93 protein-coding genes and 1 pseudogene (1 of these 94 only partly in view) are annotated in these 115,343 nt (G+C 51.4%); 60 read left to right on the forward strand and 34 right to left on the reverse strand.

What is annotated here, in order from left to right:
• On the forward strand, positions 1–1,400 hold the 3' portion of the coding sequence (locus Q7T66_RS09435) for a chloride channel protein (RefSeq protein ID WP_304933084.1). It extends 364 nt beyond the left edge of the window; the window shows 1,400 of its 1,764 coding nt (coding positions 365–1,764); the start codon falls outside the window, past its left edge; the stop codon is at positions 1,398–1,400.
• A gap of 118 nt (positions 1,401–1,518) precedes the next feature.
• Here Q7T66_RS09435 and Q7T66_RS09440 read toward each other — a convergent pair whose 3' ends face one another.
• On the reverse strand, positions 1,519–1,986 hold the full coding sequence (locus tag Q7T66_RS09440) for a PAS domain S-box protein (protein ID WP_304933085.1): 468 nt from the start codon (positions 1,984–1,986) through the stop codon (positions 1,519–1,521).
• Positions 1,987–2,063: 77 nt separating this feature from the next.
• Complete coding sequence (locus tag Q7T66_RS09445; RefSeq protein WP_304933086.1) at positions 2,064–3,236, reverse strand: HPP family protein; 1,173 nt, start codon at positions 3,234–3,236, stop codon at positions 2,064–2,066.
• Between the two features lie 514 nt (positions 3,237–3,750).
• On the opposite strand from Q7T66_RS09445, the gene Q7T66_RS09450 reads away from it, so the two are divergent.
• On the forward strand, positions 3,751–4,896 hold the full coding sequence (locus Q7T66_RS09450) for an alpha-hydroxy acid oxidase (protein ID WP_304933087.1): 1,146 nt from the start codon (positions 3,751–3,753) through the stop codon (positions 4,894–4,896).
• Between the two features lie 38 nt (positions 4,897–4,934).
• On the opposite strand, the gene Q7T66_RS09455 is transcribed toward Q7T66_RS09450, so the two are convergent.
• From Q7T66_RS09455 to Q7T66_RS09470, 4 genes are all read right to left on the reverse strand, one after another.
• Positions 4,935–8,072: an error-prone DNA polymerase gene (locus Q7T66_RS09455; RefSeq protein ID WP_304933088.1), complete on the reverse strand. Its 3,138-nt coding sequence runs from the start codon at positions 8,070–8,072 to the stop codon at positions 4,935–4,937.
• 128 nt (positions 8,073–8,200) lie between these two features.
• On the reverse strand, positions 8,201–9,748 hold the full coding sequence (locus Q7T66_RS09460; RefSeq protein ID WP_304933089.1) for a DNA polymerase Y family protein: 1,548 nt from the start codon (positions 9,746–9,748) through the stop codon (positions 8,201–8,203).
• Positions 9,684–10,463, reverse strand: coding sequence for a translesion DNA synthesis-associated protein ImuA (gene imuA, locus Q7T66_RS09465; RefSeq protein ID WP_304933090.1), 780 nt, complete (start codon positions 10,461–10,463; stop codon positions 9,684–9,686). The genes Q7T66_RS09460 and imuA overlap by 65 nt, the downstream gene beginning before the upstream one ends.
• A 341-nt stretch (positions 10,464–10,804) precedes the next feature.
• Positions 10,805–11,671, reverse strand: a complete 867-nt coding sequence (locus Q7T66_RS09470; RefSeq protein ID WP_304933091.1) for a hypothetical protein — start codon at positions 11,669–11,671, stop codon at positions 10,805–10,807.
• 753 nt (positions 11,672–12,424) lie between these two features.
• On the opposite strand from Q7T66_RS09470, the gene Q7T66_RS09475 reads away from it, so the two are divergent.
• Positions 12,425–14,554, forward strand: a complete 2,130-nt coding sequence (locus tag Q7T66_RS09475; protein WP_304933092.1) for a bifunctional diguanylate cyclase/phosphodiesterase — start codon at positions 12,425–12,427, stop codon at positions 14,552–14,554.
• Between the two features lie 65 nt (positions 14,555–14,619).
• On the opposite strand, the gene Q7T66_RS09480 is transcribed toward Q7T66_RS09475, so the two are convergent.
• From Q7T66_RS09480 to Q7T66_RS09500, 5 genes are all read right to left on the reverse strand, one after another.
• Positions 14,620–14,847 (reverse strand): hypothetical protein, encoded by a 228-nt coding sequence (locus tag Q7T66_RS09480; RefSeq protein WP_304933093.1) that lies wholly within the window; start codon positions 14,845–14,847, stop codon positions 14,620–14,622.
• A gap of 113 nt (positions 14,848–14,960) precedes the next feature.
• The gene (locus Q7T66_RS09485; RefSeq protein ID WP_304933094.1) at positions 14,961–15,269 is read right to left on the reverse strand and encodes a hypothetical protein; all 309 of its coding nucleotides are present in this window, start codon (positions 15,267–15,269) and stop codon (positions 14,961–14,963) included.
• A gap of 45 nt (positions 15,270–15,314) precedes the next feature.
• Positions 15,315–16,010 (reverse strand): hypothetical protein, encoded by a 696-nt coding sequence (locus tag Q7T66_RS09490; protein ID WP_304933095.1) that lies wholly within the window; start codon positions 16,008–16,010, stop codon positions 15,315–15,317.
• Entirely contained in the window at positions 16,007–17,005 is a 999-nt protein-coding gene (locus Q7T66_RS09495) for an MlaD family protein (protein WP_370691637.1), read from the reverse strand. The genes Q7T66_RS09490 and Q7T66_RS09495 overlap by 4 nt, the downstream gene beginning before the upstream one ends.
• Positions 17,006–17,010: 5 nt before the next feature.
• Positions 17,011–17,826 (reverse strand): ABC transporter permease, encoded by an 816-nt coding sequence (locus Q7T66_RS09500; protein ID WP_304933096.1) that lies wholly within the window; start codon positions 17,824–17,826, stop codon positions 17,011–17,013.
• 125 nt (positions 17,827–17,951) lie between these two features.
• Here Q7T66_RS09500 and Q7T66_RS09505 point away from each other — a divergent pair, with 125 nt between their 5' ends.
• Positions 17,952–18,716, forward strand: coding sequence for a fused MFS/spermidine synthase (locus Q7T66_RS09505; protein WP_304933097.1), 765 nt, complete (start codon positions 17,952–17,954; stop codon positions 18,714–18,716).
• Positions 18,717–18,787: 71 nt separating this feature from the next.
• Here the strand turns inward: Q7T66_RS09505 and Q7T66_RS09510 are convergent, their stop codons facing one another.
• Positions 18,788–19,234, reverse strand: coding sequence for a PPC domain-containing DNA-binding protein (locus Q7T66_RS09510; RefSeq protein WP_304933098.1), 447 nt, complete (start codon positions 19,232–19,234; stop codon positions 18,788–18,790).
• A 199-nt stretch (positions 19,235–19,433) separates the two neighbouring features.
• On the opposite strand from Q7T66_RS09510, the gene Q7T66_RS09515 reads away from it, so the two are divergent.
• From Q7T66_RS09515 to Q7T66_RS09530, 4 genes are all read left to right on the forward strand, one after another.
• Complete coding sequence (locus Q7T66_RS09515) at positions 19,434–19,661, forward strand: hypothetical protein (protein WP_304933099.1); 228 nt, start codon at positions 19,434–19,436, stop codon at positions 19,659–19,661.
• Complete coding sequence (locus Q7T66_RS09520) at positions 19,651–28,443, forward strand: GH36-type glycosyl hydrolase domain-containing protein (RefSeq protein WP_304933100.1); 8,793 nt, start codon at positions 19,651–19,653, stop codon at positions 28,441–28,443. The genes Q7T66_RS09515 and Q7T66_RS09520 overlap by 11 nt, the downstream gene beginning before the upstream one ends.
• A 411-nt stretch (positions 28,444–28,854) precedes the next feature.
• Positions 28,855–29,331, forward strand: coding sequence for a hypothetical protein (locus tag Q7T66_RS09525; protein WP_304933101.1), 477 nt, complete (start codon positions 28,855–28,857; stop codon positions 29,329–29,331).
• Positions 29,332–29,560: 229 nt separating this feature from the next.
• Complete coding sequence (locus Q7T66_RS09530) at positions 29,561–30,481, forward strand: methyltransferase domain-containing protein (RefSeq protein ID WP_304933102.1); 921 nt, start codon at positions 29,561–29,563, stop codon at positions 30,479–30,481.
• A 71-nt stretch (positions 30,482–30,552) separates the two neighbouring features.
• Here Q7T66_RS09530 and Q7T66_RS09535 read toward each other — a convergent pair whose 3' ends face one another.
• On the reverse strand, positions 30,553–30,765 hold the full coding sequence (locus tag Q7T66_RS09535) for a DUF2970 domain-containing protein (RefSeq protein WP_304933103.1): 213 nt from the start codon (positions 30,763–30,765) through the stop codon (positions 30,553–30,555).
• Positions 30,766–30,928: 163 nt separating this feature from the next.
• Complete coding sequence (hisC, locus tag Q7T66_RS09540; RefSeq protein WP_304933104.1) at positions 30,929–31,996, reverse strand: histidinol-phosphate transaminase; 1,068 nt, start codon at positions 31,994–31,996, stop codon at positions 30,929–30,931.
• A gap of 187 nt (positions 31,997–32,183) precedes the next feature.
• On the opposite strand from hisC, the gene Q7T66_RS09545 reads away from it, so the two are divergent.
• Positions 32,184–32,918: a pseudouridine synthase gene (locus Q7T66_RS09545; RefSeq protein ID WP_304933743.1), complete on the forward strand. Its 735-nt coding sequence runs from the start codon at positions 32,184–32,186 to the stop codon at positions 32,916–32,918.
• 649 nt (positions 32,919–33,567) lie between these two features.
• Here Q7T66_RS09545 and Q7T66_RS09550 read toward each other — a convergent pair.
• The gene (locus tag Q7T66_RS09550; RefSeq protein ID WP_304933105.1) at positions 33,568–36,771 is read right to left on the reverse strand and encodes an EAL domain-containing protein; all 3,204 of its coding nucleotides are present in this window, start codon (positions 36,769–36,771) and stop codon (positions 33,568–33,570) included.
• A 358-nt stretch (positions 36,772–37,129) separates the two neighbouring features.
• Between Q7T66_RS09550 and Q7T66_RS09555 the strand changes: the two genes are divergently transcribed.
• Positions 37,130–39,646, forward strand: coding sequence for a DUF1631 family protein (locus Q7T66_RS09555; protein ID WP_304933106.1), 2,517 nt, complete (start codon positions 37,130–37,132; stop codon positions 39,644–39,646).
• A gap of 67 nt (positions 39,647–39,713) precedes the next feature.
• Here the strand turns inward: Q7T66_RS09555 and ppnN are convergent, their stop codons facing one another.
• Positions 39,714–41,084, reverse strand: a complete 1,371-nt coding sequence (ppnN, locus tag Q7T66_RS09560) for a nucleotide 5'-monophosphate nucleosidase PpnN (protein WP_304933107.1) — start codon at positions 41,082–41,084, stop codon at positions 39,714–39,716.
• 213 nt (positions 41,085–41,297) lie between these two features.
• Positions 41,298–42,299: a DnaJ C-terminal domain-containing protein gene (locus Q7T66_RS09565; RefSeq protein WP_304933108.1), complete on the reverse strand. Its 1,002-nt coding sequence runs from the start codon at positions 42,297–42,299 to the stop codon at positions 41,298–41,300.
• Positions 42,300–42,620: 321 nt separating this feature from the next.
• Between Q7T66_RS09565 and Q7T66_RS09570 the strand changes: the two genes are divergently transcribed.
• The 3 genes from Q7T66_RS09570 to Q7T66_RS09580 all read left to right on the forward strand — a co-directional run bounded on the left by Q7T66_RS09570 (position 42,621) and on the right by Q7T66_RS09580 (position 44,496).
• The gene (locus Q7T66_RS09570) at positions 42,621–42,845 is read left to right on the forward strand and encodes a hypothetical protein (protein WP_304933109.1); all 225 of its coding nucleotides are present in this window, start codon (positions 42,621–42,623) and stop codon (positions 42,843–42,845) included.
• A gap of 252 nt (positions 42,846–43,097) precedes the next feature.
• On the forward strand, positions 43,098–44,219 hold the full coding sequence (locus Q7T66_RS09575; RefSeq protein WP_370691638.1) for a methyltransferase: 1,122 nt from the start codon (positions 43,098–43,100) through the stop codon (positions 44,217–44,219).
• A gap of 67 nt (positions 44,220–44,286) precedes the next feature.
• Entirely contained in the window at positions 44,287–44,496 is a 210-nt protein-coding gene (locus Q7T66_RS09580; protein WP_304933111.1) for a hypothetical protein, read from the forward strand.
• A 17-nt stretch (positions 44,497–44,513) separates the two neighbouring features.
• Here the strand turns inward: Q7T66_RS09580 and dbpA are convergent, their stop codons facing one another.
• Positions 44,514–45,908 (reverse strand): ATP-dependent RNA helicase DbpA, encoded by a 1,395-nt coding sequence (gene dbpA / locus Q7T66_RS09585; RefSeq protein ID WP_304933112.1) that lies wholly within the window; start codon positions 45,906–45,908, stop codon positions 44,514–44,516.
• Positions 45,909–46,308: 400 nt separating this feature from the next.
• Between dbpA and aceA the strand changes: the two genes are divergently transcribed.
• The 14 genes from aceA to Q7T66_RS09655 all read left to right on the forward strand — a co-directional run bounded on the left by aceA (position 46,309) and on the right by Q7T66_RS09655 (position 61,400).
• Positions 46,309–47,640: an isocitrate lyase gene (aceA, locus tag Q7T66_RS09590; RefSeq protein ID WP_304933113.1), complete on the forward strand. Its 1,332-nt coding sequence runs from the start codon at positions 46,309–46,311 to the stop codon at positions 47,638–47,640.
• A gap of 139 nt (positions 47,641–47,779) precedes the next feature.
• Positions 47,780–49,378, forward strand: a complete 1,599-nt coding sequence (aceB, locus tag Q7T66_RS09595; protein WP_304933114.1) for a malate synthase A — start codon at positions 47,780–47,782, stop codon at positions 49,376–49,378.
• A 450-nt stretch (positions 49,379–49,828) separates the two neighbouring features.
• Positions 49,829–50,296 (forward strand): PIN domain-containing protein, encoded by a 468-nt coding sequence (locus Q7T66_RS09600; RefSeq protein WP_304933115.1) that lies wholly within the window; start codon positions 49,829–49,831, stop codon positions 50,294–50,296.
• A gap of 474 nt (positions 50,297–50,770) precedes the next feature.
• Entirely contained in the window at positions 50,771–52,222 is a 1,452-nt protein-coding gene (gene hemN, locus Q7T66_RS09605) for an oxygen-independent coproporphyrinogen III oxidase (protein WP_304933116.1), read from the forward strand.
• A 12-nt stretch (positions 52,223–52,234) separates the two neighbouring features.
• On the forward strand, positions 52,235–53,035 hold the full coding sequence (locus Q7T66_RS09610) for a sulfite exporter TauE/SafE family protein (protein WP_304933117.1): 801 nt from the start codon (positions 52,235–52,237) through the stop codon (positions 53,033–53,035).
• Entirely contained in the window at positions 53,035–55,572 is a 2,538-nt protein-coding gene (locus Q7T66_RS09615) for a heavy metal translocating P-type ATPase (protein ID WP_304933118.1), read from the forward strand. The genes Q7T66_RS09610 and Q7T66_RS09615 overlap by 1 nt, the downstream gene beginning before the upstream one ends.
• A gap of 8 nt (positions 55,573–55,580) precedes the next feature.
• Positions 55,581–55,727, forward strand: coding sequence for a cbb3-type cytochrome oxidase assembly protein CcoS (gene ccoS / locus Q7T66_RS09620; protein ID WP_304933119.1), 147 nt, complete (start codon positions 55,581–55,583; stop codon positions 55,725–55,727).
• A gap of 175 nt (positions 55,728–55,902) precedes the next feature.
• Positions 55,903–57,330 carry a cytochrome-c oxidase, cbb3-type subunit I gene (gene ccoN / locus Q7T66_RS09625; RefSeq protein WP_304933120.1) on the forward strand — a complete coding sequence of 476 codons (1,428 nt, stop codon included), beginning with the start codon at positions 55,903–55,905 and terminating at the stop codon, positions 57,328–57,330.
• Positions 57,331–57,355: 25 nt separating this feature from the next.
• A complete protein-coding gene (ccoO, locus tag Q7T66_RS09630; protein WP_304933121.1) occupies positions 57,356–57,970 on the forward strand; it encodes a cytochrome-c oxidase, cbb3-type subunit II in 615 nt (204 codons plus the stop codon).
• A gap of 2 nt (positions 57,971–57,972) precedes the next feature.
• Positions 57,973–58,146, forward strand: coding sequence for a CcoQ/FixQ family Cbb3-type cytochrome c oxidase assembly chaperone (locus Q7T66_RS09635; RefSeq protein WP_304933122.1), 174 nt, complete (start codon positions 57,973–57,975; stop codon positions 58,144–58,146).
• A complete protein-coding gene (gene ccoP / locus Q7T66_RS09640) occupies positions 58,139–59,077 on the forward strand; it encodes a cytochrome-c oxidase, cbb3-type subunit III (protein ID WP_304933123.1) in 939 nt (312 codons plus the stop codon). The genes Q7T66_RS09635 and ccoP overlap by 8 nt, the downstream gene beginning before the upstream one ends.
• A 93-nt stretch (positions 59,078–59,170) precedes the next feature.
• Positions 59,171–60,571, forward strand: a complete 1,401-nt coding sequence (gene ccoG / locus Q7T66_RS09645; protein ID WP_304933124.1) for a cytochrome c oxidase accessory protein CcoG — start codon at positions 59,171–59,173, stop codon at positions 60,569–60,571.
• Positions 60,572–60,591: 20 nt separating this feature from the next.
• Positions 60,592–61,122: a FixH family protein gene (locus Q7T66_RS09650; RefSeq protein WP_304933125.1), complete on the forward strand. Its 531-nt coding sequence runs from the start codon at positions 60,592–60,594 to the stop codon at positions 61,120–61,122.
• A gap of 47 nt (positions 61,123–61,169) precedes the next feature.
• Complete coding sequence (locus Q7T66_RS09655; RefSeq protein WP_304933126.1) at positions 61,170–61,400, forward strand: hypothetical protein; 231 nt, start codon at positions 61,170–61,172, stop codon at positions 61,398–61,400.
• A 9-nt stretch (positions 61,401–61,409) separates the two neighbouring features.
• Here Q7T66_RS09655 and fnr read toward each other — a convergent pair whose 3' ends face one another.
• Together fnr and fdxA are read right to left on the reverse strand one after the other, a co-directional pair.
• The gene (gene fnr / locus Q7T66_RS09660; RefSeq protein ID WP_304933127.1) at positions 61,410–62,165 is read right to left on the reverse strand and encodes a fumarate/nitrate reduction transcriptional regulator Fnr; all 756 of its coding nucleotides are present in this window, start codon (positions 62,163–62,165) and stop codon (positions 61,410–61,412) included.
• Between the two features lie 60 nt (positions 62,166–62,225).
• Positions 62,226–62,567 (reverse strand): ferredoxin FdxA, encoded by a 342-nt coding sequence (fdxA, locus tag Q7T66_RS09665; RefSeq protein ID WP_304933128.1) that lies wholly within the window; start codon positions 62,565–62,567, stop codon positions 62,226–62,228.
• Positions 62,568–62,809: 242 nt separating this feature from the next.
• Here fdxA and Q7T66_RS09670 point away from each other — a divergent pair, with 242 nt between their 5' ends.
• Positions 62,810–62,998, forward strand: a complete 189-nt coding sequence (locus tag Q7T66_RS09670) for a hypothetical protein (RefSeq protein ID WP_304933129.1) — start codon at positions 62,810–62,812, stop codon at positions 62,996–62,998.
• Positions 62,999–63,357: 359 nt separating this feature from the next.
• Entirely contained in the window at positions 63,358–65,688 is a 2,331-nt protein-coding gene (locus Q7T66_RS09675) for a penicillin-binding protein 1A (protein WP_304933744.1), read from the forward strand.
• Between the two features lie 130 nt (positions 65,689–65,818).
• Here Q7T66_RS09675 and Q7T66_RS09680 read toward each other — a convergent pair whose 3' ends face one another.
• On the reverse strand, positions 65,819–67,378 hold the full coding sequence (locus Q7T66_RS09680; RefSeq protein WP_304933130.1) for a sensor domain-containing diguanylate cyclase: 1,560 nt from the start codon (positions 67,376–67,378) through the stop codon (positions 65,819–65,821).
• Between the two features lie 240 nt (positions 67,379–67,618).
• Between Q7T66_RS09680 and Q7T66_RS09685 the strand changes: the two genes are divergently transcribed.
• Both Q7T66_RS09685 and Q7T66_RS09690 read left to right on the forward strand, forming a co-directional pair.
• Entirely contained in the window at positions 67,619–68,611 is a 993-nt protein-coding gene (locus Q7T66_RS09685; protein ID WP_304933131.1) for a formylglycine-generating enzyme family protein, read from the forward strand.
• 73 nt (positions 68,612–68,684) lie between these two features.
• A complete protein-coding gene (locus Q7T66_RS09690) occupies positions 68,685–69,029 on the forward strand; it encodes a hypothetical protein (protein ID WP_304933132.1) in 345 nt (114 codons plus the stop codon).
• Here Q7T66_RS09690 and Q7T66_RS09695 read toward each other — a convergent pair.
• Positions 69,022–69,378, reverse strand: coding sequence for a hypothetical protein (locus tag Q7T66_RS09695; RefSeq protein WP_304933133.1), 357 nt, complete (start codon positions 69,376–69,378; stop codon positions 69,022–69,024). The two genes, Q7T66_RS09690 and Q7T66_RS09695, sit on opposite strands and share 8 nt — an antisense overlap.
• The gene (gene def, locus Q7T66_RS09700) at positions 69,353–69,865 is read right to left on the reverse strand and encodes a peptide deformylase (protein ID WP_304933134.1); all 513 of its coding nucleotides are present in this window, start codon (positions 69,863–69,865) and stop codon (positions 69,353–69,355) included. Before def ends, Q7T66_RS09695 begins: the two co-directional genes overlap by 26 nt.
• 276 nt (positions 69,866–70,141) lie before the next feature.
• On the opposite strand from def, the gene kdpF reads away from it, so the two are divergent.
• From kdpF to kdpE, 6 genes are all read left to right on the forward strand, one after another.
• Positions 70,142–70,231 carry a K(+)-transporting ATPase subunit F gene (gene kdpF / locus Q7T66_RS09705; RefSeq protein ID WP_304933135.1) on the forward strand — a complete coding sequence of 30 codons (90 nt, stop codon included), beginning with the start codon at positions 70,142–70,144 and terminating at the stop codon, positions 70,229–70,231.
• A 1-nt stretch (position 70,232) separates the two neighbouring features.
• Entirely contained in the window at positions 70,233–72,038 is a 1,806-nt protein-coding gene (kdpA, locus tag Q7T66_RS09710) for a potassium-transporting ATPase subunit KdpA (RefSeq protein ID WP_304933136.1), read from the forward strand.
• 63 nt (positions 72,039–72,101) lie between these two features.
• Positions 72,102–74,201 (forward strand): potassium-transporting ATPase subunit KdpB, encoded by a 2,100-nt coding sequence (gene kdpB, locus Q7T66_RS09715; RefSeq protein WP_370691639.1) that lies wholly within the window; start codon positions 72,102–72,104, stop codon positions 74,199–74,201.
• Between the two features lie 64 nt (positions 74,202–74,265).
• Positions 74,266–74,838, forward strand: coding sequence for a potassium-transporting ATPase subunit KdpC (gene kdpC, locus Q7T66_RS09720; RefSeq protein ID WP_304933137.1), 573 nt, complete (start codon positions 74,266–74,268; stop codon positions 74,836–74,838).
• Between the two features lie 124 nt (positions 74,839–74,962).
• Positions 74,963–77,737, forward strand: coding sequence for a two-component system sensor histidine kinase KdpD (kdpD, locus tag Q7T66_RS09725; RefSeq protein ID WP_304933138.1), 2,775 nt, complete (start codon positions 74,963–74,965; stop codon positions 77,735–77,737).
• Positions 77,734–78,432 carry a two-component system response regulator KdpE gene (kdpE, locus tag Q7T66_RS09730; RefSeq protein ID WP_304933139.1) on the forward strand — a complete coding sequence of 233 codons (699 nt, stop codon included), beginning with the start codon at positions 77,734–77,736 and terminating at the stop codon, positions 78,430–78,432. Before kdpD ends, kdpE begins: the two co-directional genes overlap by 4 nt.
• An 80-nt stretch (positions 78,433–78,512) precedes the next feature.
• On the opposite strand, the gene Q7T66_RS09735 is transcribed toward kdpE, so the two are convergent.
• Positions 78,513–78,944 carry an OsmC family protein gene (locus Q7T66_RS09735; RefSeq protein ID WP_304933140.1) on the reverse strand — a complete coding sequence of 144 codons (432 nt, stop codon included), beginning with the start codon at positions 78,942–78,944 and terminating at the stop codon, positions 78,513–78,515.
• A 229-nt stretch (positions 78,945–79,173) separates the two neighbouring features.
• Between Q7T66_RS09735 and Q7T66_RS09740 the strand changes: the two genes are divergently transcribed.
• Positions 79,174–79,365 carry a hypothetical protein gene (locus Q7T66_RS09740; RefSeq protein ID WP_304933141.1) on the forward strand — a complete coding sequence of 64 codons (192 nt, stop codon included), beginning with the start codon at positions 79,174–79,176 and terminating at the stop codon, positions 79,363–79,365.
• On the opposite strand, the gene Q7T66_RS09745 is transcribed toward Q7T66_RS09740, so the two are convergent.
• A complete protein-coding gene (locus Q7T66_RS09745; protein ID WP_304933142.1) occupies positions 79,362–80,450 on the reverse strand; it encodes an NADH:flavin oxidoreductase/NADH oxidase in 1,089 nt (362 codons plus the stop codon). The two genes, Q7T66_RS09740 and Q7T66_RS09745, sit on opposite strands and share 4 nt — an antisense overlap.
• Positions 80,451–80,541: 91 nt before the next feature.
• On the opposite strand from Q7T66_RS09745, the gene Q7T66_RS09750 reads away from it, so the two are divergent.
• Positions 80,542–80,847, forward strand: coding sequence for a helix-turn-helix transcriptional regulator (locus Q7T66_RS09750; protein WP_304933143.1), 306 nt, complete (start codon positions 80,542–80,544; stop codon positions 80,845–80,847).
• A 110-nt stretch (positions 80,848–80,957) separates the two neighbouring features.
• On the opposite strand, the gene map is transcribed toward Q7T66_RS09750, so the two are convergent.
• Together map and Q7T66_RS09760 are read right to left on the reverse strand one after the other, a co-directional pair.
• The gene (gene map / locus Q7T66_RS09755; RefSeq protein ID WP_304933746.1) at positions 80,958–81,752 is read right to left on the reverse strand and encodes a type I methionyl aminopeptidase; all 795 of its coding nucleotides are present in this window, start codon (positions 81,750–81,752) and stop codon (positions 80,958–80,960) included.
• The gene (locus tag Q7T66_RS09760) at positions 81,752–81,979 is read right to left on the reverse strand and encodes a ParD-like family protein (RefSeq protein ID WP_304933144.1); all 228 of its coding nucleotides are present in this window, start codon (positions 81,977–81,979) and stop codon (positions 81,752–81,754) included. The genes map and Q7T66_RS09760 overlap by 1 nt, the downstream gene beginning before the upstream one ends.
• Positions 81,980–82,238: 259 nt before the next feature.
• On the opposite strand from Q7T66_RS09760, the gene Q7T66_RS09765 reads away from it, so the two are divergent.
• A complete protein-coding gene (locus Q7T66_RS09765; protein ID WP_304933145.1) occupies positions 82,239–83,171 on the forward strand; it encodes a chromate resistance protein ChrB domain-containing protein in 933 nt (310 codons plus the stop codon).
• A gap of 65 nt (positions 83,172–83,236) precedes the next feature.
• Complete coding sequence (gene chrA, locus Q7T66_RS09770; RefSeq protein ID WP_304933747.1) at positions 83,237–84,538, forward strand: chromate efflux transporter; 1,302 nt, start codon at positions 83,237–83,239, stop codon at positions 84,536–84,538.
• 100 nt (positions 84,539–84,638) lie between these two features.
• Here chrA and Q7T66_RS09775 read toward each other — a convergent pair whose 3' ends face one another.
• Positions 84,639–85,565 carry a LysR family transcriptional regulator gene (locus tag Q7T66_RS09775; protein ID WP_304933146.1) on the reverse strand — a complete coding sequence of 309 codons (927 nt, stop codon included), beginning with the start codon at positions 85,563–85,565 and terminating at the stop codon, positions 84,639–84,641.
• Between the two features lie 99 nt (positions 85,566–85,664).
• Between Q7T66_RS09775 and Q7T66_RS09780 the strand changes: the two genes are divergently transcribed.
• The 6 genes from Q7T66_RS09780 (at position 85,665) to Q7T66_RS09805 (ending at position 91,908) form a co-directional block, all read left to right on the forward strand.
• A complete protein-coding gene (locus Q7T66_RS09780) occupies positions 85,665–86,636 on the forward strand; it encodes a tripartite tricarboxylate transporter substrate binding protein (RefSeq protein WP_304933147.1) in 972 nt (323 codons plus the stop codon).
• A gap of 127 nt (positions 86,637–86,763) precedes the next feature.
• On the forward strand, positions 86,764–87,690 hold the full coding sequence (locus Q7T66_RS09785; protein ID WP_304933148.1) for an alpha/beta fold hydrolase: 927 nt from the start codon (positions 86,764–86,766) through the stop codon (positions 87,688–87,690).
• Between the two features lie 117 nt (positions 87,691–87,807).
• Entirely contained in the window at positions 87,808–89,220 is a 1,413-nt protein-coding gene (gene leuC / locus Q7T66_RS09790; RefSeq protein WP_304933149.1) for a 3-isopropylmalate dehydratase large subunit, read from the forward strand.
• Complete coding sequence (leuD, locus tag Q7T66_RS09795; protein ID WP_304933150.1) at positions 89,217–89,855, forward strand: 3-isopropylmalate dehydratase small subunit; 639 nt, start codon at positions 89,217–89,219, stop codon at positions 89,853–89,855. Before leuC ends, leuD begins: the two co-directional genes overlap by 4 nt.
• A 191-nt stretch (positions 89,856–90,046) precedes the next feature.
• Positions 90,047–91,096 carry a diacylglycerol kinase family protein gene (locus tag Q7T66_RS09800; protein WP_304933151.1) on the forward strand — a complete coding sequence of 350 codons (1,050 nt, stop codon included), beginning with the start codon at positions 90,047–90,049 and terminating at the stop codon, positions 91,094–91,096.
• 5 nt (positions 91,097–91,101) lie between these two features.
• The gene (locus Q7T66_RS09805; protein WP_304933152.1) at positions 91,102–91,908 is read left to right on the forward strand and encodes a metallophosphoesterase; all 807 of its coding nucleotides are present in this window, start codon (positions 91,102–91,104) and stop codon (positions 91,906–91,908) included.
• 105 nt (positions 91,909–92,013) lie between these two features.
• On the opposite strand, the gene Q7T66_RS09810 is transcribed toward Q7T66_RS09805, so the two are convergent.
• The 3 genes from Q7T66_RS09810 to Q7T66_RS09820 all read right to left on the reverse strand — a co-directional run bounded on the left by Q7T66_RS09810 (position 92,014) and on the right by Q7T66_RS09820 (position 93,502).
• Positions 92,014–92,487 carry a DUF2214 domain-containing protein gene (locus Q7T66_RS09810; RefSeq protein WP_304933153.1) on the reverse strand — a complete coding sequence of 158 codons (474 nt, stop codon included), beginning with the start codon at positions 92,485–92,487 and terminating at the stop codon, positions 92,014–92,016.
• Positions 92,488–92,497: 10 nt separating this feature from the next.
• Positions 92,498–92,935 (reverse strand): DUF6152 family protein, encoded by a 438-nt coding sequence (locus tag Q7T66_RS09815; protein WP_304933154.1) that lies wholly within the window; start codon positions 92,933–92,935, stop codon positions 92,498–92,500.
• Positions 92,936–93,151: 216 nt separating this feature from the next.
• Entirely contained in the window at positions 93,152–93,502 is a 351-nt protein-coding gene (locus tag Q7T66_RS09820) for a hypothetical protein (protein WP_304933155.1), read from the reverse strand.
• A gap of 175 nt (positions 93,503–93,677) precedes the next feature.
• Between Q7T66_RS09820 and Q7T66_RS09825 the strand changes: the two genes are divergently transcribed.
• Positions 93,678–94,745 (forward strand): SDR family oxidoreductase, encoded by a 1,068-nt coding sequence (locus Q7T66_RS09825; RefSeq protein ID WP_304933156.1) that lies wholly within the window; start codon positions 93,678–93,680, stop codon positions 94,743–94,745.
• A 78-nt stretch (positions 94,746–94,823) separates the two neighbouring features.
• Here the strand turns inward: Q7T66_RS09825 and Q7T66_RS09830 are convergent, their stop codons facing one another.
• Positions 94,824–95,666, reverse strand: a complete 843-nt coding sequence (locus Q7T66_RS09830; protein WP_304933748.1) for a LysR family transcriptional regulator — start codon at positions 95,664–95,666, stop codon at positions 94,824–94,826.
• A gap of 169 nt (positions 95,667–95,835) precedes the next feature.
• Between Q7T66_RS09830 and Q7T66_RS09835 the strand changes: the two genes are divergently transcribed.
• Both Q7T66_RS09835 and Q7T66_RS09840 read left to right on the forward strand, forming a co-directional pair.
• Positions 95,836–96,834, forward strand: a complete 999-nt coding sequence (locus Q7T66_RS09835; protein ID WP_304933749.1) for a zinc-dependent alcohol dehydrogenase family protein — start codon at positions 95,836–95,838, stop codon at positions 96,832–96,834.
• Between the two features lie 86 nt (positions 96,835–96,920).
• Positions 96,921–97,490, forward strand: a complete 570-nt coding sequence (locus Q7T66_RS09840) for a hypothetical protein (protein ID WP_304933157.1) — start codon at positions 96,921–96,923, stop codon at positions 97,488–97,490.
• A 215-nt stretch (positions 97,491–97,705) separates the two neighbouring features.
• Here Q7T66_RS09840 and Q7T66_RS09845 read toward each other — a convergent pair whose 3' ends face one another.
• Entirely contained in the window at positions 97,706–98,077 is a 372-nt protein-coding gene (locus Q7T66_RS09845; RefSeq protein WP_304933158.1) for a PilZ domain-containing protein, read from the reverse strand.
• A gap of 498 nt (positions 98,078–98,575) precedes the next feature.
• Between Q7T66_RS09845 and Q7T66_RS09850 the strand changes: the two genes are divergently transcribed.
• A complete protein-coding gene (locus tag Q7T66_RS09850; protein ID WP_304933159.1) occupies positions 98,576–100,225 on the forward strand; it encodes a VRR-NUC domain-containing protein in 1,650 nt (549 codons plus the stop codon).
• The gene (locus Q7T66_RS09855) at positions 100,222–102,489 is read left to right on the forward strand and encodes an ATP-dependent DNA helicase (protein WP_304933160.1); all 2,268 of its coding nucleotides are present in this window, start codon (positions 100,222–100,224) and stop codon (positions 102,487–102,489) included. The genes Q7T66_RS09850 and Q7T66_RS09855 overlap by 4 nt, the downstream gene beginning before the upstream one ends.
• On the opposite strand, the pseudogene Q7T66_RS09860 reads toward Q7T66_RS09855, so the two are convergent.
• Positions 102,486–103,108, reverse strand: a pseudogene (locus Q7T66_RS09860) (tyrosine-type recombinase/integrase). The gene Q7T66_RS09855 and the pseudogene Q7T66_RS09860 sit on opposite strands and share 4 nt — an antisense overlap.
• A 354-nt stretch (positions 103,109–103,462) precedes the next feature.
• On the opposite strand from Q7T66_RS09860, the gene Q7T66_RS09865 reads away from it, so the two are divergent.
• The 8 genes from Q7T66_RS09865 (at position 103,463) to Q7T66_RS09900 (ending at position 115,308) form a co-directional block, all read left to right on the forward strand.
• Positions 103,463–103,963 (forward strand): DUF4124 domain-containing protein, encoded by a 501-nt coding sequence (locus tag Q7T66_RS09865; RefSeq protein ID WP_304933161.1) that lies wholly within the window; start codon positions 103,463–103,465, stop codon positions 103,961–103,963.
• Between the two features lie 309 nt (positions 103,964–104,272).
• Positions 104,273–106,780 (forward strand): heavy metal translocating P-type ATPase, encoded by a 2,508-nt coding sequence (locus tag Q7T66_RS09870; protein WP_304933162.1) that lies wholly within the window; start codon positions 104,273–104,275, stop codon positions 106,778–106,780.
• A gap of 53 nt (positions 106,781–106,833) precedes the next feature.
• Positions 106,834–107,844 carry a cation diffusion facilitator family transporter gene (locus Q7T66_RS09875; RefSeq protein ID WP_304933163.1) on the forward strand — a complete coding sequence of 337 codons (1,011 nt, stop codon included), beginning with the start codon at positions 106,834–106,836 and terminating at the stop codon, positions 107,842–107,844.
• A gap of 90 nt (positions 107,845–107,934) precedes the next feature.
• Complete coding sequence (czcI, locus tag Q7T66_RS09880) at positions 107,935–108,294, forward strand: cation efflux protein, CzcI family (protein WP_304933164.1); 360 nt, start codon at positions 107,935–107,937, stop codon at positions 108,292–108,294.
• Positions 108,295–108,399: 105 nt separating this feature from the next.
• Positions 108,400–109,686: a TolC family protein gene (locus Q7T66_RS09885; protein ID WP_304933165.1), complete on the forward strand. Its 1,287-nt coding sequence runs from the start codon at positions 108,400–108,402 to the stop codon at positions 109,684–109,686.
• A 12-nt stretch (positions 109,687–109,698) separates the two neighbouring features.
• Positions 109,699–111,213 (forward strand): efflux RND transporter periplasmic adaptor subunit, encoded by a 1,515-nt coding sequence (locus Q7T66_RS09890; protein WP_304933750.1) that lies wholly within the window; start codon positions 109,699–109,701, stop codon positions 111,211–111,213.
• 115 nt (positions 111,214–111,328) lie between these two features.
• Complete coding sequence (locus tag Q7T66_RS09895; RefSeq protein ID WP_304933166.1) at positions 111,329–114,520, forward strand: efflux RND transporter permease subunit; 3,192 nt, start codon at positions 111,329–111,331, stop codon at positions 114,518–114,520.
• A gap of 209 nt (positions 114,521–114,729) precedes the next feature.
• Positions 114,730–115,308, forward strand: a complete 579-nt coding sequence (locus Q7T66_RS09900; RefSeq protein ID WP_304933167.1) for an SEC-C metal-binding domain-containing protein — start codon at positions 114,730–114,732, stop codon at positions 115,306–115,308.
• The last annotated feature ends 35 nt before the right edge of the window (positions 115,309–115,343 follow it).

The raw sequence follows: 115,343 nt of genomic DNA on the forward strand, positions 1-115,343 counted from the left end.
CAGTACTCAAGCCGTTGACTTCCGGCATTGTGATTGGCAGTGGCGGCCCGTTCGGTGCCGAAGGGCCGATCATCATGACGGGTGGTGCCATAGGATCCTTGATCGCACAGAATTTTTCGATGAGCGCAGCGGAGCGCAAGACTTTGCTGGTGGCTGGCGCGACGGCGGGCATGACTGCCGTATTCGGCACGCCGGTTGCTGCGGTATTGCTGGCGGTCGAGTTGCTGCTGTTTGAATGGCGACCGCGTAGTTTGTTGCCGGTGATGTTGGCTTGTGCGGTTGCGGCTTTCTGCCGACCATTGCTGCTTGAGTCTGGTCCTTTGTTCCCGATCCATACCGAACCTGTCGGTTTGGCTGCGTTCGGGATTTGTATCGTTGCGGGTTTGTTGAGTGGCGCTTTGTCGGCGGGGATGTCGGTTTCGCTGTATCAGGTGGAAGACTGGTTCGGCAAATTGCCGCTGCACTGGATGTGGTGGTCAGCGATCGGTGGTTTGGTGGTCGGCATAGGCGGCTACTTTGAGCCGCGCGCATTGGGTGTTGGCTACGATGTCATTTCGGATTTATTGAATAACCGGATGTTGTTATCGGCAGCCTTGTCCTTGCTGGTGGTCAAGGCAGTGATCTGGGTAGTGGCTTTGGGCTCGGGTACTTCGGGCGGTGTGTTGGCACCGTTGTTGATGTTGGGTGCGGGCTTGGGCGCAGTCATTTCCAGTTTGGTGCCGGGTAGCGATCCGACTTTATGGCCGCTCGTATGTATGGCGGCAGTATTGGCTGGCGTGTTGGGCGCGCCTTTGACGGCGGCGATTTTTGCGCTGGGGTTGACGGGCGACTTCAATGCCTTGCTACCTTTGTTGCTGGCGACTGGTGTTTCCTACGGTTTCACGGTGTTGGTGATGCGCCGTTCGATCATGACGGAAAAGATAGCGCGCCGAGGGCTGCATATTTATCGCGAATACAGTGTCGATCCGCAAGAACGTGTCTTTGTGCATGAGGTGATGGCGACCGAGATGGTCAGCATCGCGGCTTCTTTATCCTTGACAGAGGTAGCGCGCGTTTATTTCGGCAATGAGCAAAAGCATCGCAGCTTTCCAGTAGTGGATAGAAATCAGCGCTTGTTGGGAATGCTGGACAGGGAGTTGTTATTGAGCCGCTTGAGCGAGGATTATCCGGATCTGACGGTTGCGAGTTTGTTCGATGAGGTGCCGCAGATCGCTTTGGCAACAGAAACCTGTCAGGTGGTCAGCCGACGCATGGCGATCAAGCATGTAGAAAGATTGCCGGTCGTGAAGGATAAGGAAACGATGCAGTTGATCGGCATCATCAGCCGTAGTGACCTGGTCAAACCGTCACAGTCGGTGTTCCATGAAGAGCACGTCAGGGAACGTTTGTTCAGCCGCTGATGGCATGACGAGACTTACCTAATAGAGAGCAAGTCAGAACAATCATCTGAATAAAAAAGCGGCAGCAAGATCACTACTCTTGCTGCCGTTTTTATATAAGTCTTACTGCTTTGCTTATTTAAGCTGGTGTATCGCCGGATTTTTCAGCCAAGGCTTTTTCCAGTTCCGCAACGCGCACACGTTGCGCCTTGTCGCTGGCAAAGCGTTCGGTGATATCTCTGGCTACTGCCAGTGCACCCAGGATTTTTCCAGCCTCATCGCGCACCATGCCGAAGCTCATGTCTATGTAAATCTGACTGCCGTCTTTGTGCATGGAGCGGGTGGTCAATACTTTGTCGACGTATTTCATTTCGCCGGTAGCGACGGCATGATCGAAACCTTTGTTATGCGCTCCCAGCATGCGTTCCGGAATGATGATATCCAGCGGACCGCCGATGACGTCAGCCGCGGCGTGGCCGAAAATACGTTCCGCGCCGCTATTCCAAACCTGGATCAAGCCAGCGTGATCGGCAAAAATGATGGCGTCCGGTGCTTGATCAACGATCGCTTTGGATAGGGCCAGATTCAGATCGCTAGTGTTATTCATTGTTTGTTCTCCTGTAATTCATTCTGATCTGCGTCGCTATAGTGCATGTGCACAAAATAGGATCGCGTATTAGTACTTCAAGTTCCTTCGGCTAGCCCGTGTTCAAACAGTGCTGCAATCATATCCGTCTGTGAAATCATTCCCACCAATCTCTTTTGCTCGTCGATCACCGGCATCTGGTGAACTTCAGAGTCAGACATCAGCGGTACCAGATCGACGATGGACTGATTGGCGTCGGCTGTGAACACTTCTTTGGTCATGATCTGACCGACGACTTCATGTTTTTCCGTATGCGTCAGTTGGGATGGTCGCAGCAAATTGGTCAGTCTTTGTCCCAGTCCTTCATGCAATTCCATTTCTGCATGATGCAAGAAGTCTGCCTTGGTCACGATCCCGATGACACGGCGACCTCTATCGATCACCGGCAAAGCGGTCAGATCATGTGACTGGAATTTCTCCCAAGCCTCTGCCAGCTCGGTACCGAATTCAACGCTGATGACGTCTTTCGACATGATGCTGGAACATTTCACTTCGCCCATGCGGCGACGATAGGCCTGCATTTCTGTCTGCAGCATGATCGATTCAAGATCCGCGCGGCTGATATCGAGCACCTGGTTATAGCGCGTCAAAACAGTATCCAGATCGCTAGGCTTGATGCCTATGCGTTCGGTCGGCGCGACGTCGGTGGTGTTATGTTTGCTGGTGCGGTCCGGTTGCGTGACATGCGGATAACGACGTCCGGTCGCATTGTTAAAGAATAATGCGGTCAGTAACAGTAGTAAGGAGTTGAGTGCGACCGGCACCAGCACGAAGCTGTAACCCATCGCATGTACGGCTGGTCCGCCGAGTACGGCAGTCAATGCCACCGCGCCACTAGGCGGATGGATGCAGCGGAAGGCAAACATGCCGCCGATAGCGACCGCAGCGGCGAGGCCAGCGGCCAAGATCGGTTCGCCTATCAGTTTGGCGCAGGTGACACCGACGATGGCTGCAATGATATTGCCACCCATGATGGACCATGGTTGCGCCAACGGGCTGGCCGGGACAGCAAATAACAATACGGAAGATGCGCCCATGGGCGCGATCAGCCACATCGCATGCACGTCTTTGCCGAGGATAAGATAAGTGGTAAGACCGGTGATAACCAGACCAAACAATGCACCCGAGCAGGCGCGCATTCTTTCATACCGATCGACAGAACCTGGTGCCGGATAAAAGCGGAGTAGCCACTGCCATTTCGATTGAGCCATGCTGCTCCTAACAGATTGCGGAATGTGCCATTACATCACAGCGTGATACTGTGGAACGCCATGATTCCATGCAGTATCGATGCTTGTGGCGCGGATTATCATACGAACTTGATGATTGCGTTGATATTCTTGCGCATGCAAGGCTTTGCTTCCAAAGCGTGAAGTTTAAATATGTTGCATTTGAAATGCAAGTATATTTGATGGTTTGCCCGCAGATCAGAATTCATCGCATTTTGTAGTTGCGGGGCGCATACAGCCTCAATGTTGGCTTCATCTGCATTGTTTGAAAAACTCGTAATTAAAAAGCAATATCCATTGAATTGATAGGCTGATTGTCTAGCCGTGTTCAGTCAATTGCGTATCTTGAACTCAAATCCCAATACTATTGGTTAAAAACATTCATCTCAAGAATGATGGCGACGAAATAAAATGTCGCATAGAAAAATAAAGACCTGCACCATCACGTGCAGCCAGCGCATCAATCTGCATTGATCGTTTAAAAGGAAACCACCCGATGTCCATCATCACCAATATTGAAGATCTGCGTGTATTGGCGCAAAAGCGCGTACCGAGGATGTTTTACGATTACGCCGATTCCGGTTCATGGACCGAGTCGACTTATCGCGCTAATAGTAGTGACTTTGCGAAGATGAAGTTTCGCCAGCGCGTGGCGGTCGATATGGCGAATCGCACACTGAAAACCACGATGATCGGGCAGGAAGTACATATGCCAGTCGCGATTGCGCCTACTGGTTTGACTGGCATGCAGCATGCAGATGGCGAAATCCTCGCTGCCAAAGCCGCAGAAAAATTTGGCATCCCATTCACGCTATCGACGATGAGCATTTGCTCGATCGAAGATATTGCCGCACATACCAGCAAGCCGTTCTGGTTTCAGTTGTATGTAATGAAGGACCGCGCATTTATCGAGCGCTTGATAGAACGGGCCAAGGTTGCCGGTTGTTCTGCGTTGGTGCTGACGCTGGATTTGCAGATACTCGGCCAGCGCCATAAGGATTTGAAGAATGGCTTGTCCGCGCCGCCTAAGCTCACCGTAGCGAATATCGTCAACATGATGACCAAGCCGCGCTGGTGCATGGGCATGCTCGGTACCAAACGTCGCGGCTTTGGCAATATCGTTGGGCACGCTAGCGATGTGTCGGATATGTCGTCGTTGTCGTCATGGACCTCACAACAGTTCGATCCGCTCTTGTCTTGGAAAGATGTGGAATGGATCAAGAAGTGCTGGGGCGGCAAGCTGATCATCAAGGGCATCATGGATGCAGAAGATGCCCAGTTGGCAGTCGCCAGCGGCGCCGATGCATTGATCGTATCGAATCACGGCGGTCGTCAACTCGACGGCGCCTTGTCCAGCATCGCCGCATTACCTAGCATCGTCGATGCAGTCGGCGATCAGATCGAAGTCCATATGGATGGTGGCATCCGCTCGGGACAAGACGTGCTCAAGGCGCTGGCTCTCGGCGCGAAGGGTACGTATATCGGCCGTTCCTTCTTGTACGGTTTGGGCGCGATGGGGGAAGAGGGCGTGACCAAATGCCTGGAAATCATCGAACGCGAACTGGACCTGACGATGGCTTTTTGCGGGCTGACCGATGTGAAAAAAGTCGACAAGAAAATTTTGATTCCGGGGACTTACTAATAGCAATCCAATCGCAGCCGTGAGCAGATAAACCAGTCTTACTGGAAATCGCGGCTGCTGATAGTGAGTTCACCCAGCAAGTGGGAATGATCGACAATCCGTTTCGCAACTAGATGGTGAACGCCTTCCTTGGTTTGCCAGATACCGTAGACTGTCATCAGTTGCGCATTCAATATTTCCTTGCGCTGCTTGTCCACCAAGTCTGGCCAGATAATGACGTTGGTGATGCCGGTTTCATCTTCAAGCGTGACAAACATTGTGCCTTTGGCAGTCGGCGGTCGTTGCCGCATCGTGACGATGCCGGTAGTGCGTGCAATTTTTCGATCGGCAAATCCGCGCATTTCCAGTGAAGTCGATAGGTTCATTTTTTTGAGTCGCGGCCGCAGCAATGCGAGTGGATGACGGTTCAGGGTTAATCCAAGGCTGGCGTAATCAGCGACGATTTCCTGGCCTTCGCTGGCTTGCGGCAAGATTAATGGCGTTTCTATAATCGGTGCATCGCGCAATAAAGCCGGCGCTGGCCGCATCCCGGCTACTTCCCATTTTGCTTGGCGTCTATGACCACTTAAAGGTAGTAGCGCATTGGCGCTGGCTAGGGCGCCGAGTTCATGCTGATCCAATGAAGCACGACGCGCGAGATCATCGACGTTGGCAAAAGCTTGCTGCTCACGCGCTGCGACTATTCTTTCTGCTGCGGCTATGGATAAGCCTTTCACCATTTTCAGGCCGAGCCGCACTGGCGATTGGACAAGCTTCATTTCTTCCAGATGGGATTCGATGTCGCTGATTGTGATGTTGACAGCATGCACGATGACGCCGTGACGCTTGGCGTCTTGCACCAATTGCGAAGCGGAATAAAAACCCATCGGTTGCGAGTTGAGCAGTGCGACAAGAAAGGCGGCTGGGTAGTGACATTTGATCCAGGCCGATACATAGACCAGCAAGGCAAAGCTGGCGGCATGGGATTCGGGGAAACCATATTCGCCGAAGCCTTTGATTTGTTCGAACAGCCTGTCTGCAAAATCTGGGTCGTAGTCGTTGGCGATAAGGCCGGCTTTTAGTTTGTCGCCATGCTTTTCGAGGCTCCCTTTACGCTTCCACGCGGCCATCGATCGACGTAGTTCATCTGCTTCGCCTGGGGTGAAATCTGCTGCCAGCACGGCGATTTGCATCACTTGTTCTTGAAAGATCGGCACGCCGCAAGTGCGCTTTAAGGCTTCCTTGATTGCCGGGCCTGGATAGACGATGTCGTCCGGATTCATATGGCGTTGCTTCAGGTACGGATGCACCATGCCCCCTTGAATCGGACCGGGCCGCACAATCGCCACCTGTACCACCAAGTCGTAATAGCGCTGTGGACGCAGGCGCGGCAGCATCGACATTTGCGCACGCGATTCGATCTGGAATACGCCTATGGTGTCTGCCAGACAAATCATCTCGTAGGTTTTCTTGTCCTCGTCTTTAATATCCTGCATCTCGAAGCGATAGCCTTTTTGAGCGCTGATCATATCCAGCGCACGTCGGATCGCTGACAGCATGCCCAGCGCCAGCACATCGACTTTCAGCAAGCCGAGCGCATCCAGATCATCCTTGTCCCATTCGATCACGCTGCGATCCTTCATGGATGCGTTTTCTATCGGTACCAGTCTGGCCAGACTATCCTGCGCAATGACGAAGCCTCCGCTGTGTTGCGACAAATGACGTGGAAAACCGATCAGGGTTTGAGTCAGTTCCACCAGTTTTTGCACGATAGACGATTGCGGGTCGAAGCCGTTTTCAAGCAAACGATCTTCGCGAACTTCGCGGCCATCCCACCATTTGTGCGAGCTGGACAAACGATTGACCTGTTCAAAGTCCAGGCCTAGCGCTTTGCCGACATCTTTCATTGCCGAGCGCGGCCTATAGGTGATCAGCGCAGCGGTCAGGGCGGCGCGGTGGCGGCCGTATTTTTGATAAATGTATTGCATCACTTCTTCGCGCCGCTGATGCTCGAAGTCGACGTCGATATCCGGCGGTTCGTTGCGCTCGCGTGAGATGAAGCGCTCAAATAATACGCTGCTGCGTTGTGGATCGACTTCGGTAATGCCCAGGCAATAACAAACAATCGAATTGGCAGCCGAGCCGCGCCCCTGGCAAAGAATGTCGCGGCTGCGGGCGAATTTGACGATGTCGTAGACGGTGAGGAAGAAGGGTTCGTAATTCAGTTCGTGTATCAGGCTTAACTCATGTTCGATTTGCTGGCGAAACTTTTCAGGAATGCCGTTCTTGAAGCGTCTTTGTGTTGCGCCTTCAAAGGTGATGCGGCGCAAATAACCAGATAGCGTTTCGCCGGCGGGAACGATTTCTTGCGGATATTCGTAGCGCAATTCATCCAGTGAAAAAAAGCAAAGGCTGGCGAGCTTGATGGTTTCTTCCAGCAATTGCGACGGATAAATCTGCGCCAGACGCAGGCGTGAGCGTAAATGCTGTTCGGCATTTGGCTGCAACTCCAGCCCGCATTCCGCGACCGATTTCCCCAGACGTACTGCGGTTAGTGTGTCTTGCAAGGGTTTGCGCGAGCGCACATGCATCAGGACGTCGCCCATTGCGATTAATGGCACGTTCACTTTGGTGGATAGGGCGCTGAGTTGATCGAGCCAGTATTGATCATCGCAGTGATGCAGTAATTCGACCGCGATCCATGCACGGGTAGGGAAGGTGCGTGCCAGCCAAGTGCTTTGCTCTTCGATTTCTTGCTGTGTGTGCTCGTGTTGCGGGATCAGGATGACGCAACAATCCGGCAAATAAGCCAAATGTGCGGCGCTGCTTTCTGGCGGAACTTGTTCATCCAGATCACTGCGACACAAGGTGTAAAAACCTTTGGCGGCGCGTCGCCGACCTAGCGTGATTAACTCGGACAGATTGCCGTAGCCATTGCGATTACAGGCGAGAAAAACCAGTTTGGTGCCGCAGACCAGCGTGATTTCGCTGCCTATGATCAGGTGCAGATCATGTTTTTTTGCTTCGACATGGGCGCGTACGACGCCAGCTAGCGAACATTCATCGGTGATTGCAAGGCTGCTGTAACCCAGGTCGAAAGCGCGCTGCACCAATTCTTCCGGGTGGGATGCGCCTTGCAGGAAGCTGAAATTCGACCGGCAGTGCAGTTCGGCATAGGAAGGTAGAGCGGATAACATATGCAGAATTGTTCATCTATCTTTGATTAAATATGAATGTTCATTCAGGCTTAAAGCTAATGCTGACTTATCAAAATAATTTAATGCGAAAAATTGCTACTACCTTGATCTGATTGAGCATTCAATTTCTAGCCGAAGAATCCGTGCAAAAACCAGCCTGATCCGATCTCCTTATTCATGGTGCGAAGACGGAATATCCAGAGCAATGCATTGTTCTCGTTTTGCGCAATGAAGTAATCGCGCGCCGCCAATTCATCGTCCCACCAGCCGGCCTCGATCCGTTCTGGTCCTGTTAATAAGGTCAGCGGACTTTGGTAAAACGGTTTGTGTTGGCGCGTGATCAGAGCCTGCGGTTGTTGCAAAAGCCAGGTCGGACGAGCCGGTGCAGCATGCGGCAACAAGTTGTCTGCTTGCTTATTGCGGCGCGTGTTTTGCCTGCTATTGATGGCTGTCGTCGCAATACTTTTTTCCGGTCGGTGATCTGCAAACATGGCGAGCTGGCGCACCGCTTCATTCCCAAGGCGACTTTGCAATCGTTCTATCAGGCGTCCGGTGGTTTCCGCATCCGATGCAGCAGTCGGGAATAATTCGGTATTCGGTGCGGCCTGTTCGGCAATCTGGTCTGCCTTCAAGGCAATTTCAATCACGGGCGCGATCAAGTCGAGTTGCACCAGTCGTTCGCGCAGCAAGAGCGTCAGGTGATCAATGTCGCGGCTAGGCATGCCGAGCACGATGGTCAGTGGCGTGCTGCGATGATCGCGCTGCCGGGTCGATTCGTGGTGTAGCCAGAGTGTGATGCTGGCGACCGCCGCGTGGCGTACCGCCAGCCAGCCGCTTAATTGCAGCAGCAGGCGGCGCGCGGCAAACAGCAAGGCTTCAGTGCTTTCCACGCGCGCAGGTAACTCCAGCTTGGCATCGAAAACAATCGGTGCTTCAAACCACTGGTGCGCTTCAGTTTCATCGCCGTAAGCACGATCCAGTTCACGCAATACTTCCTTGCCAAACCGCCTGGCTACACCAGCACGTGGCAAACGGCGTAGCTGGCCTATGGTGCGGCAGCCAATATCAGCTAGAGTTTCCAGATGGGTTTGTACGGAATCAAGTACATGCAAAGGCAGCTCATCCAGTGCCGTATCGGCTAGCTCAGGTGCTATGAATACGTCGTTGATCTGGTCGGATTGCGCGCGCAACCATGCGCCGCTGGCGGTCGGTGCGCTTGCCAAACGTGCATGCAAACCGAGTTCCAGCAGTCCACTCAACAGATTCGACGCAATGTTTTGTGCACCATTGAACAGGCGCAAGCTGGCCGCGACTTCCATTAATAATCCAGATGGACGGAGTACAACATGCGGCGTGAAGTGCAAACTCCACAATGCAGCTTCATGCAGTGCTTGCGCTTCCTGATCCAAGTCGCGCGGGAACGCTTGCAGCTCACCGGTCAATGCACGCGCACTGCTTTCTGACATGCCAGGTCGTATGCCAGCTTCTTCTGCACGCTGATTGCACCAACCAACCAGCTTGCGCTCGCAGATCACGACCGGCTTATCCAGCAAGGAATCATACGCGTCGGTAGATTCCAGAATGGATGAATCTGCCGGATCGGATAGATGCCTAAGCCGGAAGCGCAGCGCGGTGTCTAGCGGCAGTTGCGGCAAGTGCAGAGCGATCCACAGCATAGGAAGGTGTATTGAAAACTGGTTTGCTGAGAACACGGGTCGCTAATGGCTTGACCAGTATTTGCGGAATGGAAAGCGGCAGCACGATAGGATCGCTATGCACCGGACCACGGCGTTTGATGATTTCTACCGACATGCGACCTGCTGGCGACGGCTGGCAAACCAGACGCAAAGGCGCAGGCGACGATTGATCTTGTGCCGATAGCGGACGGAATACAAAAGTCAAACCTTCGCAACCGGCAGCAGCCAATTGCAAGCGGCGTAAATGATCGGCGCGCGCTTGCGGCAGCCAGCACAACAATGCGCCGAAGCTGGCGCTTTTCAACGCTTGTTCTACGGCCCAGATACGATCGACCGGTTTGTCGGCTTCAATCAAAATAACGCGCGTCAGGTCTATGCCCAGATCAGCCAAAGCGGCAGCAAAAGGAATATGTGGCGGTGCCAGTAATACGACGGTTTTACCGGCTTGCGTAATGCGTGCGAGGGTCGGTGCGAGCAAGCGCAATTCGCCTACGCCCGGATTAGCGAGCAGTAGTTCGGTCAAAACAGAAGGAGGCCAGCCGCCATTCGGCAACTGCTGATCCAGCTCGCGATAGCCGGACGAAACCGGTTTGGAGCGGTACGATCCCATTTGATCTCCGAGCCAGATTGAGTCTGGCAGCGACGCAAGAATCGACGATGTGGAAAAGGGAAGTGCACAAGACATTGCAGCCATAAAACCTCCAAAAGTACTGTTTGGGACAAAACGCCGTTTGCTCAGGCGAGTTCTTAATATACTGTATATGCATACAGTATAAAAGCTTTATCTACAGTTTTTTGAGGAAATGGACTTTCGTTGTCAGTAGTGAAATTTTTTAGTTTGGATAAGAAATACCAGCGCATCAGCGCTGTTTTGAAGTTCGGAGTGCAGCATCTGATTGCCCTAATAAAAATGCGGCACTCAATTTCTTGAGTGCCGCATATATAAGTACAGAATCGGCTTACCTAAGCTTTTCTCTTGGTGTGTATCAAGCGCCAAATACAAAAAATCCAGCGTCCGACGACCTCACTATTAAATTAGAAGCGTGCTTTTGCAAACAGCGATGGGCCGCGGAAGCGAATGTCCAGATCCGCAGTCGAGCTGCCGCCGCTACGTTCCAGCTTGACGCGCGAGATGCCGTAGTCAGCCACGAAGCCCAGGTTTTTCCATGGGAACCACTCGACACCGACGTTGCCGTTGTATATGTGGCCTTCAAGATTGCCGCCATTTTTCTTTACGCCAGATGCTTCGACATACATACGTACATTCGGTGTGAAAGCATAGCGCCAGCCGAGTTCGACTAGAGGTGCTACTGCATCGTCGGTATAGCGATCGGATGCGCCGTCAGAATAGGTCGTGCCGCCAGCGGTAACTGTGCCGCTGATGCTACCGGCCAGATCGGCGCGGTAGTAAGCACCGCCCAGGCCAAGACCAAATACGCTGTTACCGCTACCAAACCACCATTTATAAGAGAGGCGTGCCAAATCAATTTTGAGTTTTGAATCAAAATTCGCGCTGCCGGTTACCGGTTGGCCATCGATAGTGGAATTGCCAGACACACCGAGGTTGTACGAACGGTCATAGCGGTAGTAATCGAAGGAAATACCTTGGCTATCGAACAGCAAGACGTCGGCACGTATGCGCGGAATGGTCACGCTGCTGTTGCTGCGTTCTGGTGTATCGACGCGGCCATATGGCGTATCAACGCCAGCTTTGAACGTAGGTTCGGCATGGAAGGCACCGATAGAAATGCTGGCACGATCAAGTGCTGGCGATGGATCGGCCAGTGCCGAGACGGAAGTCGCCATACAAATACCAAACAAAGATGCGTATTGCATCAACTTGCGTCCGTTGGAGATATTTTGGCTGGTTTTTGCTGGACTACCGTACAAATTATTGCGCATGACTAATCTCCGGATTTGGAATGAAAAGAGTTGATCAACATATTGATCAACGCGTGCAACGCCGTGCGTTGCCTTCCCAAAGAATAGCGATTGCATTATTTTTCTTATGTGCGTTTTCAAACATAGAATTTTGATTTCGCTATCAACGTATCGCGAATACGACACTTGGATAGGATTGATTCGACAGTGCGCGATGTCATCCGAATGTCTCGCTTCTTGACGCTGTTGTTCGTGTGAATGTTTTTATCTGATGACGGATAAAAAATCGTATGACGCGCAAGCATTCTTCTATTTAAATATTGCGCTATTCGTTCGATGGCTTTTTCTTACCGCATCGCTTGCGTGTTTGATGACGTTGAAAATGGATGCCCTGAATTTAGCGAAGCATCAAATAGCCTGCGTGTGGGTACGCCAGCATTTCAGAAAATGCCGCAGTTGCTGCATCGGCTAGAAGATGTGACCGACTGTTAAATATGATCAACAAAGGCGGCTGAAAGCGCATTTTTCTTGATAAATGGCAATAAAATAGTTACTCTATGGAAATTATTTTCTTTGCGGTGTGGCGTATAGCGTTCATTTTTCGCCTAAACCTGCAAGTAAGCACGTTGATTTCCCCGCGCTGAAGACACGGATATTACTTATCCGTCCATCTGGTACGACATCTCCTTGAGTCAATAGCAAGGCCAATGGCCTTGCTCAAGCTCGCCAGAGACGCGCTCAAGAAATGTTTTTTAACCAAACGAAAAGCAAGGCATGAACGCTCCCATCGCAACTCTGTATTTCATCTCGGTGGGAGCCTTGCTCATGGGGGCGTTTCACGCAGCATTGCTGGCGCGCAGCAGCACTTATACAAGAGCTTCCTGGGCATTTGCTGCCATCTGTCTGTGTTTTTCCCTGTTTCAGTTTTGCGCCGTAATTCAATATGGCGCACAAGACTCCCAGGCCGCCATGTCGGCCCATAAATGGCTCAATTTTTTCTCGCTTTTGATCATCGCCCTGATCGGCTATCTGGTTGCATCTCTTGAAAATAAAAAGAGTTCGTTCAGAGTCGCCTATGTAGTCGCCATTCTCGCGGCGCTGGTGATCGTCTATAACTTTGTTACTCCCTTCGGGTATCGCTTTGAAAGCATGCATCAAGATGGTTTGACCAGATTGTCGTGGGGCGAGCCCATCCATATTCTTTCTGGTGAACCATCGGTGGTCTATCGCTTGATCCGCCTGGTGTCCTTGGGTGTGCTGATTTACACCATCATCTTTGCCGTCAAGATACGCAAACTAGGCGGTCGACTTTCCAATCGGCTGATCTGGATTTCAATCGTGTTGATGTTGTGCACAACCAGCTTTGCCGGCTTGTCCGATTCTGGCGTTGTAAAAATGCCTTATTTCGGCGGCTTCGGCTTTTTGTTTCTGGTCGCGGGCTTTTCCGTGTTGGTCAGAGCCGATGCGTTCAATAGAAAAATTGAAGGAGTCCGCATCAATAAAGCATTGGAGCGTGAGGTTAAAAGCCACAAAATCGCGACCCAGCGTTTTGAACATGTTTTGCACAATGACGCGCTGACTGGTTTGTCGAATCGTACAGGCGCACTGATCAGACTGCATCGCCTTCTCAATATCAACACTACCAATCAAACCAAACTGGCGATTTTTTTGTTTGATCTGGACCGGCTTGGCATCATTAACGGAACTTGCGGCCACAGGGTAGGCGACCAATTGCTGCGAGAGGTTGCGCAGCGCTTGCAAAATAATGTCCGTGATACGGACCTCATCGCAAGACTGGATAACGGCGGCTTTGTAATAGGCGCAAGCGGCTTGAAGGGACAGAGTTGCGTCACCTCATTGCATGAAAAATTATCCGGCGCTTTAGATTCGCCATTTGATGTTGCCGGCAGCATGTTGAAAATCACATTCAGTGCAGGTGTCGCGGTGTTCCCGGATAACGCCGAAACGGCGGAAGACATTCTCGCAGCGGCAGAATTGGCTTTGCATGATGCGAAGAGCTGCGGCTTGGGTAATTTGCGGTTTTTTCATCCTGCATTAAAAGAAAACATCCAGGCCAGAATCGATTTTGAAAATGCATTGAAAGAAGCGCTGCATAACAAAGAATTTTTCCTGTGTTATCAACCGCAAGTGCTGGCATCGGATGGCCGCACGGTGTGTCTTGAAGCGCTGATTCGTTGGCAGCATCCGGTATACGGCCTAGTCATGCCAGACAGATTTATTCCTTTGGCCGAGTCCATGGGGCTGATCTCGTCGATAGGTGCATGGGTTATCGAGTCTGCATGTGAGCAGCTTGCACTTTGGCACGCGATGGGTTTTGGTGAACTCAGAGTCGCGGTCAATCTTTCGGCGCATCAGTTGCTGGATTCCGCACTTGAAGAAACCGTCAGCCGAGCATTGCGTCGCTCTAATTTGTCGGGCTGCGATCTGGAACTTGAAATTACCGAGTCAGTTTTGATGCAAGAACCTGAACGATCGATAGAACGATTGGGTGGTTTGCGCAAGCTTGGGGTGCGATTATCGATTGATGATTTCGGCACCGGCTATTCTTCGCTGGGCTATCTCAGAGTGCTGCCGGTACATGCCTTCAAGCTGGACCGTAGTTTTGTCAGAGATATCGGCAAGGGCGGCAAAGATCTGGAAATTTGCGCGACCTCAATCGGTCTCGCGAAAAATCTAGGCCTGGAGATCGTCGCCGAGGGCGTAGAAACCGAAGAACAAATGCAGCAACTGCGCACACTCGGTTGCCATCTGCTGCAAGGTTACTTTTTTGCGAAACCGCTGATCGTCGAAGCGGCCAGTAAATTTCTAGCAGCTCCTACGCATACTATTTTAATGCTACCGGAAGAGCTGCAGATGACCTTGGGCTTGGCGCGTATGCCTTGAATCTAGCAGAATTGATTTTGTAAATTGAATTGTTATCTTTATTGAGTAACAAGTTCTATGAAAAATTACCCTCCAGGCAAGGTAAGTAAAAATGAAATCAGAATGGCCGCCAGTCCCAATATCCCCACAAATTCTCGATGGTGTGATTGCTCATAAGCCGGTGGATAACGTCCTAAGGTAATGACACGCAAAATGAGCCAGCCCGGCCAATAGAATATTTTGACAATGACTATCTCAAGGATGAAATAGCCTACTGCACGTATAACTATTTCAGCTAATGCCTCAATCGCCATTTTTTACCTGTATTGAAAATTTTGACCGAGTCTAAATGGACTCGTAACAGGTAACCATCCCATGAATATGGGGCGTATTTATCTAATATATGTATCTCGTTCTGAGAGCAACATCACCAAAGCGTATAAGTCATGATGAAGCCGGCCGATACCATCGCGGTCAAGGCTACGGCGAACAGGACTTCAGAAATACGCGTCAGTAATAGAACCGTCCGCTGGTGCTTGGTACGCAATGCCCAGAATACGCAATAAGTACACAACAGAAAAAGCAGGGCACTGATGACAAAAATGTCATCGACGACAGTGCCGCCTGGCGTTCTGCGCATGGTTGAGAAAAGAGTAGTGCCGGTGATGCAGAGGCCAGCCATGGTGCCCGAGCTTGAGAGCAGGTGGCGCAGTTCTTCGCGTGTGTTGTTATCCATAGTCCGCCCCCAATGATCGATCTGGTAATAACTCTGGTGGCAGGTTTATGGTTGACTTGGAACGATAACTGTCGCGTTTTCGACCAAGGCGATTTTTCTGTGCAAGCGTTCCGCTTCGACTGTGTCGCCGGCATTTTCTGCCCGCAAGCGTTGTACTCCCAACCAGGCCAGCAATGGCCGTCGCCAGCCTTGTGCCGAGGCGGTGTCAACCGCGGCGCTCAAAACAGCCGGCGTAGCGCGATTGCTGCTGAACAGAACGCCAGCGGCAACCAGCTTTGCCAATGGATCTTCCATGCTTTGCAAGGCGCTGGCGGCTGCGACATCTGAACTGGCCGCGGCAACGGTGCGATGTTGTGGCGGTAACAAGGCAATATCCTGCGGCTTGATTTTGCCCGCCAGATAATCCGCATAGGCACGTTCAGGTGCTGCAGCATCAGCCCGCAATTTTTCAAAGCCATCGCATGGCTCGATGACCAGACTAGCGACACGCGCTGCACATCGTGTCAGTTCTACGCGCGCCATCAAATCGATGTTGCCGGTACGGCTGATTTCACTGCGGGCCAGATTGAATTCCTGCGTTTCTACACGTACTTTTCCTTCCAGATAGGCCGCGGCGCCACGTTCCATCGCAGTCTTGGCATTCATTTGCCAATCGGGAGCAGGCGTGCCGGCACATGCCACCAGCAATCCAATCAGACTGGCAGATCCAGCGATACGTAAAAAAGAGAAGGTCGTGATCATGGCAGGGTCAACTCCGTATCGCGTGCAAACGGCCATTTGCGATTGATTTCAGTGACCAGTTGATCGACCTTGCGCAAGCTGCGATCAACATCCGTGCGCAAGACATCCAGATCGCTGGTGGCGATTTTTGCGTTGGCGCTGATGGCTTGCGCATCGATCAATACCGCATCGACTTTTTTCAAACTGGATCTGGCTTCACTCAGCATTGCATTGAGTTGAACGATGGTTGCCTGGCTATTACCGTCCTTGCCAAAGATTTGATTATCGGCTTTGACCAGCAAGCCATCGACCTTGGTCAACACGCTATTGGCGCGGCCCAGTGTCGCGACCAATTTCTGTGCATCTTTTTCATTGCCCATCAATCCACCAATTGCGCCATGTGGACCGTTGAATTTTTCTGTCAGCCCCTGCAAATTACTCAAGCTGGTACTGAGTGCAGATTCAGCTGCGGTCAAACCGTTCAGGTTTTCAATCAACTCTTTGGCAGATGCGACCAGCAAAGGGATTTCTGCAGCGACATCGCCGACCAGCAAGACGCGTTCAGCACCAGGCGGTAAAGGTGGATCGGTAGGAATGCCGGTGTAAGCGCGCATCTTGGTACTGCCAACGATGCCGCGCTCCATCGCGAACACGCTGGATGTACGCAACCAGTGCGCATCTTTTTCCGCAACATCGACGATCATCCGCGCCTTGCCTTCCTTGCTGAGTTCGATGCGACTGACGCGCCCGATAGGGAATCCCGAAAAGGTCAGATCCATGCCGACCACGACTCCTTCTGAATCATCAGCCAGCAACACCAGTTCCTGCGTCGTCTCGAAAGCGCCGCGCGCATACATCAGGTAAGCCCCTGCGCCGCACACGAGTGCAATTAAAAACACCAGCAGAACAGCCGCCTTGAATTCAAGATTCTTGGGCATCGCCTGCATGCTCGGTGGCGGCGGGCTAGGTACTTGGCTAGAGTTGTCAGGATGTTCTTGCATGGGTGTCTGTGCCATAAAATTTAGTAATAGTTACCCATCAGCGAAGCAACTTCAATCAGCAGAATAACGAAAAATAAGCGCACCATCGCCGCCAGTTCATTCGCGGCTTTGGAGCGACTATGCAGTGGTGTATCGCGTGTATCGTAAAGAGAAGAGGCCATCGGGATTAGCGATACAGCCAGACTGAAGAAGATCGTCTTCAGCATGAAAATCATTGATACCGCAGGATTGAAAATTTGCCCCACCACGCGCGTGTAGCCGGGCAGCGCCCAATGCGTAAAGCCGTAAATCGACAGATAGGCAAGTATCAAAGAAAGCACGCAACTGACCGCCGCCAGCATTAATACAGAGAACACGCCCGCCACGGCACGCGGAAAAAACTCGCGGCGTATCGGATCGACACCTTGTTGCTGCAACATCGCGAGATCGCCGCGCCTGCGCATTTCTGCCAGCTCTACGCCATCGGGCAAGGTGCGGCGCAAGGCGACAAACAAGGCGGCGGTCAGTGGGATCAGTTCCAGCACCAGGACGCGCACCACCATTTCCAATGCATATTTGGAAAGGCCATAGCTCAAGGCCGTAATGACCACGATGCGTATCAAGATCAAGCTGACCAGCGACGACAATACAGAAAACCAGATCAGATTCTCGGTCGTACCGAGCACGATTTGGTAGGCAATCGCATGTCGATTTTCGCGATGATAAGTTGCAGGCGACAATGCCAGCGATAACACCAGCATGCCGAACAGCACAATGCGCCAGCCGCTGATGATCCAGCGCAAGGTAGCGCGGCCCATGTGTGAGAAAGTGCTGAAGGGGGATGCTTTCGCAGTCATGCAAACATGGTAGCAGCGAATCGTACGTCTTTATATAGCTTGCATAATGGTTCGCCTACTTTTGACTTTGTCCCGAGATCGCACCACACTGCATCTTTATCGATTGCACTTTGCATATTCAATTCATGGATTTTTTCACCCCGGAACGCATAGAGAAAACCAGAGCGCTTGCGCAAGATGGCAAGCCTTTTGTCTTTGACGATGGCGATATGCGCACGCTGCATTTCAATGAACAAGTCGTGCAAAGTGCGATGCGTTTGTCGGCGCCGGATGAATTGGTGATTCCCTATACGCAGGCGATGGCAGGCTTCGTGTCCTTGCATCCCGCGCCCAAACACATACTGATGATAGGTTTGGGCGGCGGCTCTTTCGCCAAATATTGTTACCGACATTTTCCATCGGCACGTATCACCGTGCTGGAGTCGAATGCCGACGTGCTGGCGTTGCGCGATCAATTCATGATTCCGGCGGATGACGCGCGGCTGCAGGTATTACATGTGGATGCCATCGCGCATCTGGAAAACCTTGCGTTTGCTTCGGTCGATGTGATCATGCTGGATGGTTTCGATGTAGATGGTGCGCCAGCCGCATTGCGCTCGCCAGAGTTTTTCCTGAACTGCAAAATGGTGCTCGACGATAAAGGCGTACTGATCGTCAATATGGGCGACCAGTACGCCAATATCGTTGGCACGGTCACGCAAGGGCAGGCCATGTTTGGCGCATTTCATCATTGGTGGTTCAAGGTGACGACGGACAACAGCCATGTCGCGGTCGCGGTGAATGCCGTCGATGATGAAGTCGGCGACGCAATGCTAAGAGCCGCTGCAATAGAGATCGCCGATCAATTTTCACTCGAACTAGTTTATCCAAAGAATTCAAGCGCCGAATAAATAAGGCCTGTCTGACCAAGTCGTCGCTAGGACTGCTTAAGCGAAGACGTACGGTGGTCTTAAGTTTCGGCTCACGCTTGGGCACTACCTATATTAATCAGCGCCAATCCACTGTCCGCATCAAAAGTCCGACGCAGATAAGCTGGCGATTCGGTCAAGATAATCTCAAGAGTTGGACGCACATACGCTTGCAGCAAATGGCCGCCATGTGCGCTGCCATCACGTTTGCCTACGACTACATGGACATGGGTTTTTGGCTCGCCGTCTTGCAAGGCTACGTCGCCTATCAGCGACAAGACTTCGACCTGTTCATTGACAGGTATATTTTCGTAATCCTTTTGATCCCAATTGAAGTAGGCCAGCGTCGCGCTGCTGAACGCGCCAATTGCGGTAAAGCGGCTGGCTGTCAGATTGTTTTCTTTGGCAAAACGCTGCAATTGGCTGACGACTTCTTCGCCAGTTTCCAGAATCAGTACATAAGTTTTCTCTGGGGCATCATTAATGATCTTGCTGCGCATGGTCATTCCTTCCGTTTGTCATGTATGGTGGAGAAGCATGTTGGGTAGACGCGCGTCGTCTCTGAAAGTTTGCTTTTCGCTCTAATTTGAATCTATCCGCACCATAAAAGCCGGGGAACTCTTATTCGTTTCCTCCCTCCAACTGTTGAAAATACGACCACTAAAGCAATCTAAAATCCGCATAAGCGGGAGGAAAAATATGGTCACGAACATCTCTATGTATGCTGGAGAGGCATGCGTGTTGCGATCTTTTGTCTCCAACGAAGATGGTTTTCCTGGCGTAAAAAAACGCAGCCCACAGATAGCTAACCACGCGGCGAGTCGAATCAAGTTCGGCAAGCGCAACGGTCGCGCATGCAACTTGCTTACTTCCACTTTGATTTCAATCGCAGTATTTGAAAAAGGTGGGGTGGCACTTGACTACTAATACCCTTCAACAAAAAATCCTGCAGTACTTCCCGTTCCTTTCCGCCTCTGGAAATGAAGAGGATTTCCCTGATGAGCCACCACGCGTTGAAATCTTCAGCGCAGAAAAACTCGAATCCCACGCCGCCCATCTGGCTGCAATTCAAAAAATAGGTCAGGCACCACGCCGCACCTCGATTTCTGCGATGGCGCGCGATGATGGTCGCGCCTTGGTCGCAGCGCATGCAGCGATAGAACGCGCCGCTGGCGAACGACGCGCGATTACGTCAGCGGCAGAATGGTTGCTCGATAACCTGCATGTGGTGCAAGAGAACGTCTCCGGCGTGGTTGAAAATATGCCGCGCCGTTTATACAAGTCATTGCCGAAATTGCAGAACGGCGATTACGCCGGCATGCCGCGCATCTACGGTTTGTGCTGGGAATTTGCCGCGCATACCGACAATCATTTCGATACCGATTTGTTCCTGCGTTTTGTCCGCGCGTATCAAAGCTTACAAGCGCTGACGATGGCCGAATTATGGTCTTTGCCGGTCGTGATGCGCGCAGTACTGCTTGTCCATTTGCGTCGCGTCGCGATGCGCGTGGTCAGGGCGCAGGCCGCGCGGCAAGCAGCGGATGATTTGGCTAATGATTTGATCGCGATTGCGCAAAAAACACCAGAGAAAGAACAGCCAGGGATTGTTCTGCCACCAGGACATTTGCGTCAGCCTTTTGCCGTGCAATTGGTGCAAAGGCTGCGTTATCAACAGCCAGGTTTTACACCATTACTGGATGCGCTTGCTGCCCGTTTAGCGGATCAGAATCTGACTATCGATGATTTGGTGTTGCGCGAACATACGACGCAAGTTGCATCGAATCAAACCATACGCAACATCATTACCAGCATGCGCGGTATTGCGGCTTTCGACTGGCGTGCGTTTTTTGAATCGGTTAGTTTGGTCGAACAAAAACTGCAAGCGCTGCCGACCTATGCGGTACTGGATTTTTTGACGCGCGATCGCTATCGCAAAATCATTCAGCAAATCGCATTGAATGCGCGCTATTCGGAGCAACAGATAGCCGATGCATTGGTGCGCAAGATTGAATTCCATCGTAGCCAGATGCAGCATGACGATATTGTCGCCGACGAACGTGCGCTGGACCCGGGGCATTATTTGCTGGCTGGTGGCCGCAATGATCTGGAAGCCGAGCTGGGTTATCAGCCCCATCTTGCGCAAAAGCTGAAACGTCATTACATCGCTCACGCCAGCTTGTACTACCCAATCACGATCTTGCTGGTCGCGTTCACTTTACTGGCGTTGCCGCTGTTAAGCACGCGTGACAATGGCGTGCCGGATATTGCATTGGCTTTGTTGATCGCAGCTGGATTTTTCCCTGCATCTGATATTGCGATTACGGTGGTTAACAAGGTATTGATGCGCCTGTTCTGGCCGCGCCATTTGCCGCGACTTGAGCTGGAAGATATTTCTGAAAGCTTGCGTACCTTTGTCGCAGTGCCGGTGATGTTGACCAGCGAAGAGGGTATCGAAGAAGAAGTGCGCCAACTGGAGGCGCATTACCTCGCGAATCCGGATGGTGAGGTCTACTTCACGTTATTGTCGGACTGGGCCGATGCGCAGCAAGAGCACATGCCGCAGGATTTGTATTTCCTGGAAAAAGCGCGCACAGACATCGCCGAATTGAATGCGCGTTATGGCCCTAGCATCAGCGGCCAAACGCGGTTTTACATCCTACACAGAAAACGCTTGTGGAACGCCGCAGAAAATCGTTGGATGGGCTGGGAACGCAAGCGTGGCAAGCTGCATGAATTCAATCGTCTGCTGCGCGATGCGCACGACACTTCGTTTTTGCTCGACGATATTCCACTACCGCGCAACGTCCGTTACGTGATCACGCTGGATGCCGATACGCGTATGCCGATTGGTGCTTTGCGCGCACTAGTGGGTGTTGCCGCACATCCGCTAAATCAACCGCGTCACGATCCAGAAACCGGACGCGTGATTGAAGGTTACGGCATTCTGCAACCACGCATCACACCGACTTTGCCGATGCAGCAAGAGCGCACTTTATATCGTCGCTTTTTCTCGGCGCGCGGCGGCATTGATCCTTACGGCGGTGCGGTCGCCGATGTCTATCAAGACGTGTTTGGCTGGGGCAGTTATTCTGGCAAGGGCTTGTATGACATCGACGCATTTGAACATGCGCTGGCTGGCAAAGTGCCGGAAAACACGATGCTCAGCCATGATCTGTTCGAAGGTGCAATTGCACGTGTGGCCTTGGTCAATGACGTCGAATTGTTCGAAGATTTCCCATCCCATGTAGAAGAAGCTGCTGCTCGCCAGCATCGCTGGACGCGTGGTGATTGGCAATTGCTGCCGTGGTTATTGAATGGTGGCCGTGCCTCGATCTCGACGATAGATCGATTGAAAATTGTCGATAACATGCGCCGCTCTTTAATGGCACCCGCGATTTTGACTGTACTGGTAACAGCGTTCTGTATGGAGTTTTCACCAAGCTGGCCGTGGCTGGCATTGGCCATTGTTGGTCTGGCCGCGCCATCGGTATTTCAGTTTGTATCTGATCTATTGCCGCATCGCGATGACTTGTCATTCAAGGCGCACTGGCGACGTGGTCTGGCCGTGTTGCCAGACACAATCGCGGTGGTATTCATTTCGCTGGCAGTGCTGGCACAACATGCATGGCTGATGCTGGATGCGATATTCCGCACCTTGGTGCGCCTGATGTTTACGCGTAAAAAGTTGCTGCAATGGGTCACATCAGCGCAAGTAAGAAAATCCAAACAATATTCGCTCTCGAATTTTGCATGGCGCGGGCGCATGGGCGTATTGCTCGCGTTCGTCATCGCCGGGATTGTGTATCTGACCAATCCTGAAAAATGGACGATGGTGCTGCCTTTCTGTTTGTTGTGGGTATTGGCGCCGGTGATAGCGCGCTGGATCAGTCTGCCACCTGTCGACACGAACGTGGAGTTACTGGAAGCGGATGAAGAAACAGAATTGCGTCTGATTGCACGCCGCACTTGGCGTTTCTTCACGACGTTTGTGGTCGCGCAAGATCACTATTTGCCGCCAGACAATTTCCAGGAAACGCCGCATCCTGTCATCGCGCATCGAACTTCACCCACCAACTTCGGCTTGTATCTGCTGTCCGTTTCGACCGCGCGTGATTTTGGCTGGATAGGTTTGGGCGAAATGATGCAGCGGCTGGAAGACACCATGGAGTCGCTGCACAAGCTGCCGCGTTATCACGGTCATTTCTTCAATTGGTATGAGACAGAACGACTGGAAGTTTTGCTGCCGCGTTATATCTCGACCGTCGATAGCGGCAATCTTGCCGGTCATCTGTTCGTGTTGGCGCAGGCCTGTAAGGACGCACGCGAACAAAACGTTTTGCGTTCAGGTGTTGCAGCCGGTATGCGCGATACGGTTTTGTTATTGCGTTTTGCGATTGAAGGCGTCAGCCGCGAGTTGCGTACACAGACGGTGAGCATCGTCGAGTTACGCAAGAACGCTGAACAATTCAGCGATCTGTTGCTGGCTAATAGCAATGCTTTGTCTACCTATGAAGTTTGGCAAAAACTGGTTGAACGCGCAGAAAACATGGTGGATCTGGCGCAGGCATTTTCTGCTGAAATTCAAAGTGCTGAAAATGAAGTACTGGCATGGGCCAAGGAATTGTGTGAAGCGGTACGCACGCATTGCGCAGATTTTGTCGCGGTCGTGCCTTGGGCGCATCTGGAGGCTGGTGATCGCGAACAAAAACGCAATGCCGAACTATGGCAACTGATCAATGCGCAAATCACTGCCGATCTTGCGCTGGAAGATTTGCCTGAGCGTTATTCATCCGCCCGCAATGAAGTCGGTCGTTTGTTCTCATCGCAAAACCGGCTTGATCCTGATGTGATGTCGCAAGAGCTGTTCAACGAGCTGGACGCGATCTTGAATCAGGCGACATTGCTGTCGACCAAATGGCTGTGGCGTTTGGAAACGCTGGAAAACGCAGCGCGCCAAATGGCGACGGAAATGGATTTCCGTTTCTTGATGTCGCCTGAGCGCAAGTTGTTCTCCATCGGTTACAACGCTGACGAAGGACGACTCGACGATAGTTACTACGATTTGCTGGCATCCGAAGCGCGACTCGCCAGCATGGTGACGATTGCCGAAAGACAGGTGCCGCCTTCGCATTGGTTCCGTCTTGGTCGCCGCATGTTGCCGGGATTGGAATGTCCGGTACTGGCTTCATGGTCCGGTTCGATGTTTGAATACCTGATGCCGTCCCTAGTGATGTCATCGCCGCGCGGCAGCATGCTGGATCAAACCTGTCGCGGCATTATTCAAAGACAGATCGAATACGGCAAAGAACGCAAAGTGCCGTGGGGCGTATCCGAATCGGCGATGAATGTACGTGATCGCGCTTTCACCTATCAATATTCTGCATTCGGTGTGCCGGGGCTGGGACTTAAACGCGGACTGGAAAAAGATATCGTCATCGCGCCATACGCCACCGGTTTGGCGGCGATGTACATGCCGAAAAGTGCAGTTGAAAATTTCCGCCGTTTGGCGACCATGGGTGCGGTCGGGCGTTACGGCTTTTACGAAGCGCTGGACTTCACTCCAGGTCGTCGTGCAGAGAATCAGACCATGGCGATCGTCTACGCGTACATGGCGCATCATCAGGGCATGTTGCTGGTATCGCTGGGCAACGTCATCAATAAAAATGTGATGCGTCATCGCTTCCACCGCGAACCGATTATTCGTTCCGCTGAATTGCTCTTGCACGAATCGCAGCCACGCTGGATACAACCGGCTTCGTTGGCGTTGCGCGAAGAGTTGGAACATCCATCCGTGGTCGAACCGGAGTCTGGTGTCGCGCGTCATTTTGACAGTGCGATGACGGCGATGCCGGAAACGCAATTGCTATCCAACGGCCATTACGCCGTGATGCTGACGGCGGCTGGTTCCGGCTACAGCTTGTGGAATAAATTGGCTGTCACGCGTTGGCGTGAAGATGCGACCCGCGATCAATGGGGTAGCCATCTTTATCTGCGCGATTCGGACAGCGGCAAGTTTTGGTCCGCCTGTTATCAACCGACTGCGGTCGAGCCGGATTCTTATCAAGTCAAATTTGCCGAAGATCGCGCGCGTATCTCGCGTGTGGACGGCACGATTTCCAGCATGCTGGAAGTGATCGTCTCGCCTGAAGATGATGCCGAGCTGCGTCGTTTGACGTTGACCAATAACGGTCCGCGTGCACGCACGATAGAAGTCACTTCGTATATGGAAGTGCTGTTGGCGCCGGTCGCAGCCGACGTTGCGCATCCGGCTTTCTCGAATCTGTTTGTAGAAACCGAATACCTGCATGAAGTACGCGGCTTGCTGGCTTCGCGCAGACCGCGCAAGGATGGCGAAACACGTCCTTGGGCCGCACATGTAGTCGCACGTGGCGAAGGCAGTAGCGCAATCGGGATTGAGTATGAAACCGATAGAGCGCGCTTCATAGGACGCGGTCAAGGCATCAACAAACCGCGTTCGATCATTGATGGTCGTCCATTGTCGAATACGGTGGGCGCTGTGCTGGATCCGATTTTTAGCCTGCGTGTGCGGGTGCGCATCGAGCCGGGCGAAGTCTCGCATCTGGTATTCACCACGATGGCGGCGAACTCGCGTGAAGAAATCATCAGCCTCGCTGATAAATATCACGACGGTTCAACCTTCGCGCGCATTTCCGCATTGGTGTGGACGCATGCGCAAGTGCAGTTGCACTACCTGCGGATCGAACATTACGAAGCAGAATTGTTCCAGCATCTGGCGAGTCGGATTTTGTTCTCCGATGCATCGTCGCGCGCCAGCCGTCGTGTGATTCGTTCGATGTCCTTGAGCCATGCTGGTTTGTGGGGCCAAGGTATTTCTGGCGACCGGCCAATACTTTTGCTGCGTATGGCCAAGCAGGAAGACTTGCGTCTGGTATCGCAATTATTGCGTGCACAAGAATACTGGCGCATGAAGCAATTGCCGGTTGATCTTGTCATCCTGAATGAAAAAGGCGCGTCTTACGCGCAAGAGTTGCAGGTCTCGATGGAAAGCATGGTGCGCGCGGCGCAAGCATTCTCTGCGCAGCAAGAACAGGCTGAACGTGGTGGCGCTTACATCGTGCGCGCTGATCTGATTACAGATGACGAACGTACCTTGTTGCTTTCTGCTGCGCGCGCAGTACTTGAAGGCGGGCAGGGTAGTTTGGCTGAGCAGATGCAGCCGCGTCCTGACAGCGATGTTGATGCGCCGTTCTCGTGGTTGGAGCGTGATGTGCGTGCACCGCAAGGCGCGCCGGCCGGACCGGCGCCGCAACTGGCGCTGTTCAATGGCCTGGGCGGTTTCGATCAGAGCGGACGCGAGTATGTGATCGTGTTGGGTCAGGATCAGAACACGCCGGCGCCGTGGATCAATGTGATTGCGAATCCGGTTTTCGGCTTTACCGTTTCTGAACGTGGTGCAGGTTATACGTGGAGTTTGAACAGCCGCGAAAACAAACTGACGCCATGGTCCAACGATCCGGTCTCCGATCCATCCGGCGAATCCTTCTATATACGCGATGAAGACAATGGTGCTTTGTGGAGTCCAACCATGTCGCCGATACGCGTGCCGAACGCAACGTACACCACGCGACATGGCCAGGGTTACAGTCGTTTTGAATTGACCTGCAGCGGCATCAGTAGCGAGTTGCTGCAGTTTGTCAGTTGGGATGATCCGGTCAAGATTTGCCGCTTGCGTTTGAAAAATGTCTCACGCAATCCGCGTCGCTTGTCTTTGACGTCTTACGTTGAATGGGTATTGGGCGCAGCGCGTACCAATAACGTGCCTTTCATCGTGACGGAACGTGATGCAGAAAGTGGTGCGCTGTTCGCACGCAATTCGTGGAATATCGAATTCGGCCAACGCGTTGCATTTGTCGATTTGTGCGGCAGTCAAACTGCATGGACTGGTGATCGCAAGGAATTCATAGGCCGTAACGGCAATATGCAAAAACCAGCGGGTCTGATCCTCGGCCATAGTTTGTCGAATCGCGTCGGTGCCGGTTTCGATCCATGTAGCGCGATGCAAACTCTGGTTGAAATTGCGCCAGGTGCAGAAACCGATATCGTGTTTTTGATGGGGCAGGCAGAGTCCACTGAAGCAGCGCGTGAACTGGTGCAGCGTTATCGTGCGGCTGATATCGATGAAGTGTTCGCGACCAGCCAGCGTAACTGGAGCGAGATCCTGCATACGGTACAGGTGGAAACGCCTGATCGTTCCATGGATTATTTACTCAACGGCTGGCTCTTGTATCAAACACTGAGTTGCCGATTCTGGGCGCGCACTGCGTTTTATCAGGCTGGTGGTGCGTATGGTTTCCGTGATCAATTGCAGGATACGCAAGCCTTGGCGCTGGTTGCGCCCAAGCTTGCACGCGATCAAATCTTGCGCGCGTCGTCACGTCAATTCCCAGAAGGCGATGTTCAACATTGGTGGCATCCGCCTAGTGGACGCGGCGTGCGTACGCATATTTCTGATGATTTGATTTGGCTGCCATATTGCGCGGCGCATTATGCTGAAGTGACAGGCGACGCGCAGATTTATGACGAGATGATTCCTTTCCTCGAAGGCGATTTACTCCCGCTGGAGAAAGAAGATAATTATTTCGAAGCGAAAATCTCTGATGAAAAAGCCACTGTCTACGAACATTGCGCGCGTGCGTTGGATCACAGCATGCGCGTAGGTCCGCATGGTTTGCCGCTGATGGGTGGCGGCGACTGGAACGATGGCATGAATCGCGTCGGTCACGAAGGCAAGGGCGAAAGCGTGTGGCTCGCGTGGTTCCTGTATGCGACCTTGCTGCGTTTTGCACCTGTAGCAGAAGCGCGTGGCGATCAGGTTCGCGTCACGCGTTGGCTGCAACATGCAGAGAAACTCAAAGCCGCAACCGAGAAACATGCATGGGATGGCGCATGGTATCGCCGCGCGTATTTCGACGATGGCACGCCACTCGGTTCAGCCAGCAATGCCGAATGTCGTATCGATTCGATTGCACAAAGTTGGTCGGTGATTTCCGGCGCGGGCGAAACCGGACGCTCACAACGCGCAATGGAATCGGTCGATCAATATCTGATTCGTCCAGGTGATGATTTGATTTTGCTGTTCACGCCACCATTCGATAAAACGCCACTTGATCCCGGTTACATCAAAGGTTATTTACCAGGCGTACGCGAAAACGGCGGTCAGTACACGCATGCAGCAGTGTGGTGTCTGATTGCGTATTCGATGATGGGCAAGGGCGGTCAGGCGCACGATTTGTTCAAGATGATCAACCCTGCCAATCGCACCAGCACACGTACCGGCATGGCCGCATACAAGGTCGAACCGTATGCAGTCGCTGCCGATATTTATGCCGAGTCACCGCACGTACGACGCGGTGGCTGGACTTGGTACACCGGTGCTGCTGGCTGGTTATATCGAGCCGGTGTTGAATTCATGCTCGGCTTGCAAGTCAAGGCAGACAAACTCAGCCTCGATCCATGCTTGCCGCCAGAATGGCGCAATGCCAAGTTGCATTATCGTTACGGTCGTTCGATGTATCACATCAACGTCGTCAATCCGGATGGCGTCAGCAAAGGCGTGGTGCGGGTAGAGCTGGATGGCGTTGCGGTGGCCGACAAAGTAGTGGGCATGTTCGACGATGGCGCGTCGCATACCGTGACGGTTGTGATGGGACTTGATCAGTTGGCGTAATGAACGGACGTAATCAATTGATGTAATGAGTTGAAAACAAGGCAACGTAAATTCGCTGTCTGCGCTACAGCTGGTGATCCCAGCTGTAGCGTTTTCTTTTGTTTTACGTATTTATATTTAAGTACATATTCAAAAAATCTTCAGCGGCGATAAGTCTGCCGCGTCAAATCGGTAACAGCTAATACGACGGCCTGTTGCCAACTATGCTCCTCAAGATTGCCATATTGATATGAATGAAAAAAGCACCGCGCCGTCTGTAGCGCTGCATTCGCCAATATGGGCTGCGCCCAAAAATAGCGCAGCTTGTCAAAAATCGGTTAAATTTGATCCAACAAGAACAAATAAAAACATAACAACAGCGTCTCTGAGTTCCACTGCGTGGAGCCAAGAGCATTGATTGGAGACAAGTCGATGATTTATTCCAAGACGGAATTGGGCCAAACAGCGTTTCAGAATCGTTCTGTTGCGCTCACTCCACGGCAGCGTTCCGCATTCATCATGTTTGACGGCAAGCGCAGTACTGAAGAGGTGCTCAAGGCGACTGCCGGGCTGAATGTCACGGCGGATGATGTGAATCATATGGTGACGCTGGGTCTTCTGGTGGCTGCCGCTATTCCTGTTGAGGTAGCACAGCAAGCACCTGAGCCTCAGCCCCCAGCTGTGTCGGCCGATGCAAGTGGGCCCACCCAAAGCGATCAAGCGCATTATTTAAACGCCTACCGGATTGCCACGCGCTTGACCGCCAACTTGGGTCTGCGCGGCTTTGGAGTCAACCTGGCGGTGGAAGCTGCCGGTAACTTGGCCCAACTGCAGCAGCTCGCACCAAAAATCAAGAATGCCGTTGGTCCGGAGAAGTACAAGGAGCTTGAAAGCGCGCTGTACGACTGAGACATAAGGGCGCGCATGCCAACATTGTGTCGCGCCGTTTACGCAATTCATCTTAGTGCTTGAAATTGTATTTAAGTGCTGAGCTCAAAAAAATTCCCAACAAGGGAATAGCTAGGTAAAACCTCCATACATCTCCCCTTTGCTTTGTCGTGACGCTCACCATAATGATGCTTCACGTACCTGTTCCTGCGGGAACCGTACGCAAACGACAAACCACGAGGATGACACCATGCTGACTGAACGCGAACTTGAAAGCTCCTATCTGGGCCAATTCATCCCTGTGCATTACCACCACAATATGTTGATGGACCAGAACCGGATGTCGGGTTTCAAGGCGGCGATCAATCATCTGGTTGCACCTGGCGCCAAAGTGTTGGAGCTGGGCGGCGGCACGGGCGTCTTGTCATGGTTTGCCGCAGCCAAAGCAGAAAAAGTTTGGTGCGTTGAATACAATCCGGATCTGGTCAGAGAAGCGCGCAACTTCTTGTCCAAGAACGTCAATGGACACAAGGTCGAAGTGGTCGAAGCGGATGCTTTTGACTATCTGCCGCCTGAGCCTGTTGATGTCGTCATCTGCGAAATGATCCACGTCGCGATGGTGCGCGAGAAGCAAGTACAAGTCATCGAAGCATTCAAACAGCGCTATCTGGAAAAATTCGGCGGACCGTTGCCACTCTTTATTCCTGAAGCGATGATCATGGCCGTCCAGCCTTTGCAGCAGGACTATTCGTTTGAAGGCTATAACGCGCCTATCGTGCAATTCCGCGAAGCGACTTTCGAGCAAGCCGGCAGCATCGATCTGGCTGCACCAGCTGTGTATTCCTTATTGGATTTTACGCAGCCAGTCGGCACCGATATCGCATGGCAAGGTTCGTTTGTGATTGAACGCGATGGCATCGTTAATTCATTGCGCTTCGTGACCAAGAATATTCTTGCTGTTGTGATGGAAACAAACAGCACGATCGACTGGTTGAATCACTATATGACGCTGCCTTTGGCAGATCCGATCATAGTGCAGGCCGGTGATGCGTTATGCGTTAGTTTTGCATATCGCGCGGGTGGCTCCATTCAATCGCTGCAAGCGTCAATACGGGCTGGTGATGCATCGATCTTTGCGGTCGAAGAGTATACGGAAAGTGTTGCTGCCTGATTATGGACTACAGCAGCTGAATAAAAAATGGCGAGCCTGAAAGCTCGCCATTTTTATTTGGATCAATAAATTTACCTCAAGACTAGCGAGACCACAGTCAGCAGCACAGCGATGAAAATCGCCACGCCCAGCAGCGCCGCAATAATGACGTACACAGGATTGAGCCCGGTCACATCTTTTTCATAATCGGAACGACGGCGCAGGCCGACGAAAGACCAGAACACCGCGCCCAGCGTCGCTAGAAAAGAAGTCTTTTCGGTTTGTTTCTTGATCGGCTCTGTCATCATTTTCCCTTGAAGGTTAATCTGGACTGCCAGCCTCGAATGCATAGCGCAGCTTCAATCTCAAACGCAGCTTGCCTGATTAACAGAATACCGATTCCTGATTGCCGTTGGCAGCATCAGATGCGTTTGTATTTTTCGTATCAGATGCTGTTGTCGCTAGCGTTTAATGCTTCGACGTCAACAGCGTCAGCGTCTGGATCAGCATCTTGCACTCATCCGGATTGCCAATACTGATGCGCAGATACTGATTAATGCGCTCGTGCTTGAAGTGACGCACGATGATCGCACGTTCGCGCAAACCTGCGGCCAATTGCTCAGCAGCATACGACTCGTGACGCGCAAAGATAAAGTTCGCAGCAGAAGGCAGCACAGCGAAACCAAGTTTTTCCAGTGCAGCAGTCATCTGTTCGCGACTATCGATAATTGCCGCATTGGTTTTCTGGAAATAGGCTTCATCACTATAACTGGCGACCGCGCCAGCCAATGCCAATCTATCCATAGGATAAGAGTTGAAACTGTTCTTCACGCGTTCCAGCGCTTCGATCAATTTCGCATGGCCCATCGCAAAACCGACACGCAAGCCTGCCAGTGAACGTGATTTCGAGAAGGTACGAATCACCAGCAGATTCGGATATTTATGGATCAAGGGAATCGCTGTTTCGCCGCCAAAATCTACATAAGCTTCATCGACCACGACGACAGCGTTCGGTTGCTTGGTTAGCAGTGCTTCAATCGCAGCCAACGGAAGAGGAATGCCGGTCGGTGCATTCGGGTTCGGAAAAATAATTCCGCCGCATGCGCGATTTTCATAATCGGCAGTGTTGATTCCCATAGAGTTGTTCAGCGGTACTTCGACGTAATCGATGCCGAACAACTTGCAATAGACAGGATAAAAACTGTAAGTGATATCCGGAAACAGCAAAGGCTCGGAATGCTTGAGCAGCGACATAAACGCAAACGCCAGCACTTCATCGGAACCGTTGCCAATGAAGATTTCATCCGTTTTTACGTCGTGATAGGCAGCTAAGGTCTTTTTCAGCTCGGACGCATCTGGGTCCGGATACAGGCGCAAGGAATCTGCGCTAACCGCATGCATCGCAGCCGTCACGGCTGGCGACGGCGGATATGGATTTTCATTGGTGTTCAACTTGATCAAGCCCGGCAATTTCGGTTGTTCACCCGGTACATAAGGAGTGAGTGTTTGCACAATAGGGCTCCAGAACTGGCTCATGACTGCTTTCCTTTTTAATTGATATCGCCATTTTATCGTGTGCCGTAGCTAAATAGAAAATCGCGATGATTTGAAAGCAGGATGCATACGCGTGGCCTATGCTCGAACGATGATGGATGACATCAGCGGCAGCGTTTTTTCTCCGCTGCTGGCTGATAAATTCGCTTCATTCTGGTACAGTGCCGCCATGAGTAAATTGACCTTAGACCGCATCCTGCAATCGCAGGGATTCGGCACCAGAAAATACTGCCGCGGCTTAGTCGAGGATGGCGAAGTCAGCATCAATGGCGAAGTTGTCGACAACATCAAGACCGCTTTCGACACGACCGATTTCGAATTCACGATTTTCGAAGAAGTCTGGCGCTATCGCGAACACGTCTACATCGTGTTGAACAAACCCGCGAACTTCGAGTGTTCACGCAAGCCTAGTCATCATCCTGGCGTACTGACTTTGTTGCCGGAACAATTCACCTGGCGCGATCTGCAACCGGTGGGCCGACTGGATCACGACACCACCGGCATGTTGTTGATGTCGGACGACGGCCCATTCATCCACGCGCAATCTTCACCGAAACGCCACATTCCAAAAGTGTATGTCGCGACCACGCATGAGCCGGTGACGCCTGAATTGATAGAGCAATTGTTGGGTGGCGTGCAGCTGCATGATGAGCCGGCACCGTTGGCGGCGCAGACTTGCCGGATGCTGGGCGAGCATCAGATTGAGATTGTGCTGGAGCAGGGTAAGTATCATCAGGTTAAGCGGATGTTGGCTGCTGCCGGGAATCATTGTTCGGCACTTAATCGCTCTGCGATTGGGGAATTGACGTTGGATTCGTTGGGGTTGGAGGAGGGGGAGTGGGCTTACCTTGATGCTGCGCAATTGGCTTTGTTGCGGGCTGTTGAGCCGGCTGCTGGCGCTTAGTAATTTTTTATTTCTTCGTCGCTTGCTCAGTGCCGGGGGTGGCCCGGTAGCCACCTTCTTTCTTTGCTTCGCCAAAGAAAGAAGGCAAAGAAAGGCGACGCAGAAGCCGTTGCCCGCTGCGCGGGTACCCAAGTCAAACGATCATCAGTCGGTAGCACAAACAAACTCGCCTTCGGCTCAAACAGGTTTGCGCTCTTTATCCGCCTGATGACCGTTTGACTTGGCAACGTCACATGCGGTTAAGGTCAACTGCAAAACCAAAACAACAGCAAAAAGTATCAGGTTTGAGCGTCCCTCGGATTGGATGTATCTGCGTGGCTAACGTTTTTACTTTAAGTAGAAATGTATTTTGAGTCGGTTCGCGATAATGCTGTTGCTGTTGAACTTTACCCGCTCTGACGCTGCCGTTTGTGCGGAGCAGAAAATGGATAAAGAAGTGAACGCTGTCTGAGCGTAGCGAGTTTCGTTCGCTTCCCATTTTTTGATTTGCACAAGCGGGAACCCGAAGGGCAGCGGCTTCGCGGTCGCCTTCTTTTGCTTACTTTTCTTGGCGAAGCAAGAAAAGTGAGTGGCAGCCGGGCCACCCCCGGCATACCAACTCTCATCGAAGAGAAATACGTTTTAAATACCCAAGTCCTTAAAAAAACAACTAAAACCATTCTGCAGAATCCTCGATTCCCCCCGGCTCACTCTCAGCCGCATCCCGCTCCATCTTCAACCAAATTGCAAACTGCTCAGCCGGCATAGGCTTGCCAAAATAATATCCCTGCAATTCATCGCACCCAGCCGCGCAAAGCAAATGAACATCCTGCTCCAGCTCCACACCTTCAGCCACCACATGCAAGCCCAAGGTATGACCCAGCCCAATGATGGCGTTGGTAACCGCCAGGTTATGCGAGGAAATATGAATATTCTGCACAAAGGATTTATCGATCTTCAGCCTATCAATGGGGAACTGATACAGATAATTGAGGCTTGAATAACCAGTGCCAAAATCATCGATCGATAAGGAGAATCCCAGCGCCTTGATTTGCTCCAGCATTTGGATAGTCGCCGGGACGTTGTCCATCAAAATGGATTCAGTCAATTCCAGTTCGATGTTGCGCGCATCGGCGGGAATATCTTTCAGTGCGTGTTCGAGTACTTTCAGCAAACCGCCTTCTTTTAACTGGACGGCGGATAGGTTGATCGATACCGGGATCTCGCCGAAGCCGCTGGCTTTCCATTCGACGTGCTGGCGCATCGCTTCTCGTATGATCCACGCGCCGATAGGGACGATGAGGCCGGATTCTTCGGATACGGGGATGAAGTTTGCTGGCAGGATCATGCCTTCGCTTGGATGTTCCCAGCGCACCAGACTTTCTACTCCGGCCAAGCGGCCTGTCATCGCATTGATACGCGGTTGGTAGTAGAGCACCAGTTCATTACGCTCAACTGCGTGGCGCAAATCGCTTTCCAGATGCATGCGCTTGACGACGCGGTCATTCAATTCGGCGGTGAAGAATTGCGCATTGTTGCGTCCGCTTTCCTTCGCTTGATACATTGCAGAATCGGCGTGACGCATCAGCAAATCGATGTCGTCGCCATCATCCGGGAATAGCGCAATACCGATACTGCATGAGATATACAGCTCCATGCCATCGACCATATGCGCTTGTTGTATGCGCGGGATCATGCGTTGCTCGACCAGCTTGCCGACTTCTTCTGCGCTTTCGACATTGTTCAGAATGATGACGAACTCATCGCCACCGAGTCGGCTGACGGTATCGCCTTCGCGTACGGTATCGACCAATCTGCGGGCGACGGAAATCAGCAAGCCATCGCCGATGTGGTGACCCATCGAATCATTGATGTTCTTGAAACGATCCAAATCAATGAAAAGTACGGCGACCATGCTTTCAGCGCGTTTGGCTTGCTGGATTGCCATCTGCAGGCGTTCATCGAACAGGAAGCGATTCGGCAATGCGGTGAGCACGTCGTGATGCGCAAGATAGTGAATCCGTTGTTCATTGGCTTTGCGCTCGCTGATGTCTAGCGACATTGCGATGTAATGCTGGATTTCTCCTTGCTTGTCGCGCACGGCATTCAGCACGAGCCAGGCTGGATACGATTCGCCATCCTTGCGGCTAATCCACATTTCGCCTTGCCATGAACCTTTGGTGGAGGCTGTGCGCGCCAAGGTTTGCGAGAAGTTTTTCTGATTGCGATTCGACAGCAACATCATGCTGTATTTGCCGATCAACTCATGCAATTCATAACCGGTGTTGCGCGAGAAGGCACGATTGACGGTGACGATGCGGCCGCTGGCATCAATGATGACGATGCTTTCTGATGAGGCTTCGAATACCTTGGCCCACAGCTCCAGCCGCCGCTCCATGTACTTCATGTGGTTGATAGGTGTGAAGGTCGTCAACACCGCGGGTTGACCTTGATAGTCGAGGCAGCGTGCAGATACTAGCGCCCAGGATGGCTTCTCGCCACCGGTCCAGCGCACTTCAAATTCATCAACCGTGTCAGTGTCGTGCAGGCGCTGGAAGAAGCGCGCGCGTAGAGCGGGCAACATGCCGGTTTTCCATGGATTTTCATCGCGTCCGCCTAGCCAGGCGCGCGCGGCATCGTTCGCATGCAGGACGGCATGATCGGGAATCGAGGTCACCATCAGTGGAATCGGGATGGCTTCGACCAGTTCATGCTGTGCTTGCGCGGCGCGTGTTTGCGCGACCATTTCCTGTTGCGCGATACGTTGCTGATCCAGCTGTTGCAGCATGCCGTTAAAGCCGTTGACCAAACGGCCAATTTCATCCGTGCTATCCCATGACGAGCGCAAAGAGTAATCGCCGGAGCGGCTGACGTTATCTGCGACACGCGCCAGATTACGGATCGGTAAAGCGATTTGACGCGCGACAAAAAATACTAGGCTCAGAATCACCAACAACAGCAAAGCGGCGGTGCCTAAATGCTGCCACATACGGGTATATGCTTCCGCAATGCGATCCTCCAGCAGCCTATGCATTTGCTGTTCTGCGGCGATCCATGCAACTTTCAGATCACGTATAGCGGCGATTCTTAATTGAAGATAGTCGCTGTCGCTTTCATCCACGTCGATAATGCCGGCCATGGCTTGACTTGCAATCCGAAAACGTTGAATCGAAACCAGCAAGTCATTGCGCGATTTTTCCAGTTCAGCCTGGAGCATTGGCTTGCTGGCAGCAAACGCCTCGTCGTAATCGCTTTGAATGCCCTTGGTGGTGGCGTCCAGTCGTCCTTCCAGAATCAGGAAGCGCGTCTGTTGCACTTGCCGATTGTCGTCGTACATTTTTGGCAGTTGTGACGCCAGGTCGCCGGTACGGTCCAACAGTTCCAGTAATTCTGGAAAGCGCAGAACGATCAGCGACATCGTGTAATAGCTGTCGAGATCGGGATCGAGAATCAGATTGGATTGATTACCGATGCGGGTCAGTAGGGCGCGACCTTGCGCGAAGGAATCATCGCTTTGTGTCAGCGTGTCGTGGCCGGTGTGACTTGCTCGTAGCGATTTGGCATAGGTTTCAGCCAGTTCGCTGCTGCCCATTTCCTCACCATATTTTTTCTCTGCATCGCGGATTGTTTGCGCATATGGCGCAGCTTTCGCTTTATCGCTTGCAGGGTCGACTGATGCGATCAGTGCTTCGCGCACGTTCGCGATGTATTGATTACCGACGATTTCCTTGTTGGAGAAATTGATGGCGATGAATTTTTCGTGGATCAGGATGCCAGAAATGAAGATGACTGCCGTCAAGTCGAGAAAGTAAATCAGTGCCAGCTTGCGCCCGACTGTCAGTCCACCGATTATTTTTGTGATGCGTTTCTTCATTTTGACATTCAGCCAATTGGTTTTGTGTGTTCTACCAGCAATGCGCGTGCCATCGATTCGCTTTCGCGGGAAAAGATTTTGTCCTTGCGGCATCCCATTACAGTGCGTGACGATAACAAAAAACACTTTCTGTTGCGCAATTATTGTGCGTTGATGAGAATGCAGGAAATTGGTGCGCCTATCATTACGAGCGAACTCATGATCAATGTACGCGTTGATTTGTGTCTGAAAAAACGCTTAAATGTTAATTTCAGTTAAAGATTCATGGTGTGAACAAATTTGCATATCAAGCCCAGCCTCGTTGCGATATGATTAATTTCATGTATGCATCAAATTTTCATTGGAGACGATTTCGGTAATGCACGCCATCAAACCTGTGATTCAGTTGGCCAAGGAACGCGCGCTATTCCGATTTTCCGCTCTTGCTATGCGCATGGTGCAGGATGCGAATACCAGCATCAGGCAAGTCACACCTAGCGCCGGGTCAGCGCACGAACAAAAAACAATTTCCGCAGCAAAAGAGTGGCTGCAAACGCAGGATGTACAGTTTCTGAAGCGTCTGAACGCCAGCTATTCCGGTTACGTAGAACGCGGCATGCAAACCATGTATCGCGATTTGCGTCATGAACTGCAGGATTCAGCGAACAATACCTGGGCGCTGATCGACGACGAAACCATCACCCGCCAAATCGATGTTGAACGTCGCGTGCTGCGCTTGCGCGATGCCGACCAGCTTAGTCTCGGTCGCTTGAATCTGATGATCGCGCAACTGCATGATGAGCATGATGTGCGCGAGCGAGAAAATCCTTTCCGACCTTATTTGATGGCGCGTGCCTTGCACGATGTGCTGTGCGAAATGAGCAGCACCAGCGATTTATGCGCGATCTTGTTCGATCACATGTCAGGCGCATTGGCAGCGGAATTGCCCGAATACTTTGCGGCGATTCGCGAAGTGTTTGAGTCGAATGGTGTACATGCGCGCTTGTTGGCGCGGCCAGCATCCTTAAGCCGTAGCGATCGCGCAATGCTGATGCCGCAAGGACAAAATTACCCGCAAGTTATTTACAGTGGTGCGCCGCATGCCGGCGGTGATCAAGCGCATTCGGCGAATAATTTTGCTGGCAATGCGACTAGCAATTCAGGCAATCCTGGTGGACAACAATCAGGCGCTTATCAAAGTAATTACGCCAGCAACAATCCGGGTAACTACGCTGGTAATAACGGGGGCAACTTCGCCGGCAACCAAGGTGGAAATTACCCAGCGAATTTCACCTTGCCGCCAGCGCTTGAACACATGTTGTCGCTGATGCAGCAACGCTCATCGGACGTACACAATGTGTTGCGTACGCCGCAGCAAGAGACGCAAGCTGCGTTGCAGGATTTTGTCTGGAAAATATTCAGCCAGGTTGCGCCGGATCGTATCCCCTCGAATCCGCGTCATTCAGATAATCCAGCTACCGAATTCCGTCCTATCGCTGATGACGATGCGTCCAAGCCGCACCCATTAACCAGTCAGTTGCATCGCTTGCAGCAAGAAGCCGTGAATGGCGTCGCGCGTGAAGATGCGGTTCAACTGCTGGATTTGCACAGCGAGCTGGAAACAGAACGACTCAGCGAGATGGAACGCGTGGCGATGGATGTCGTTGCGATGCTGTTCAATTTCATCGCCAATGATGTCTCGATACCGGATGCATTTCGCGCCACGATTACGCGTTTGCAGGTGCCTTTCCTGAAGGCGGCGATGCTGGTGCCGAGAATTCTGGAGCAAGCCGATAACGCACCGAGAAAATTACTCAATCGCATGGCCTCCCTCGCCATTGGATTGAAAGTAGACGCATCGCCAGGTAAAGAAATTCATGCAGCAACAGCCGCAACAGTCGAAAAAATCTTGACTGATTTCAAGACGGATCTGATTGTGTTCACCGATGCGCTCGTGCAGTTTGATGAAACGATTGAAAAAATATTGCGCGAAGCAGATCCCGAAGTTCTGCGTGTCATTCAAGCATTGGACGAAGCTGAAAAAGATCCGCAGCGCTATGACGTGCTGATCGTTGAGACCGTTAATGCGATGCGCGAACGGCTGCAGACGATACAGACCGATCAACGTGCCGTCGATTTTTTGATCAAGATTTGGTCACGCGTGTTGGTACATGCGAATGAAGATGAAAAAATCGATAGTCAGCCGTTTCGCGATGTTGTTCCTGAACTAATCTGGAGCGTGTATCAACACGATCTGACCGAGCGTGCCGCGCTGATGAAGCTGTTGCCGAAGCTGGTACGCCAGGTAAAGCAAGGAATGAAATTGATTGCGCTCCCTGAAGTTGAAACCAAACAGGCGATTGATGATTTGATTGCGATGCATGCAGCAGTACTCGGCATGATTCAGTCAACGCCACTCAAAGCCTCGGTAAAAATGGAAACCTTGCATCAGCATTTCGCATCCTTGAAAATTGGCAGTGTGAATGAAGAAGCGGCGGCGATTCATGCACCTACTGTGTCGCAAGTTCGCCTTCAATCAGCATTGCAAAAATTCAATGTGGCTGCGCACCAGCATCTGGACAATGACATGGGCACCTTGCGTAGTTCTGATGCCAATTGGCTGGGCGGTATGCAAGTGGGAACAGTGCTCGAATGGTGGGCGAATAATGTTTATCAGCCAGCACGTTTGATGTGGGTAAATCCACAGCAATCGTTTTATGTCCTGCAACTGGTGGCATCTCACGAGCAACCACGTTTGCTGATTTATTCGTCGATTTCCTTGATCAAAGCCTTGCGTGAAGGTTCGATAGGCATGATCGAATACGCGCCGATTTTTGATCGTGCTATTGAATCGCTGTTGGACGTCGCTGAAGAGAAACAGTCTTTGAGTGTTTAAAGCGCCGCTCATCACGAGCGGCGTTTTATTTCACTTAATTTGAAACTTGCTTGAAGCTGATTTGACGTTACTTTATGATCTTGTAGCAAGGCACATACGCTTTGCCCGGTAACTTCATCCGGCTTTGTGCAACGAACGCCGCCAACAGCGCATCCATCGGTTCCATGATGTCGCGATCCCCGCTGATTTCAAACAGTCCGTGTTTTTCTATCGAGCGTATTCCGCTATCTTTCACATTACCCGCAACCACGCCTGAGAAGGCGCGACGCAGGTTGGCCGCCAGTGAGTGGCTTTCCTGATTCTTATGCAGCGACAGATTGCGCATGTTTTCATGCGTAGGGAAAAACGGTTGCTGGAAAGCTTGATCGATCTTCAAGGTCCAGTTGAAATAATACGCATCGCCTTTGCTCTTGCGGAACTCACGTACTTTCGCGATACCGGTCAGCATTTCTTGTGCAACTTGTGCCGGATCATCGACGATGATTTTGTACAGTCCTTGCGCCTTGGGTCCCAGTGTTACGCCGATGAAGTGATCGATCTGCTTGAAGTAATCGGCTGAATTAGCCGGGCCGGTGAAAATCAGCGGGAAGGGCAGTTCTGCATTGTCTGGATGCAGCAAGATGCCGAGGATGTAGAGAATTTCTTCAGCAGTACCCGCGCCGCCTGGGAACACGATAATGCCGTGACCTGTACGTACGAATGCTTCCAAACGTTTTTCGATATCCGGCATGATGACCAGATCGTTGACGATAGGATTCGGTGCTTCGGCGGCGATAATGCCCGGCTCGGAAATACCAAGATAGCGACCGGTTGGAATACGCTGCTTGGCGTGACCAATCGTTGCACCTTTCATCGGGCCTTTCATCGCACCTGGACCGCAGCCGGTGCAGATATCCATGTCGCGCAAGCCGATCTCGTAACCAACCTTTTTCGAATAATCGTATTCTTCGCGCGAGATCGAATGGCCACCCCAACACACCACCATCTTGGGATTCAGATGTGGATGCAAGACATTGGCATTGCGCAGAATGTGGAAGACCGCATCCGTAATGCCGGTCGATGATTCCAGATCAAAGGTCGGGTTCGAAATGATTTCATCATGGATGAACAAGATGTCGCGCAATACGGAAAACAAGTGTTCGTGTATGCCCTTGATCATCTTGCCATCAACGAAAGCGCTGGCTGGCGCACCGATGATGTCGAGCTTGATGCCGCGCTCGCGCTGGATGATGTTGATGTCAAAGGACTTGTAACGCTCCAGCAATTCTTTGCCGTCGTCGGTTGTGCTACCGCTATTAAGTACGGCCAATGCGCAATTGCGGAACAATTTGTACAGGCCGCCATTGCGGGTATCGAGAAGTCTGTGTACTTCGGCTTTGGATAAAATATCCAGACGACCTTCAGGTGAGAGTTGTGTGTCGATTACTTCGTATGCCATGAGTGCTTAACTTCCGAATGATGGGATGCGCCATTTTAATGCGCAAACAGCGATGCCGTCTGTGTTTGATTTTGTCTGTTTCTGTACCGACAGCGCAGGCGTGGGGGTGTATGGATTGATGATGCGTAGAATACTGAGCAAAACGCCCGCTGAATGTGAATGCCAGCGGGCGTTTTCTATTGATGCGTAGAGCGGTGACAGCAGCGATATTGCCTAATTTCTAGGGGAGAAATCGAATGCCGCTTTCAATGCCTGATAAGCTTTTTGTGCGACGACAGTATGCACAGGCGGTGCAACATTGACGATGACAGCATACAGATCGCCCGCTGCTCCATCTGCTGAAACGCCAGGTATCCCTTTTCCCTTGAGGCGCAATTTTCGTCCAGGCATGGAGCCGGGTGGAATCGATAACTGTATCGAGCCTTCCGGCGTTGGCACATTCACGGTGGTTCCGACAGCTGCTGCGGTCGACGTCAGTGGAATATCGAAGTAGATATCGCGACCTTCAATCCGATAACGGCGGTGCGGACGAATCACGACTTCCAGATACAGATCGCCAGCCTTGCCTTCGCCTGTACCGGGAAATCCCTGGCCCGCGAGTCGCAAGGTTTGTCCGGCGCGTATGCCTTTAGGCACGCTGACTTTAAGCGTGCGCTTGGAAACCATAGGCATGCCGTATTCATCGGTAACGTAGGTCGGCATCGACACGCTGCATGCGGTACCGCGGAAAGTGTCTTCCAGATCAATTTGCACTTTGGCGTGTTGATCGCTGCCATGCACATTGATGCCGCGATTCTTGGGCGGGCCCGAATTCGGTCGGCCCATGACTTCACCGAGAATATCGCCGAAGTTGCCGTCGCTATGGCTGTCGGTACGCGGATTGCTACGGGCAGAAGTGCTGGAAGTAGTTTTTGTGCTTTTGGTTTCTGCGCGCGTTTCTTTCTTAGCATCAAAACCATAGCTGCGCGCGGCTTGCGGCGGCACTTCCTTGCGGGTATAGAAAAAGCCCGATATCTGGTCATATTCCAGACGTTTTTCAGGATCTTTCAATACCTTGTAGGCTTCGCCAACTTCCTTGAAGCGAAGTTCTGCCTGCGGCTCGCGACTGACGTCAGGGTGATATTTGCGCGCCATTTTGCGGTACGCATTTTTGATCACGTCCAGCGTGGCATCACGCGGCACGCCTAGTATTTGGTAGTAGTCCTTTGATTTCATTGTCAGGTTTCGTAACTCTCAGCTGAGCGTATGCCATCGTTAGGGAATGTGTTCTTTGCGGAAATTTTGTTCTTTCTGCAAGGACATTCTGACATTACTGGCAACTGGACTAAAGGATGAATAGGGCGACTATTGCTCGTCAATTAATGCAATAGCACAATAAAAATCAGTTGCTGTATGGCGAGGAGTTTCCTCAATTTCGATCATTTATGTTGTCTAACTTGACATGAAAAACGACGATTCAGCTATGTCTATAATGCTTTGAAGGGCATACTCTCAACTTCGTTCAATAAACGACATTTTTAAAGTTGAAAAAGAGTTATGACCTACGAAGAATACCTGGATGAAGTCACCACATTGATGACGGAAATGTACGACCTCACGGACGCTGCGGCGATCAAGCACGTGATGCGCGCGCAATCGGCTGACTATTTCACGCTGCACGACGATGATCCTGCGATGCGCACGCAAGAGCGCGCAGTGGAAGATGCAAAAACGATCTTCAAGCAACGCAATGTATCTAAGCCTGAAATTTTCAAGAAATAAAAACTGCGGCGAAGAGCCACTGAGTTAGTCAGCTAAAGGTGTTCAGCTTACGCGCGTCCATCGACATAAAATGGCCTGAGTAGTTGGCGGTGGCTTAGGCTTGTTCATGAGCATTGCCTATTGCCAAGTTCTATCGATGATCGCAAGCTGGCTGGCAATGCCGTCTTTGTAAAAATCGGAATTTCCCATGCGTTTGAATCTTCCCCTGCAAACTGCAGTTTTGTATCTTTTCTCGTTTGTATTGGCGACTCTGTGACTGAACAATCAATGATTAGCTGGACCGAAGCGGGCGAAGAGCGCTCAGCGCGCTGGCAGTCCGAGAATAAATCGGCTGCGCCTAAGCGCGTCGTCATCGCTGACGACAAGCTGACTGCCGATTCCGCATTCCGTCTGGCGAGTGAAGGCAATGCCTTGCTATGGCGCGGCGATTATCAAAATGCACGGCAGTTGCTGCAGGCACTGGCACGACGTACCGAACGCAAGTCGCGCAAAGCGGCAACATCGCCGTTGGATGCATTTAATCTGCATAGACAAGCGCAATCGCAACGCGCACGTACGCTGGGTATGTTGTTGATAGAAGTGGCGGCCGATTACACGGTAGCGTTGCGCCGCGCACCCGACATCAAGCTCGCGTGCAATGAAGCGTATGGCGCCAGCAGCGGCTCGTTTATCGTTTCCTTGCGCGAAATATTAGGCTTGATAGGCGCGCACGAATGGCGCAAGAACGGAGTGGAAATCCCTGCGCTGAATGCCCGTATTCATCCGTACTACGGCGTGTTCTCGCCTGTACGCGGCGAGTATTTAAACCTGATTGCAGAAGCCCCATTGCCAAGCACCAAGTTGGCTTTCGATATCGGCACCGGTACCGGCGTGATCGCGGCTTTGCTGGCGCAACGCGGAGTTGAAAAAATCATCGCGACCGATCAGGATCCCCGTGCCTTGGCGTGCGCACGTGAAAATTTGAATCGCCTCGATCTGCGTGATCGCGTCGAAGTGCTGGAAGCTGATTTATTCCCTGCAGGAAAAGCCGCATTGATCGTGTGTAATCCGCCATGGATACCGGCGCGCCCGAATTCATCGATCGAATACGCGATCTACGATCCAGACAGCCGCATGCTGCGTGGATTCTTGAGTGGCTTGGCCGAACATCTGGAGCCGAAAGGCGAGGGCTGGTTAATCTTGTCGGACTTGGCCGAGCATCTTGGATTGCGTACGCGCGAAGTATTGCAGCAAATGATTGATGATGCAGGATTGAAGTTAATCAAGCGCATTGATATCAAGCCTGTGCATCCACGTGCAGCGGATGAAAGCGATCCTTTGCACAGCGCGCGCTCGAAAGAAATTACGTCGTTGTGGCGCCTGGCTGCACGTTGACAAGATAATTTGTCATTCCTGCTTACGCAGGAATGACAGCGATAGAAATTGAAATAGAGGAATCACGATGAGCAATAAACCATCCCGCACACTGACGTTCAAATGTACAAAATGTGTAAAATCGGTTCAAGTCTTTTTGCAAAAAGTTTCAGCCTGCTCACATATCCAGCCGTATCAAGGCATCTGCAGCTGCGGCGAGATTCGACGTCACGCGACCGGCGACAAGGATGTGGTGGAATCCTTTGTTGCAACGGGCGAAATCGGCCATCACCACTAACAGCCCACTAGCAGCAATTAACCGTTATCGGTTTCAATAAAACGCATTTTAAAATTGCGTCCCTTGATATTGCCGTTGCTTAAGCTTGCATACGCCTTGTTGGCAACGTGGCGATCCAGCGCAACATAGGTCATGAATTCAAACACATTGATCTTGCCGACCTGATCTTTCGTCAAGCCGACGTCGCCAGTCAAGGCTCCCAGCAAATCGCCGGGACGCAATTTATCCTTCTTGCCGCCCATGATGCACAGCGTGACCATCGGTGCGTGCAAGTCTGCGCCCATCGCTGGTTCCGCAGATTTTAAGTCAAACCATTGCGCCGGCTTGTGCTGATATTCTTCAATCAGCCTGACCCATTTTCTCTCGTTCGGTGCGCACAAACTCAGCGCCAATCCCTTGTCCTGCCCGCGACCGGTACGACCGATGCGGTGGATATGCACTTCGGTATCTTTCGACACATCGACGTTGATCACAGCTCCCAGCGATTGAATATCCAGTCCGCGTGCGGCCACATCGGTCGCGACCAACACCGAGCAACTTTGATTCGCAAACAAGACCAGGATCTCGTCGCGCTCACGTTGTTCCAGCTCGCCATATAAAGCCAGTGCGCTAAAACCTTGTGCGCGCAATTCGGCTGCGAGTTCACGGCAATGGATTTTAGTATTGCAGAATGCCAGCGTCGAAACCGGACGGTAATGTTTTAACAGTGTGGCGACAGCGGCATTGCGATCGTCGTAACCGACTTCATAAAAGCGTTGTTCGATCTGCCCGTCGTCGTGCTGCGCTTCGACTTTGACTTCTACCGGTTCGCGCAAGAATTCGGCGCTGGCTTTGCGGATATCGTCAGGGTAAGTCGCCGAGAACAGCAAGGTCTGGCGACGCGCAGGGCAGGCGCTGACGATGCCGGAGATCTCTTCATAAAATCCCATATCCACCATGCGGTCAGCTTCATCCAAGACCAGCGTTTGCACGGTAGACAGATTGATCGTATTGCGGCTGATGTGATCGCGCAGGCGGCCCGGCGTGCCGACCACGATATGCGCGCCATGCTCAAGCGATGCAATCTGCGGCCGCATCGGTGCACCGCCGCAAAGAGTCAATACCTTGATGTTGTCGGCAAAGCGCGCCAGGCGGTGCAACTCATTTGAAACCTGATCAGCCAGTTCGCGCGTCGGGCAAATCACCAGCGCTTGAATCGCAAACCATGTCGGATTCAACTTCTGCAGCATGCCAATCCCAAACGCCGCCGTCTTGCCACTACCGGTTTTCGCCTGCGCAATCAAATCGCGCAATTGCAAAATCACCGGCAGGCTTTGCGCCTGAATAGGTGTCATCTCGTGATAACCCAGCGCGTCGAGATTGCTCAACATGGCAGGTGAAAGGGCGAGGCTGGAGAAGGAATTTGGATTCATGGATGGCTTGCGTGATGCAGAAAAGGACTCGCAGTCTAACAGGCATGGACTGATAGAAGAAAAGTGCGAGCAAAGAAGCTTTCAGCCAGTGTTTTGAGCGGCAGAAGACATAACTTCAAAAACCATCAAAAAACGCATGAAATTTCACGACCAAAGATGCCACTTCGCATTATGAAAAACTGCCATCGCAATGCAGCATACTAAAATTTCAATGAGCAAAATATCGTTTCACATACAGATAAATGAAATATAACTATATGATTAATAACGATAATAAATATTTAAAATATCTTATATAAGACATTGTTGCTACGCAAAATATCTCCTATGATTAAGTCAGGTTTTTTCTTGTTTGTTATTTAATGCATTCACTACAAGTACTTAACTAAGGAGACGCATCATGGCAACTCGTGAGCAGCAGATTCAGGCACTAAACAAGGATTGGGCAGAAAACCCACGTTGGAAAAACGTGACGCGCAATTACACCGCCGAAGACGTGGTGCGTTTGCGTGGTTCTGTTCAGATCGATCACACGCTGGCACAGCGTGGTGCGGAAAAACTTTGGGAGATGTGCAATAACGAGCCCTTCGTTAATTCGCTGGGCGCATTGACCGGCAATCAGGCGATGCAACAAGTCAAAGCCGGTTTGAAGGCAATCTATCTATCGGGCTGGCAGGTGGCCGGCGACGCCAATCTCGCTGGCGAAATGTATCCCGATCAATCGCTGTATCCGGCCAACTCTGTGCCTATGGTCGTCAAGCGCATCAATAACACCTTCCAGCGCGCGGATCAGATTCAATGGTCTGAAGGCAAAGGCGACATCGATTTCTTCGCGCCTATCGTGGCGGATGCAGAAGCGGGTTTCGGTGGCGTCTTGAATGCCTATGAATTGATGAAGTCGATGATAGAGGCCGGCGCGGCTGGCGTGCACTTTGAAGATCAACTTGCATCGGTCAAAAAGTGCGGCCACATGGGTGGCAAGGTTTTAGTACCGACCCGTGAAGCCGTCGAGAAGTTGAACGCAGCGCGCCTTGCGGCTGATGTGTCCGGCACAACAACCCTGGTCATTGCGCGTACCGATGCGGAGGCAGCCGATTTGCTGACGTCCGATGTGGACGACAACGACAAACCGTTCTTGACCGGTGAACGCACTGTCGAAGGTTTCTATAAAACCCGTCCAGGTTTCGATCAAGCCGTGTCGCGCGGTTTGGCGTATGCGCCTTACGTCGATATGTTGTGGTGCGAAACCGGCAAGCCGGATCTGGCTTTCGCCAAGCAATTTGCCGATGCCATCCACTCAAAATTCCCCGGCAAGATGCTGGCCTATAACTGCTCGCCATCCTTCAACTGGAGGAAGAATCTGGACGACGCCACCATCGCCACATTCCAGAAGGAGTTGGGCGCGATGGGCTACAAGTTCCAGTTCATCACACTGGCCGGCTTCCATTCGCTGAACTATTCCATGTTCAATCTGGCGCACGGCTACGCGCGTAATCAGATGTCGGCTTTTGTCGAGTTGCAGGAAGCAGAGTTCGCTGCTGCCGAACAAGGTTTCACAGCGGTCAAACATCAACGCGAGGTCGGCACCGGTTATTTCGACGCCATCACGCAGGTCATCCAGCAAGGACAGTCATCAACGACTGCATTGCATGGCTCAACTGAAGACGAACAATTTTTCGATACCAACAAGCTCGCAAAGACCTGTATCACAGGAATTAAAAACGCAGCCTGACAAGTACTTCAAAAAGGTCGCACTTCACAAGAGTGCGGCCTTTTTGAAAGCAGCATTCTGCATCAGACCAAGCATAAAAATTACGCGCATTTATTTTCAATAACCATTTTCAAAAACTAATTGATAGACGGAGACAAGCATGGCAGAGATCACACTAGACATCCCGGCAGGAATCGAAATCGAAGGCGAGTTCAATGAAGAGTACGAACAAGTATTGACGCCTGATGCCCTAGCGCTGGTCGCAAAATTGAGCCGTGCATTTGAAGCACGTCGTCAGGATCTATTGGGAGTGCGCACCGAACGTGCAAAGCGTATCGATGCCGGCGAAAGGCCGGATTTTTTGCCAGAGACTGCGCACATACGCGCGGGCGACTGGCGCATCGCGCCGATTCCGGCCGCGCTGGAATGTCGGCGTGTTGAAATTACCGGCCCGGTCGATCGCAAGATGGTGATCAATGCATTGAACTGTGGCGCGGATATTTACATGGCCGATTTTGAAGATGCGAATACACCTAACTGGGACAACCAGGTGCGTGGCCAGATCAACCTGATCGATGCGGTGCGCAAGACCATCACGATGGATACCAATGGCAAGCATTACCAGCTCAACGACAAACTCGCGACCTTGATGGTGCGGCCGCGCGGCTGGCACATGGATGAGAAACATGTGCTGGTCGATGGCAAGCGTGTGTCGGGTGGCATCTTTGACTTTGCCCTATTCATGTTCCATAACGCGCACGAATTGCTCAAGCGTGGTTCAGGCCCGTACTTCTATTTGCCAAAACTGGAATCGCATCAGGAAGCGCGTTTGTGGAACGACATTTTCGTCATGACGCAAAACGAACTTGGCCTGCCACAAGGCACGATCAAGGCAACCGTCTTGATCGAGACTATCCTTGCCGCATTCGAGATGGATGAGATTCTGTACGAGCTGAGAGAGCACAGCGCCGGCCTGAATGCAGGACGCTGGGATTACATCTTCTCTTGCATCAAGAAGTTCAGACTGGACAAAGACTTTTGTCTCGCCGATCGTGCCAAGGTCACGATGACCGTTCCATTCATGCGCTCCTACGCATTGTTGTTGCTGAAAACTTGTCACTATCGCGGCGCACATGCGATGGGCGGCATGGCAGCCTTAATCCCGATCAAGAGCGATCCAATCAAGAATGAAATTGCGATGAATGCCGTGCGCATAGACAAAGAGCGCGACGCCATCGACGGCTACGACGGCGGCTGGGTCGCACATCCAGGTCTGGTTGATTTGGCGATGACGGAATTCAAAAAAGTCTTGGGCGACAAAGCTAATCAGATCGAAAAACTGCGTCCGGATGTAACTGCAACAGCCGATGATCTATTGAAGTTTCAACCAGAGACACCAATCACCGAAGCCGGCCTGCGTTACAACATCAACGTCGGCATTCATTACCTTGGTAGCTGGCTGGACGGTAACGGTTGCGTACCGATTCACAACCTGATGGAAGACGCCGCCACTGCAGAAATCAGTCGCTCGCAAGTCTGGCAATGGATACGTTCCAGCAAAGGCGTACTCGAAGACAGTCGCAAGATTACTGCAGAGATGGTACGTGCATTAATCAAGGAAGAATTGGTGAAAGTGAAAATGCTGGCAGCTAACGGCAACAGCCCTAGCTATGTACGCGCCGCACAGATATTCGAAGAAATGTCGACGGCAGAATCGTTTGCGGAATTTTTGACCTTGCCGCTTTACGAAGAAATTTGATTGAAGGTAGGGGACTGCATCGCGCAGTCCCCTATCGGATTTTGGCCTTCAAAAGGGAAGGTAAATGCTGTTGCCGTAACAGGATTTATCCCACCCGCTCTGTGCATCTCAACATGACATCGCATCACATTAATTCAACATAAAATCTCGCGTTGTTTAATTGCAAATGCGTAATTTAATTTGTATTTTGCAAACTATAATCAGTGAGCAATTATTGTCTAGAACAAATTGAACTCGATGTTCGAACACCAATAGCTTGTCCCGCAGCACGCCGCTTTTGGGGGATTTGGTTATACGGTTTATTTATGCAGGAATTTTGAATTCAGCCTGTGTTCACGAGGGTTTCCACGGGATAGTGATGCCGAGTTATACAGCACGCCCAGTTGTCATCCAACACTTTTGCTGTATAGGGGGTTTCATGAAGCCGAACACATACCTGCCCGTTGCAAAATGAAGAAATTCGTTTGGGACGCATCAGCGCTAGTCAACATCAAAGAACCCAATGCGTCAGGTTATTCGCCCGGGCACAGTCTTTTCAAAGACCTCGCTGACGGATGGATCTCTGGGCCATACCAAAATATATTTCCTGCTATCGCTGCCTTTGAGATAGATGCCACCGTTTCCAAGCTGCACCGAAAAGGAAAGCAGATACTTCGTGAGTTTTACATAGTCAACGACACAGCCAAGATATACGCCATTGATCAAGAGCTAATATCAAAAAGCGTCGAATTTGTGGATAAAGATGGCTTCTCAAAGCTACATGGTGCTGATCTGATATACGCATGTATTGCACATCTTGAAGACGCCTATCTTGTAACTCTTGATAAGCATTTCGAAGCAGTGTCAGGCACCGTAAAAGTCATCAACCTCAATGAGAGCAGAGATGATCCAAACTACCGTCGGCTCTTTGGCATATGACGCAGAGATGCACGCTAACCCTTCGGTCAAGAGGGACGGCCCGCCGGCAAGCCGGCTCCGCGCTCCTGACCTCCAACCTTAAGCGCCACAACTCCACTGAGGTACTTATGCGCTCTGCTATTTTTGTTGTACCAGTTTGGCTTCTTGCATTTGGCTCGCTATGGGCGGGTATCTCGCGCAATGGGAGTGAGATCGGTACGGTGTATGTTGTGCTTGGTATCCTAGGCGTCTGTGTTGCCAATGTTTTTATGCTCCAGCACCGTCGTATCGCTGAGCTTGAACGTTCCCTCTCTCTATTGGCTGGCTCAGATACCTGAGCGTCATGCTCAATTTCACACTTTTTGAACCAGCTTTCATCCTCGCTGATCCCATCATTTTTGATGTGGATCAAGGCTCCAAATTCCCGTCTCCGTAGACTCCATTTGCGGTCGTGTCATGTCCTGATTGCGGGGCAGTGATCGCTGGAACGGGAAAATGACAGCTTCTGCGATACCAATTTCTTTTCTTCCCTCGGTGGAGTTTGATGCCCAGCTGATTCGCAAGTTGAATCAGGTCGGGCCGCGCTACACCTCTTATCCGACGGCTGATCGCTTCACGGCGGACTTCGGCTATCGTGATTATCTACAGGCGGTTACCGGAGCGCGTGCGCGCAGCAATACGCATCCTTTGTCGCTGTACATCCATATTCCGTTTTGTGAATCGATTTGCTATTACTGCGGCTGCAACAAGATTGTGACGAAGGATCGCAGCAAGGCTGTGACTTATCTCAGCTACTTGAAGCGCGAAATTGAAATGCAGGGTCGTCTGCTGGTTGGCGCAAACCAGATTGAGCAATTGCATTTTGGTGGAGGTACGCCGACTTATCTGAGTGATGCACAGATGGAAGATTTGATGACGCACTTGCGTCGCTGGTTCAGTTTTGCGTCCGATGCGAATGGTGAGTATTCGATAGAAGTTGATCCGCGTACAGTGACGCGTGAGCGCGTTCATGCTTTGCGTCGGCAGGGATTTAATCGCATCAGTTTGGGCGTGCAGGATTTCGATCCCGATGTTCAAATAGCCGTCAATCGCATACAGCCAGAGAGCGAAACGCTGGAAGTCATCAGCGCCGCGCGCGAAGCTCAGTTTCGCTCCATCAGCATCGATTTGATTTACGGTTTGCCCAAGCAAAATGTGATCACGATGAATCAGACGCTGACCAAAGTGATTGCAGCAAATCCCGATCGTATTTCAATTTACAACTATGCGCACTTGCCGCACATTTTCAAACCGCAGCGCCGCATTGCGGAAGCTGATTTGCCTGATGCCGATACCAAGCTGGATATGCTGGCGCTGTGCATCAAGCGACTGACCGAGGCTGGTTACATTTACATAGGCATGGATCATTTTGCCAAGCCGACTGATGATCTGGCCATCGCGCAAAGACAAGGGCGCTTGCATCGTAACTTTCAGGGCTATTCGACGCACGTTGGTGCTGATCTGGTTTCCTGCGGCGTTTCCGCCATCAGCGCGGTCGGTGCGACGTACAGTCAGAACGTGAAGACGCTGGATGAATATTACGAACAGATAGAGCAAAACGAATTGCCGATTGCACGCGGTATTAAACTGACGATGGATGATTTGCTGCGCCGGATCATCATCCAGATGTTGATGTGCAATTTTGAGTTGTCGGTGGCATCTATCGAGTTGGCGTATCCAATTTCTTTCAAGACCTACTTTGCAGCTGAGCTTGAAAAACTGCGTGGACTGGAACAGGACGGCTTGTTGACCATCGATGATGAATGGATCAGCGTCACGCTCAAGGGAAGGCTGCTGATACGGAATATCTGCATGGTATTCGATCGCTATTTGAATGCCGCTGCCGATGTGCCGCATACCACCGGCGCAGCCGAAGCCCGACCACTGCGTCATTCAAAAACAATTTAACGCGGTGAGCGCGTGACGACATTCAGCCTTCTTCCATTCTTCATGATCGGCCTGTTGGGAGGTTTGCATTGCATAGGCATGTGCGGTGGCATCGTCAGCGCGTTTTCTGCCGCGTCTAAACCGGCTCGTGCTTTCCCTGTTGCGGTCATCAATGTGCAAGTGAGCCAGATGCTTGTCTTCGAAAATGTCGCGCGCATCTTCGCCTATAACGCGGGGCGTATTGGCAGTTATGCGATTGCCGGTGCCATGGTCGGCGGCATTGCTGGCAGCGTGCGTTCCTTATCTAAACTCGCAGCAATACAGATCGCCGGATACTGGCTGGCTAACCTGATGCTGGTCGCGCTTGGGTTGTATCTGATGGATGTCTGGCGCGGTTTGGCCCACGTCGAAGCCTTCGGCCAGATCATCTGGCGACACATTCAACCGTTGATGAAATTACTGCTGCCGATTGACAATGCAGGCAAAGCTTTTGCGCTAGGCGGATTGTGGGGCTGGCTGCCGTGCGGCATGGTCTACAGCGTCTTGCTGACCGCAATGTTCTCCGGCAGTGCGACCTCAGGTGCCAGCGTGATGCTGGCATTCGGGCTGGGCACCTTGCCGATGATGCTGGGCTTGGGATTGGTCGGCGCCAGATTGCGAGTATGGGCGCAGCGCCGAGCGATCAGAATCGCTTGCGGCGCAGTGGTGCTGACATTTGGTGTGCTCGGTCTGCTGCGCGCGAATGGGATGTCCGCAGGTTTCATGGATGTGTTCTGCATTACGCCACCGTCGATTACTTCATCAGTGATTAAGTCACCTGCGGGAGCGTCGTGATGAGCGCCGTTTTCATGGATAGCAATCAGCCTGTAGCAGATGCATCATTGCCGGATGAGGTTTGCTATCACTGCGGTTTGCCTGTTCCGCTTGAGTCAACGTGGCGAGTCACGATAGACGAGCAAGCGCGCGCCATGTGCTGCCCAGGTTGTGAAGCGGCAGCACACACCATCGTAGAAATGGGCTTGTCCGATTATTACCGCACACGTTCTGCTTTTTCTTCCTCGACCGATAGCGCGGCATTGTTGCCGGAGGAATTGCTGCTTTACGATTTGCCGGACGCACTCAAACAATTCGACCTGAATGCGGAATGTGCGGAAGTCACCTTATCGATAGAAGGCATACGTTGCGCCGCCTGCGTCTGGCTGATTGAACGACGTCTCGCGCGTTTGCCCGGCTTGCATGCGGTTAACTTGAACGTGGCAACGGAACGCTTGTATGTCCGATGGAATAAGGCGAGCTGCAAACCAAGCGATATTCTTCAAGCGATACGCGATATTGGTTACGTCGCTTATCCGTACGAGACCGCCAGACACGATGCGCAGTTACGCCGTGCCAGCCGTACCTTGTCACGCCAGCTATTCGTGGCTGGTTTGTCGATGATGCAGGTGATGATGTATGCGGTGCCTGCCTACATTTCGCACGATGGCACGCTGGAAGCGGATATGGCTGAGTTGATGCGCTGGGCCAGCTTGTTGCTCACGATACCTGCGATCTGTTACTCGGCGCTGCCGTTTTTCAAAGGCGCTTACGCAAGCTTGCGGCACCGTACGCTGGGGATGGATGTGCCCGTGTCACTAGGCATAGGTGCTGCATTTATCGCAAGTGTCGTCGCGGTGGTACAAGGCAGCGGCGATGTGTATTTTGACTCGGTCACGATGTTTATCTTTTTGCTGTTGTGCAGTCGTTATCTGGAGTCGGTCGCTCGCCGCAAAGCGGCTGCTGCACTAGAAAAACTTCAACATGCTTTGCCCGCATCTGCATCACGCATGAATACCTATCCGACGCAGCGCGATTGCAGCATGGTCTCGGCAACACAGCTTTGTGCAGGCGATTTCATCCTGGTCAAACCGGGTGAGGCGATAGCGGTCGATGGCGAGATTGTCGAAGGCAGTAGCACGATAGACATGTCGCTGCTAACAGGAGAAAGTCTCCCTTTGAAGAAAGCAGTCGGCGACATGCTGCCTGGTGGCGCGATCAATATTTCACAAGCGATCGTAATGCGCGTCAGCAAGATTGTGACCGAGAGCACCTTATCTCAATTGCTGAAACTGGTAGAGCGTGCTGGCAATGCGAAGCCGCAGATTGCCTTGTGGGCAGATCGTGTCGCTGCATGGTTTGTAGGCGCACTATTGCTGTTTGCGATCGCTGTATTCCTGTTCTGGTACTGGCATGATGCGTCGCGCGCTTGGCCGATTGCGATTGCGGTATTGGTTGTGTCATGCCCTTGTGCCTTGTCGCTTGCCACGCCAACGGCATTGGCTGCTGCTACCGACAGGTTGGTACAACAAGGTGTTTTGATCGTACAGCCGCATGTTTTAGAAATCCTGCATCGCGCTACGCATATCGTGTTTGATAAAACCGGTACGCTGACAGTGGGCAAGCCTGTATTGCAAAAAACTCAGATATTCGGTCTGGCCGAGCGCCAAGATTGTTTACAAATTGCTGCAGCATTGGAGGCGTCGAATGCACATCCTTTTGCGCAAGCTATTGTTGCCGCGGCCGACAAATTAACGCCAGCGATGCGCGCGACTAATTTGGTGTATGTAGCAGGTCAGGGTGTAGCAGGGGAGGTTGACGGTATCCGATATTGTCTCGGCAATGCGCTCTTTGTCAGTGAGCTTGCGGGTCGTCCGGTTTCAGACCAGAGTGAGGCCGGGATGACGCCGGTATATCTGGTTACCACCGACGTCTTGCTGGCTCGTTTTGATCTGGCAGACGCTATACGCGATGATGCGCGCAAGGTGATTTCCTATTTTCAGAGGCACGGTAAAGCCGTCATCCTGTTAAGTGGTGACCAGGAAGAGGTGACACGACACGTTGCGCGAAAACTTGGCATCACCGAAGCGCATGGCGCCTGCCTTCCAGAGAAAAAGCTGGCTTTTGTGCAGGCATTGCAGCAGCAAGGAAAGATCGTGGCGATGGTAGGCGATGGCGTTAATGATGCAGCAGTTTTGCGTGCTGCAGATGTATCGTTTGCGATGGGTTCTGGTTCTGCGTTGGCACAGACGCATGCTGATACCGTTTTGTTGTCGCCGCATCTTTCCGCCGTATCGAATACTGCGGAAGTCGCCGCTAAAGCGATGCGTGTGATTCGGCAGAATCTGGTGTGGGCTACCTGCTACAACCTGTTTGCGATTCCTGCGGCAGCGATCGGCTTGATCAATCCATGGTTGTCAGGCATAGGTATGTCTTTCAGCTCGGCGGTGGTGATAGTCAACGCGCTGCGCTTGCGTCGGATTCCGCGCGACCAGGCTAACGTCGGCAAATCGACTGCGATCACAAGTGACGTCGCAGTCATGCACGATAAGGTTTAAGCAGCGCCATGGAAGCTCTCTATATTCTGATCCCACTCAGTATCCTGATCGTATTCCTCGCGATCTGGGTCTTCTTTCGCGCATCGGACAGCGGCCAGTTCGATGACTTGAAAGGTCCCGGCGAACGTCTGCTGCAAGATGACGACAGGCCTTGAGGCAGATTTGGATAGCTGTCTTATATTCTTCTACACGCTTATCTTGTAGTTCACAGCAAACAAGTCTGCTCATTCAGCAGCTTTGTTGTATATCGTTTGATGCAAATCAAAATGTCTCCCGTCTTGCCGCCTTACCCTCAAGTTCATCATCGTTGTACTTTAGGGAGAAGGTTTGGTGGACAAGACACTTGACTACAATTACAAGATCGTCAAACAGTTCGCGATCGCCACCGTAGCATGGGGCGTGATAGGGATGCTGGTCGGCGTCTTTATCGCGGCACAACTGGCGTGGCCAGCACTGAACTTTGACATTGCATGGTTGAGCTATGGTCGCTTGCGCCCATTGCATACCAACGGCGTCATTTTCGCGTTTGGTATTTGCGGACTGTTCGCCACTTCCTATTACGTCGTGCAACGAACCTGTCAGGTTCGCTTGTTTTGCGACAAGCTGGCTGCATTCACATTCTGGGGTTGGCAATTGGTGCTGATACTGGCGGTGATCACCTTGCCGATGGGCTTGACCCGCGCCAAGGAATACGCTGAACTGGAATGGCCGATCACAATTTTGATCACCATAGTCTGGGTTGCGTACGCCGTGGTCTTCTTCGGTACGCTGCTGAAGCGCAAGGTCGCCCACATCTACGTCGCAAACTGGTTCTTTGGTGCCTACATTATTGCCGTCGCTGTGCTGCATATCGTCAACGGCGCCAGCATGCCGGCCTCGCTGGGCAAATCGTATTCAGCTTATTCGGGTGTGCAGGACGCGATGATCCAGTGGTGGTACGGTCACAACGCTGTCGGCTTTATTTTGACCGCCGGTTATCTCGGCATGGTGTATTACTTCATCCCGAAACAGGCAGAGCGTCCGGTTTATTCATATCGTTTATCCATCGTCCATTTCTGGGCACTGATCTTCACGTACATGTGGGCCGGCCCACACCATTTGCACTACACCGCATTACCGGACTGGACGCAATCTATAGGCATGGTGTTTTCGCTGGTGTTGTTGGCGCCTTCGTGGGGCGGCATGATCAACGGCATGATGACGCTGTCTGGCGCGTGGCACAAATTGCGCTCTGATCCTATCCTCAAATTCCTGATTGTCTCGCTGTCCTTCTATGGCATCGCTACCTTTGAAGGTCCGATGATGTCGATCAAGACCGTCAATTCCTTGTCGCATTACACAGACTGGACTATAGGCCATGTACATGCTGGCGCATTGGGCTGGGTCGGATTCATCACGATGGGTTCTATCTATTACCTGATTCCGCGCTTGTCCGGCAAAAAGGAAATGTGGAGCACGCAATTGATAGAACTTCACTTCTGGGTCGCAACCATCGGCATCGTCCTGTACATCGCATCAATGTGGATTGCCGGCGTGATGCAAGGACTGATGTGGCGCGCTGTAAATCCGGACGGCACCCTGACTTACACCTTTGTTGAAAGCGTGAAGGCGACGTATCCGTACTACGTGATTCGTTTCACTGGTGGCTTGTTGTACCTGTCGGGCATGTTGCTGATGGCTTACAACACGTGGATGACGTTGCGCGACAGCAAGGTAGTCAATGCGCGGATTCCCGAGGTCCTTCCTGCGCATGCCTAGAACACTACAGATCAAGGAGCATTGAATGAAATTTTCACATGAGTGGATCGAAAAGAATCCATGGCTGTTGATCGCACTGGTGACGCTGGTCATCAGCGTCGGCGGTGCGGTAGAGATCGTGCCGCTGTTCTTCCAGAAATCAACGACTGAACCGATTGCTGGCTTGAAGCCATACTCGCCTTTACGCCTGGCTGGTCGAGATATTTATACGCGGGAAGGCTGCTACAACTGTCATTCGCAAATGATTCGTCCTTTCCGCGCAGAGACCGAACGCTACGGTCATTACTCGGTGGCTGGCGAGTTTGTCTACGACCGGCCGTTCCAGTGGGGATCGAAGCGTACAGGTCCGGATCTGGCACGGGTTGGTGGTCGCTACAGTGATGAATGGCATCGCACGCATCTGGATAATCCGCGCGACCTGGTTCCTGAATCGAATATGCCCGGCTATCCATGGCTGGCAAAAACCAGACTCGTTCCTGCAGAAATCACGCCAAAAATGAATGCGTTGCAGCGCCTGGGTGTGCCTTACACAAATGAAGAAATCAAGGCGGCACCAGCAGAACTGGTAGGCAAGACGGAGCAGGATGCGCTGATCGCATATCTGCAGGGACTCGGCATTTTGATCAAGGCGAGACGCTAATCATGAATATTTCCATCGATGCGAGCAGCATCATGACGGTAGTGAGCTTTCTGACATTTGTCGGCATTTTGGTATGGACGTATGTCATACATCGCGGCAGTGACTTTGATACGGCGGCACGCACGCCGTTTGCGGATGAAGAAGACATGGAGAAAGAGGAGCACAGCCATGTCTGATTTCACCAATGATTTCTGGAACATTTACATCTCGGTATTGACGTTGCTTGGCATCATCGGTTGCGGCATTTTGCTGTGGTCGCAATCCCAGGTCAAAGTCAAGATTGAGCCGAGTACCAATCATCAGATGAAAACTACCGGTCATGTTTGGGATGAAGACCTGACCGAGTTGAACACACCAATGCCACGCTGGTGGATGTGGTTGTTTTATATCACCATCGTTTTTGCATTGGGCTATCTCGCCTTGTATCCAGGCCTTGGCACCTATGCCGGTAAGTTGGGTTGGAAATCAGCTGATGCCTATCAAACCGAATTAAAAAAAGCCGATGCTGAATACGGTCCGCTGTTCAATCAGTATCAGCAGCAGGATTTGAAAGCTGTTGCCGCGGATACCAAGGCACATGCAATCGGCGAGCGTCTATTCCTCACTTATTGCGCGCAATGCCACGGCTCTGATGCACGCGGCAACAAGGGTTATCCAAATCTGACTGACAAGGATTGGTTATATGGCGGCGCGCCGGAAGTCATCAAGACCACGATTCTGCAAGGTCGCCACGGCATCATGCCATCGATGGCAGCAGCGCTTGGTTCCGACAAAGATGTAGAAGACGTTGCTCATTACGTATTGAGTTTGTCTGGTTCCAATTCCGATCCGATTAAAACGGTATTCGGCAAATCCAAATTTGCTGCCTGCGTAGCCTGTCATGGCGCAGATGGCAAAGGTAACCAATTGTTGGGTGCGCCCAACCTGAGCGACAAAATCTGGCTGTATGGCGGTAGCTCCAACACCATCATGGAAACCATACGTAAAGGTCGCGACAACACAATGCCGGCGTTCGAAGAGTTCCTCGGTGATGCCAAGGTGCATGTGCTGGCTGCCTACGTGTGGAGCTTGTCTAACGATGTCAAAGCCGAGCAGGCGAGTAAATGATGAATTGCTGCGATGGAGTTCAAGCAGGACATTGCAATCCTGTATTGCCTGATTCCACCGCATTAGCTTTGTAATGGAAAAGAGTAAAAGCGCATGAACCTCAGCGATCCTGAAGTTACCGTCATCAAGATGTACGCCGCGCGGGAAGAAATTTATCCACGTGAGACGAAGGGACGTTATGCGACTTTACGCTGGATCTGCGTCTGGCTGACGCAACTCGCTTTTTATGGAATGCCGTGGATGAGCTGGAACGGTAGGCAGGCTTTGCTATTCGATCTGGCAGCGCGCAAGTTTTATATTTTCGGAATCGTACTGTGGCCGCAGGATTTTATTTATCTTGCGGCTTTGTTGATTATTTGCGCGTATTTACTATTTTTGGCGACAGCGATTGCAGGTCGCGTCTGGTGTGGTTTCGCCTGTCCACAAACGGTCTACACAGAAATTTTTCTGTGGATAGAAAGAATGATAGAGGGCAAGCGCAGCGCGCGCATGCGCCTCGATAAACAGCCTGCATCGTTTTCAAAAATCGCTAAGAAGACTGCCAAGCATATGGCGTGGGGCGGCGTCGCGCTGTGGACTGGCTTTACCTTTGTTGGTTATTTCACACCGATTCACAGCTTGGCGCAAGAAGTGTTGAACCTGGCGCTCGGCCCCTGGGAATTATTCTGGATACTTTTTTATGCCTTCGCCACTTACGGCAATGCGGGCTGGCTGCGCGAACAGGTTTGCAAATACATGTGTCCGTACGCGCGTTTCCAAAGCTCGATGTTCGACAAGGATTCGCTGATCATCAGCTACGATAAAAAACGCGGTGAGCCACGCGGCATGCCGAGCAAGCACGCAGATGCATCCGCAAAAAAACTGGGCGATTGCATCGATTGCACAATGTGCGTACAGGTTTGTCCGGTTGGAATCGATATACGCAATGGTTTGCAATATGAATGCATAGGCTGTGCGGCTTGCGTCGATGCCTGTAATGCGGTGATGGATAAAATCGCATCGCCGCGCGGGCTGATTCGCTATACGACTGATAACGCACTTAGCAATAATTTATCGATCAAGGAAGTCAGACAGCGCGCCTTGCGACCCCGCGTTTTAATCTATAGCGGCATCCTGCTCGCGATCGTGGTGACATTTTTTTCGGCACTCGGCCTGCGCACACCCTTGAAGCTGGACGTGATTCGTGATCGCGGAGCGATGGGGCGTGAGGTCGATGACGGCATGATAGAGAACGTTTACCGGCTGCAGATTATGAACACCTCAGAAACTGCGCATCGCTACCAAATCAGTGTCAGCGGTATTGAAACACTGGCATTGGTGACGCCGAATGTCGTTGATCTGGCCGCGACGGAAACGCGGGCCGTACCTATCAGGTTACGCGTTGCGCAAGGGCAGGGCGAACCAGGCTCGAACAAAATTACCGTCAGCTTGAAAGCACTGGATGATGGCGGTCTGCAAGTCACAGAACACGCGGTATTTTTTGTGCCGCGTTGAGAGAAATACAAGGAAGAATCATGTCGAAAACTACAGCGATATTCAACCAAAATCACGATGAAGGTCCCTGGTACAAACACCGCTGGCCATGGCTATTAATGCTGGGGCCATTTGCTGTTGTGATTGCAGGCAGCATCACCATGTGGATCGCCGTGACGCAACAGGATGCACTGGTGGTGGATGATTATTACAAACAAGGCAAGGCGATCAATCAGGATTTGCGTCGCGATCGTGTGGCAACTGATTTGGGCGTGCAGTTCTCTGCCCATTACGACACACCGACTCGGATATTGAGTGGCTCGATTTCCAACAAAGCGAAGCAGGCTATCGGCGATATCAGCGTGCGACTTATACACGCCACTATTCCGGAAAAAGATATCGTCTTGCTAATACAGCCTGACAAGGCAGGGCATTTCTCGGTTGCGTTACCTATGCTCGATCTGGGACGCTGGCAAGTGCTAGTCGAAAATGAAAAGCGCGATTGGCGTTTGAATGGTATTTGGACTTGGCCAGCGCAACGTAGTTTTGCGATTGAAGCAGATGAGCAATAAATTTATATAGTAGCTAGATAAAGCAGCTCAATAACAAAGGAGATGCAATGCAACGTCTATTGATGATCGTTCTATGGCCTTCATTCCTCGTTGCGATCGCAGCAGAAGGCGCAATGTTCGCCTTGATCGATCCTTTGCATGGACCGATGATGGAAGGTAGCGAGGTTATATGGTCGCTGGCAACCTACACCTTGGGATTTTTTTTGTTGTGGTTGTTTTGCGCCTTGTCTAGCGCTTTGACTTGTTATCTCGGACTTGATCCACAAGAAGTTGAATAATCGCCTGCTTTAACCGCAGCTTTCCATACCGGCTGCCATTGCTTTCAAGGTGATTGGATCGAGCAAGACGATTTCGCGGTTACTGACGGTCAGTAGCCCTTGCTTCTTAAACTTGGACAAGATGCGGCTAATGCTTTCTATGGTCAATCCGAGATAATTGCCGATATCTTCGCGTGACATGCGCAACTGGAAATCAGTCGACGAGTAACCGCGCGCGACATAGCGCGATGCTAAGTTAACTAGGAATGCCGCAAAGCGTTGTTCTGCGCGCATATTGCCAAGCAAGAGCATGACGCTTTGCTCGCGTGTGATTTCCTGGCTCATCATGCGATGGAAGTGACGCAGTAGGATAGGCATGGTGCCGAATAATTCTTCCAGTCGGGGAAATGGAATTTCGCAGACTTCGCTGTCTTCCAACGCAATCGCGTCGCAATGATGGCGATCGGTGCTGATTGCATCCATCCCCAATAATTCGCCCGCCATCTGGAAACCTGTAATTTGCTGTTCGCCACCAGCGTTAATTTGGTAAGTCTTGAAATGGCCCACGCGCACTGCATACAGATTGGTAAATGGGTCATCCATTCGGTACAGATATCCATCGCGCGGCACCTTCCGTCTGCGACCGATGATCTCGTCGAGTTTGTCCATATCATTTTCGCCCAGCCCCATGGGCAAGCACAGTTGATGCATGCTGCAGGTTGAGCAACTGGTGCGCAAGGAACTGACGAGGGACGAAGGATTTGGAAGAGGAGGAGTGCTACTCATGGATGCTTCCTGTTTGGAATGTTGCGTGTACTTCAGTCAGACTTTTTTGCTGCAGACTAATCAAGTTTGATCAGTTCCTGCCAGCAAAGACATTTTATCTTGAACCTGCGCCCACTTTTCGTGATCTGGCATGGGCTCTTTTTGCACTCGGATGCGCTTCCAGTCGGGGTGTTGCGACAAACTTCGATTTAATTCGACGAAATGTTTTTGTTCTTCTGAGATTTCGGCCGCATTAACAATCGCGTTTACCGGACATTCCGGCACGCAGACCGAGCAGTCTATGCATTCATCCGGATTGATTGCAAGGAAGTTCGGGCCTTCGAAGAAGCAATCCATAGGGCAGACTACGACACAATCAGTGTATTTGCACTGTATGCATGATTCAGTAACGACAAACGGCATGCTTTTGTTCCATTTTGGTTCATTTTCCCAAGCTTGCCATTGTAAGCGCTAAGAGAGTTGATTTTGATAATCAAGTGCCGAGATGAAAAATACTCAACTCTTCCAGTCTTCCTACATCAAGTGATTACATCGTCTGATAGCAAGGTTGCTCATCAGCTTTTACGATATTTACACGATGAAGCACACCGAATACGTTGATCAGATGCTTGCATCGATTCTTAATTCACGATGAGGAGAGTGGCATGCCTAGAGTTGATAAATCCGCCTATAACGACAAACACAAGGGGCAAGCCAAGTACCTTGAAGAAGATTATGTAGGCTACGTAGGTAAAATTGTCTGTTTCAAAAAACCTAAACGCAGCGCATGGGCTACAGAAAGCAAGACTTACGACGACGCCAGAAAATCTGGCGCAGCTCGCACACATTATTAAAAAAACGGCTTAATAAAATATCAAATAATGTGATGTCGGATTAAAAAGTATTGCAAGAAACTAAGGTAATAAAATAAATAAAAAAGCGCTGGATCGCCTTGTTGGACGACCAGCGCAGCCTTAAACTCCTATGAAATCCACACGCGGCGAGCATATACAATAGGCATGCATTCAAGAAATGCCGTATTTGCAAGAAACAATTGGTTTCAACTTGCAGGCGCAATGCCTGCTAAAGTTGCGGCGCATACAAGACTTAACAGGGGATCGCGTTGCAGCTGTTTTCATTTATCAAGAAATCCATCGTGGATTGGTCCGAGCGACCAACCGACATCAAACTTAAGCAGGCGGGAATTGTTGGGCTGATAGGCGCGGGCGCTTTCGCATTGTTGATGGTGCTGTTCACCGCCTTGTTCATCGTGCCTAATCTGCCATCGATCGATGCGCTGACCGACTACAAACCGAAAATTCCACTGCGTGTTTATACCGCTGACAATGTCTTGATCGGTGAATTCGGCGAAGAGCGCCGCGACTTCGTGTCGATAGGCGAAATCCCGTCGAGCATGAAGAACGCGATCATCGCGATCGAAGACAATAATTTCTATGAGCATGGTGGCGTCGACATTCTCGGCGTAGTGCGTGCCGGTCTCGCCAATTTGATGCGCAGCCGTTCGCAAGGTGCATCGACGATCACGATGCAGGTTGCACGTACCTTTTTGCTGACGCGTAAAAAAACCTATAGCCGTAAATTGCAGGAAGTCTTGCTGGCTTATCGTATCGAAAAGAACCTGACGAAAGATCAGATCCTTGAGTTGTACATGAACCAGATTTATCTGGGCCAACGTGCTTACGGCTTCGGCAGTGCTTCGCGTATTTATTACGGCAAGCCGATCAAGGATTTGAGTATTGCTGAATCTGCGATGTTGGCTGGTTTGCCTAAGGCGCCGGCTAGCGCCAATCCTGTCGTCAATCCTAAGCGTGCGACTGAACGTCAGCAGTACATTTTGAAGCGCATGCACGACCTCGGCTTTATCACGCAAGAACAATACGAGAAAGCAAAAGAAGAAAAACTGAACGTGTTGGCTGACGGCAATCGCTTCCGCACGCATGCAGAATATGCGGCCGAGCAAGTGCGCCAATTCATGTATTCACAATACAAGGATGAAATTTATACCAGCGGCATGAGCGTATACACCACGCTCAATAAAGCTGATCAAGATGCAGCGTACGAAGCAGTGCGACGCGGCGTACTCGATTACGACAAGCGTCACGGTTATCGCGGCCCGGAAGCCAATATCGATTTGCCGAAAGATGAAGAAGACAGACAGCAGGCGATCGAAGATATTCTGGTCAAACATCCTGATAGCGATGACTTGAAGGCAGCGGTAGTCACTGCGGTTTCTGCAAAATCAGTGAGCGCAGAAACCTTGTCTGGCGACGATATTGAAATCACCGGCGAAGGCTTGCGTTTTGCCGCATCTGGCTTGGCTAGCAAAGCGGCTGAAGGTAAAAAAATCAATGTCGGATCTGTTATTCGCGTTGTACAAGACAGCAAGAAGAAATGGGCGATCGTCCAGTTACCGGAAGTTTCTGCGGCCTTCGTCTCGGTCAATGCACAAGATGGCGGCATACGCGCGATGGTCGGCGGTTTTGATTTTGCGATGAACCAGTTCGATCATGTGACGCAGGCATGGCGTCAACCAGGCTCTACGATCAAGCCCTTTGTTTATTCAGCTGCGTTGGAAAAAGGTTTTTCGCCAGCGACCTTGGTGAATGATGCGCCGCTTGCTGAAGACAGCATGACCGAGCAAAACGGCAAGGCCTGGAATCCAGGGAACGATGACGGCAAATACGACGGCCCTGTGACGATGCGTACTGGTTTGAAGCGCTCGAAGAATCTGGTATCGATCCGCATTCTGCGCAAGATCACGCCACCGTTTGCCATTGAACATATGTCGCACTTCGGCCTGGATGCAGACAAGCAGCCATCGAATCTGACGCTGACATTAGGTACCGGTTCGGTGACGCCTTTACAAATGGCTGGCGCGTATGCAGTGTTCGCGAATGGCGGTTTTAAACTGACGCCTTTCCTGATCCAAAAAGTGGTTGATGTACGCGGCAAGGTATTGATGGAAGCCGATCATCCACAAGCCGGCGATGAAACCGCAAGAGCCATCGATCCACGTAATGCCTTCATCATGAACACGATGTTGCGTGACGTCGTGCGCTCGGGCACCGGCTACATGGCTGGCCAACGATTGGGACGTAGCGATCTGGCTGGCAAAACCGGCACCACCAATGATTCGATGGATGGCTGGTTCGCCGGCTATGGCCGCGACGTGGTCGGTGTGGCATGGATGGGTTACGACAAGCCACGCACCTTGGGCAGTCGCGAATTCGGCAGTACCTTGGCCTTGCCAATCTGGGTTGATTACATGCGCACTGCATTGCGCGGCAAAGCAGAAATCCAGAGCGCGGTACCGTCAGGCTTGACGCAGGTTGATGGCGATTGGACGTATGAAGAATACGTCAATGGCGATTCGGTCAAATCGGTGGATGTCGAAGAGCAAAAAGGATTCTGGGAAAAATTATTCAACCCGGGTGACACGCCTCAAGCACCAGCGCCTGCGAACGGAAATCCTGGCAGCATGACTCCAGAAGAAAAGAAAGCCGAAGATCTTTATCGCGGCTAGATTTATTTGTAGCGCTATATGTGTATAGCGTGAAGATGATGGAAAAATATTCAGCCTGTTCCTGTTAGAACTCGCTGAATATTTTTTTGCTGATGCGGGTATTGCAGAAAGAATATAAGTACGGCTGCTGCTATTCCGAAGGTGCCGTTTCAACTCTACGTCGGCCCAATCCTTTTGCCTTGTACATTGCGCGATCGGCTTTGTGCAACAAGGCTTCGCTAGTGACACCAGATTCGGGATAGGCGGCTATGCCAATGCTGGCTGAAATGCGCACAGTGACTTCATCAAGTACGTAAGGCTCAGATACGCTTTCGACCAGTTTTTCTGCAGTCGTCGTGGCATTTCTCATGCTGGTTCCTACCATCACAATGCCAAATTCATCGCCACCCAAGCGCGCCACCACGTCGGAGTTGCGGCTGCCAGCCTTTAATCGTGCGGCAACACTGCGCAGTAATCTGTCGCCGGTTTCATGGCCGTGCCCATCGTTGATAATCTTGAAGCCATCCAGATCGATATACAGAATCGACAGCACTGTTTGATTGCGCTCGCACAGCAATAGCTGTTGATTGACGATCTCGTTGAATAGCGTGCGATTGGCGAGGCCGGTCAATCCATCGTGATTGGCTCGATGCTGCGCGCTCTGCAGCATTGCCGACGCTTTCATTAATGAGCTGCCGACTTCGTCTGCTTCACGCAGATGTAGAGGAGGGATGGTGACTTTGTCGCCAGTGCCCAAAGCCAGCGCAGGGCCAGTCAGACCGCGTACTGAGTTGGCGATGCGACCGCCGATAAACCATGCTGCTGTGAGGCTGAAGACCAGCAAGATGAACGTTGCCAGTATCAGTCCAAACAGTGTTTTTTCTAGTTCATGTTGGAGACTTTGTGTCGGGATGTTGATTGCCAAGGACCAGTTCGAAACTGATGAGCGGACGAAGACTGTGTGTACAGGTGTGCCATCCAGCGTTACCCGTTCAAAGGTATCTTCTGTCGCTGCTTTGAGGCGCTTGATCAAATCAGGTGGCGCCATTTGGCCGGAGTAACGCGCCATATCTTTGGTGCGTGCAATGATTTTCCCATTGCCATCGAGGATGCCGGCAATCCAGCCTTGTGGCAGCTTTTGTTGCAGGAGCAGCTTTTCGAAACGTTCTGGATAAATGCCTGCATTCAGGTTGTAACGTGTGCCATGACTGAGTACCGGCACGCCTACCGCCAGCAAAGGACGTTTTGTAACTTCGCCGACGAAGATGTCGGAGATGACAGGTCTGCCAGTTTCATAGATGGCTTGCACCCCGACAAAGTTACTTCGGGTTGGCAAGGTTGCGCCAAAGGGGCGACGTGTATTGATATATTGCTTGCCGCTGATGTCCTGCAACGCGATATTCATGTCGCCCTGAGTACTCTGATTCTTCAAGACGTTTTGCGCTTGATGATAAAAAGCGCCGAAGTTGCCTGGAGCTATATACGGCGAGGTAGCCAGCGCAACCAAAGACGATTCGATACTCGCCAGATCGCGGTCTACCACCGAGACCATGGCTCGCGCGGTACCAAGAGAGTTGGCCAACAACTGTTCTCGAGCACGCTGATAATCGTGGTTGATCAGCAAAGCAGCCATCACAGCCGCCGGCAGCACGCATGCCATGACGAGCAAAACTAGCTTGGAGCGTATTGTGGGCGCGCGCTTTGTTTTCATTCTCAGTATGCGTAGAGATGCCAAATGATTAAGAAGGTGCAAATTTTATAACATTTCGATTGTGCAACCGTTTTATTATCGACGGCGAAATATTCCATGCCGGCCGTGGATACCGTTGTGATTGTGCTGCGTCCCTGTGCGATCTACGCCAATTTACTTGGCAAAAAGGCTACGGCAAGGCATCGTAGGAGCTGAATTCAAGCGATTGATTCCTCAAGTTCACCTCTACTTTTTAACGCCATGCGCCGACTGACGATATCCCTTATTTGCTTGTTGACTTTGTCGGCTCATACACCTGCGCATGCAGCGGAGCCGGTCATTCAAAACGCACTCGGCATGAAGTTTGTGCTGGTTCCCGCAGGTGAATTCATGATGGGGAACGACGCATCGGTTGATACGCTGGCAAAAACCTATCCGCAATACGAGCGCAAACGTTTTGAGGAGTTGAGCGATGAGGCCCCGGTACACAAGGTCGCCATCACGCATGCGTTTTATCTTGGACAATACGAAGTTACGGTGGCACAGTTCCGCCGCTTTCTGGCTGCCTCTGCGTATCAGCCTGAATCCGAGGCAGATGGCACAGGCGGCTATGGCTACAATGCCGATTACGATCCGGCCAAGTCTGTACGCGGTGACGCCTTCGAGGGACGCGATCGCAAATACTCATGGCGGAATCCCGGTTTTAAACAAGGCGAAGATCATCCAGTGGTGAACGTGACATGGAATGACGCCGTCGCAATGTGCGCATGGTTGAGCAAGGTAGAAGGCAAAAAGTATCGCTTGCCGACAGAAGCAGAATGGGAATACGCCGCGCGCGCCGGAACGCGCACCCAGTTTTATACAGGCGACGATCCTCAATCCTTGTTGAGTGCGGCGAATGTTTTTGATGCCGATGCTGCAAAAAACTGGGCAAAGTGGCAAAGTTACGCGCTGGCAGGTAGCGATGGTTTTGCATTCACTTCACCCGCAGGCAGTTTTGCGCCGAACGCATTCGGGCTTTACGATATGCACGGCAATGCGTGGGAATGGACAGCAGATTGGCATGATGATCGCTATTATGCAAACTCGCCGGTGGCCGATCCGCAAGGGCCGACAAGTGGCGATGTGCGAGTAAGGCGCGGCGGTTCATGGCACACATGGTCGTTCTACGCACGATCGTCGTATCGGAATTGGAACGCGCCAAGTACGCGCTATACGCTGGTTGGCATGCGGCTGGTGCGTGAAGCGGATTAGTAACAAACTAAATAATTGATTCTTGCGGCGCCATCGATATTTAGTTCGCATAGCCGCCGCAGGAATCTGTTTTATGACTCAAGGAAAAATGAAAACATTGATAGAAGTAACGGGCTGCTTTCCCGTCTTACGTGCATTGAACGCGCAACAATTTACAAACGCAATCGAACCACGCCTGCTGGATATTCGCAATCCAATCACCGGTTTGCAAATCGATATGTTCGGCAAAGTGACTTCAGTAGAAATCGAAGAAGAGCGCGGCATTGTGAGGGTGGAACTTGAAGTGGCTGATGATTTCCTGCAAAGGCATAATTTGCAGCCTGAACAAATTCGTACGATTTTGGTAGAGCGCATTACCAAATTGCGTCATCCCGCAACGGGGGCAATGGCAAGAGTGGAAGCGCGCTTGGCTAACTAAAATCTGAAGTGGTGACTTGAACGCTTGCTAAATCAGCAATGCCGAAGGCGAGTCGAACAATAGGGGCCCGCTGTGACGCTGCCGTTTGCGCGAAGCAGAAAATGGAAAAAGAAGTGAACGCTGTTTGAGCCGCAGGCGAGTTTCGTTCGCTTCCCATTTTTTGATTTGCACAAACGGGAAGCCCGAAGGGCCAGCGGCTTCGCGGTCGCCTTTCTTTGCCTTCTTTCTTTGGCGAAGCAAAGAAAGAAGGTGGCAGCCGGGCCACCCCCGGCAACTGAGCTGAAAACGGATTGGAAATTAAACAATTCAACGCGAAAGATAAATCAGCGAACCTTGCTACGAGTTCCACCTCGTTTGCCCAGCCCAGACAAAATCCGCTTCTGATTCAACAGCGACAGGTGCTCAACAAACACCATCCCCTGCAAATGATCCAGCTCATGCTGAATACACATAGCCTTCAATCCATCCGCTTGTAACTCAAACGGCTTGCCATCCAAATCCAGTGCCCGCAAGCGTATCCACGCCGCGCGATTCACGGTTTCATACACGTCTGGCACAGACAAACAACCTTCCTCAAACTCTGCCTTGCCACCCATCTTTATCACTTCAGGATTGATCAACACCAGCAGTTGATTACCTTTCTCTGACACATCCACCAGGATGATGCGCAGGTGCACGTCGACCTGCGTCGCTGCCAAACCAATGCCATCAGCCGCGTACATGGTCTGCGCCATATCGCGTACCAGTTTATGAATCTGATCGTCAATCTGCCCGACCGGTTGCGCAACCGTGTGCAAACGTTCGTCAGGATATTGCAGGATGGCTAGCTTGCTCATGTGGATAAAACTCTCACAGATACAGATTGAATAAATACTTTTGGAATGCGCCGTTCGCAAGCGTATTCGCTACACGCACAGTCAATTTTTATATTCTGTTTACACCCCACACCCAAGTCTTTACTAAATTTTTAGACCATTTCTCCTAAGCTACTTCTCATCAAAACAATGATGTGGAGTTTGAAAAATGGACCTCGTATTTATAGCCGCAATCGCAGCGTTTTTGCTGGTTTGCTGGGCATTCGCCGAAGGCTGCAGCAAGTTGGGGGAACGTAAATGAACCTATTTTACGTAATTGGATCGCTGGTGGCGGTCGGCTTGCTGATTTATCTCTTGATGGCCTTGTTGAAAGCGGAGGATTTATAAAATGACTTCGCAATCCATCATGTTACTCGTCGCATTTTTAGCCGTCTTGCTGGTGCTCGCTTATCCCTTGGGCCTGTTCATGGCCAAGGTCGGCGACGGTACGCCGATTCGAGGCTTCGGCTGGCTGTTGAAGATCGAGAATGTTCTGTACCGCATTGCCGGCCTCAGCGCGCAATCGGCAATGACGTGGAAAAGCTATGCCATCGCTTTATTGGTATTCAACACCTTAGGCGCGCTGTTCGTCTATGCCATCCAGCGCATGCAAGCGTGGTTGCCGCTGAATCCGCAGGCATTCGGTAATGTCAGTCCTGATTCATCGTTTAACACCGCCATTAGTTTTGTCGCCAATACCAACTGGCAAGGCTACGTTGGCGAAGCGACGATGAGTTATCTGACGCAGATGCTGGCATTGACCGGGCAAAACTTCTTTTCAGCTGCGACTGGTATCGCCGTCGCATTTGCATTGATACGCGGCTTCAGTTCGCGCTCGGCCAAATCGATAGGCAATTTCTGGGTCGATCTGACACGTTCAACGCTATACATCCTGTTGCCGCTGGCGATCGTTGTCTCTGTCGCGTTGATGGGGCAGGGCGTGATTCAAAACTTCTCAGCCTATCAAGATGTAGCGCTGGTCGATCCGGTCACTTATCAACAAGCGAAAACCACTGCTGACGGACAGCCTGTTGTCGATGCAGAAGGCAAGCCCGTGATGGAAACGCTGACCACCCAAACGCAAACCATCGCGATGGGTCCGGTTGCATCGCAAGAGGCCATCAAGATGCTGGGCACCAATGGTGGTGGCTTCTTCAATGCCAACTCGGCTCATCCTTACGAGAATCCGACGGCACTCAGTAACTTCATCCAGATGCTGGCGATCTTCTTGATCCCCGCCGGTTTGTGCTTCACCTTCGGTCGCATGGTCGGCGATATGCGACAAGGTTGGGCAGTGCTGGGTGCAATGACTCTGATCTTTGTGGTGATGACATCCATCGTCATGATTTCGGAACAAACAGCTCATCCAGCGATACAAGCGCTAGGCGTTGATCAAGCGACTACCGCATTGCAATCGGGTGGTTATATGGAAGGCAAGGAAACCCGTTTCGGCGTCAGCGCTTCTGCCTTGTTTGTTGCCATCACGACTGCAGCATCATGCGGTGCAGTGAATGCAATGCACGATTCATTAATGCCATTGGGTGGTTTCGTACCGCTGGTCTTGATGCAGTTCGGTGAAGTCGTGTTCGGCGGTGTCGGCACCGGTTTGTACGGCATGTTGATTTTTGCAATTCTTGCGGTGTTTATCGCGGGGCTGATGATAGGACGCACACCGGAATATCTCGGCAAGAAAATCCAGTCATATGAAATGAAGATGGCATCGATTGCGATTTTGGTGACGCCGACATTGGTGTTAGTCGGAACCGCGATTGCAGTACTGGTGGAACCGGGCAAGGTCGGCATTGCGAATCCTGGTGCGCATGGCTTCTCCGAGATTCTGTACGCGTTCACCTCAGCCGCGAATAACAACGGCAGCGCGTTCGCCGGTCTATCTGCCAACACGCCGTTCTACAACACGATGCTGGCGATTGCGATGTGGTTCGGCCGCTTCGCGATGATCGTGCCGATTCTTGCGGTGGCGGGCTCACTCGCAGGCAAGCAAAGACTTGAACCGAATGCCGGCACGATGCCTACGCATGGTTTGTTGTTTGTTGCCTTGTTAGTCGGCGTCGTGGTGCTGGTAGGCGTATTGAATTACGTCCCTGCGCTGGCTCTCGGTCCTATCGTCGAACACCTGCAATTGTTCTCACATTAATTCACTAGAACGGGGCGGAAGCGCACAGCGTTTCTGTCGCCAATAAATTAAAGAAAGCCTGCCATGCAAATGCCAGAAATCAAGGCGGCGCCTATCGCTTTACGTAAAAGCTTGACGCTTTTCGAAGCGAAATTGATAGGCCCAGCCATTGTCGATGCATTCAAAAAGCTGACGCCACGTGCACAGTGGCGCAGTCCTGTGATGTTCGTTGTCTATGTCGGCAGCATCATCACAAGCTTGTTGTTTATTCAATCTGTCGTCGGTAAAGGTGAAGCCAATCCCGGCTTTATCTTTGCGACATCCATGTGGTTGTGGTTCACCGTGTTGTTTGCTAATTTCGCCGAATCACTGGCGGAAGGTCGCAGCAAGGCGCAAGCTGCATCACTGCGCGCGTTGAAACAAACCGTGTTGGCGAAAAAACTCGCCAATCCTAAACACGGCACATCATGGTTGCCAGCTTCGCCAGCAGATTTACGCAAGGGCGATACCGTATTGGTAGAAGCCGGCGATGTGATTCCCGTCGATGGTGAAGTGATTGAAGGCGTCGCATCGGTCGATGAGAGCGCGATCACAGGTGAATCAGCTCCGGTAATTCGTGAATCAGGCGGCGACTTTTCATCCGTCACTGGCGGCACACGTGTACTGTCGGACTGGCTGATTGTGCGCATCACTGCCAATCCGGGTGAAGCGTTTATCGATCGCATGATCGCAATGGTCGAAGGCGCCAAACGTCAAAAGACGCCGAATGAAATCGCTTTGACGATTCTGTTGGTCGCGCTGACCATCATCTTCCTGATCGTGACGGTTACCTTGTTGCCTTTCTCTATGTACTCGGTGGAAGCTGCGGGTACTGGTACGCCGATCACGATCACCGTGTTGATCGCCTTGCTGGTCTGTTTGATCCCGACCACCATCGGTGGCTTGTTGTCAGCGATTGGTGTGGCCGGTATGAGCCGCATGATGCAAGCCAACGTGATTGCTACATCAGGCCGCGCAGTCGAAGCAGCGGGTGACGTCGATGTATTGTTGCTGGATAAAACCGGCACCATCACACTCGGTAATCGTCAAGCATCAGAGTTTTATCCGGCGCCTGGCGTCACGCAGATCCAGTTAGCCGATGTCGCACAACTGGCTTCGCTGGCGGATGAAACGCCAGAAGGCCGCAGCATCGTCATCCTCGCCAAACAGAAATTCAACATACGCGAACGCGATATCGCGGCATTGAATGCGAGCTTTGTTCACTTCAGTGCGCAAACACGGATGAGTGGCGTCGATATGGGCGAGCGGATTATCCGCAAGGGTTCGGTCGATGCAGTGAAAAAACATATCGAATTGCTCGGTCGTCCATTCCCGACAGAAGTATCGAATACCGTCGATGATATTTCTCGTCGTGGCAGTACGCCTTTGGTGGTGGTTGATGATGGTCGGGTGATGGGCGTGGTCGAGTTGAAAGATATCGTCAAAGGCGGTATCAAAGAACGCTTCGCCGAATTGCGTCGCATGGGTATCAAAACTGTGATGATCACTGGCGATAACAAGCTGACTGCTGCGGCGATTGCGGCAGAAGCGGGCGTCGATGACTTCCTCGCGGAAGCGACACCAGAGCAAAAGCTCAAGTTGATACGCGAATATCAGTCGCAAGGCCGTCTGGTAGCGATGACTGGCGACGGTACCAACGATGCACCGGCATTGGCGCAGGCCGACGTCGCAGTCGCGATGAATTCCGGCACGCAGGCGGCGAAGGAAGCCGGCAATATGGTCGACCTGGATTCCAATCCGACCAAGCTGCTGGAGATCGTAGAGATCGGCAAACAGATGTTGATGACGCGCGGCTCGTTGACTACATTTTCGATTGCCAATGACGTTGCCAAATACTTCGCGATCATTCCAGCGGCATTTGTGACGACCTATCCGCAGCTGAAGGCGCTCGACATCATGCATTTGAGCAGCCCATCGTCGGCCATCATGTCGGCCGTGATTTTCAATGCGCTGATTATTGTTGTGCTGATTCCATTGGCATTGAAAGGCGTCAAATATCGCGCTGTTGGTGCTGCTGCGCTGCTACGTCGCAATATGTTGATCTATGGCCTGGGCGGAATTTTGGTGCCATTCGTCGGTATCAAATTGATCGACATGATCTTGACCATCCTTGGACTTGTTTAAACCTGTCGCGAGGCAGCGCGTTGCAAACAACATGCTGCCTCCAAACAACTAGAAAGTAGCTGATATGAAATCCACACTTCGTCCCGCACTGGTTTTATTTTTCGTGCTCACATTGATCTGCGGCGTCATTTACCCTTATGCGATTACCGGCATCGGCAAGCTCGCTTTCAAAGAGCAGGCAGAAGGCAGTCTGGTATCGCGCAACGGGAAAGTTGTTGGCTCGTCGCTGATAGGCCAGTCCTTTTCTTCTCCGCAGTATTTTTGGGGACGCCCATCCGCTACCGGCCCTATGCCTAACAACGCAACCGCATCCAGCGGTGCGAATCAAGGCCCGCTTAATCCCGCGTTGATCGATAACGTAAAAGGCCGTATCGATGCATTGAAAGCTGTCGATCCCACTAACACAGCACCGATTCCAGTTGATCTGGTGACGGCTTCGGCCAGCGGATTGGATCCTGAAATTAGTCTGGCGGCAGCGCAATATCAAGCCGGCCGCATTGCACGTGAACGCAAGATGTCGCTGGAAGAAGTGCAGAGCATCATAGGCAAACACAGCCAAGGCCAATACCTGGGATTTTTTGGTGAACCACGTGTGAATGTTCTGGCATTGAATCTAGCGCTGGATCAACGTCAGTAAGCTAACTATCGGGCGGTCGCATCAGGCGTCGCCCGTATTGTCTTATCAATCGAAGGCTTGATGAATCGCCCGAATATGGCACAATCAAAGCCGCAATCCCACTTCATATAAACACTCCACATTCATGCCCCCCGCCGACCACCAACGTCCTGACCCAGATGCCTTGCTGGCACATGTGCAGGAGCAGGAGCGTCGCGCTGAACGGGGCAAATTACGCATCTATTTTGGCGCGTCCGCTGGCGTAGGGAAAACCTATGCGATGCTATCTGCCGCGCACCGGATGCAGGCCGAAGGGCACGATGTGTTGGTCGGCGTTGTGGAAACGCACGGCCGTAGCGAAACCGCAGCTTTGCTAGATGGGCTGGAAGTACTTCCGCGCAAAGAAATTGCCTATCGCGACAAGACCATCACCGAATTCGATATCGATGCAGCGTTGGCTCGCAAGTCGGCGCTGATTTTGGTAGATGAGCTGGCACATTCGAATGCGCCAGGTTCACGTCATCCCAAGCGCTGGCAAGACGTGCAAGAGTTGCTGGAGGCTGGCATCGACGTCTTCACCGCGGTCAATGTGCAGCATCTGGAAACTCTGAACGATGTAGTAGGTGGCATCACCGGCATACGGGTGGCAGAAACCTTGCCGGATACGGTATTTGATCAAGCCGACGAAGTCGTGCTGGTCGATATTCCCGCCGATGATTTGCTAGCGCGTCTAAGTGAAGGCAAGGTCTATCAGCCGCAACAGGCGGAACGTGCGTCGCGTAATTTTTTCCGCAAAGGCAATCTGATCGCTTTGCGCGAGCTGGCCTTGCGCAGAACTGCCGATCGCATAGGCGATGATGTACAAGCATACAGAATAGAAAAATCCATCAATGGTGTCTGGAAAACCGATTCCGATTTATTGGTGTGCATAGGTCCGCGCCTTGGATGCGAGCATGTGATTCGCAGCGCAGCGCAACTGGCCGGACAGTTGAACGCAGAGTGGCACGCGGTCTATGTGGAAACGCCGCAATTGCAACGCCTGCCTTCGGCAAGACGCGAACACATACTCAAAACCTTGAAGCTGGCGCAAGACCTTGGTGCGACGACGGCAGTTCTGTCAGGCAGCGAGATCGCGACTGAAATCGTCAGCTATGCACGGAGCCATAATTTTTCACGGATAGTACTCGGACGTGATCACAGCAAATGGCCGTGGCAAACCTCGCACCTAAAACGCATCGCGCAGTATGCGCCGGACATTGATCTGATAGAAACCGGTCAGGATGAAAGTAGGGATGCAGCCTCACCGCAGAATCTGTCGGAGCGCCGTTCGTTAGTGGACGACAGCGCGAGCGAGCACAAGAATCCGTATTTGCCTTACCTGTGGACGATCGCAGCCTGTGTTTTCACAGCCTTGCTGGCGACGCCTTTGATGCCGCATCTGGATCTGGCGAATATCGTGATGCTGTTTTTGTTGGCTGAGGTATTGATTGCAGTACGCTTCGGGCGCGGACCCGCGGTATTGGCTGCATTCCTCAGTGTCGCCGTATTCGATTTCTTCTTTGTCTCACCGCGCTTTTCATTTGCGGTCAGCGATGTGCAATATCTGGTGACGTTTTCTGTGCTGCTGGTAGTGGGATTAATTGTCGGTCAATTGACTTCAGGATTACGCTTCCAGGCAAAAATCGCAGCGCATAGAGAAGGGCGCGCACGCGCCTTGTATGAGTTCGCCAGAGAATTATCCGGCGCATTGCAGACCGAACAGATCTTCGAGATTACGCAATCGTTCATCCAAAGGACCTTCCGCGCGAAAGCTATATTGCTGTTACCAGATGACGCAGCAAAACTGTCCATGCCTACACAAGGTATTGGCAACGTAGATATAAATAAAGACAAGAGCAATAAGGATGTGGCCGAGCTGGATATCGGCATTGCGCAATGGGCCTTCGATAAAGCGACACCTGCCGGCATGGGTACCGACACGCTGCCGGCCAGTACTTATTTCTATCTGCCGCTAGTTGCTCCTATGCGTACGCGTGGTGTATTGGCGATTCAACCGGAGAACCGTCGCTGGATTTTGATTCCTGAGCAAAGGCAGCAACTCGATACCTTTGCTGCGCTGGCTGCAATTGCGCTTGAACGCGTGCATTACATCGAGGTCGCGCAAGATGCGTTGGTGCGTATGGAATCTGAACGCTTACGCAATTCATTATTGGCTGCGCTGTCGCATGATTTGCGTACGCCGCTGACGTCATTGGTTGGCTTGTCCGAATCGCTGACCATGTCGAAACCGCCGTTGACATTTAGCCAGCAAGAACTCGCACAAGCCTTGCATGATGAGGCGCTGCGCATGGGTAATCTGGTTTCCAATTTGCTGGATATGGCGCGCATACAAAGCGGCGAAGTCAAACTTAATTTGCAATGGCAAGAATTTGAAGAAGTTGTTGGCAGCGCGTTGCGTGCCAGTCAATCCGCGATTGTCCGACACGAGATTAAAACCAGGTTGGCGCAGGACTTGCCCTTGGTGCGCTTCGATGCGGTGTTGGTAGAGCGCGTGTTGTGCAACCTGGTCGAGAACGCAGCCAAGTACACACCGGCCGGTTCGCGCATTACCATCGTGGCAGAAACCAGCGGGCGCTTTCTGGAAGTTTCAGTCTACGACAACGGACCAGGCTTGCCAGCAGGGCAGGAAGACGCCATCTTTGAAAAATTCACACGCGGTGAGCGCGAATCGGCAACGCCAGGCGTGGGCCTAGGCTTGGCTATTTGTCGCGCTATCGTCGAAGCGCATCAGGGAACGATACGCGCTGCGCATTCGCCAGACGGTGGCGCTTCTATCAAATTCACCTTGCCGCTAGGCACGCCACCGGCGATGCCGGACATGGACAAGGATATGGACACTACTTTGGATCACGCATCATGAGCGAAGCATTGCCGATTGCATTGCTGGTTGAAGACGAGCCACAAATTCGCCGCTTCGTACGTGCCGCCTTGGAAGAAGAAGGTTGGCAAGTCTTTGAATCAGAAACGATTAAACGCGGACTGATCGATGCCGGTACGCGCAAGCCGAATTTGATTGTCCTCGATCTCGGTTTGCCAGACGGCGACGGCGTTGATTTCATTCTGGATGTACGCAAGTGGTCGTCGGTCCCTATCATCGTACTGTCGGCTCGCGTCAACGAAAGCGATAAGATCAAGGCCCTCGATGCCGGCGCTGATGATTATTTGAGCAAGCCATTCGGCGTGGGAGAGTTGCTCGCGCGAGTGCGTTCAACAGTACGTCGACATCGCAAGTCAGCGAATGATGAGCAGGAAGCGATTCAATTCGGCGACGTCAAACTGGATATGAAAGCGCACTTGGTCACCAAGGGTAATCAGATGGTGCATCTGACGCCGACTGAATATCGGCTGTTGAGCGTGCTGGCAACAAACGCCGGCCGCGTCGTCACGAATCCGCAATTGCTGCGCGAAGTGTGGGGACCATCTCATTCTGAAAGCAGCCACTACCTGCGGATTTACATGGGACATTTACGCCAGAAGCTGGAAGACGATCCTGCGCAGCCCAAGTATCTATTGACGGAAACAGCAGTTGGTTATCGTTTGATGTTGCCTTTGTAATTCATGGATGTTGGTCATGAAAAATAAAAATGCCCGCACATTGCGGGCATTTTTACAATAATGATTCTTGAGTTACCTAATCAAGTTTCGAGCTTCGCCGTCAGCGTGATTTCGGCATTGCCTTTGAATAGTTTGGATACAGGACAGCCAACCTTGGCGTCGTTCGCAATCTTTTCGAAACCGGCTTGATCGGTGCCCGGCACTTTGCCGACCAGATCAAGATGGATTTTGCTGATCGCAAAACCGCCTTCTACTTTGTCCAGTGTGACAGTCGCCGTGGTTTTCAAGCTGTCTGCCGTTAGCTTCGCTTTACCAAGTTCACCTGACAAGGCCATCGTGAAGCAACCTGCGTGCGCTGCGCCTATCAACTCTTCAGGGTTCGTGCCTGGACCATCTTCAAAGCGGGCCTTGAAGCCATATGGCGCTTCTTTCAGTACGCCGGTTTCAACCGAAATACTACCGATACCGTCCTTGATGCCGCCTTTCCATGCTGCCGATGCTGTTTTATTCATGCGTCACTCCTTGAATGGTTGAGGTTAAAGGTAGAACGCAACAAACTCGATCGGTTCCATCGAATTTTGCGGGAACTATTTATGATTAATGCAGAGAAAGAAAAGCCCGCTAATCCTGAAAGCGCACACAAGCAAAAATGTTGGCGCTTGAAAATACAAGCTTAAAAGATTTTTCCGATAGTCAGAGGCAAATCAATTTGCCTTATGTACGGGCTAACACTAGCAATGCATGGGGTTCTTATCCACGCTGCTTCCAATTAGAGAAAGCGCATTTGTCGCAATGATGAAATCTTTAGCTGCGCCAATTTCTATGCTGTTAGGGACTTTGTCCAAAATTATTGAAAGCTATGCTGACTTGCTTAAAAAATACGCCATCCTTGTAAATAAAAAAGGCGAACCTCAGTTCGCCCTTTTTATTTAATAACGCTCTAACCAATGCGCGTACGGCGCTGGCAACGTCCACGATGCGTGCTCGACCTTGAGTTCTTTCGCCGCAAAATAGGCCCAGTGCGGATTGGCCAGATGCGCGCGTCCAACCATGACGATGTCGAGTTGCTGGTCTTTGACGACGCGTTCGGCGATCTCTGGCGTGCCAAAACCCCACGCTGATGAGACTGGTACATCTGCTTCGCGGCGCACGCGTTCGGCGATAGGGCCTAGGAACGCTGGTCCCCATGGAATCGAGGTTTCTGGAATCGTAAAGCCGATGCTGACACTAATCATGTCCATGCCGGCTTTTTTGAAATCTTTGACCAAGCCGATTGATTCCAACAGTGTTTGTTCGTCGCGACCATCGTATTCCAGGACGCCAAAGCGCACTGTCAACGGCAGGTTTTCTGGCCAGACTTCACGCACTGCTTTTAAAGTTTCCAGCAGAAAGCGCGCGCGGTTCTCGACGCTGCCACCATAGATGTCGTCGCGATGGTTTGAGTGCTCAGAAAAGAAGCTCTGCGCCAGATAGCCGTGTGCAAAATGCAGTTCCAGCCATTCAAAACCGACGTCGCGTGCACGCACTGCGGCATCGACGAAGTTTTGACGTACGCGTGCAATGTCGTCCAGCGTCATCGCGCGTGGCGTTTTTGGCAAACCTTTGCCAAAAGCGATAGCCGAGGGCGCAATGGTTTCCCAACCGCGTGCATCATCAGCTGCGATATGATCGTCGCCTTCCCACGGACGATTCGCGCTGGCTTTGCGACCTGCGTGAGCGATCTGTATGCCAGGTACTGAACCCGCTGACTTGATGGCTTGCACGATAGGCACAAATGCTTGCGCCAGTTCGTCGTTCCAGATGCCGGTGCATCCTGGTGTAATTCTGCTTTCTGGCGCAACTGCAGTTGCCTCGACGATGACTAATCCAGCTCCACCACGCGCCATGCTGGCATAGTGCGATAGATGCCAATCATTGACTTGGCCGTCGATGGCCATGTATTGACACATAGGCGGGACGGCAATGCGATTGCGTAGAGTTACGTCTTTAAGTTTGTAGGGCTGGAAGAGTGCGGACATGGCGACCTTATAAAATTGGTAAGATTGATTCGTTAGTTCGAATATATACGAACTATGGAATAAGTATAGCGCAAAGTGTATGATGTTGCTCATGCGCCCCTTTAAACATCCCGCCGCCAATGAGTTATCTCTCGAACGCGTGCTTTACGCTTTGAGCGATTCGATCCGTCTGGACATCGTTCGGCATTTGTCTCGTGTGGATGCCGCGTCCTGCGGCGAGCTGGATGGTGGCCGACCAAAATCCACCGTATCGCATCACTTCAAGGTTTTGCGTGAGGCTGGTCTGGTGTGTACAGAAAACACCGGCACCATGCACATGAATGCACTTAGACGTGCTGATATCGAAAGTCGATTTCCAGGACTATTGGATGCAATCCTGGCGCAGCATGGTTCTTGAATTGTTGGAGTCGGCTTGATCGGTTTAGATGAAAACTAGTCACGCATAAGTTCACTTGGCTGGCAGCACTTCGTCAGCTACTACGCATGCGTGACATTGTTTTGTTTGTATCAAGCGACGAGCGGGGAATACTCTCCAACTCCATCCGGCCAATGCGTTAATACTTCAAAGCCGGTTTCCGTAACTGCAACCATGTGCTCCCATTGCGCAGACAGAGAGTGGTCCTTGGTAACGACGGTCCATCCATCCGGCATTTCTTTCGAATGTCGTTTGCCCGCGTTAATCATCGGTTCAATCGTGAATACCATTCCCGTTTGCAGCGGCATGCCTGCACCCGGCTGACCGTAGTGAAGTATCTGCAGATCCTCGTGATAGATCTTGCCGATACCGTGACCGCAATACTCGCGAACCACGCTGAAGCCTTCCTTCTGCGCGACCGATTGAATCGCATAACCGATATCGCCCAAAGTTGCGCCCGGCTTGACGGCGAGGATACCTGCGCGCATCGCTTCGTAAGTTGTATTGACCAGACGTTTTGCCAAGATGCTGGGCTGGCCGACGAAATACATGCGGCTGGTATCGCCGTGCCATCCATCTTTGGTTAAGGCGACGTCGATATTGATGATGTCGCCATCCTTCAATGGTTTGTCGGAAGGGATGCCATGACAGATGACGTGATTGACCGAGGTGCAAATCGTTTTCGGATAGCCGTGATAGCCGATATTGATCGGCACCGATTCAAGTGCATCAACGATGTAGTCGTGGCATAGCTTGTCGAGCTGATTGGACGTGACGCCGGGTCTGACGTGGTCGGCAATCATGGTGAGAACTTGTGCCGCCAAGGCACCTGACTTCCGCAACATCGCAATGTCGGAAAGTGTTTTGATTTCGACTTCTGTGACCATCATGCTTTCTCAAGTGACAGGGTGATTTCTTGGGGCGATTCAGCAGCCTGCTGCTCGGCCTCTCTCAGTTTTTGGCAGATCTCGTTATAACAAAGCCCTGGATTCAGCTCGGCCATCATGCCGACGCGCAGCCAGTGTTCGGCTTGCGAATTGATCGAGCGACTCATTGCGCCGCTGCTGAGACGCAGATTTACATGCATCTGTTCAGTGATTTTGACGATACCCATATTATGACTCTTTATATAAAGCGTATACGAAACGTATATTAGCAGGAAGGCGATCGAAATGTTATTGCTGCGCTTCACGAAGAGCTGAAATTAGGCGTTTTTGGGGCGATAAAAGGTCGTTGTGCTCTACAAAACTCTAGACAAGGAATTTTCTGGCTTCGCAGAAGGCGCTTATAAAGAACAGCGCGGTGCACAATTTTCTGTAGCGGATATTTAATATGGTAGAGTTAGCTACTTAAATGTAGAGATTGATACTTATATGAAGTGGATTCTACTGGTTCTGACTTTGCCCACCGAAAACGCCACTGCGCGTATGAGGGCATGGCGGGCGCTCAAAACTTCCGGCGCTGCTGTATTGCGCGATGGCGTATATCTATTGCCGGAACAAGGTAAAGGCAAAGCAACGTTATCCGAGATCGCCGAAGACATAGACAAGAACGGCGGCACCACATATCTGCTGGAAACCAACGCCGACCAAGAAGCCTATGCCAGCTTGTTTGATCGCTCCGAAGAGTTTGCAGAATTGTTGGAGGCGATTGCACGAAGTCGCGCCAAGCTTAACGACGATACCGCGGCAGAAATGCTTAAGCAGGCACGAAAGTTACGCAAGACCTTTGATCAATTAGCCGTTATCGATTTCTTTTCCAGTGAATCGCAGAAGCAGGCGAGTGCGGCTTTATCGGAATTAGAAAGCGCAGCAATTCGAACAATGTCGCCGGACGAGCCACATTCATTTGCAGGAGAAATTCCACGTTTGTCGCTGGCTGATTATCGCGGCCGTATCTGGGCGACGCGTGCACGTCCGTGGATGGATAGGTTGGCAAGTGCCTGGTTGATTCGCCGCTTTATCGATGCGGATGCGCAGATCTTGTGGCTGGCTGCGCCCGCTGATTGTCCGGCTGATGCCCTGGGATTTGATTTTGACGGCGCACAGTTTTCTCATGTTGGCGCCAAAGTCACATTCGAAACCTTGTTAGCCAGCTTCGGTCTGGAATCTGCTGCGCTGACAAGACTCGGCGGCATCGTGCATTTTATTGATGCTGGTGGCATACAGCCATCGGAAGCCAGCGGTATCGAAAAAGTATTAGCGGGCATACGCTCAACGGTCAGCGATGACGATCAACTGTTAACCATCGCCTCAGGCATCTTTGATGCGCTGATAGCCAGTTTTGAACAGGATATTTCCGCGTGACTAAGCTCTCTACAAGTGCGTTCGAAAATGCGGATGATAACGTCCAACCTGACCAGGTAACGTTTATGCAGGCGCTGAAGCTGTGGTTCAAACTCGGCTTCATAGGCTTCGGCGGGCCGGCAGCGCAGATCTCTTTGATGCATAGAGAATTGGTTGAGCAACGACGCTGGATTAGCGAGAGAAGATTTTTGCATGCGCTGAACTATTGCATGCTTTTGCCAGGGCCGGAAGCACAGCAACTCGCTACTTATATGGGATGGCTGATGCATAAAACCAAAGGTGGCGTTGCTGCTGGCGTTTTGTTCGTGCTGCCATCGCTGTTCTTTCTGATCGCCTTGTCCTGGCTATATATCGCTTACGGCCATGTGCCTTTAATCGCCGGTTTGTTTTACGGCATCAAGCCTGCGATCACTGCGGTTGTGGTGCATGCGGTTCATCGCATCGGTTCACGTGCGCTCAAAAATAACGTGATGTGGGCCATCGCTGCGGCATCATTTGTTGCGATCTTTGCGATGAATGTGCCGTTCCCTATCATCGTTGCAAGCGCTGCGTTAATTGGTTATCTCGGTGGTCGCTATATCCCGCACAAATTTACAGTGGGCGGCGCTCATGGTGAATCAAAAAAATCGTATGGTCCAGCCTTGATCGATGACGACACACCGACACCTGCACACGCACAATTTCGCTGGTCGGGATTGATGAAAATACTCGTGGTAGGTGGCGTGCTGTGGTGCGTACCGATGGCATTCCTGACTTTACGTTTTGGTTGGGACCACACCCTGACGCAAATGGGATGGTTCTTTACGAAGGCTGCCTTGCTGACTTTTGGTGGTGCGTATGCTGTATTGCCCTACATCTATCAGGGCGCGATCGGACATTACAACTGGTTGACGCCGACTCAGATGATTGATGGATTGGCATTGGGTGAAGCCAATCCCGGTCCGCTGATCATGGTGGTGGCTTTTGTCGGATTTGTTGGCGCTTACGTGCAGTCGGTATTTGGTCCGGACATGCAATTTGTTGCAGGTGCCACTGCGGCAATACTTGTGACGTGGTTTACGTTTCTGCCATCGTTCATCTTCATTTTGGCAGGCGGGCCACTGGTTGAGTCGACACACGGAAATTTGAAATTCACTGCGCCGTTGTCAGGAATTACGGCTGCTGTGGTTGGGGTCATTCTTAACCTGGCGGTGTTCTTCGCGTATCACGTTCTATGGCCGCAAGGATTTGCCGGCGCATTCGACTGGGTCGCAGCATTGATGGCAGTTGTCGCCGCGATCGCACTGGTGCGCTACAAACGCAACGTGATACACGTTATTGCAGTCAGCGCTGTTGTCGGATTAGTGTTGAAGTCGTTCTCGGCATAAGTAATGTGACGATCAAGATTCGCTTTCGCATTAATGATCTTGATCGTTCTCCAGACCCTTCACACTACTTTAGATAAGACGAAGTATCGTTACTCTTCCATTACCAGATTACTTTTTCCCTATCAGCCCTGTCTCTTCGTTGATTTTCAAACGACTTCAGCATGAAATCTACCAGGGCACGTGTCTTTGCGGACAAGTGATTTTTAGTGGGGAACACAATATAAATGTCAGCCTGCGGAAGCTGCCAATCTTCAAGTACTGCTCGCAGTCGCCCCGATCTTAGATAGGGCGCTACATCCCATTCCGAACGTACGACGATGCCTTGTCCATCCAGCGCCCAAGCTGTTGCGCATTCACCGTCATTCGCACTTAAGGAACCGCGCACCTTAACCGTTTCTTGTTTGGTGCCTGAGATGAAGTGCCAGCTACCGTATATCTCATCGCTCTCACGCAACAGTATGCAATTATGTTTTTGCAGATCGCGTGGCACGAGTGGCTCGCCGTGCTTCTTTAAATAGGCAGGCGACGCACAGACGAGTCGACGATTATCGGCAATCTTGCGCGCGGTCAGTCGTGCATCGGGCAATTGGCCAAATCGAATGTCCGCATCGAAGCCTTGTTCAACAAGATTGACGGGGCGATCGGTCAAGTGCAATTGCACATCCACTTCAGGATATAGCCGCGCGAAAGCAGAAAGTTGAGGCGTAATGTGGCGTCGGCCAAAGCCGAACGTCGCACTAACTTTCAACAGTCCTTTGGCAGTAACGTTACCGCCTGATATGCGTTGTTCGAGTGCTTCGAGTTCAGCGACCAGTCGTGCTCCTTCGGCCAGATAAATTTCTCCTTCTGGCGTCAGGCTGATGCGTCGCGTGGTGCGATTGAGTAAGCGCACATGCAGGCGACTCTCGATGCCGGCGAGTCGTTTGCTCACAGACGGCGGCGTGACACCCAGCTCCTGCGCTGCCGCCGCGAGGCTGCCACGTTTGACTACCAAAGAGAAAAATGCCAGATCCGAGATGCCGTCCATTGGTTCCTTAAACGACTGAATGAATTAAATTTAAGTAAATTATATAGATTGCGATTACGAATAACATCACGTCTCATACAAAAATAAATTGGAGACAACATGAAGCGTTCATCATTTATAGCGGCGGTTTTCTTAATTCCCTTGGGCCTGACGGCCTCATTTGCATACGCGGATAGCTATCCCAACCGTCCGATAAGACTGGTCGTGCCTTATGCGCCAGGTGGCAGCGCGGATATCGTCGCACGTCGTATTTCTGACGAATGGTCGAAGGCGCTGGGCGGCAGTATTTATATCGAGAACAAGGCTGGCGCTGGCGGCAATATCGGCGTGGACGCAGTTGCAAAGGCCGAGCCGGATGGTTATACGATCGGTTTGCAAACGGTATCGTTGGCGATTAATCCATCGATCTTTCCGAAGATGCCTTACGACACGTTGAAAGATCTGGCGCAAATCAGCACGGTCGCGACCTCGCAGCACGTGCTGGTCGTCAATACGAATTTTCCGGCGAAGAACACCAAGGATCTGGTCGCGTTGGCTAAAGCAAATCCAGGCAAATACAACTATGGGTCAGCAGGGAGCGGCAGCACCTTTCACATGGCTGCAGAATTATTCAAATCTGTCGGCGGTGTAGATATCATTCACGTCCCTTACAAAGGTGGCGGCCCGGCGATGATCGATACTATTTCTGGCCAGGTCGATATGTGTTTTCCGGTGCTGTCTGCAGCGGCACCGCATGTCAAAGTGGGTAAGCTGAATGCGATCGGTGTCACTGGTTCTAAACGTTCACCGCTGATGCCGGACGTGCCGACCTTGGCTGAGTCAGGTGTGCCGGGTTACAGTTTTGAGACATGGTTCATCGTCTTTGCACCGGCTGCTACGCCGAAGCCGCTGATCGATAAATTGAATGCGAGTTTGGTGAAGGCACTCAACGGCCCTGTCTTGAAAGAAAAAATGATCAAGGAAGGTTTCGATCCTGCGACGTCCACACCAGATGAAGCGAAAGCGAAGCTGACTAAAGAGTTGGCACTGTGGGCCAAGCTCGTGAAGGAACGCGGTATCACGGCGGAATAATTTAGTGGATTGAATAAATCGAAAAGGCCGCTTTGCGTGATTGCATTTTTACAGGTGCGGTAATGAAAGACGCATACGTTCAAAAAACGGCCTTGTTCGCATCACTTTTTGGGAAACAAAACTAGTCATGGCAATTACTTCTCATCCTCACAATCCGGCGAAGGATTTGTTTCCCGTAAGTGAAAGCTTGCTGATTGACAGCGATGCCGGTGTGCAGATTCATGCGCGCGTATTTGGTGAGGGGCCGCCTTTGCTATTACTGCACGGGCATCCGCAAACTCACGCAATCTGGCATCGCGTAGCACCGACCTTGGCGGCGAATTTCACATTGGTCATCGCCGATCTGCGCGGCTACGGCGACTCATCCAAGCCGCAAGGCGATGCCGACCATGGCAATTACAGCAAACGCACGATGGCTTTGGACATGCTGCGCGTGATGCAGGCATTGGGGCATGAAAGATTCGCGGTATTAGCGCACGATCGCGGCGCACGCGTAGCGCATCGCCTGGCAGTTGATCATCCAGCCGCTGTATCGCGACTCGTGACTTTGGACATCGCGCCTACCTTGGCGATGTACGAACAGACTAGTCAAGCGTTTGCACGCGCGTACTGGCACTGGTTCTTTCTGATTCAGGCCGCGCCTTTACCTGAGCGTTTGATTGAAGCTGATCCTGCCGCGTACATACGCGATGTGATGGGGCGACGTCATGCCGGTTTGGCGCCGTTCGATCCACGTGCGCTGGCCGAGTACATGCGCGCAATGGCCTTACCCGGTGCGGCGCATGGTTTGTGTGAAGATTACCGCGCATCCGCAAGTATCGATTTAGAGCACGAGCAAGCCGATCGCGACGCAGGGCACAAGATGAGTCAACCACTGTTGGCGCTGTGGGGAGCGGAGGGCGTCGCTCAACGCTGCTTCGACACGCTGGCGGAATGGCGTCGTGTGGCAAGCGACGTACGCGGGCAAGCGCTGCCTTGTGGACATTACATTCCAGAAGAAGCACCGGATGAATTGCTGGCGCAGGTATTGCCATTTTTGAAGGCAGCAGCGTGAGCCAATTCAATGATCGCGGATGGCAAAGTATGCGACACGTGAGTATCTTGAAAATACAAGACAAGCTCGCCCAGCAACGCAGCATTACTGCGGAATAATTTAAAAGGTCGATTCAATATGGCACGCACGCTTTACCAAAAACTGGTGGACTCGCATACAGTCGCAAAGCTCGACAGCGACAATGTTCTGCTGTTTGCCGATCTGCATTTACTCAACGAGTACACCAGTCCGCAGGCATTTGCCGGACTCAACGAGCGCGGCTTGCTTGCGCTGATTCCAGGGCAGAACGTGGCGACGGTGAGTCACATTATTCCGACGACACCTGACCCACTGCGGATCATCAAGGATACGGATTCTGCACTGCAGGCCAGCAACTTGAAACGCAATTGCGACCTGCACAGCATTCCCTTATTCGACACCAATGATGCGCTGCAAGGCATTGAACACGTGATCGCGCCGGAGCACGGCATGATTCGGCCCGGCATGGTCGTGATTTGCGGTGATAGTCATACGACGACTTATGGTGCATTGGGCGCGCTGGGTTTTGGTATCGGGACTACAGAAGTCGAACACGTGCTGGCAACGCAGACCTTGGTCTATCGACTTGCAAAAAACATGCATATTCGTGTGGATGGCAAGTTGCCGAAGGCAACCACCGGCAAGGATTTGGTACTGATGATCATCAGTCGCATCGGTGCACAAGGTGCGCGCGGTTTTGTCGTCGAGTTCAGCGGTACAGCGATTGATGCACTGAGTGTCGAGGCACGCTTCACCTTGTGCAATATGGCAGTGGAAGCCGGTGCGCGTGGCGGCTTGATCGCGCCTGACCAAACAGCTGTGGATTACGTGCTGCAACGATGCCCTGATATAGCGACGAATCCTGCCTGGCATGAAGCGGCGCTCGCCGATTGGCAAGCAATACGCAGCGATGAAGGCGCTGTGTTTGAAATCGAACATGTGTTTGCTGCCGAAGATGTTGCACCGTTCGTGACGTGGGGTACCAGTCCTGATCAGGCGATTCCGATTACCGGCAATATTCCGGACTGCAATCAAGACGACGATGTGGAAAAAGAAAGCACCGAACGTGCGTTGCGTTATACCGGTTTGCAAATCGGCATGTCGATGGAAGGACTATCAATCAAGCATGTGTTTATCGGTTCATGCACCAACGGCCGAATTGAAGATTTGCGCGCCGTGATCGATACGATAGGCAATCGTAAAGTAGCGCCCGGCGTGCGCGCGATGGTTGTACCGGGATCGGGGGCTGTGCGCATTCAAGCGGAAGAAGAGGGCATCGCCGCCAAGCTGATTGCAGCCGGATTTGAATGGCGCAAGCCCGGTTGTTCCATGTGTCTGGCGATGAATGACGACGTACTCGCACCCGGCACACGCTGCGCATCAACCACCAATCGCAACTTCGAAGGCCGCCAAGGTCGCGGCTCAATTACGCATCTTATGAGTCCGGCAATGGCCGCCGCAGCTGCCGTCACCGGTACGATTACCGACGTGCGCAAACTGGAAATGCTATGAATACCAAAACCACTTTGATAGAAGGCATTGCAGCACATTTGGCGCAGGCTAATCTCGATACCGATCAGATCATGCCTAAACAGTTTTTGCGTGGGATTGATAAGCAGGGCTTGGCTGCAGGTTTGCTATACGACTTGCGGTTTTATCCGGATGGCAAGCCGCGTCCGGATTTCATTTTGAATCTACCTGACTATCAGAACGCTTCGATTCTGGTCGGTGGTGCCAACTTTGGTTGTGGCTCCAGCCGTGAGCACGCCGTGTGGGGAATGCAGCAGTTCGGCATCAAAGCCGTCATCGCCTCTAGCTTTGGTGAAATTTTTTATTCCAACGCGATGAACAACGGGCTGCTGCTGGTGATGATTCCGGACGAATCAATTGAGCAACTGATGACGGGAGCGGGGAAAGCTCCAGTTCGCCTGACGATTGATATTGAAAAACTGAAAGTCACTAACGGTCACGTATCGGTATCATTTCATCTAAGCGAACGTCACCACAAAATGATCTTGAACGGGCTCGACATGCTCGGTTCGTCTTTGCTATATAAAAACGAAATCATCAGCTTTGCCGACAAATGGCATGAACAACGTCCGTGGCTGAAAGACGTCGCTCGTACGGTCAGAGAAAAGCTAAACTGAATCGCAGCATAAGTATTTTCTTTGGTGTGAGACATTCGGCCGCAAACGGCCGATTGATTGAATTTTTCATGTACGCAAACGTACATTGCCAAATGATGCGAAATGGTAAGTTTACGCTTCAAAGTACAGGGGGCCATTTGACTCTTTCTCATCCATCAATCGCACATGCCGCGCCTCCGTTATTTTTTGTCATGAACGGCGGTTCTGGCCGTCATGACGCGGACGACACGCGCCAGACTATCGAAGCCGCGATGCAAGCGGCCGCGCGTACCCATCGCATATTTGTGATTGAAGACGTGAGCCAGATTCAGGCGACTGTGCAGCAAGCGGTTGATGCCGCGAAGGAGCAGGGCGCTGTCGTGGTTGCGGTTGGTGGAGATGGCACCATTAATGCAGTTGCCAACACTGTCTTAGGTAGTGGATGTCTGTTTGGCGCGATTCCACAAGGCACCTTCAATTATTTCGGTCGCACACACGGTATCCCTGAAGAAATTTCCGAATCGCTGCAAGACTTGCTGCATGGCGCACCTGTACCTGTGCAAGTTGGTCAGGTGAATGATCATATTTTTCTGGTGAATGCCAGCGTTGGTTTATATCCCGAGCTGCTGGAGGATAGAGAAGCCTTCAAACAAAAGTATGGCCGCAGCCGACTAGTCGCGATCTGGGCCGCAATTGCCACTGTGTTTGGTCGTCACCGGCAATTGCACATGACGCTGGAGCAGGATGGCAAGCGTGTCGCCATGCGTACGACCACGTTATTCATTGGCAATAACAGACTGCAACTGGATCAGGTCGGCATGCCGCAGGCAGCGGCAGTGGTGCAAGGACAACTCGCAGCAATTGCAGTGCGTCCAGTCGGAAAACTTTCGATGTTGTGGCTGGGCGTATGCGGTGCATTGGGACGACTGGGCGATGCCGAGCATGTCGTCGGGTTCAGTTTTCGTGAGCTGACCGTTGCGCCGCGCAGGAAGTCTAACGGAACAGTCGAAGAGGTAAGTACAGACCGTAAGAACACCGGTAAACGTACGCATAGAAATCAAATCAAGGTTGCTGCCGATGGCGAAATAATGTGGCTACGCACGCCGCTGGAATTTCGCGTAGCCTCCGAACCATTGCAATTGATCAAACGCCAGCGCACATCTAAAGAAAATGATGCGCAGAGTGACGCCGCAGTTTCCGACGAGGCCATGCTCGACAATAAATCTGATAGCGAAGTTGAATTGGGAGGCCATGCGGCGTGAGGACGGTGCTGCACATTTCCGATCCGCATTTCGGCACTGAGCGTCCGCTCGTTGTTAAGGCGCTAGAGCGACTTGCACATGCGCACAAACCTGATCTGCTCATCCTCTCTGGCGATATTACGCAACGTGCACGCGCTATCGAGTTCGAGGCTGCTCGCGCTTTTGTCGAGCGTCTGGCGATTCCTTCCCGCGTAGTCATCGCTGGCAACCATGACATTCCCTTGTTCGATGTGGCGACACGGATCTTTGTGCCTTACTCGCGTTATTGCCGCGCGTTTGGTCCTGAGCTGGAACCCGTTTACGACACACCAGAACTATTGGTGATTGGTGTACGCACGACGCGTCGTTATCGGCACATCGAAGGCGAGGTGTCCAACGCGCAGATAGCACGTGTCGCGCAACGCTTGAAGCAAGCTGGTGAAAATCAGTTGCGCATTGTCGTCACGCATCAGCCGGTACACGTCACGCATGCAGTTGATCAGGAACATCTGTTGCGAGGTCATCAACATGCCATCGGTCTATGGGCTGAAGCTGGCGTTGACCTGATACTTGGCGGCCATATTCATCGTCCGTTCACCTCCGCACTGCATGAGCGACTTGTGGATCTGCCACGGCGCGTGTGGGCAGTGCAGGCAGGTACTGCAGTGTCATCGCGCATACGGCATGACTCCAACAACTCCATCAATTTGATTCGCTACGGTTTCGAGAATGCTCCACTGTATTGTGCTGTCGAGCGCTGGGATTACAATAATGACGCGGATGATTTTGTGCTGTTCAACAGCGTTGACATACAGCGATCTATTCTCGCCTGATATAAAAAAGCCAGCCCCTTGAGGCTGGCTTTTTCACGTTGAATTGTATGTCTGCCGCGTATAGAAGCAGGAACTACTAACGGTCAGAAGCAGATGCGCATCGTCTCAGGCAAAACCTATCCAGCGGCCGGCTACAAGGACAGAAAGCCAAAGAATGGCGGATGCGGCGGCCAAGGTTCTAACTTGCAAAGATGGCTGGCCGGTGCGCAGGGCGGTTTCAAAGTGCTCGCCGCGGTACTGAAGTGCGATGTTGCAGAGTGCCAGTACAAGCAGTGCAGCTTTGAATAGGAAAGCGGGATTCTCTGAGTACTCGACCGGCTTCACCGAGAACAACCAAAGTCCTGTCGTCACCGCGACTGCGGTGCCAGCCGCCGCTACGCGTACTAGAAAGGGGCCGAGAGTCGAAAGATCCGGTCTGTGTGTTGAACGCAAAAGAAGCAGATCGAGCGGCAGAATCGCGCCAAGAAGGAGCCCTATACCAAGGATGTGGGTCGCATTTACAAACAAATAGGCGACCCAGTATTCCTGCAGGAAGACTGCACCGGGCCAGCCGGCAATGGCTTGCAGAAAACCTGTCATCGCCGCTCCGTCATTCCTTGATGCGTTCCGGATACATATCGTACTGTTTGCCACCGACTGTAATGCGCACGGCTTTTATATGCGCCTTGTTCGGTTCTTTGGTGCGATTGCCTAGTACCGTAATTTGATCGCCAACCTTTGCAGTGTCACCGGTGAAACCTGAGCGCTGTGTCTGGTTCGGATTCCCCAGGTCGACTTGCCACAAACGACCATCCTGCGCCTTCACACGCAGGGATGGATGCGGCGGCGCCATCGAAATCTCGGTTATGGTGCCATTCAACTCGGACTGCTCTTCTTCCGCCCAGCCCCAGCCGTGATGCGCGAAGGCTTGCATGGTAAATAGCGCCATGGCGGTGGCGCCGAGCATTAAGACCATTCGATGCGCTATATTGCGCGACGTAATGGAGATTGCGCGGGTGACAGTTCGACTTTCACTTGATACCGACATAATCATGCTCCTTGAAGTAGGTAAAAAACTGAGAGTCCAACGCATTGATACAGTTCCCGGTTTTAACCTTACAAGAACCGCAGTGCCTGCGGCCCGAAGCGAAGTGCAGTACTCCCCAGCGTCCGCTTTGGGTGTCGGTTTCAACCGGTGGATGCAACAGATTGATAAAACGTTTAACTGAAACACATGTCAGCTAGAGGCGGCTACAACATATTTCTATCGCACTGCCATGTACAGTGCGAGTGACGTGAGCGAGAAGCTGAAACAGAAAATTGCAACATTCGTCGTAACGACTGCAATACTAATAATGATTTTCGCAAGACGGTCGTTCGGTGGGCAATCCGAAAATTTTAATTCTCCCGGCCACGGTATGAGATAAAAATGTTTGATCCCAATTCTAAGTAAAAGAACAATCAGGCCAAGCAAAAAGCCGATAAGCATCGGAGCGGAAAAGCATATAAAAAGCAGACTGGCACGTCGCTCCCCTTCGTTGAAAAAAAAGACGAACAGCGGTAACAGCAGACCTGCAACAACAAGATAACTCTCTTTTTTTCTATTAATACTCATTTTCGTGTTCGTCTCAATTCTCAAGGCTGCCCATCTTGCCACAGTCCGCGCTCTAGTTTCTCAGGCCCCGTCTGCATGGCTCAGAAAATGTCCGCTTTCGGTCGAAAGCTGGCCGACGCGAGCAGCGATTCTCCAGCCAAGTAAAATGAACTTTGACTGATATCAGGAGAAGCACATGAAACGTACAGCACTTATCGCAGGAATTACCGGAATTGGCGGCAACCATGTCGCTCGAGAATTGATAGCGAATGGATGGGATGTCATCGGCCTGTCGCGCAGACCTCCCCGGGATTTGCCGCATGTTCAGCACATCGCTGCAGACCTACTTGACCCCACCGCGCTTTCCAAAGCGTTGGAGAGTGTAATGCCGACCCATGTCTTCATCACCACCTGGATGCGGCAGGATACTGAAGCCGAGAACATTCGCGTCAATGCGTCGCTAGTGCGCAATCTGCTCGATGCGTTGTCGTCGAAGAAAAGTGTGCGCCACGTCGCGCTCGTCACCGGCCTAAAACATTATCTCGGACCGTTCGAAGCCTACGCGAGCTCAGGCACTTTACCCGACACACCGCTGCGCGAAAGCCAACCACGCCTACCAATTGAAAACTTCTACTACGCTCAGGAAGATGAGGTCTATGCTGCCGCAGAACGCGATCGTTTCACCTGGACAGTACATCGGCCGCACACCATCATCGGATTGGCGGTCGGCAATGCCATGAACCTAGGCACCACGCTAGCCGTCTATGCAAGCATCTGCAAAGAAACAGGACGCGTGTTCCAGTTTCCTGGTTCCGAGGCGCAGTGGAACGGACTCTCAGACGTCACGGATGCGCGCATGCTGGCCAAGCAATTAGTGTGGGCTGCCGATACCGATGCGGCTCGCAACGAGGCCTTCAATATCGTCAATGGTGACTTTTTTCGGTGGAGCTGGCTCTGGCCAAAACTGGCCGAGTGGTTCGGAGTGCAGCCAGGTGGATTTACTGGAACGATTCAGCCGCTAGAAGCGGCTATGGCGACCGACCACGCATTGTGGCGCGAGATAGCACAACGCCATAACCTTATTGAGTCTGACCTTGACCGACTAGCGTCTGCCTGGCACACAGACCTCGACTTGGGCCGTCCATTAGAAGTGATGACCGATATGGCAAACAGCCGCCGTCTTGGCTTTAGCGCTTATCAGGCAACGGACACATCATTCTTTGACCTTTTCGAGCGCCTGCGCATTGAGCGCTTAATTCCTTAAATTTAGCTACCAGCTCAGCGTCCGCTTTTGGGGGCGTAAGCAGACTTTCGAATCGTTCCTCCATGCTGGTTGAGCTCTTTAACCAGCATATCGCGCTACCACGAGGTCGAGAAAAGTTCGTAGTCGACGCAACCCCCGTAGATCGCGGTGGTATCCCACCCAGACATCACGTCCGGGTGGCGTACCAATATCGATTTTCTGCAATCCGGGAATCATATCTCCCAATAAACAGGGCAATACCGCTAACCCGGCACCATGAGCGCACATTATTGCTTGTGCATCCCGGCTATTGCTGCGGAATACCACCTGCGCTTTCGGTAACACACGGTGAACCCACTGTACGTCCGGGAAGTCCTCAAAAGCAGCATCGAGTGTGATGAGTGCGGCACCAGCGCCATTCTTTGCGACCGAAGTACCGACCTTTCCATAAAGGGCGTAATCGATATGCATTAGTTTGCGTTGGACAATATCGGGCTGTTCAAATGGTTGTATGCGAAAGGCAAGGTCAGTTTCGCGACGCGCCAGGTTAAGTAGACGCGCGTCTGTCAATAGCTCAACAGTCATCTTGGGATGATCATGCGAAAAGGCAGTGCATATCGGTGTCAACATGTGCACGCCAAACCAATCAGACGAGGACACTCTCAGAATGCCGTTCAGTTCAAGCTGCTGGCCATCCAGTTCGCGCGCAAATGCCAAAGTTTCTTCCTCTACGCGCTCCGCATGAATGAGGACTGCAGCACCCTCATCGGTAAGAATGAAACCGTCCACAGTCCGCTGAAAAAGTATATGACCGACAGCTTGTTCGAGGGCGCGTAAACGACGTCCCATGGTCGGTTGGGTCTGACCAATAAGACGTGCGGCTCCAGCTAGCGTGCCAGCGCGAGCGATCGCCAGAAATACCTTCAGGTCACTCCATTCCATCGCCATGCTGATTCTCCATTATCGAAATCCAGCGCCAAAGATAACCATCCATTCATTTTTGAATGGATGGCATGCAATAACGTCAATTTACGAACAATTATGTTCGTCATACGATGAGCACGTCAACTCATCAGATGCAATCAATTTCCAACTTTTGAAAGGAATGATCATGAAAAATACTATGCAAGCCCTTGTACTTGAAAAGACCGGGTCACCATTCGTTTTGCGCGAAGTCGCAATGCCGGTTGCGGCAGCGGGGGAGGTCTTGGTGCGCATCGCAGCTAGTGGCATCAATCCACTTGATACTAAGATTCGGGCCGGACAAGCCGCCCATGCCAACACGAGCTTGCCAGCCATCCTGGGTATGGACTTGGCAGGAACTGTCGTTGCGGTCGGCGCCGACGTTAAAACCTTCCGCGTCGGTGACGATGTATATGGTATGGCCGGCGGAATAGGCGGTGTGCCAGGATCGTTAGCGGAGTTCGGCGTATTCGACGCGGATTTGCTGGCCCTCAAACCTGAACACTTCACGATGCGTGAAGCTGCTGCATTACCACTGATTTTTATTACGGCCTGGGAAGGTCTAGTGGATCGCGCTAATGTTCAAGCAGGTCAGAAGGTATTAATTCATGGTGGCGCAGGTGGGGTCGGTCATGTAGCAATTCAGCTCGCCGTTGCCCTTGGCGCAGAAGTTTATGCGACTGGTAGCTCTGCGCAAAAAGATATGATTCAAAGTTTAGGCGCGACTGCGATTGATTATCGAAGTGAAAGCGTTGAAGAATATGTCTCTCGCTACACAGACGGAGTTGGATTCGATGTCATCTATGACACAGTAGGTGGTGCGACACTTGATGCATCATTTGCTGCCATACGCAAATATAAAGGCCATGTAGTTAGCTGCCTTGGCTGGGGTACACACAGTCTTGCACCGCTTTCATTCCGCGCTGCGACGTATTCAGGCGTATTTACATTACTGCCATTGCTCACAGGCAGAGAGCGCATTCATCATGGCGACATCATGAGTGAAGCGACGAAACTTGCAGAACAAGGAAAATTGCGCGTAAACGTAGGCCCGCAGCGCTATACTTTTAGCTCTGCAACTGACGCACATGTTGCCCTTGAAGGCGGCACTACGAGAGGTAAGCTCGTAATAGACATTGCCGGTTGAATGTGTATTGGTGGATGTCTGCTTTCGGCCAATAGCGGCCATTCCGCTTGTTATGCAGACCGAAGCATTAATTTACTGGAGTTATTATGAGCAACTTCCCTATCGTTGCCACGGTACTTTCGATGATATTGGGTCTTTCAGTCACCCGTCTGCTTCTTGGTGCGTTGACCGTATTCCGCATTCGTCGCGAGGCAGCGCCTGACTGGGTTGCTCTTGTATGGGCTCTAATGCTTTTTACGACACAGATGGATTTTTGGTGGGCAGTTAACGCATTGCCAGCGATAAAACAAGAATTCTCGTTTTTAGAGTTTTTATTGTTAGTTCTATTGGCGCTATCACTTTTTGTATCCGCCGCCTTATTGCTTCCAAGTCGGAGTGAGGATGAGAAAAACGGTCTTCGCGTTTACTTCGAACAGGATGGCCGTTTCGCGCTTCTATCACTGTCGACTTATCTTGTTCTAGGCCTTATCGTAAATATCGTTTTATTTCAGGCATCTCCGATAGCACTCTGGGGCCTTCTAAATATCATCGTGATTGTCCTTCCCATCTGCGCATTCAAAGTCAAATCACGAAGAGCCTATTCGATAATAACCTTGGCCTATGTTCCCCTTAACGCAATTTATTTGGCAGTTTCGCTGACATATTCAGCGCGTTGAACGCTAAAAACCTGCTATTGAAAAACTTGTACAGCTTTGTAAGCTACGACTCAAAAGTTAAAAAGTTTTTTACTAATAGGTTGAAGTCCAACCGAGGCTCGTACCCGGAATACAAAGCAGTAATTGGTTCGTGAACCGATGATTTAAGTGGGACGAGTAAATGACCGCTAAGGGTCGGAAGCGGGCTGCTTTAAATGGCTTGCGCGTGTTTCAACTTAGGAAGCAAACGAAGGTGAACAGCTAGCGATAATTTTCTGCAGTCGTTGCTTTGGGGAGTCTACCGTAGCGTCGTTAATGCTCAAACCAATACGGAATCCATCCACGCCGGACAAAATGCAATAAACGATTTCGCATGAAAACGTTTGCTGAACAATACGATCGCCTACTAAAGCGTTGAGTATTAGGGAACAAGTTCTCCCAATAATGACCGGTTCCGCCGCGACCACGCCAAAACCCTGTTCCGATACATCTAATGTCTTGACGAGAATAGCCGTTGGCCCAGTGGTTATGACAGCACGTCTGCGAAATATATAGCGCGGAGACTTGCGTTCGATAATAGTGGACTTAAGAAGTGCAAGTGCTGTCATACCAACTCCCTCCACTGGATTACTTACAGATTACTTACATTCATTATCACGATACTCGGCACTTAGTTAATTGTCTCAAGGCAATAAACCGATAAATCACTTCAAATACAACGATTCGAGTCATTGTGATTTTTGAGAAGTTTCAATATACTGTGATTGCATACAGTATATTGAAGGCATTTCAAAGAAGGCAATAATCCTAGAAATGTGCGAAAACAGTTATAACCGCATACTCAAATTAGCTAATCTGCGAAATGAGAGTGGCAAAATCTTTAAGACCCTTTACGGTGTTTCGATCCTCTGGCTCACCGATGACAAGATAGGTCTTACAGGATTTGAAAGAATCATGAAGGACGGGGAACTGGTTGATTACGCTCAGTCTTGGATATGCCGTATGAACTCGGACGAAGCAGGCCGTAGTAATGAACACGTGACACCTCGGCGCGATAATTTCCGACATTAATCGTGCATCATTTAGACATTCATCGGTTTCGCATCGTGTCCTCATCACATCCGCATCAATTTTATTACCTCGATAATTTCCAACGTGCGCTCGATTGGATTGCGCAGCGCTATAGCGATTTATTGTCGGCAGAGGAAGTAAGCTTCATTTCATATATACAAGCATTACCTCTATGTTCTCGTGCGTTGTTAGTACGTATGGTTATGCGAAAGGGAGAATTCTTTCGATATGCAAAGCTGAACTACCTGGAAATAGGTTGTCCTGACGTCGCAGCCAAACCACTAGTAAATTTGGGATGGGTTACACATAACCCAGAGCTAAGCATCGACCAGTTGTTTGGTTTATTGAGAAAGGCCGAAGTTGTTGAAGCATTTAGCATTTCTACGTCTGGTAAGTTAAACAGGAAGAGTGAGCTGCTAGACGATTTAAGACTTGAGTTCAATGAAGAGCGCTCGCTTAAACAATGGACTTCAGGCAGTGAAGAATCCGTTTATAAGGTAAATGTCACTTCATTATGCGAACGTATGCGCCTGATGTTTTTTGGAAATCTCTATCAAGATTGGTCAGAATTTGTCCTCGCCGATCTGGGTATTTATAGATATGAGCATGTTGAATTTTCTGAAACATCCCGCGGATTTCGTTCGCGTCAGGATATCGAAGACTACTTACATTTACACCGCTGTCGAGAGCGCTTCGAAGATGGAGGCGATTTAGACGAAATATTGTCAGACATTCCAAGCGCTCCATACGAAAACATTTGGCTGGAAGGTCGTCGTAATAAGCTTTTATATCGACTCGCGCAACAATATGAACGGTGCGGTGAGTTAAAGAGTGCGCTTGAAATTTATCGCAACTGTAGTTATCCCGGCGCTCGGTTGCGTTCTATTCGTGTACTCGAAAAGAACGAAGAACCTGCAGCTGCGTTGACTCTATCCGAGACTGCCTCAATTGCTCCGGAAAGCGAGAGCGAGCAACAAGCCTTATTACGCATTTTGCCTCGTCTGAGACGTAAGCTAGGCTATCCAAAAATTGTCTTCATCAAAGCGAAGTTGGTTGAAGAGCAGTTATTAACGTTGCCTTATCCAACGATAGCTGACTCGGTCGAGCGAATAGTGCAATCGCATCTTTCCCACGAAGATCATCCAGTGTTCTATGTGGAAAATGCATTGATCAATTCTCTGTTCGGACTGTTGTGTTGGCCGGCAATTTTTGCCGCAATTCCAGGTGCATTTTTTCATCCATTCCATCACGGTCCGGCGGATCTACATAGCCCAGATTTCTATCGAAAGCGTCATGAAATTTTTGAGATGTGTTTGTCGCAGCTTGATGACGGGAGCTATCAGAAAATAATTGTTCAAACCTTCCATGAAAAGTCGGGAATCCAGTCACCGTTTGTATATTGGAATCTACTTGATGAAGGTCTGTTAAAGCTGGCCTTACGCTGTATTCCGTCGTCTCATCTCAGGAAATATTTTGAGCGTATCTTGCGCGACATTTCTGCAAATCGTTCAGGGCTCCCGGATCTCATACAGTTCTGGCCACAAGAAAAGCGCTACCGACTGCTGGAGGTAAAAGGCCCAGGTGATCGTTTGCAAGACAATCAAACTCGCTGGATCAACTACTGCATTGAACATGAGATGCCAATAGCCGTTACTTATGTGCAGTGGCTGGAGAAGGCTGCGTGAGTTACGTTGTCGCTGTGCGTACCTTATGTGAATTTACGGCAAAAGCTGGCGATCTTGATTTGCGCTTTACACCTGCGCCGACTGCGCAGCAAGGAATTGCAGGTCACGGAACAGTTGTTTCGCGCCGCGGAAAATATTACGAGTCGGAAGTTAGCTTAAACGGTCTGTATAAGCAGTTAAGAGTGCGAGGTCGTGCGGACGGTTACGATTCTGGATTCAATCGCGTTGAGGAGATTAAGACTTTTCGAGGTGATCTCAATAAGATGCCGCAAAATCATCGTCACTTGCATTGGGCGCAGGTCAAGATTTACGCATGGCTGCTTTGCCAATCTCGTGGACTGAAAGAGATTAATGTTGCATTGGTTTATTTTGATATAGGCAGTCAAAAGGAAACCATGCTGAATGAAAAATATTCAGCGGATGTTTTGGAAGCCCATTTTGATCATCTATGTGAATGCTTTATTGCTTGGGCCGATCGAGAATCCCAACATCGGTTATCACGCGATAAGGCATTAACAAACCTCTCTTTTCCTCATGTCGATTTTCGCCCAGGGCAACGCCACTTGGCGGAGTCGGTCTATAAGTCAGCAGTATCCGGACGTCACTTAATGGCGCAAGCACCCACGGGTATTGGTAAGACTGTAGCGACGATTTTTCCTTTATTGAAAGCCAGCCCAGGGCAGAAAATCGACAAGATATTCTTTCTTGCTGCGAAGACACCGGGCCGGCGCCTTGCGCTTGATTCGATCAATCTGATTAGTAAGTCCAAGACCGAAGGTGTACCTATTCCTGCTATTCGTGTGCTGGAATTGGTGGCGCGCGACAAGGCATGTGAACATCCAGACAAAGCTTGCCACGGCGAATCCTGCCCGCTGGCAAAGGGATTTTATGATCGCGTAGCGAATGCACGTCAAGCCGCTGTAGACGCCGTCACACTTGATCAACAGACTTTACGCAAGGTCGCACTTGAGCATCAAGTTTGTCCATACTACTTAAGTCAGGAGTTAGTACGCTGGAGTGACATTGTGGTGGGCGACTACAACTACTACTTCGATGTCAGTGCGATGCTCTATGGTTTAACCGTTGAAAATGAATGGCGAGTCTCGGTTCTAGTTGATGAAGCGCACAACATGGTCGAACGAGGGCGCAAGATGTACTCAGCAGAACTTGATCAAACCAGTTTTAGTTTCGCGAGAAAATTTGCCCCAAAAAGTCTGAAGACCGTGCTTGATCGCGTCAATCGGCAATGGAATGAGTTGCATCGGAATCAGGATAGCCAATATCAGGTCTATCACTCGATCGCGGAAAAATTTCTATTTTCATTGCAGCAGGCGGGCACTGAGATTACAGATTTAATGGCAGAAGAACCGACTAGTCTTAATGAGGATTTACAGCGCTTTTATTTCGACGCTATGCAGTTTTCAAAATTGGCAGAAGTCTTCGGCGAACATTCGATGTTCGATATTACGAAGGATGTGAAAGTGAGTGGGAGAACTCATTCCGTTCTTTGTATTCGCAACATCGTTCCTGCGCCATTTCTCAAACAGCGTTTCGAAACTGCACACTCAGTTACATTGTTTTCAGCTACGCTTGGTCCCCATCATTTTTATTCGGATATGTTGGGATTACCGGACGACACTGCTTGGGTAGACGTCGATTCACCATTTCATTCGCAGCAACTATCTGTGCGTATTGCGCGGAAAATCTCAACGCGCTTTCAGCACAGAGCTTCGTCGCTATCTCCCATAGCGAATTTGATCGCTGAACAATATGCAGACAAGCCGGGTAATTACATGGCGTTTTTCAGCAGCTTCGATTATCTGACACAAGTAAGCGCGTTGTTTCAAGAACGCTATTCCGACATTCCAGTTTGGCTGCAATCTCGCGGCATGGCAGAGGGTGAAAAGAATATATTCCTCGAACGTTTTGTCGAAGCAGGAAAAGGAATTGGTTTTGCAGTACTTGGCGGCGCTTTTGCGGAAGGAATTGATTTGCCGGGGGACCGACTCATTGGTGCTTTTGTAGCTACTCTAGGCTTGCCCCAAGTGAATGCGATCAATGAAGAAATGAAAGAGCGGATGGATATCCTCTTCGGCAAAGGGTACGACTACACATATTTATATCCCGGCTTGCAAAAAGTGGTCCAAGCGGCTGGACGCGTAATTCGCACCCAGGAGGATAAAGGGTATGTACATTTGATCGATGACCGGTTTGGCCGATCTAATGTAATGGAGTTATTACCCGCTTGGTGGAAAATTAATTAGGCCTCGGTTTGCTCAGAGATTTCTAATGCATCATCTACTTCAATTCCTAAGTACCGCACTGTGCTTTCAAGTTTGCTATGTCCAAGCAACAGCTGGACTGCTCGAAGGTTTTTAGTTTTTCGGTAGATTAATGTTGCCTTTGATCGGCGCATTGTATGAGTCCATATGCGACAGAATTCAGCCCCTAGATGCGACCTAGGATTTCACAATCCGAGCATATTGGCGTGTCGATAAATGCGCAGATTTAGACGCGACTAGGAAACAAATGTTGTCCAGCCGTCAGGTGCTCTTTTCGAATCCAGTCTGCAACCGAACTTCGAGTCTGCTCAGTAATTTCAAACTGTATAGGCCGGAGTATTTTTTGCTGCATGACAATAACCCGAGCCATCACGCAGCTGCCTTGCGCTACATCTCCGACAAGAAGATTAACAAGATCGCAGCCGCGCAACTTACTGTCTATAGCTAAATTAAATAAAGCGAGATCTCTGGTTCGGCAAGTAAGCTGAAGACGGATCCGTATTCCCCATATTTCTTTTAACTTTAAGGGTGCTTTCTGACCAACTAATTTTCCTCGATTCCAAGGCTGGATCGGTTTGGTAGGATGCTGGTTTAAGTTCATGAGATATCCTTTCTAGAAAAGAAATCTCAGTTTGCTCTGAAGCTAGAACGACGGCTAACGGCCAATAGCGGACATTCATATTCGCCTCCCATATATATGGGATATTCACCTGCAAGCGAGTAGGCAATACTCCAAACCACAGCAGTGTATGGCAATGCACTTCGCATTCGAACATATTTACCTGCACCTCACCTGCCGATGCGGCAAAGAGGAGCGACAAGCTAAATCAAGATGTGCAAGTGTAGCTGCGGCTATGAAAAGAGCATTACAAATGCCCGTTGGTCAGCCAAATCATTGTAGAAACACACCCGGTGGCACAATTCAAAATCGATAACTCTCAACAACGATGAACAGATGACCAAATACTCGCAATTTTCTATAGGCCTGAAATCTTGTGTGTTTTTGGTTTTATGCACTGGCTCAGTTTCGCAAGTCAACAGCGCTGACATATACAAATGGATTGACGATAGTGGCAAAGTCAACGTGAGTGATACAGTGCCTGAAAAATATCGTGCGCGCGCCAAATTGATTGATATGCGAGCGGCAGGTTCACCCAGCGATAGTCAACGCACCGATGCGTTCAAAAGATCTGAGAAGGAAAAGCTAATGGCTGAACCGCCCCCGGAGAGAGCTTTTCCAGCATCCCCTTCCCACATTGGTAAGCCAATTAATACACCTGTTGCATTTACTGAATGCGAAAAAAAATTCCAAGCTTATCGAGCAAGCCAAGAGTGTTTTGCACCGTACAAGATAAAAAATGGCATGAAAGAAGAAGCAGCTCAAAACTGTATGGAAGTGAAAGACCCAACATTTGAATGTGGTTCTCGCTCAGACAGAACTAGTTCTCAGCGTTAGCCAATCAAACTGTGCATAAAAATGACTGTCCGGACTCCGACCATACAATCTGAGTATCCGCATATTGTCAGGGAATGCGGCAAGGAATCGCGTAGCAGAAAAAATTAAGATTTCCGCTTTCGGCCAAAAGCGGACACTGAACAATCAAGTCGCATGCAACATCAAATACCAAGTCAAAATTAGACGCTATCTTTGACGATGTGCAGTGCCACAAAGACTCTCAAACAATCTTGTTTAACGCTTGACCTTCCAACCATGGTAAGGATTACAGTTCTAACAAAGTCCACACGGACATTGTTGAGGAACGCCATGAATTACTCCAATCAGGATGCAGCATCCAGTCCGGATATTTCGCTCGCTGTAGAGGGCATGAGTTGCGCTTCGTGCGTGGGTAGAGTGGAGCGCGCCTTGAAAGCGGTGCCGGGCGTGCAATCGGCATCGGTCAATCTGGCGACCGAAAAGGCCACCATCCAACTGAACAGTTCCGTTGAACGCTCGGCTTTGGTACTAGCGATACAAAATGCTGGTTATACCGTGCCGCCTGAAAATCCCGTTGAACTCATTATTGAAGGAATGACCTGCGCTTCTTGCGTCGGTCGGGTAGAGCGTGCGTTGTTGGCTGTGCAAGATGTGCAATCTGCAGGGGTGAATCTGGCGACCGAGCGGGCCAGTATTGTTGGCGGCAACGCATTGAACACAGCGGCCTTGATCGCTGCTGTTGAAAAAGCCGGTTACAAGGCCCGCGTGATAGCAGGAAATACTAGCAGCGATGACGCAGCCGCACAGCGACGTGACGAAGAACTCAAAATCTTGCACAAAGATTTGCTGATTGCTGCGCTACTTTCGGCGCCGGTATTTGTGCTCGAAATGGGATCGCATTTGATTCCCGTTATGCACGCGTGGGTCAACGCGACTATCGGCATGCAGACTAGCTGGCTGCTGCAATTCGTTTTAACCAGCATCGTTCTATTTTTTCCTGGCCTCAGGTTTTATCAAAAAGGTTTGCCTGCCTTGTGGCGGCGCGCGCCTGATATGAATTCGCTGGTTGCGGTTGGTACGCTGGCCGCTTACGGCTTTTCATTGGTTGCTACCTTTGCTTCTTCCTGGTTACCTAGCGGCACCATTGCTGTTTACTACGAAGCAGCGGCAGTCATCGTCACATTGATTTTACTTGGACGTTATCTGGAAGCGAAGGCAAAAGGGCGCACGTCGGAAGCGATCAAACGCCTGGTTGGCTTGCAGGCAAAAACAGCGCGCGTACGTCGCGGCCAAACCGTAATCGATATACCGATTGCCGATGTTATCAACGGCGACATTATCGAAATTCGTCCAGGTGAGCGCATTCCTGTAGATGGCGAAGTCATTGAAGGCGCCAGCTTTGTCGATGAATCGATGATCACTGGTGAACCTGTTCCGGTTGAAAAAATATTGAATGCGGCCGTCGTTGGCGGCACCGTCAATCAGACCGGTGCGCTGGCAATCAAGGCGACTGCCGTCGGCGGTGCAACTGTGTTGGCGCAGATCATTCGCATGGTTGAACAGGCACAAGGTTCCAAGTTGCCGATTCAGGCGATGGTTGATCGTGTCACGATGTGGTTCGTGCCCGCGGTGATGGGCTTGGCTACATTGACCTTCCTGATCTGGTTTTTCTTCGGCCCTGATCCTGCGTTGACTTACGGGCTTGTGAATGCGGTTGCCGTGTTGATTATTGCGTGTCCATGCGCGATGGGATTGGCGACGCCGACTTCCATCATGGTGGGAACCGGACGCGGCGCTGAGATGGGCATACTTTTTCGCAAGGGCGAGGCGCTGCAATTATTGAAAGAAGCCAAAGTAGTCGCCGTCGATAAAACCGGCACACTTACCGAAGGCAAACCTGCGCTGACGGATATGACTGTCGCGGACGGTTTTCTGCGCGATGATGTATTGGCGAAAGTCGCCGCAGTCGAAGCCAAATCAGAACATCCGATTGCGCGTGCAATTGTTGCCGCGGCGGAAGCCAGCGGATTGGTATTGCCGACAGTCGCAAGTTTTGAATCCGTCACCGGTTTTGGTGTGCGGGCAACGTTAGTAGAAGGCGGCGTAGAAACACGTATCGAAATCGGTGCCGATCGCTACATGATCAAATTAGGCTTCGATCCATCCGTCTTTGCATCTGTTGCCACGCAACTCGGTGACGATGGAAAGACGCCGTTATATGCTGCGATCGATGGCAAGCTGGCGGCGATCATTTCAGTTGCCGATCCGATCAAGGCGACTACTGCCGATGCAATCCAGGCCTTGCATGCGCTAGGTTTGAAAGTCGTGATGATCACCGGCGACAATCGCAGAACCGGCGAAGCGATCGCGCGCAAGTTGAATATCGATGAAGTGATCGCTGAAGTTTTACCCGACGGAAAAGTCGAAGCCGTCAAACGCCTGAAGCGCGACTATGGACGTCTGGCCTATGTCGGTGACGGTATCAATGACGCACCGGCGCTGGCGCAAGCCGACGTTGGTATGGCGATCGGTACCGGCACCGATGTGGCGATCGAGGCTGCTGATGTCGTGCTGATGTCGGGCAGCTTGCAAGGCGTGCCAAATGCGATCGCTTTGTCGAAAGCAACCATAGGCAATATCCGTCAAAATCTATTCTGGGCATTCGTGTATAACTGCGCGTTGATCCCGGTTGCGGCCGGCGCGCTGTATCCTGTAAATGGATTGCTGCTGTCGCCAGTTTTTGCGGCTGGTGCAATGGCGCTTTCTTCGGTCTTTGTTTTGGGCAATGCATTACGCCTGAAAAAATTCCAGCCGCCGTTGGGCGTGGATAGAAATTAGTACTTCGAATATTTGCAGGCAGTACCAGAGAAATCTATCAAAGGAAATTTGCAGTGAGCAAACCTCATACCGACGCTGATCAACATTCGCATCATGAGCACCATGACCATGATGATCATGACCATACACATGGCCACTCGCATGCCGGCCACGATCATTCCAGCGGCGCGCACAGCCATGCGCCATCGGTAACCGAGGCCAACGAAAAACGTATTCGTATCGTCTTCATCATGACCGCCGGCTACGCCGCAGTACAAGCTGTCGGTGGCTGGATGTCGGGTTCGCTAGCCTTGATAGCGGATGCAGGGCATATGGTTTCTGATGCCGCAGCCTTATTGCTGGCATTGATTGCTTACCGCGTGGCGGCGCGTGCGCCAGATGCATTGCGGACGTATGGTTTCCATCGCGTGCGTGTGTTGGCGGCATTGGCTAATGGCGCTGCACTTTTATTACTGGTTGCATGGATTGCGTGGGAAGCGATTGCGCGTTTTCGTTCGCCGACAGCGGTACTTGCCGGACCGATGCTGATCGTCGCTGTGATTGGGCTGTTCGTAAACTTGGCCGGCGCTTATGTACTCATCCGTGGAAATCAGGGCGACGGCAATTTACGCGGCGCCTTGTTGCATGTGCTGGGCGATCTGTTGGGATCGGTAGGCGCAATCGCCGCTGCCATCGGCATCATGCTGACCGGCTGGACATTGCTTGATCCGATTTTGTCAGTTCTGGTTGCGGTTCTGGTCGTGCGTTCTGCGTGGGGCTTGGTGTCCGATTCGATATTTATTCTCTTGCAGGGAACACCTAAGGGCATGGACATCAAGGCGGTCGAAGCGGACATCGCATCCTTGCCTGGCATTGCTGAAGTAGGGCATTTGCATGCGTGGACGTTGACGGATGAAAGCATCGTGGCGACGGTTCATGTCACACCTGAATCCGGTGCTGATCCACTTGCATTGCCGGCCTTGGTGGTAGCACGCTTGAAGCAACAGCATGCAATTGAACATGCCACTGTGCAGGTTGATCCACCGGGTGGAATTCAAAAACCATGTGCCGATGGAACTTGTTGACCTATTGTTACCGGTATCTCAATCGCGTTGAAAATAAGCAGAGATGCTTTTCAATAGAGTTTTGAAAATGGGATAAAATCCCAAACACTTATGAAACGTCTGCTGATCATTCTCATGTTGATAGTTGTACCGCTCCAGCTTAGCTGGGCAGCGGCTGCAGCCTATTGCGAGCATGAAAGCAATCCAAAGACGGTGCACTTTGGCCATCATGAGCATAAGCATATCGCCAGTGCAGAAGAAATCAAATCGGATGTTTCAAAATCAGCCGCTGCGGTGGATGGCGATTGCACTTCTTGTCATCTTGGCGGTATCGCTATCCTGACCATTCCAGCGTCAAGCTTGGCGTTAGACATTCTTAGTGCACCAGCACTCACCACCGGTAATCCCTTGCTTGCTTCAAGTCGTCCCGCACGACCTGAACGTCCCAAATGGGCAGTCGTCGCTTCCTGATCCGACGCCCGCTCGTTCTATTTTTTCTCTACTTACCATGTAGTTTCTAGCGCAGGTCGTCGGATCCCCTTTGTCTGTTCGTTTTACAAGATCAAGAGGAAATCGATGCACAAGGTCTTATTGCCGTTTTTAATGTCGGCATCCATAGCAATTCCGGTTTGCGCGCAGAATATCGCTTCCCCATCTTCGTATGCAGCTACCGCTACGCAAACTCACGCGGAGCAGGGCGCTTTAGCGTCTCTAACACTTGCGGCCGCATTGGATTTGGCGTTCAACGCCAATCCGGAAATTGCCATCGCACGTCGTGAAGTCGAGGCGACTGCAGGCACGGTGCAGCAAGCAGGTCTGATTCCGAATCCAGAGTTGGAAACCCTGATTGAAGACACTAAACGCGAAACGCGAACGACGACCGTACAAATCAATCAGGCCATCGAATTAGGTGGCAAGCGTGGTGCGCGTATTACCGCAGCGGAACGTGGACGTGATTTTGCGCTGATGGAGCTAAAGGGAAAACAAGCCGATATACGGGCCACTGTGATTGCCGCTTTCTACGATGTCGTGATTGCGCAAGAGCGGCATCGCCTTGCGCAAGCATCTTTTGAGCTGGCGCAACGTGCCACGCTGGGAGCATCCAGACGTGTCATCGCCGGGAAGATTTCGCCAGTAGAAGAAACACGTGCACGCGTCGCTGAATCCGGCGTGCGTATCGAACTTGCGCAAGCCAATAATGAGCTGGAATCGGCGCGACGCAAATTGGCTGCGACCTGGGGCAGCAGCCATCCTCGCTTCGAACGTGTCGAAGATCCGCATGCAGAACTGCCGGCACTAATACCGCTGCCTGAGTTGACTGAACGTCTGCAACATTCGCCTGTTTTACAGCGCGCAAAAATCGAAGTGGAGCGTAGGGCGGCAATGGCTCAAGTCGAACGCTCACGCCAAACTCCCGACGTGATGCTCAGCCTCGGTGCCAAACGTGATGAACAGATGGGGCGCAATCAGGCCGTAATTGGCGTGTCGATTCCATTGCCTGTATTCGATCGCAATCAAGGCAATGTGCTGGAAGCATTACGTCGAACGGATAAAGCGCGTGATGAGTTGCTGGCGACGGAAGTCAATTTGAACATGGAGCTCGGCGACGCACATGGTCGCTTGAGTATCGCGCGCATGGAAACGCAACTGATCAAAAACGAAATCCTGCCAGGAGCGAAACGCAACTACGAAGCCAGCAGCAAAGGCTTTGAATTAGGTAAGTTCAGTTTTCTCGAAGTGCTCGATGCACAGCGAACTTTTTTCCAAGCCGAATCCCAATATTTACGTTCCCTCGCTGAAACCTATCGCGCCGCCGCTGCGATAGATCGTCTGCTGGGCGAACCGTTTTCCGCCATCAAGTAAGCAGAGGCCATGATGAAATTTCAAGCACCTAAAAAACAAAGCACCATCATTATTATTGTCATCGTCGTCGGCCTGTTGTTGGGCGGCTTGATTCTTGGTACAGGTAAAAGCAAGTCCGAAGGCGACGAGCATGGACATGCCGAAACAAAAGATCACACCGATGAAAAAGGTCATGCAGAACCCGAAGTAAAAAAGGGACCGCACGGTGGCAAGTTGTTTAGCAAAGATGATTACGCTGTTGAAGTCACTATTTTTGAACAAGGTGTGGAGCCTGAATTTCGGTTGTACGCGTACAAAAACGGCAAGCAGCTTGATCCAAGTGCCAGCCAAGTCAGCATCACTTTGGGTCGTCTGGGTCGTCCACCGCAGGTATTCACTTTTGTAAAAACAGGTGATTACCTGAAAGGCAATGCGGTCGTTGAAGAACCGCATTCGTTCACTGTCAACATCAATGCAAAGTACGACGACAAACCTTATCAATTCTCTTACTCGCAAGAAGAGGCAAGGGTAGCGATGAGCGACGAACAGTTGAAACAGAATAGCGTGCAGATACTGACTGCTGGCCCGGCGCGTATCCAAAGCAGTCTGCAATTGATAGGTGAAATTCGTTTGAATGACGATCGCACTGTGTATGTCGTGCCGCGTCTGGCCGGCATTGTGGAATCGGTGCGTGCGAATGCCGGTGATCAGGTTCGCAAAGGTCAGGTACTCGCTGTTATTTCAAGCCCGTCACTGTCGGATCAACGCAGTGAATTATTGTCTGCACAAAAACGCTTGGCCTTGGCGCGTACAACTTACGAGCGCGAAAAAATGCTGTGGGAAGAAAAAATTTCTGCCGAACAGGATTATCTGCAAGCTCGCGCCGCCATGCAGGAAGCGCAAATCATGGCGCAGAGTGCACAGCAAAAACTCGCCGCATTGGGTGCGTCACCAGCATCTTCCAACCTGACGCAATATGAAATCCGCTCGCCTATCGATGGCGTGATTACCGACAAGCGCATCTCTATCGGCTCGGTTACCAAAGAAGACGCCAACATCTTCGTCATCTCGGATTTGTCTACCGTATGGGTCGATCTGACTGTGCGTGCCGAGGACATCAATGTCTTGAAAACCGGACAAAAAGGCACAGTCAAATCCAGTGCTTTCGATGCACAAGATGCAGGAACAGTTTCGTATATCGGTGCATTGGTCGGCGAACAAACACGCAGCGCCAAGGCGCGATTGGTGCTGGCCAATCCAAAAGGAATTTGGCGTCCTGGCTTACCGGTCAATGTGGATTTGGTCGCTGGCGAAGTTGACGTACCGGTTGCCGTATCGGCCGATGCAATTCAAACAGTACGCGACTGGAGCGTCGTATTTGGTCGCTATGACCAACAGCTGGAAGCGCGTCCTTTGGAACTCGGACGCAGCGATGGCAAGTTTGTTGAAGTACTCAAGGGATTGAATGCCGGCGAAAAATATGCCGGCACCAATAGTTTTCTCATCAAGGCAGAACTTGGCAAGGCCAGTGCCAGCCACGACCATTAAGGCGATCGTCATGAAAAAAATGATCGTCGCGGAGCTAGCGTATGCGCTAGATCCAGCCTTGCGTGGCATGCGTTATTTGCCTCGCATTTGCTTTGCCATGGATTGAGGAAAAAACATGTTTGAGAAAATTATTCGTTTTGCGATAGAACAGCGCTGGCTGATCATGTTGATGACTGCCGGCATGGCGGCGCTCGGTATCTATAACTATCAAAAGCTGCCTATCGATGCAGTGCCTGACATCACCAATGTGCAGGTGCAGGTCAACACCAGCGCGCCCGGTTATTCGCCGCTGGAATCAGAGCAGCGCATTACGTTTCCAATTGAAACGGTGATGGCAGGCCTGCCGTTTCTGGAGCAGACCCGATCGATATCGCGTTACGGCTTGTCGCAGGTCACTGTGATTTTCAAGGAAGGCACCAATATTTATTTTGCGCGGCAGCTCGTCAACGAACGCATACAGGAAGCCAAAGAAAAATTGCCGTCCGGTCTTGCACCCAGCATGGGGCCGATTTCTACCGGCCTCGGTGAAATTTACATGTGGACAGTTGAAGCTAAACCAGGTGCGTTGAAAACGGACGGCAAGCCTTACACGCCTACCGATCTGCGCGAAATTCAAGACTGGATCATCAAGCCGCAATTACGCAATGTGCCGGGTGTAACCGAGATCAATACGATAGGTGGCAATGCCAAGGAATTCCAGGTTGCACCTTTCCCGGAAAAATTGATCGCGCATGGTCTGTCGCTGGACGACTTGATCAACGCGCTAGAGCGCAACAACAGCAATGTCGGCGCTGGCTATATCGAGAAGCGCGGCGAGCAATATTTGATACGCGCACCGGGACAAGTGGCGAACATCGAAGATATCGGCAACATTGTGATCAGCACTCGCCAGGGCGTACCTTTGCGGATACGCGATGTCGCTGATGTTGTGATTGGCAGTGAGCTACGCACGGGTGCTGCGACCGAGAATGGCAAAGAGGTCGTGCTCGGAACGGTATTCATGCTGATCGGTGAAAACAGCCGCGCCGTATCAGCCGCCGTCCACAAGAAAATGCAAGAGATCAATCGCAGCCTGCCGAACGGCATCATCGCCGACACGGTGTACGACAGAACCGTGCTGGTCGATAAAGCGATCGCGACCGTCAAAAAGAATTTGATCGAAGGCGCGCTGCTGGTGATTGCGATTCTGTTTCTATTCCTCGGCAATATTCGTGCAGCGATTATCACCGCGATGGTGATTCCATTGGCAATGTTGTTCACTTTTACCGGCATGGTCAGCAATAAAGTCAGTGCCAATCTGATGAGTCTGGGCGCGCTGGATTTCGGCATCATTATCGATGGCGCAGTGGTGATTGTTGAAAACTGCATACGACGTTTGGCGCATGCACGTGCACTTGCCGGACGTGCATTGACGCGCACTGAGCGGTTTCATGAAGTGTTCGCTGCTTCGAAGGAAGCGCGTAGGCCGTTGATCTTCGGTCAGTTGATCATCATGGTGGTGTACCTGCCTATCTTCGCGCTTTCCGGCGTAGAAGGAAAAATGTTCCACCCTATGGCCTTCACGGTGGTGATTGCGTTGATAGGCGCGATGATACTGTCGCTGACGTTTATTCCTGCTGCAGTTGCCTTGCTGATCGGCGACAACGTCAGCGAAAAAGAAAATCGCCTGATGGCGTGGTCCAAGCGTCGTTACGAACCGATGTTGAATTGGGCGATGATCAGCAAGCCACTGGTGCTGACTATTGTCGGTGTTGTCATCGTATTGAGCGGTTTGCTGATGACGCGCATGGGCAGTGAATTTATCCCCAGCCTGAATGAGGGAGATATCGCTTTGCATGCCTTGCGAATACCTGGAACCAGTTTGACGCAGGCGATAGAAATGCAAACTGAACTGGAACGTAACATCAGGAATTTTCCTGAAGTTAGTCGCGTTTTTGCGAAACTCGGTACGGCGGAAATCGCCACAGATCCGATGCCGCCGAATGTGGCAGATACCTTCGTCATCCTCAAGCCGGAATCGGAATGGCCAAAACCGAAGCGCAGCAAAGCAGAACTTGTCGCCGCGATGCAGGACGCGGTGGCCAAAGTCCCAGGCAACAATTACGAATTCACGCAGCCGATACAAATGCGCTTCAATGAATTGATCTCGGGTGTGCGCAGCGACGTTGCGGTCAAAGTATTCGGCGACGATATGGATGCGATGAATGTCACGGCCGATCAAATCTCCGATGTGCTGTCCGGCGTATCCGGTGTGGCCGACGTAAAAGTCGAGCAAACCACCGGCTTGCCGATGCTTACTGTTAAGATCGATAGAGAAAGAGTCGCGCGCTTGGGTGTCAATGTCAGCGAAGTGCAGGAAGCTCTAGCTATCGCAGTCGGCGGGCGTGAAGCCGGTGTTCTGTTTGAAGGCGATAGGCGCTTCGACATCATCGTGCGCTTGCCGGAAATTCTGCGTAACGATATAGAAGCCATCAAGAAAATTCCCATCCGCTTACCTGCAGCTAATGGCGTTGGATCGAATGCCGCCGCTTACACACAACTCGGCGACGTCGCCACGCTGACATTGGCGCCAGGTCCGAATCAGATCAGTCGCGAAAACGGCAAGCGTCTGGTGATTGTCACCGCCAATGTAAGAGGGCGCGACATCGGTTCTTTCGTCACCGAGGCGCAGCAAAAAGTACAACAGATGGTCAAGATACCGACCGGTTACTGGATCAATTGGGGCGGCACGTTTGAACAACTGCAGTCCGCAACAGAACGTTTGAAAATCGTCGTGCCTCTGGCATTGCTGCTAGTTTTTCTGCTGCTGTTTGCGATGTTTGGCAACCTGAAGGATGGCTTGCTGGTTTTCACCGGCGTGCCGTTCGCATTGACTGGCGGGATTGCAGCGCTGTGGTTGCGCGATATTCCCTTGTCGATTTCTGCCGGGGTTGGATTCATCGCGTTGTCAGGTGTTGCGGTGCTGAATGGGCTGGTGATGATTTCTTTCATACGCAGTCTGCGGGAAGAAGGGCGCTCACTCGATGTCGCAATTCACGAAGGAGCATTGACGCGCTTGCGGCCAGTGTTGATGACGGCCTTGGTTGCATCGTTGGGTTTTTTGCCTATGGCATTGGCGACCGGAACAGGCGCGGAAGTGCAGCGGCCATTAGCGACCGTTGTGATAGGCGGCATCCTGTCGTCAACGCTGCTGACCTTGCTTGTTCTGCCTGTGCTTTATCAACTCGCGCACCGACGCGATGAAGAAGCGGATGAGCGTGTTCATGGTGCTGATTCGTGGATATCACGTCTGGCATTCTGGAAGTAACAACAGTCATGCGGCAATAATGCAGGAGCACGCGCAGTAATGGCGGGGGAATGGCATAATCTGGGGCTAGCCGAATTCCGTTTTGCTATAGCTAATTTATAGTTCGCAGCATTGTCAAAACGGATCGCAATTGTCGCGTCCAACCAGAGGCGAGCGTCTTAGAGATTTTTTGCAATCGTCCCGCCAGTGCGTGAAAGGCAGTTCCAGAATTGAAGCCGAGTAGAAATGATCCTTGCCCTTGCGGCAGCGGCAATAAGTATAAAAAATGCTGCGGTCAGGTCATCCAGATTGCACCAGTGCGTCCTCCGGCGCGCGCCAGCAATGTCCACCGTGAATGTGGCGATTGCACGGCGTGCTGCGACGGCTGGTTGAAATCAACTATCTACGGACATGAAATGCGGCCAGGAGTGCGTTGCCATTTTGTACAAGATGGCGGCTGCACGATTTATGAAACACGTCCAGAATCACCGTGCCGCCAGTTTGAATGCGGTTGGGTCGATCCGGAAAGTCCGTTTCCTGATTCTTTCAAGCCAACCAAACTCGGCGTCATTATCGTCAAAACGACTTGGCGCGGACAGCCGGCTTATCGTTTGGCAAACGCAGGGCGTGACCTGACGGTTTCCGAACTGGATTGGATGATGAACTTCAGCCGTCAAACGAATCGTCCGTTTTTCTATGAGCAGCGTGGCGAGACGGTGGGTTACGGACCGGCCGCTTTTCTGGAAGACATGCAATACAAGAATGCACGCGGCATTCCCTTGTTCGAATCGCATTCAGCTGCGCGCTAAATCTGCTTCTCCTTAAACGAGGGGCAATTATTGTT

The organism is Herminiimonas sp., from assembly GCF_030655415.1.

What these genes read in the sequence shown, in the direction of transcription:
- Q7T66_RS09440 (WP_304933085.1), bottom strand. Translation starts at nt 1,986, where the DNA reads ATGAATAACACTAGCGATCTGAATCTGGCCCTATCCAAAGCGATCGTT.
- Q7T66_RS09445 (WP_304933086.1), bottom strand. Translation starts at nt 3,236, where the DNA reads ATGGCTCAATCGAAATGGCAGTGGCTACTCCGCTTTTATCCGGCACCA.
- Q7T66_RS09450 (WP_304933087.1), top strand. Translation starts at nt 3,751, where the DNA reads ATGTCCATCATCACCAATATTGAAGATCTGCGTGTATTGGCGCAAAAG.
- Q7T66_RS09455 (WP_304933088.1), bottom strand. Translation starts at nt 8,072, where the DNA reads ATGTTATCCGCTCTACCTTCCTATGCCGAACTGCACTGCCGGTCGAAT.
- Q7T66_RS09460 (WP_304933089.1), bottom strand. Translation starts at nt 9,748, where the DNA reads ATGCTGTGGATCGCTCTGCACTTGCCGCAACTGCCGCTAGACACCGCG.
- imuA (WP_304933090.1), bottom strand. Translation starts at nt 10,463, where the DNA reads ATGGCTGCAATGTCTTGTGCACTTCCCTTTTCCACATCGTCGATTCTT.
- Q7T66_RS09470 (WP_304933091.1), bottom strand. Translation starts at nt 11,671, where the DNA reads ATGCGCAATAATTTGTACGGTAGTCCAGCAAAAACCAGCCAAAATATC.
- Q7T66_RS09475 (WP_304933092.1), top strand. Translation starts at nt 12,425, where the DNA reads ATGAACGCTCCCATCGCAACTCTGTATTTCATCTCGGTGGGAGCCTTG.
- Q7T66_RS09480 (WP_304933093.1), bottom strand. Translation starts at nt 14,847, where the DNA reads ATGGCGATTGAGGCATTAGCTGAAATAGTTATACGTGCAGTAGGCTAT.
- Q7T66_RS09485 (WP_304933094.1), bottom strand. Translation starts at nt 15,269, where the DNA reads ATGGATAACAACACACGCGAAGAACTGCGCCACCTGCTCTCAAGCTCG.
- Q7T66_RS09490 (WP_304933095.1), bottom strand. Translation starts at nt 16,010, where the DNA reads ATGATCACGACCTTCTCTTTTTTACGTATCGCTGGATCTGCCAGTCTG.
- Q7T66_RS09495 (WP_370691637.1), bottom strand. Translation starts at nt 17,005, where the DNA reads ATGGCACAGACACCCATGCAAGAACATCCTGACAACTCTAGCCAAGTA.
- Q7T66_RS09500 (WP_304933096.1), bottom strand. Translation starts at nt 17,826, where the DNA reads ATGACTGCGAAAGCATCCCCCTTCAGCACTTTCTCACACATGGGCCGC.
- Q7T66_RS09505 (WP_304933097.1), top strand. Translation starts at nt 17,952, where the DNA reads ATGGATTTTTTCACCCCGGAACGCATAGAGAAAACCAGAGCGCTTGCG.
- Q7T66_RS09510 (WP_304933098.1), bottom strand. Translation starts at nt 19,234, where the DNA reads ATGCGCAGCAAGATCATTAATGATGCCCCAGAGAAAACTTATGTACTG.
- Q7T66_RS09515 (WP_304933099.1), top strand. Translation starts at nt 19,434, where the DNA reads ATGGTCACGAACATCTCTATGTATGCTGGAGAGGCATGCGTGTTGCGA.
- Q7T66_RS09525 (WP_304933101.1), top strand. Translation starts at nt 28,855, where the DNA reads ATGATTTATTCCAAGACGGAATTGGGCCAAACAGCGTTTCAGAATCGT.
- Q7T66_RS09530 (WP_304933102.1), top strand. Translation starts at nt 29,561, where the DNA reads ATGCTGACTGAACGCGAACTTGAAAGCTCCTATCTGGGCCAATTCATC.
- Q7T66_RS09535 (WP_304933103.1), bottom strand. Translation starts at nt 30,765, where the DNA reads ATGACAGAGCCGATCAAGAAACAAACCGAAAAGACTTCTTTTCTAGCG.
- hisC (WP_304933104.1), bottom strand. Translation starts at nt 31,996, where the DNA reads ATGAGCCAGTTCTGGAGCCCTATTGTGCAAACACTCACTCCTTATGTA.
- Q7T66_RS09545 (WP_304933743.1), top strand. Translation starts at nt 32,184, where the DNA reads ATGAGTAAATTGACCTTAGACCGCATCCTGCAATCGCAGGGATTCGGC.
- Q7T66_RS09550 (WP_304933105.1), bottom strand. Translation starts at nt 36,771, where the DNA reads ATGAAGAAACGCATCACAAAAATAATCGGTGGACTGACAGTCGGGCGC.
- Q7T66_RS09555 (WP_304933106.1), top strand. Translation starts at nt 37,130, where the DNA reads ATGCACGCCATCAAACCTGTGATTCAGTTGGCCAAGGAACGCGCGCTA.
- ppnN (WP_304933107.1), bottom strand. Translation starts at nt 41,084, where the DNA reads ATGGCATACGAAGTAATCGACACACAACTCTCACCTGAAGGTCGTCTG.
- Q7T66_RS09565 (WP_304933108.1), bottom strand. Translation starts at nt 42,299, where the DNA reads ATGAAATCAAAGGACTACTACCAAATACTAGGCGTGCCGCGTGATGCC.
- Q7T66_RS09570 (WP_304933109.1), top strand. Translation starts at nt 42,621, where the DNA reads ATGACCTACGAAGAATACCTGGATGAAGTCACCACATTGATGACGGAA.
- Q7T66_RS09580 (WP_304933111.1), top strand. Translation starts at nt 44,287, where the DNA reads ATGAGCAATAAACCATCCCGCACACTGACGTTCAAATGTACAAAATGT.
- dbpA (WP_304933112.1), bottom strand. Translation starts at nt 45,908, where the DNA reads ATGAATCCAAATTCCTTCTCCAGCCTCGCCCTTTCACCTGCCATGTTG.
- aceA (WP_304933113.1), top strand. Translation starts at nt 46,309, where the DNA reads ATGGCAACTCGTGAGCAGCAGATTCAGGCACTAAACAAGGATTGGGCA.
- aceB (WP_304933114.1), top strand. Translation starts at nt 47,780, where the DNA reads ATGGCAGAGATCACACTAGACATCCCGGCAGGAATCGAAATCGAAGGC.
- Q7T66_RS09600 (WP_304933115.1), top strand. Translation starts at nt 49,829, where the DNA reads ATGAAGAAATTCGTTTGGGACGCATCAGCGCTAGTCAACATCAAAGAA.
- hemN (WP_304933116.1), top strand. Translation starts at nt 50,771, where the DNA reads ATGACAGCTTCTGCGATACCAATTTCTTTTCTTCCCTCGGTGGAGTTT.
- Q7T66_RS09615 (WP_304933118.1), top strand. Translation starts at nt 53,035, where the DNA reads ATGAGCGCCGTTTTCATGGATAGCAATCAGCCTGTAGCAGATGCATCA.
- ccoS (WP_304933119.1), top strand. Translation starts at nt 55,581, where the DNA reads ATGGAAGCTCTCTATATTCTGATCCCACTCAGTATCCTGATCGTATTC.
- ccoO (WP_304933121.1), top strand. Translation starts at nt 57,356, where the DNA reads ATGAAATTTTCACATGAGTGGATCGAAAAGAATCCATGGCTGTTGATC.
- Q7T66_RS09635 (WP_304933122.1), top strand. Translation starts at nt 57,973, where the DNA reads ATGAATATTTCCATCGATGCGAGCAGCATCATGACGGTAGTGAGCTTT.
- ccoP (WP_304933123.1), top strand. Translation starts at nt 58,139, where the DNA reads ATGTCTGATTTCACCAATGATTTCTGGAACATTTACATCTCGGTATTG.
- ccoG (WP_304933124.1), top strand. Translation starts at nt 59,171, where the DNA reads ATGAACCTCAGCGATCCTGAAGTTACCGTCATCAAGATGTACGCCGCG.
- Q7T66_RS09650 (WP_304933125.1), top strand. Translation starts at nt 60,592, where the DNA reads ATGTCGAAAACTACAGCGATATTCAACCAAAATCACGATGAAGGTCCC.
- Q7T66_RS09655 (WP_304933126.1), top strand. Translation starts at nt 61,170, where the DNA reads ATGCAACGTCTATTGATGATCGTTCTATGGCCTTCATTCCTCGTTGCG.
- fnr (WP_304933127.1), bottom strand. Translation starts at nt 62,165, where the DNA reads ATGAGTAGCACTCCTCCTCTTCCAAATCCTTCGTCCCTCGTCAGTTCC.
- fdxA (WP_304933128.1), bottom strand. Translation starts at nt 62,567, where the DNA reads ATGCCGTTTGTCGTTACTGAATCATGCATACAGTGCAAATACACTGAT.
- Q7T66_RS09670 (WP_304933129.1), top strand. Translation starts at nt 62,810, where the DNA reads ATGCCTAGAGTTGATAAATCCGCCTATAACGACAAACACAAGGGGCAA.
- Q7T66_RS09680 (WP_304933130.1), bottom strand. Translation starts at nt 67,378, where the DNA reads ATGAAAACAAAGCGCGCGCCCACAATACGCTCCAAGCTAGTTTTGCTC.
- Q7T66_RS09685 (WP_304933131.1), top strand. Translation starts at nt 67,619, where the DNA reads ATGCGCCGACTGACGATATCCCTTATTTGCTTGTTGACTTTGTCGGCT.
- Q7T66_RS09690 (WP_304933132.1), top strand. Translation starts at nt 68,685, where the DNA reads ATGACTCAAGGAAAAATGAAAACATTGATAGAAGTAACGGGCTGCTTT.
- def (WP_304933134.1), bottom strand. Translation starts at nt 69,865, where the DNA reads ATGAGCAAGCTAGCCATCCTGCAATATCCTGACGAACGTTTGCACACG.
- kdpF (WP_304933135.1), top strand. Translation starts at nt 70,142, where the DNA reads ATGAACCTATTTTACGTAATTGGATCGCTGGTGGCGGTCGGCTTGCTG.
- kdpA (WP_304933136.1), top strand. Translation starts at nt 70,233, where the DNA reads ATGACTTCGCAATCCATCATGTTACTCGTCGCATTTTTAGCCGTCTTG.
- kdpB (WP_370691639.1), top strand. Translation starts at nt 72,102, where the DNA reads ATGCAAATGCCAGAAATCAAGGCGGCGCCTATCGCTTTACGTAAAAGC.
- kdpC (WP_304933137.1), top strand. Translation starts at nt 74,266, where the DNA reads ATGAAATCCACACTTCGTCCCGCACTGGTTTTATTTTTCGTGCTCACA.
- kdpD (WP_304933138.1), top strand. Translation starts at nt 74,963, where the DNA reads ATGCCCCCCGCCGACCACCAACGTCCTGACCCAGATGCCTTGCTGGCA.
- kdpE (WP_304933139.1), top strand. Translation starts at nt 77,734, where the DNA reads ATGAGCGAAGCATTGCCGATTGCATTGCTGGTTGAAGACGAGCCACAA.
- Q7T66_RS09735 (WP_304933140.1), bottom strand. Translation starts at nt 78,944, where the DNA reads ATGAATAAAACAGCATCGGCAGCATGGAAAGGCGGCATCAAGGACGGT.
- Q7T66_RS09740 (WP_304933141.1), top strand. Translation starts at nt 79,174, where the DNA reads ATGGGGTTCTTATCCACGCTGCTTCCAATTAGAGAAAGCGCATTTGTC.
- Q7T66_RS09745 (WP_304933142.1), bottom strand. Translation starts at nt 80,450, where the DNA reads ATGTCCGCACTCTTCCAGCCCTACAAACTTAAAGACGTAACTCTACGC.
- Q7T66_RS09750 (WP_304933143.1), top strand. Translation starts at nt 80,542, where the DNA reads ATGCGCCCCTTTAAACATCCCGCCGCCAATGAGTTATCTCTCGAACGC.
- map (WP_304933746.1), bottom strand. Translation starts at nt 81,752, where the DNA reads ATGGTCACAGAAGTCGAAATCAAAACACTTTCCGACATTGCGATGTTG.
- Q7T66_RS09760 (WP_304933144.1), bottom strand. Translation starts at nt 81,979, where the DNA reads ATGGGTATCGTCAAAATCACTGAACAGATGCATGTAAATCTGCGTCTC.
- Q7T66_RS09765 (WP_304933145.1), top strand. Translation starts at nt 82,239, where the DNA reads ATGAAGTGGATTCTACTGGTTCTGACTTTGCCCACCGAAAACGCCACT.
- chrA (WP_304933747.1), top strand. Translation starts at nt 83,237, where the DNA reads ATGCAGGCGCTGAAGCTGTGGTTCAAACTCGGCTTCATAGGCTTCGGC.
- Q7T66_RS09775 (WP_304933146.1), bottom strand. Translation starts at nt 85,565, where the DNA reads ATGGACGGCATCTCGGATCTGGCATTTTTCTCTTTGGTAGTCAAACGT.
- Q7T66_RS09780 (WP_304933147.1), top strand. Translation starts at nt 85,665, where the DNA reads ATGAAGCGTTCATCATTTATAGCGGCGGTTTTCTTAATTCCCTTGGGC.
- Q7T66_RS09785 (WP_304933148.1), top strand. Translation starts at nt 86,764, where the DNA reads ATGGCAATTACTTCTCATCCTCACAATCCGGCGAAGGATTTGTTTCCC.
- leuC (WP_304933149.1), top strand. Translation starts at nt 87,808, where the DNA reads ATGGCACGCACGCTTTACCAAAAACTGGTGGACTCGCATACAGTCGCA.
- leuD (WP_304933150.1), top strand. Translation starts at nt 89,217, where the DNA reads ATGAATACCAAAACCACTTTGATAGAAGGCATTGCAGCACATTTGGCG.
- Q7T66_RS09800 (WP_304933151.1), top strand. Translation starts at nt 90,047, where the DNA reads ATGAACGGCGGTTCTGGCCGTCATGACGCGGACGACACGCGCCAGACT.
- Q7T66_RS09810 (WP_304933153.1), bottom strand. Translation starts at nt 92,487, where the DNA reads ATGACAGGTTTTCTGCAAGCCATTGCCGGCTGGCCCGGTGCAGTCTTC.
- Q7T66_RS09815 (WP_304933154.1), bottom strand. Translation starts at nt 92,935, where the DNA reads ATGTCGGTATCAAGTGAAAGTCGAACTGTCACCCGCGCAATCTCCATT.
- Q7T66_RS09820 (WP_304933155.1), bottom strand. Translation starts at nt 93,502, where the DNA reads ATGAGTATTAATAGAAAAAAAGAGAGTTATCTTGTTGTTGCAGGTCTG.
- Q7T66_RS09825 (WP_304933156.1), top strand. Translation starts at nt 93,678, where the DNA reads ATGAAACGTACAGCACTTATCGCAGGAATTACCGGAATTGGCGGCAAC.
- Q7T66_RS09830 (WP_304933748.1), bottom strand. Translation starts at nt 95,666, where the DNA reads ATGGAATGGAGTGACCTGAAGGTATTTCTGGCGATCGCTCGCGCTGGC.
- Q7T66_RS09835 (WP_304933749.1), top strand. Translation starts at nt 95,836, where the DNA reads ATGAAAAATACTATGCAAGCCCTTGTACTTGAAAAGACCGGGTCACCA.
- Q7T66_RS09840 (WP_304933157.1), top strand. Translation starts at nt 96,921, where the DNA reads ATGAGCAACTTCCCTATCGTTGCCACGGTACTTTCGATGATATTGGGT.
- Q7T66_RS09845 (WP_304933158.1), bottom strand. Translation starts at nt 98,077, where the DNA reads ATGACAGCACTTGCACTTCTTAAGTCCACTATTATCGAACGCAAGTCT.
- Q7T66_RS09865 (WP_304933161.1), top strand. Translation starts at nt 103,463, where the DNA reads ATGACCAAATACTCGCAATTTTCTATAGGCCTGAAATCTTGTGTGTTT.
- Q7T66_RS09870 (WP_304933162.1), top strand. Translation starts at nt 104,273, where the DNA reads ATGAATTACTCCAATCAGGATGCAGCATCCAGTCCGGATATTTCGCTC.
- czcI (WP_304933164.1), top strand. Translation starts at nt 107,935, where the DNA reads ATGAAACGTCTGCTGATCATTCTCATGTTGATAGTTGTACCGCTCCAG.
- Q7T66_RS09885 (WP_304933165.1), top strand. Translation starts at nt 108,400, where the DNA reads ATGCACAAGGTCTTATTGCCGTTTTTAATGTCGGCATCCATAGCAATT.
- Q7T66_RS09890 (WP_304933750.1), top strand. Translation starts at nt 109,699, where the DNA reads ATGAAATTTCAAGCACCTAAAAAACAAAGCACCATCATTATTATTGTC.
- Q7T66_RS09895 (WP_304933166.1), top strand. Translation starts at nt 111,329, where the DNA reads ATGTTTGAGAAAATTATTCGTTTTGCGATAGAACAGCGCTGGCTGATC.